This is a genomic window from Roseateles chitinivorans (genome assembly GCF_050632235.1).
Taxonomy (GTDB): Bacteria; Pseudomonadota; Gammaproteobacteria; order Burkholderiales; family Burkholderiaceae_C; genus Roseateles; species Roseateles chitinivorans_A.
In genome coordinates this window covers 5,990,837-6,100,563 of record NZ_CP192584.1, presented here as the reverse complement: position 1 = coordinate 6,100,563, position 109,727 = coordinate 5,990,837, and the positions used below count along the sequence as shown (strand labels likewise).

The window sequence follows — 109,727 nt, the reverse complement described above, 5'->3', positions numbered from 1 at the left end:
CACCTTCCAGAACATCCAGACGCGGACCATGTCGGCGCAGGCGATCCCGAGCTACGCGCCCAAGCAGGCGACGCCGTACTTCAACAAGCTCGAGTGCTTCTGCTTCAACGAGTACACGCTGAAGCCGGGCGAGCAGAAGGAATGGCCGGTGGTGTTCGTCATCGACCCGAAGATCCCGAAGGACGTGCGCACGATCACGCTGTCGTACACCTTCTTCGAGGTCGCGGGGAAGGGCAAGGCCCAGGCGAGCCTGTCGGCGCCGACCACGGTGAAGACGCCCGCGGGCGAAGTGAAGATCCAGCCCGGCGCCTGAGCGGCGGGCTGTGCAGAACGACGATGCTGAACGACGATAGCGACGATGTCCGATGACCTGAAGCCGGGCGAGGATCTGAAGCAGGCGATGCGGCGCAAGGGCTCCTTCTGGGCCACGCTGCGCGCGGTGGGCTGGTCCTTCTTCGGCGTGCGCAAGGGATCGGATTACGACAAGGATGTATCGCAGCTCAATCCGCTGCACGTCATCGTGGCGGGCGTCATCGCCGCGGCGGTGTTCGTGGTCGGATTGATCCTGCTGGTCCGCTGGGTGGTGAGCAGCGGTGCGGCAATGAACTGAGAACCGAGTTCGAGGAGAAGAACGCATGTCGGCAACGACGACTCATGGCAACACGCCTTATTACTTCGTGCCCGGCCCCTCGCGGCATCCAGCGATGGCCGCGTTCGGCCTGTTCTGGGTGATCCTGGGCGCGGGCCAGTGGATCAACGGCCACGACTGGGGCAAGTGGTCGCTGCTGTTCGGGCTGCTGTGGTGGGCGTTCACGCTCAAGCAGTGGTTCGGCGACGCGATCCGCGAGAGCGAGACCGGCCAGTACAGCGACCGCATCGACCTGTCGTTCCGATGGAGCATGGGCTGGTTCATCTTCTCGGAGGTGATGTTCTTCGCGGCCTTCTTCGGCGCGCTGTTCTGGTCGCGCGGCTACAGCATCCCCACGCTGGGCAGCCTGGACAATGCGCTGCTGTGGCCCGACTTCAACGGCCTGTGGCCCAGCGTCGCTGCGGGTGCCACCGCCTCGCCGGCGGGCACGGTGGACGCGTTCGCGACGATGGGCCCGTGGCCGATCCCGACGATCAACACCGCGCTGCTGCTGACCTCGGGCGTCACGCTGACCATCGCGCACCATGCGCTGATCGCGGGCAAGCGCGCCAAGACCATCGCCTGGATGTGGGCGACGGTGATCCTGGGCATGACCTTCCTGGGCTTCCAGGGCTACGAGTACTTCCACGCGTACCACGAGCTCAACCTGAAGCTGAACTCGGGCATCTTCGGCTCGACCTTCTACATGCTGACGGGCTTCCACGGCTTCCACGTGTTCGTGGGCATGCTGATGCTGCTGTTCATCACGCTGCGGCTGATGAAGGGGCACTTCACGCCGGACCGCCACTTCGGCTTCGAGGGCGCGGCCTGGTACTGGCACTTCGTGGACGTGGTGTGGCTGGGCCTCTACGTCATCGTCTACTGGCTGTGACCGCGCCCACCGGCGCACAATGAAGAAGCGCCGCTTGAAGCGGCGCTTTTTACTTTCCGATCAGTTGCCGATCACTTTCCGATCGGCAGGCCCGTGGGATGGATCCATCCCATCCAGGCGCTGAAGAGGATGAACAGGAACAGCGCCACCGACAGCCCGACGCGCACCGCCAGTGCGCGGGCCATGGTGGCCTTGCCCTTCTGCTTGCGCAGCATCAGGATGCCGGCCGAGAAGAGCGCGGCCAGGATGCCGATGAACGCGATGAGGACGATGACTTTCATGGCGGACGATTATTCCCAACCGGCCCCGGCGGGGCCATCGGGCCGGGCCCGAAGGCGTCATGCGATCGTGGTGATCGCGACGATCGCCGGCGTGGCGGCGGGGCTGTCGCTCGGGGCCTGGCAACTCGATCGGGCCGATCAGAAAAAGACGATGCAGCGGGCGATCGACGAACGCGGGCAGGAGGCGCCGCTCGTGACCGCCGCGCTGCCAGGCGCGGATCGACCGCCGCAGCAGTCGCTCGAACATCGCCGCGCCGTGCTGGTCGGCGAATGGGATGCGGCGCACACCGTCTACCTCGACAACCGCGTGATGGACGGCCACACCGGCTTCTATGTGGTGACGCCGCTGAAGCTCGCGGGTCGCCACGATGCGATCCTGGTGCAGCGCGGCTGGGGGCCGCGCAACGCGGCGCAGCGCGAAGCGCTGCCGCCGGTGGTCACGCCGACGGGCGAGGTGCGGATCGAGGGCCGGTTGGCGGCGTCCGTATCGAAGGCCTATGCGCTGGGCCGGGACGCGGAGACGGGGCCGATCCGGCAGAATGTGGATCTCGCGGCCTTGCAGGCCGAGACCGGTCTGCGGCTGCTGCCGCAGGTGCTGCTGCAGACGGAGCCGGACCGGGGGGCGTCACCGGCCGGTGCGGCCTCCGCGCCGGAGGCGGCCGACGGTCTCCACCGCCACTGGCCGCCGCCCGCGGTCGACGTCCACAAGCATTACGGATACGCATTTCAATGGTTTGCACTTGCGGCGCTGATCCTGGGTCTCTATGTCTGGTTCCAAGTCCTCGCTCCCTACCGCGCCGGCCGTGCCGTGCGTGCGGCCCGTGCCACCAAGGTCTCCGATGAACAGCGTGATGCGTGACGAGCATGACCACGGCCGCGATGCCGCCCCGGCGCCCCTCGACACGCCGCTGCCGCCCGACGGTCCGGTGACGCTCGCCGTCCATTCGGTGCCGATGCCCGACCTCGATCCGCCGAAGCGCACGCGCTGGACGCTGTGGCTGGTGATGCTGGTCTGCGCGGCGCCGGTGATCGCGTCGTACTTCAGCTTCTACGTGCTGGACCTGCGCGGCCGCGCCTACAGCGACCTGATCACGCCGACGCGCGATCTGCCCACCGCGATGCCCCTGGCGACGCTGCAGGGCGCGCCGGTGGCCGCGGCATCGCTCAAGGGGCAGTGGCTGCTGACCTACGTGCCGGACCGGGCCTGCGACGAGGCCTGCGAGCGCATGCTCTTCATGCAGCGCCAACTGCGCGAGATGCTCGGCAAGGACCGCGACAAGCTCGACAAGCTGGTGCTGCTGCCCGACGACGTCGCGCTGACGCCGGCGCAGGTCGACGCGCTGACCGGCCACGGCGCGCCGGCGACGGTGCTGCGCGCGCCGCGCGCCGCGATCGAGGGCTGGCTGATGGCCGCGCCGGGACGCCGGATGGGCGAGCACCTCTTCCTGGTCGATCCGATGGGGCGCTGGATGCTGCGCTCGCCGGCGACGCCGGAACCGTCGCGGCTGAAGAAGGACCTCGAGCGCCTGATGCGCGCCAACGCCGGCTGGGACAAGCCGGGCCGATGATGACGAGGACGGCCCGCGCATGAACGGATTGGCGCTCGGTTTCGATTTCGAGCCGCTGCTGGAGCTGCTGGCGATGGCCGCGCTCGTCGGCGCGGTGCCGTTGGTCTGGTGGCAGTGGCGGCATCGCGGCGATTCGGCGGCGAAGCGGCTGCGGGCGCTGACGCTGCTGGCGACCTTCCTGACCTTCGACCTGATCCTCATCGGCGCGCTGACGCGGCTGACCGATTCCGGCCTCGGCTGCCCCGACTGGCCCGGCTGCTACGGCAGCGCCTCGCCGATCGGCGCGAAGGCCGAGATCCTCGCCGCGCAGACGGCGATGCCGACGGGGCCGGTGACGCACGGCAAGGCCTGGATGGAGATGCTGCATCGCTACATGGCGGGCGGCGTGGGCTTCCTGCTCGTGGTGCTGGTCGTGCTGAGCTGGTGGGTGTGGGCGCGCGGCCGTCGCACCGGCGAGACGACACCGTCGCCGTGGTGGTCCACGCTGTCGCTGGTGTGGATCCTGGTGCAAGGGATCTTCGGCGCCTGGACGGTGACGATGAAGCTGTTCCCGGCGATCGTGACGACGCACCTGCTGCTGGCACTCGGGCTGCTGATGCTGCTGGCGTGGCAGGCCGAGTCCTACGCGCCGAAGCCGCTGGCCTGGCCGGCCGGGTTGAGGCGCGCGTTCGCGGCCTTCACGCTGCTCGCGATCGTGCAGGTGGCGCTGGGCGGCTGGGTCAGCACGAACTACGCGGTGCTGGCCTGCCAGGACTTCCCGACCTGCCAGGGACAATGGCTGCCGCCGACCGACTTCGAACACGGCTTCACGCTGTGGCGCGAGCTGGGTCGCGGCGCCCACGGCGGCTGGTTGCCCTTCGAGGCGCTGACCGCGATCCACCTGGCGCACCGTGGCGGCGCGATGATCGTGTTCGCCGCGTTGCTGGCGCTGTCCTGGGCCTTGTGGCGCCAGGGCGGCAGCGGCGCAGGCGGCAGTGACGGTCCCGAAGCCCGGCGCTGGGCGCGCCGCCTGCTGGCGGTGGGGGCGTGGCAGCTGGCCTCGGGCCTGTCCAACGTGGTGCTGGGATGGCCGCTGGTGGCCGCGCTGGCCCATACCGGCGGCGCCGCGGCGCTGCTGCTGATGTGTGCGATCGTGCTGGCGCGGCTGCGTGCCGGCCGGACGACAACTGTGATTGAGCCGGTGCCCGTGCGCGCCGGCATCCTGACGATGGGTTCGAAATGAGTTCCGCGACGCAGGCCGCCATGCCCTCCCGCTGGTGGCAGTTCTACCAACTGACCAAACCCCGGGTCGTGCAGCTGATCGTGTTCTGCGCGGTCATCGGCATGGCGCTGGCGATCCCCGGCATGCCGCAGGGCGAGGAATGGGTGCGGCTGATCGCCGGTACCGGCGGCATCTGGCTGGTGGCGGGCGCGGCGGCCGCCTTCAACTGCCTGATCGAGCAGCACATCGACGCCAAGATGAAGCGCACCGCCTGGCGTCCGACGGCGCGCGGCGAACTGAGCCGCAACCAGACGCTGCTGTTCTCGGGCGGGCTGTGCGCGCTCGGGTCGGCGATCCTGTACGTGCTGGTGAATCCGCTGACGATGTGGCTGACCTTCGCGACCTTCGTCGGCTACGCCATCATCTACACGATGGTCCTGAAGCCGATGACGCCGCAGAACATCGTGATCGGCGGCGCGTCCGGCGCGATGCCGCCGGTCCTGGGCTGGGCGGCGATGCGCGGTGACCTGGGCTCAGAAGCCTGGTTGATGTGCCTGATCATCTTCCTGTGGACGCCGCCGCATTTCTGGGCGCTGGCGCTGTACCGCAGCGAGGACTACCGCAAGGCCGGGCTGCCGATGCTGCCGGTGACGCACGGCAACGAGTTCACGCGGCTGCAGATCTTCCTGTACACCTGGGTGCTGTTCGCCGCGACCTTGCTGCCCTTCCTGACGGGCATGAGCGGCTGGATCTACCTGGCGGCGGCGATCGTGCTGGGGCTGAGGTTCTGCCATCACGCGTTCAAGCTGTGGCGGGCCTACTCGGAAGCGCTGGCGCGCAAGACCTTCATGTTCTCGCTCTGGCATCTGTCGCTGCTCTTCGGCGCGCTGCTGCTGGACCACTACGTGAGTCCCTGGATCAGCTGAACGGCGGCGGACCTCGGGACCTTCTTTCGGATCGGATGGACGGATGATCTCGCGACGATTTGTGGGTCTTGGCGCCCTGGGCGCGCTCGGGGCGGCGACGCTGCTGGCAGGCTGCGACAAGCTGGGGTTCTCCTCGGCGCCCAAGGCCAGTTTCCAGGGCGTGGACCTGACCGGCGCCGCATATGCGCGCAGCTTCAGCCTGCCGGACCAGGATGGCCGCACCCGCACGCTGGAGGACTTCAAGGGCAAGGTCGTCGTCGTGTTCTTCGGCTTCACGCAATGCCCGGACGTCTGCCCGACCACGCTGGCCGAACTGGCGCAGGTCAAGCAGGCCCTCGGGCCGGACGGCGACAAGGTGCAGGGCGTGTTCATCACCGTCGATCCGGAGCGCGACAAGCCCGAGTTGCTGAAGGCCTACCTCGGGAACTTCGACCCCTGCTTCGTCGCGCTGCGCGGCACGCCGGAGCAGCTCAAGGCCACGGCCAAGGAGTTCAAGATCTACTACGCGAAGGTGCCTGGGAAGACACCGGACAGCTACACGATGGACCACACGGCAGCGAGCTTCCTGTTCGACCCGCAGGGGCGGGTGCGGGTGTTCTCGCGCTATGGCGCGGGAGCGCAGGCGCTGATGGGTGACATCAAGACGCTGATCGCCGGCCAGTAAACGGGCGCTCGGCCTGCAGGGGCCAGGGGGCCGGCCCTCATACGTGTCACATGTTCCACAAATCGGGCCGGCCCCCTGGCCCCTGCAGGCCTCCGGTACGAGGGGTGGACGCTCGCCAGAAAAGACGAAGGCCCCGCATCGCGGGGCCTTCTTCATGGCGCGTCGATCAGAGGATCGAGCGACTCGTGGATCAAGCGGCTTCCGCCACCATCGCCTTGCGCATCTTCTTCATCGCGGCGACTTCGATCTGCCGGATGCGTTCCGCGGAGACGCCGTATTCCGCCGCCAGTTCGTGCAGCGTCATGCCGCCGGAGCCGTCGTCGTTGACGTTCAGGTAGCGCTCCGTGACCACGCGCCGGCTGCGGTCGTCGAGTTGCTCCAGCGCCTTGTGCAGGCCGTCCGTGGCCAGGCGGTCACGCGACTTCGACTCGATCACCCGCGTCGGTTCCTGCGTGTCGTCCGCCAGGTAGGCGATCGGCGCGAAGGTCTCGCCATCGTCGTCGGTCTGCGGCTCCAGCGCCACGTCGCCACCGGACAGCCGCGTCTCCATCTCGACCACGTCCTCGGGCTTGACGTTGAGCTCCTCCGCCACCAGGGCGATCTCGGCTTCCGTCAGCGAGGTGCGCTGCTGGTTCTCGGCATGTTCCTTCAGCGCGTGCTTCTTCGAGCGCAGGTTGAAGAACAGCTTGCGCTGCGCCTTGGTCGTCGCGACCTTGACCATGCGCCAGTTCTTCAGGATGTACTCATGGATCTCGGCCTTGATCCAGTGCATCGCGTACGAGACGAGGCGGACGTTCTGCTCCGGGTCGAAGCGCTTGACCGCCTTCATCAGGCCCACGTTGCCTTCCTGGATCAGGTCGCCCTGCGGCAACCCGTAGCCCAGGTACTGGCGCGAGATCGACACCACCAGCCGCAGGTGCGACAGCACCAGCCGACCGGCCGCGTCCACGTCGCCATGCGTCTTCAGACGCGTGGCGTAATCCTTCTCTTCTTCCGGCGTCAGCAGCGGGATGTGGTTGATCGCCGTGATGTACGCATCCAGGTTCCCGAGCGATGGCACCAGGGACCAGGGATCGCGGACCTTCAATGCAAGGGTGTTGGACATGGGTTCTTTGCTCCTGTATCGGGGCGGTCCTCCGACCCGACGCTGGGAATATTAGCACTCATGCCGGATGAGTGCTAAGGCGCCGGAAATCAGGTGAGTCACGGGAGGGCTACCCTTGAAACCGAGTGTGAGCCCGCCGTCTTAGGATCGACTTAAGTCATTGATCTACCGAAGAAATCGGCAGTTCGAAGCTGAACGTCGCCCCCTCGCCGGCATTGCTCCGGACCTGCAGCCGGCTGCCCATCAGTTCCAGCAGCCGCTGGGTGATCACCAGCCCGATGCCCGTGCCCTCGATCCCGCCGACCTCCCGGCCCAGCCGGTTGAACGGCTGGAAAAGCTGGGCCATCTGGGCCTCGGTCAGACCCGGACCCGTGTCGGTCACGCTCAGTTCGACCTGCGAATCATTGACGCGGCGCGTCCGCAGCCACACGCGGCCGCCGTCCTGGTTGTACTTGACGGCATTGCTGAGGAGATTGGTCAGCACCTGCTTGAGCCGGGTGGCATCCGCGCGCACCCGGCCGACGGCGGGATCGAGTGCCACCTCGAGGGTCACCCCGCGTCGCTGGCGCTGGGTCTCGATCATGGCGAGGCTGTCCGAGGTGATCGGCCCCAGGTCCTGGTCGTCGATGTGCACGCGCAGTCCGCCGGCATCCAGTCGCGACAGGTCCAGGGTGTCGTTGATCATCTGCAGCAGATGCCAGCCCGACTGCTGGATCTGGGCGAGCCAACCGCGCTGACGGGCGCTGAGGGTCGATTCCGGGTCCGACTCCAGCAGCTGGGAGAACCCCAGCATCGCGTTCAGCGGCGTGCGCAGCTCGTGGCTCATCCGGGAGAGGAACTCGTTCTTGGCGCGGTTGGCGGCGAGCTCGGCCTCATGGATGCGCTCCAGTTCGGCGAGGCGGAGCTGCTCGCCGATGTCCTCGACGACACCCAGCAGCCGCGCCGGCTGTCCTTGCGCGTCGCGCAGCAGGCTGACGGTGGACCGCACCGTGATCACCTGGCCCTGACCGCCGATGTAGCGTTTGATGCGGCTGTAGCGGCCGAGTTCGCCCCGGATCAGCGCCATGCCCAGTCGGCTGTCCTCCGCGCGATCCTCGGGATGGGTGATCGCCATGATCGAGCGCGCCTGCAGCTGCTCGACGCTCAGGCCCAGCAGCTGGCAGAAGTAGGGGTTGATCTCCTGTGGCCGCGCGTTGAGGTCGCAGGAGACGACGCCGATCGGCGCGTGCTCGACGATGGTCTTGAAGCGGTCCTCGCTGGCGCGCAGGCGCTGGGTGGCCTCCTCGACGCGGCGGGCGACGCGAGCGGTGCTGCCGGTGACCGAGAGCAGCAGCAGGCCCAGCAGCGCGGTCCCGACCAGCCCCGCGATGGCGAAGGGCAGGGCGGCGCCGCCTTCGAGCGTCGGCAGGCCCGAGGGGTTGTAGACGATCAGGCGCCAGGCGCGCCCCGCGAAGTCGAAGTCGCGCGACTGGCTCGGCAGCGCGGCGGGCAGATGCAGGCAGCGCTCGTCGCCGGCGAGCAGCGGACGACGGCTGCCGGCGGTGGCGTCGAGCAGGCAGTAGTCGAGCCGGCCCGCGCGTGCCGGCAGCGCGTCATGCAGCAGCGCCTCCGGGCGCAGCGTCGCGAAGGCCACGCCGATCGGCCGGCGGGCGCGGCCCGTGCCATCGCGCGGATCGGTGGAGCCGCCTTCGTAGAGCGCGCGATAGACCACCACCCCCATCAGCGTCACGCCCGCGTCCTGCGAGAGCGGGAAGCTTTCGCTGGCCGACGGCTCGCCGGTGGCCATCGCGCGTTCCTGCGCGGCGCGCGCCTGGGGGATGTTGCGGACGTTGGCGCCCAGCGCCGGACGGTTGCGCGCGAACGGCGCGATGAGGCGGATCGGCAGCCGGTCCTCGGCGGGATCCGGGGTCAGGTCGCCGGGCCGGCGCCGTTCGTATACGCGGTATCCGGCATAACCGTCGGCCTGGGCCGCGCGCTCGAACGCGGGCATGTCCTGCGGACGCACCAGCGGCGCCCAGCCGACCGCGAACACGGCACCGCCGGCGCGGGCGCGCTCGGCATGGGCGCGTTCGAAGTCGAGGCGGCTGATGCCGGGCGCGACCAGCAGCAGGCTGTGGTTGGCCTCGAGCGCGGTCAGCGGCATCGACAGCGTGTCCGACAAGGTGTTCAGCGCGTTGACCGCCTCGAGGTCGAAGGCGTGGCGCCGGCGGCCCTCCTCGTTGCGGGCGACATGGAGCGTGGCGCCGAACAGCAGCGCGCACGCGATCAGCAGCGGCAGGGCGACGCTCAGTCGTCGCGGCGCCCAGTGCTTGCGCGGCAGGCCGAACAGCGCCAGCGACACCGGCGCGCCGATCAGCACGCCGATGGCATCGCCGACCCACCACGCGAGCCAATGGGAGACGAGCTGCGACGGCCCGATCGCGCCGGTGATCCACAGCGCCACGACACCGAAGCTCGGTCCGACGAGGCAGGCGATGCCGGCGGTCGCGGCGAGGAAGCGCAGCAGCTCGGCGGGCTCGCACAGCGGCGGGTGTTCGCCCGTCCAGCGCCTCGCGAGCCACGCCCCCAGCCACGCCTGCAGCGCGCCGCCGCCACCGATCAGCAGATGCTGCAGCGGCTGGATGTGCGAGCGCTCGATCCCGAGCGTGAGGCTGACCGCCGCGCCGCCGATCACGATCCCCGGCAGCACGCCGGGGCCCCAGCGCAACGCGGCGGCGACGGCGAGCCCGGCGGCGGGGTAGATCGGGGAGACGAAGTCCGGCGGCAGGATCAGCTTCAGCGCCAGCACGCCGAGCGCGGCGTAGGCCAGCGCGATGGCGAGGTTGAGCAGCGCCAGCCGGATGGCGCCGGCCGCCCCGCCCGATCCGCCCGGTGGTCGTCCCTCGCCGGTCTCGTCGAGCGCCAGCGCGATGGAGGCGGACGTGGCGGGGGAGGACGCGTCGGTCATGAACGCCAGCCTACCCTCGCCGCGAGCATGCCGATACGTTGGATTGCCCCCAGGATCGGGCGCTTGTCCTTGTAGCCCTATGGAGCCGCACCTGTCGCAGTTCACCCAAGAGGCTCGACGAGGCCTACCAGGACGCGTCGCCCAAACTCGTGCTGATTATGCAAAAGTTGATGTCCGCTGACTGTCTGTCGACCTGTCGGCATCAACGGAAAGAGGTCCGGCATATACGGTACCCCTGAAGGCTTGACCGATGCGGACAGCCCTGACTCTTGCCATTCATTCGCCCTGCAGACGGATCTTTCCGATCTTCCGGTTTTCACTGGTAGCGGGCGACGCTGCGGCCCTGCATGATCGAGAGAAGCTCGCTGCGATGGGCGCCGCGAGCTTTCGACCAAGAGAGGGAGAGAAATGGCTACGAAGAAGTCAAAGGATGCTGCACCGAGTTCTCAAGAGACTAAGGCAAAGGGGCCGCCAAGGCAGGTGAAGAATATTGTTCCAATCGCGTCCCAGAATATCCCGGTCTATGCATCTCCCAAGGTCTCGAAGGCCTTCCAGGAGGTTACTGAAGACATGACGCTTTATCACGGCGTGAGACTGAGCGAAGTTCTTGAGGCTGTCTACAATCAAGGCCAGAAGGACGGCGCGAGAAATGCGATAAAGAAAATTCAGGAAAATCTCAGCGAGACAATTGGGGAGATTCCTCACAGAAATCCTGGGAAGCCAAAGAAGAAGTAATTCTGATGTGAGGCCGATAATTCTATCGGCCTCATTTTCTTTTTGACTCAAGCAAGGGGGAAGAAATGCTTTTGAAGAAGATGCGCGGATCGATTGTTCTGGAGGTCGTGGCGTTGGTCGTGTCTGCGATAGCGCTGGTATTTGCCGTGATGACTTATTTGCGTGAGCCTGGTCGGGATTCTGATAAGGTGACCGTGGATCTAATACGTCAAGTGTACTCAGATTTTATCTCGATCACAGAACAACGAGCTGCGCACCCTTTGCAATCCCATTTGTTTGAGGTTCCGGATAACTACGAGGCATCAGCGGCGCAGGTTCGCTTGGCGGTGGGTGCGGTGCGAGGAAATAAAGCGGAAGTATCGCGATTGTTGCTCGAAGAGCGAGCGGTTGCAGATCGAATATTCACGATGTTTGAACAGGCATTTTATCAGTGGTCTAATGCAAAGGAAAATGGTGACTCTCGCCGTGAGAAATTTCTGCAGGATGTTTTGAATTATTATACGGAGCGGCTTCTTAGGAACCCTAGGCTTGTTTGGTATTGGTCTGCCGCAGGCGGTAAACTCCTTGTGCACTATGAAACGGCTACACAAGAGTTTTATAGCAAGAACGTGAAGCCGTCGAGCCTCAAGGCAGATGCCGTTGGCGCATATTGAGACGCGGGCCGAGGCTATGAATAAAGGGGAATGGAAGGATCTTGCATTGGACTTCGAGCAGTCTGTCTGCGATGTCGTCCGAGTAGATCGCCGGGATGTAATTGGAAGTCTTCTTTCGAAGCACGGGTACGCGCTCGGAAAAGGGACCGTTCTCGATGCCGGTTGCGGTGTGGGAACCTTCGTTTGTAAACATTCTTGGAGGTTTTCCGAAGTCTTGGCGTTAGACTTCGTGCAGGAGATAGCGGAGCAGGCTAAATTGCGCTGCTCGCATATTCCGAATGTGAAATTTGACTGCCTCAATATACTGAATTTGCCACCAGCGCTTCGCGGAAATTTTGATTTGGTGGTGTCCTTGAATGTCCTGACGACGCCTTCCGCCTCTTGGCGAGCACGCTATTGGAAAGCTACTCTGAGCGCTGTTCGTAAGAAGGGCCACCTATTGTTGCTCGTGCCTTCGTTGGAATCGGCAAATTTTGTACAGAGATATCTTGGGAACTTCGATCTGGTAAACGAAAATGCAGGGCTTGTGAATAGGGATGGTGCCATTCAGAAATTCTATTCTTGGCCGGAATTGGAGATAACTCTGGCGAACCTAGGTCTCAACTCCCTTGAGTTGATAAAATTTCATTATCCTTGGAGTTTGGAGGGTGTCAGCACCCCTTTGAATGCGAGAACTAAGAGACCATGGGATTGGCTGTGCTTTTGCGAGAGGCGTTAGTCCTTCATTGCATAACAATGAAGGTCAATCCATTCCACGCTCCCAGCCCAGGCCGAGGCTCTTCTGCAAGGCCACGAAGTCCTTGAGCAGCGCGGACTCGCCGTCCAGCGTCTTCAATTTCGCGTCGGTGTCGCGGCGCTGTGCGTCGAGCAGGTCGATCTGGCTCGCGGCGCCCGCCTGTCGGCGTTGCCGCGTCAGGTCCAGCGTCCGTTCGGTGGAGCCCTGCTGCGCGATCAGATGCTGGACCGACTGCCGTTGCCGGCCGAAGCGCGCCAGCGAGGTGTTGGCATCCTGCAGCGCGCCGAGCACCGTGGCCTTGTAGTTGGCGACGGCCTCGTCGCGGCCCGCTTCGGCCTCGCGCACGGCGGCCGCGGTCCGGCCGAAGTCGAGGAAGTTCCAGCTCAGGTAGGGCACGGCGGCGAGCGCGAGGTTGTCGGTGCGCAGCAGCTTGCCGGGGTTGGTGCCGGCGACGCCGAGGTTGCCCAGCAGGCTGAGCTTGGGGAAGTACTTCGCCTTCTCCTGGCCGATCTGCGCGTTGCGGCCGGCGAGGCGGCGCTCGGCCGCGCGGATGTCCGGACGACGCTGCAGCAGCGAGGCGGGATCGCCGATGGCGACGCTGTCCGGTGCTTGCGGCAGCGCGAGCGGCGCGGACTGCGACGAGGCCAGCTGCGCATCGAGCGCGCCGGGTGCCTGTCCAGTCAGCAAGGCCAGCCGGTCGAGCGAGGCGGCGATGTCCGCCGCCACGTCGGCCAGCGAGGCCTGCGTCGCTTCGCCTTGCTGGGCGCGTTGCTCGACGTCGTCGGCGTTCGCGACGCCCTGGTCGCGCCGCTGGCGCACGAGCGTCAACGCCTGCGCGTCGAAGGCCGCGGTGTCGCGCAACAGCGCCTGCCGGCGTTGCTGGGCGCGCAGGCCGACGTAGGTCGAGGCGACCTCCGCCGTCAACGAGACCTGCGCATCGGCGAGGTCCGCCTGCACGGCCTGCGCCTGCGCGGAAGCGGACTCGACCGCGCGCCTGGTGCCGCCGAAGAGGTCGACTTCCCAGGTCGCGTCGAAGCCGACGCTGTAGAGATGGAGCGAGCTCTCGTGGTCGGTGCCCGGCCCTTGCCAGACGCCGCCGCCGAGTGCCGAGGCCGAGCCCTTCGGACGGCCGTTGGCTTCCTGTTCGTTGAACGCGGCGCGCGCGGAACGCAGACGCGCCTCGGCGGCCTGCAGCGTCGGGCTCTGGCTCAGCGCCTGTTCGACGAGTCCGTCGAGCGTGGCGTCGCCAAGCGCGCGCCACCACTGCGCCGGGACCGGCGCGGGAGCGTCCGCGGAGGCCTGGGTCGTGGCGCTGGTCGAGGCGTCGTCGCGCTTGAAGCGCGATGGCTGGAGCGCATCGGCCGCGACGGCCGGCGCGCCGTTGTAGTCGGGGCCGACGGTGGTGCAGCCGGCGAGCAGCAGCATGGCGGCCGCAGCCGCCACGGCCGACAAGGTCGTGAGCGTGGTGAGCCTGAGCGGCCCCGAGAGCCGGAAGCGGGAGAGCGGAACAGAGAGGGGAGGGGAGTGGAGCATGGGAATCTCAATGCGCGTCGTTGGACACCGGCGCCTTGCCGGGCTGCTGCGGTGTCTTGAGCGTGAGCGCGAGCGGGACGCAGAGCAGCAGCGCGGCCGCGAGCACGTAGAAGGTTTCGGAGAAGGTCATGACGCTGGCCTGCTGATGGATGGTCAGCACGATCTCCTTCATCGCCTGCAGCTGCGCGTAGGCGAAGTCGCCGACCTGCGCGAAGTGGCTCGCGGTGCTGCCGGCCAGGCGTTCCTGCACCAGCGTGGAATTCGCGTTGAGCGTTTCGCCGAGCCGGTCGATGTGCAGGCTGTTGCGCCGGTCGATGAAGGTGCCGATGACGGCCAGGCCGACCGAGCCGCCCAGGTTGCGCGCCATGTTGTAGATGCCGGCGGCGTCGCCCGACTCCTCGCGCGTGACCGTGGCCATCGACGCCTGGTTGAGCGGCATCATGCACAGCATCTGCCCGACGCCGCGCAGCAGCTGCGAGCCGATGAAGTCGTGGCCGACGCTCTGCGCGGTGAGGCTGATGTCGAGCAGGCAGCTCGCGGCGAACGCGGCCAGCCCCAGGATCACCATCACGCGCAGGTCCACGCGCGAGATCAGCCGCGGCAGGATGGGCATCATCAGGAAGGCGGGCACGCCGGCCAGCAGCATGATCGCGCCCGACTGCTGCGCGTTGTAGCCGGCGATCAGCGCGAGGAACTGCGGCACCAGGTAGGAGATGCAGTACAGCCCCGCCCCGACGGTGAACACGATGACGATGACGCTGGCATAGTGCCAGTTGCGCATCAGGCGCAGCCGCAGGATGGGCCGGGACGCGTAGCGCTGCGAGAGCGCGATCATCGCCATGCCGATCGCCGAGACCAGGCTCAGCGTGAGGATCAGCGAGGACTCGAACCAGCGCTCGCGCTGGCCTTCCTCGAGCACGACGGTCAGCGTCGACAGTCCCACCGCGAGGCCGACGATGCCCAGCCAGTCGGCGCGGATGAACTCCTCGAGGTGCATGCGCTGCGCCGGCAGGCCGAGCAGCAGCAGCGTGAGCAGCGCGGCGCAGACCGGCACGTTGATGAAGAAGCACCAGTGCCAGCTGGCGTTCTCGGTCAGCCAGCCGCCGAGCACGGGCCCCAGCAGCGGCCCGAGCAGCACGATCAGTCCGAACAGCGTCATGCCGACGGGGAGCTGATGCCGCGGCAGCCGCGTGCGGATGATGGTCTGCGCGGTGGGGATCATCGCGCCGCCGGTGAAGCCTTGCCCGATGCGCGCGAGGATCAGCATCGGCAGGCTGCCCGAGAGACCGCACAGCACCGAGAAGAAGGTGAACAGCGCCGCGTTGCCGACCAGGAAGTTGCGCAGCCCGAAGACACGCGTGAGCCACGCGGCCAGCGGGATCATCACGATCTCCGACATCAGGTAGCCGGTGGAGATCCAGGTGCCCTCGGTGCCGGTCGCGCCGATGGCGCCCTGGATCTGCGGCAACGCCGAGTTGGTGATCGAGATGTCCAGCGTCGCCATCAGCGCGCCGAGCGCGCCGGCCGCGACGGCGATCCAGTCGCCCGTGCCGGCGTTGGGCTCGGCATGCGGGGCGGCCCCGGGAGCGTTCGAGGCGCTCGATGCGTCCGGCGCACCGGACGCGGCCGGCGAGGCGGCCTCAGCCATGGCGCGCTCCGCGGGTGTCGACGTCGGTGGTCACCGAGAGTCCGGGCAGCAGACGATCGCGCAGCGCCGGATCGGCCTTCGGGTCGAGCTGCACGCGGATGCGCACCGGCACGCGCTGGACGATCTTCGTGAAGTTGCCGGTGGCGTTCTCCGACGGCAGCAGCGCGAACTGCGCGCCGGTGCCGGGCGAGAAGCTCTCGACGGTGCCGTGCAGGTCGAGGTCGGGCAGGGCGTCGACGTGCAGCGTCACCGGCTGCCCGGCGCGCATGCGGCCGATCTGCGTTTCCTTGAAGTTGGCGACGAGGTAGACGTCCTGCGTCGGCACGACGGTCATCATCCGCGTGCCCGGCTGCACGAACTGGCCGACGCGCACGGTGGTGTCGCCGATGCGGCCGTCGATGGCGGCGCGCACGACGGTGTCGTCGACGTCGAGGTGGTTCTGGCGCAGCGCGGCCTCGGCGGCCTCGACCTGCGCCTTCGATTGCGAGACCTGGGCCTCGCTCGACTTCAGCCGGCCGTCGGCGGCCTTCACCGCGGCCTCGGCGGCGGCGAGGCTGGCCACCGCCTGGTCGCGGGTGTTGCGCAGTTCGGCCAGACGCTCCGCGGTCGTTGCGCCGGTGGCGGCCAGCGGCGTGTGGCGCGTCACCTCGTCCTGCGCGTGGGTCAGCGCCAGGCGCGAGGCCTCGGCCTGCGCGCGCGTCTGCGCGAGCTGCCCCTGCTGCTGGAGGATGTCCGCCTCGAAGCGGCGGATGTCGGCCTTGCGGCCGTCGATGGTCGCCTGCGACTGGTCGGCGGCGGCCTGGTACTGGCGCGCATCCAGCTTCACGAGCGGGTCGCCGCGCTTCACGGCCTGGTTGGCGACCACATAGACCTGCGTCACATAGCCGCCCACCTTGGGCGCGGCGGTGACGCTGTCGGCCTTCAGGTAGGCGTCGTCGGTGGTCTCGATGAAGCGGCCGGTGGTCCACCAGTGCACGCCGTACGCGCCGGCGGCGACCAGCGCGGCCGCGGCGATGACGAGCAGCACGGGCCTTCGGTTCGACGACGGCTTGGGGGCGGCACCGGGGCCGGGGCGCGGGAGGACGCCGGGGCGTCGGGCCCGTTCGGGCCGGCGGGGGTCTGGGACGACATGGGAGTGGCCGGGTGGACCGGCTCGCAGAATTATTCCGGTCGCTATCTTTTTCCAGTTGGAAGATTTCTGTCAACTGGTATATTTTTGACTTCTGCCATCAGCGTGTGTTTGTCGACGGGGCCTTCACAGGGCCTTGACGGCGCCGGCGCCGCGGCGGCCAGCTGTCCCCCTGCCATGACCGAACGTCCCGTCCGAGCTCCCCGACATCGTGCCGACGCCGCCTATGCGCGCGGCGAAGAGACCCGCCGCCGCATCATCGAGGTGGCGTTGCGGCTGTTCAGCGAGCGTGGTTTCGAGGGAGCGTCGACGCGCGAGATCGCGACGGCGGCGGGCGTGAATGCACCGGCGCTGCAGTACTACTTCGACAACAAGGAAGGCGTGTACCGGGCCTGCGCGCAGTACATCGCGGACAGCTCGGCGGCGCATTTCGGGCCGGTGGTCGAGCGGACCCAGGCGGTGCTCGACGACCCGGCGGCGGCGCCGGACCAGCTCTTCGAGGCCTTCGGAGTGATGCTGGACGCGCTGACCGATTTCCAGCTGCTGCCCGACGATGCCGAGTACCGCCGGCTGTTCATCGCGCACGAGCAGATCGGCCATGCGCCGGGCGTGCTGTTCGAGATCTTCGACAAGACGCTGCGTCCGCGGATGGGCGAGCTGTCGGCGCGCGTGGTCGCGCGTTACTGCGGCATGTCGGAGAAGGACCCGCTGCTGGCGATGCGCGTGATGATGCTGTGCGGACAGGTGATGGTGTTCTCGCTGGGCCGGCGGACCATGCTGACCAAGCTCGGCTGGGAGCGCTTCGGACCGGAGGAGGTCGCGACCATCAAGCGCGCCTCGCGCGAGCACAGCCGCGTGCTGATGGACAGCTGGCGCGAAGAGTCGCGCCAGGACACGGCCAGCCGCTGACGGGGCATCAGGCCGCCGCCAGCGCCTCCGCCAGGGCCACCGCATCGGCGCCGGCCGGCATCCGCATCGGCGCCGCCGGATCGGTGACCGCGCGCCAGACGGCCTGGGCCACGTCCTGCGCCTCGGTCACCGGCGTCGACAGGTCGCGGACGGCGGCGAAGACGCGGTCACGGAAGTCCGTGTAGGCCTCGGGCACGCTGTCGCTCATCAGCTTGCGCGCGTTGTCGCCGAAGCGCGTGCTCGGCGAGCGGCCCGGCAGCACCAGCCGTGCGCGGATGCCGAAGGGCTCGAGTTCCAGCGCGAGCGATTCGGTGAACGCATTCACCGCGGCCTTGCTGCCGGTGTAGACCGACAGCAGCGGCAGCGACTTCAAGGTCACGCTCGAGGTGACGTTCACGATCACGCCGGCGCGGCGCTCGCGGAACTGCGGCAGCACGGCCTGCGTCATTGCGATCGTGCCCAGCACGTTGGTCTCGTAGAGCGCGCGGGCGTTGGCCATGTCGACCGCCTCGAGCGGCGACAGCAGGCCGACACCGGCGTTGTTGACCAGTGCATCGATCGGGCCGGCATCGCCGAGGCATTGGCGGATGCTGGCGGCATCGGTCACGTCGAGCGGCAGCACGCGCAGCGCCTCGGAACGCGGCAGCAGGTCCTCGCGCGGCGTGCGCATGGTGGCGACGACGCGCCAGCCCTGGTCGAGGAAGAAACGCGCCGTCTCGAGGCCGAAGCCGGACGAGCAGCCAGTGATCAGGACGGTGGAAGGACGGGACATCAGGGACTCCTTGGTTGGGGATGCCCTCACGATAGGGAGCGTCGACAGGACTGGCTACACTGCCGAGTCCATTCATTTGTCGAGATCGTCCAGATGGCCCCGGCAACTCCCACGGCCCTGATCCCTTCGCCGCCGCCGGTGACCGACCCGCTGGCGGAAGTCGTTTCCCTGCTGCGCCCGCAGGCGCCGTTCTCCAAGCTCGTCGTGGCGACGGCGCCGTGGGCCGTGCGCCGCAGCGAGACGGGCCGGCCGTTCTACTTCGTCGCGCTCGAGGGCGCCTGCCACCTGACGATCGACGGACCGACGCACAGCGAGACCATCACCGTGCAGCAGGGCGACTTCGTCCTGCTGCCGGCCGCGCGCAACTTCGCGACCTCCAGCCTGGACCGCCAGCCGCCGCGCGAGGGCGAGCCGGTCACTACGCCGATCGCGCCGATGCCGGGCGGCGCGCGCATCGGCGATCCGGACGGGAAGGTCGACATGCGGCTGCTCGTCGGCCACTGCGTGCTCGGCTCGCCGGACGCGGCGCTGCTGGTGTCGCTGCTGCCGCGGTGGGTGCACGTGCGCGGCGAAAGCCGCCTGTCGACGCTGGTGCAGCTGGTCGGCGACGAGTCCCGCGCGCATCGGCCGGCGCGCGAGATCGTCATGTCGCGCCTGCTGGAGGTGCTCCTGATCGAGGCCTTCCGCTCGACGGCCAGCACGGCGCAGACGCCGGGCCTCGTGCGCGGCCTCGCCGATCCGAAGCTGGCGCAGGCGCTGCGGCGCATGCACGAGGCGCCGGCGCTGCCGTGGACGGTCGTCGAGCTGGCGAAGGAGGCGTCGATGTCGCGCTCCGCGTTCTTCGAGCGCTTCAGCCGTGCGATCGGCGTCGCGCCGATGACCTACCTGCTCGGCTGGCGCATGGCGTTGGCCAAACAATGGTTGCGGCAGCGCGAGCTGTCGATCGCGGAGATCGCCGAGCGCATCGGCTACAGCGCCGTCGGTCCGTTCGGGGTCGCGTTCACGCGGCACGTGGGCATGCCGCCGGGACGTTATGCCCGGCGGCCGAATGAAAGCATGCATGTCGAAGTCTGAGCTGTCCAAGCCGGTGTGGAACGGCGCCACGCTGCTGGGCCTGGTGGCCATCCTGTTCTGGAGCACGTCCGTCGGCGTCACCCGCAGCACGATCGAGTTCCTGGGCCGGACCGGCGCGCCGGCCGTGCTGTTCACGGTGTCCGCGCTGCTGCTCCTGCCGACGCGCACGTCGCTGCGCGAGATGCCGCGGCGTTATCTCTGGCTGGGCGCCGCGCTGTTCGTCGGGTACGAGCTCTGCTTCGTCCTCGCGCTCGGCTTCGCGCGCTCGCGCCACGAGGCCATCGAGGTCGGCATGGTGAACTACCTCTGGCCGAGCCTGACGGTGCTGTGCTCCGCGATCGCCGGCCGCAAGCGGTTGAACGTGCTGATGCTGGGCGGACTGGCGCTGGCCTTCGCCGGGGTGATCGCGGCGTCGTCACCGCCGGAAGGACTGTCGCTCAGCCAGTTCTTCCACAACGCGGCGTCGAATCCGCTGAGCTACGGACTGGCCTTCATCGGCGCCATCGTGTGGGCCCTCTACAGCACCTGCACGAAACACATGGCCGAGGGCAAGAACGCGCTCTGGTTCTTCATGGCGCTGAGCGCGGCCGGTTTCTGGATCGTGCACGCGTTCAATGCCGGGCGCACGCCGATGAACTGGTCGACGCACGTGGTCCTCCAGGTCGCGCTGGCGAGCGCCGCGGTGACGCTCGCCTACATGCTCTGGAACATCGGCGTGCTCCGCGGGAACATCCACGTGCTCGGCCTGGCCGCGAACGGGACGCCGCTGATGTCGGCGCTGTTCGCGTCGGTGCTGCTGAGCGCGCCCTTGCCCCCGGTGTTCTGGGGCGGGGCGGCGATGGTGGCGATCGGCTCGCTGATCGCGGGGATAGGCGCAAGACGATCGGCATGAGCGACGTGAGCGACGTGAGCGACGTGAGCGACGTGAGCGACGTGAGCGGCGGGAGCGGTCTGATCGGCCCCACCGGTCTGCCGCCGGACTGATCGCGTCTATCCCGGCGCGCTGCCGAGTCCTGTCAGCAGACCCTGCTGTCACGCGCCTGCCATCCGGGTTCCTACATTGACCTTACCGGTCGCGCCGGGCGTTGCCACGCGGCGCCGCGCGAGCCGGTTTGTTCAACGAGTCCAGGAACGACCATGGCATTGACCGTCACCCCCCACCTCAACTTCCGCGCCCAGGCCCGCGAGGCACTGACCTTCTATCACGGCATCTTCGGCGGCGACCTCATGGCCGTGACCTACGGCGAGGCGCATGCCGCGCGTTCCGAGGCCGACACGGCCCTGGTGCTCTTCGGCCAGGTCGTGGCGCCGAACGGCTTCCGCGTCATGGCCTACGACGTGCCGACCGACCTGAGCTGGGATCGCGGTGACCGCGCCTTCTTCGTCTCGATCCAGAGCGGCGACGCCGGCGAGATCTCGGCCTTCTGGAAGCAGTTGGCCGAGGGCGCCTCGATCCTGCAGGATCTCGGCCCCTCGGCCTGGTCGCCGGCCTACGGCATGCTCACCGACAAGTTCGGCGTGACCTGGGCGTTGAGCGTCGCCACGTTCTGACCGGGGCGGCTCAAGCCGCCGGCTGCAACAGCTCCACCTGCCGCCCGCTCAGCAGCGGCAGGATGCGCTGCACCACCAGGTCCTGGTAGTGGGCCGAGGCGCGGTGCGCGTCGATGGCGGCCTGGTCGGCATAGCGCTCCAGCAGGAGCAGCTCTCCCGGCACGCCGACGCTCTGGAACGCCTCGTAGCCCTGGCAGCCGGGCTCGGCCAGCGATTGCTCGCGCAGCGCGGCGACCAGCGGGAGCACCGCCTGCACCGTCTCCGGCGCCATGCGCCAGCGGGCCACGACGACGATCGGGGCAACGGCGCTCATGCGACGTCCTTGTTCAGCGCGGCCACGATCTCCTTCGCCAGCGGGGCGCCGGACGCCGGGTTCTGACCCGTCATCAGGCGGCCGTCGACGACGACCTTGGGCTGCCACATGTCGGCCTTGTCGTAGATCGCGCCTTCCTCGACCAGCGCGCTTTCCAGCAGGAACGGCACGTCGGCGATGGCGTAGCCTTCCTCCTCCGCATTCGAGAACGCGGTGACGCGACGTCCCTTCAGGAACGGCGTGCCGTCGTCGAGCGTCACGCCGGCGAAGGCCACGGGACCGTGACACACGGCGGAGACGATCTTGCCGCCGTTCCAGGCGCGGATAACCGCCTGCTTCACGTCGGGATCGGTCGCGATGTCGGCCATCGGGCCGAGACCGCCCGGGAAGAAGATCGCGTCGTAATCCAGCACGTCGACCTCGGACAGCTTGCGGCTGCGCGACAGGCGGCGGAAGGCCGCACTCTCCCGGAACGCGCGCTGCGCCGGGTCGGTCTCGTCATACGCGTCCGACGGCGGCGTGCCGCCGAGCGGCGACACAAAATCGACGGCCACGCCGGCGTGGTCGAATACCTCGAACGGATGCGCGACCTCGGCGAAGAAGTAACCCGTCGGGCGATGGTTCGGGCCGATCTGGGCGGTGTTGGTCAGGACGAAGAGGACATGCTTGACGGTCATGATGAGCTCCTTGGCGGTGCCCGCGTCGCGGGCGGATTCGAAGGTCGTCGCTCCCAGGGGGGATGAATATCGACGTGGCCAGGGAATGATGGGCGTTCGACTTCAATTCATGAAATTTATTCGATGGATATCAGTCATTCACAACGAAGCATGACTCCGGGCTTCAGCTGGCTCTCCGAGGCCGCGCGTGTCTTGACCTTCCGCGCGCCGCGCTGGGAGCGGCTGGACGGGGGACCGTGGACGCTGGTCGCGCTCGTGGCGCTGTCGCTGGCCGTCGGTCTCGGCCTGCAGCGTGAGGCGATCGATGGCGCCGCCACCTTCGAGTGGAGCGCGATCTACAAGAGCTGGAGCGGCACGCTCGTGTCAGTGTGGATCTGCTGGCTGCTGCTCGCGTCGTCGAAGCGGCGGGAGCCGGGCCCGGCCAACGTCGGCACCTTGGTGTCGCTGCTCGTCGCCGTCACGCTGGTGCTGAACGTCGCCGACGGCGTCGTCTCCCAGCTCGTGCCTGCGGTGTTCGGTCCGGCCGACGGCTGGCCCGACTGGGGCTGATGGGTCGCGTGGCTGTTCCCGATGGTCTGGGAAGGACTGGCGAGCCTGCGCCTGTGGTGGCGTCTCACGGCCTCGAATGCCGTGCGCGTGGTCGCGATCCTGCTCACGCCGTTGCCTATCGCGATCAGCGGCTACCTCGATCCGATGTACTTCTGGTGGCCCGCCCGGTCGGCGGATGCGACCGAGGCGTACGCCGGGCTCTCTCTGAGCGAAGAGGTTCTCGACACGCAGTCGCAGCTGATGGCCGACGCCCTGCGCGCGTTGCCGCCATCGCAACCTGGCGTCGTGAACGTCTACGCCGCGACCTACGCGCCGTATGCCTCGCAAGACGTCTTCATGCATGAGAGTGCCGTGGTCGCGAAGACGATGACCGAGCGCTTCGGGACCGCCGGGCGCACGGTGCAACTGGTGACGAACGCCAAGTCGCAGAACGCGATCCCGTGGGCCACGCGGCCGAATCTCCACAAGACCATCGCGCGCATGGGCGCCGTCATGGACCGCGAGAAGGACGTGCTGTTCCTGCACCTGACCTCGCACGGTGGCCATGACGGCCTGCTCGCCACGGACTCGTACCCGCTGGAGACCGAGCCGATGACGCCCGCGCTGCTCAAGCAGTGGCTGGACGAGGCGGGCATCCGCTGGCGGGTGATCTCGATCTCGGCGTGTTTCTCCGGCAGTTGGATAGCTCCGCTGGCCGACGACGGCACGCTGGTGATGACGGCGGCCGATGCCACGCACACGTCCTACGGGTGCGGATCGAAGTCGCCGTTGACCTTCTTCGGACAGGCGATGTATGTCGACGCATTGAAGGAGACCTGGTCCTTCCAGCAGGCGCATGCACGGGCGCGTCAACTGATCGAGGTCCGCGAGAAGGACGCGGGGAAGACCGATGGCTACTCGAATCCGCAGATTCGCGAAGGCGCTGCGATCGGCGACGTGCTGAGGCGCCTGGAGGCGCAGCAGCGGGATCGCTGATGCGGACGGCGCCATGAAGAAGACCGCCCAAGGGCGGTCTTCCTTCTTCGAGTGGTCATGTCAGCTCACGAACTTGATCAGCGCGATCAATGCGGCCAGCATGCCGAAACCACCGAACATCGTCGCCACGGTGGAGCGTTGCATCTCGAGCAGACGCTGGAACAGGTCGCCCTTCAAGTTCGCCACATCGGTCTTGGTAGCCATCTCCTTTGTCGCCTCGCGGATTTCGGCGCCCACGTCCGTCCGGATTGCTGTCGCCGCCGACCGGGCCTCTTCTTCAGGGACGCCAGCGTTCTTCAGCGCCAGGAACACATCGATTTCCATTCATCACCTCACGTTCACGGAGTCATTGCGGAGAGAGAAATCTACGCTCGCACGCCCGACTTGGCACTGACTGGTTCTGAGGCTTCTCGCTGCGATTCGACGTGAATGAGTAGTCTGCATTCACAGCAATGAGTGGTCGCGGCGCACGCTGTGCAACCATCGCAACGCCTGACCCCGAATCGAGTACGGTCATCGCGGCGGCCCATTGCGCGAGCGCGCGGCTTCGCTCAAAATCACGCCCATCATGAAGACCTCCCAAGTGATCAAGGCGACTTTCGCCACCTGACGCGCCCTCCGATCGCATTCGGAAGGCGTGCGCGCCTTCCGGTCTTCAACAGAACCCCGGCAGGCCCAGCGCCCTCCGGGGTTTTCTGTTTTCCGATTCCCGTTTTTCACCTCTCGTTGTCGAGTTCAACCATGCGCACCCGCACCTACGACAAGCTGATCGCGACGATTCCCGCCCGCCGGACTTGCGTCCGCCCGCGCTCCGGCTCTCGATCCGGCATCCCGCCGCATCCCTCTCGACGCTAGCCCGCATCAGGTGAATCCGCCTGAGGGCAGCGTCTTGCCCTCAGATTCCGAAAGAAGGATTCACCATGAACTCGCTCCACACGAGCAACAAGCCCCTGCGCAACCTCGGCGTCATCGCCCACGTCGACGCCGGCAAGACCACTACCACCGAACGCATCCTGTTCTACACGGGCGAGAGCCACCGCATCGGCGACGTCAACGACGGCACGACCCGCATGGACTTCGATCCGCAGGAACGTCGCCGCGGCATCACGATCAACAGCGCCGCCGTGTCCGTCCAGTGGAAGGGAACGCAGCTCAACCTGATCGACACGCCCGGGCACATCGACTTCAACATCGAGGTCAACCGCTCGCTGCGCGTGCTCGACGGCGCGGTCGTGGTGTTCGACGGCGTCGCCGGCGTGGAGCCGCAGACCGAGACCAACTGGCGCCTCGCGGACAGGTACCGCGTGCCGCGCATCGCCTTCATCAACAAGCTCGACCGCGTCGGCGCGGACTTCCTCCGCGTCGTGGCGATGATGGCGGAGCGTCTCGGTGCGACCGTGCTGCCGCTGCAGTTGCCGATCGGCGCGGAAGGCGACTTCCGCGGCGTCGTCGATCTGATCGCGATGAAGGCGCTCGTCTGGGAACGCGACGACGCGTCGGCGCCGTACGTCGAATCGGACGTGCCCGCCGCGATGCTCGACCAGGCGCGCGTCCATCGCGCCCGCCTGATCGAGACCGTGGTGGAGCAGGACGACGCCGTGCTCGCCGCGTGGCTCGACGGTCAGCCGATCGATGACGCGACGCTGCGCCGCTGCATCCGACGCGGCGTGCTGTCGGGCGCGTTCGTGCCGGCGCTCGCGGGTTCTGCCTACCGCAACCGCGGCGTGGAGCCGCTGCTGGACGCGGTCGTCGACTACCTGCCGGCGCCGGAGGACATCCGTCGCGCCGACGTCGACGACGCGCAGAAGTCGCCGTCCGATCCGGACGGTCCCTTCGCTGCGCTCGCGTTCAAGGTGGCGGCCGACGGTCATGGGACGATGGTCTTCGTGCGTGTCTATCGCGGACGACTGCGGCGCGGCGACGCGGTGCTCGACGTCAATACCGGGCGCATGGAGCGGGTCGGGCGGCTCTACGAGATCCATGCGGACGACCGCGTGGAACGCGACGAGCTGCGCGCCGGCGACATCGCGGCGGTGATCGGCCTGAAGGAGACGCTGACCGGTCACACGCTGTGCGACCCGGCGAGCCCGCTGCATCTCGAGGAGATCAGCGTGCCCGAGCCGGTGATCGACGTCGCGATCGAGCCGAAGACGCGCGACGACGTGGCGCAGCTGTCGAAGGCGCTGCAGTCCATGCTGCGTGAGGATCCGAGCCTGCGGATGCGCTTCGACGGCGAGACCGGCCAGACGATCCTCTCCGGCATGGGCGAGCTGCAGCTGGAGGTCTCGATCGAGAAGCTGCGTGCGCGTCACGGCGTGGAGGTGCAGGTCGGCCGACCGCAGGTGGCGTACCGGGAGACGCTCGGTCGGGCGGTGGACGTGCATCACGTCCACAAGAAGCAGAGCGGAGGCCCCGGACAGTTCGCCGAGGTCATGCTGCGCTTCGAGCCGTTGGCGCGCGGCGAGGGCGTGCGTTTCGAGAGTCGTGTCGTCGGCGGCGCGATTCCCCGCGAGTTCATTCCCGCGGTGGAAGCGGGCATCCGGCGCGCGGCGCTCAGCGGCGTGATCGCGGGCTTCCCGTGTGTGGACTTCCAGGTCACGCTGCTCGACGGCGGTTTCCACGAGCGCGATTCGTCGGCGATGGCGTTCGAGCTCGCGGCGGCGAATGCGACGCGCGAGGCCTTTGCGAAGGCTGATGCGCAGTTGCTGGAGCCAGTGATGGCCGTTGAAGTCGTCACGCCGGCCGAGTCGCTGGGCGACTGCATCGGCGACCTGAATCGCCGGCGCGGTCTGGTCCGTGGCCAGGAGCTGCGCGGCACCGCGATCGTCGTCGACGCCCAGGTGCCGCTGAGCGAGATGTTCGGCTACATCGGCAACCTGCGTGCGCTCTCGTCGGGCCGCGCGTCGTTCTCGATGCAGTTCGAGCGTCACGAACTGGCGCCGCGCAAGGTGCGCGACGCCGTGGTCCAGTGATCGATCGACGGATCGATGGATCCACGGATCGACTGGTCGGCCAATCGACTGATCGTCGTCTGACAGCCGCCTGAGGAAGGCGGCCCCGAAGGGAGCCCGTGAAAGCGGGCTCCCTTTTTCAGTGCGCCGCCTTGCGACGACGCGTCGTGAACCCGAGCGCGCCCAGGCCCAGCGCCGCGAGCAGCATCGACGTCGGTTCCGGCACGGCCGACACCGCCAGGTTCAGCGACGCGTTGAGCGGCTGCACGTCGCTCCACAGGTAGCCGAGGCTGTGATTCAGATTGCCGGCGTCGCTGATCAGGCCGATCTGCGCGAGGCCGCCCTGCAGCGCGTCGAAGTGCAGCGTGCCGAGCAGCAGCGAGCCCTGGCCGTTGTTGGCCACACCGGGGAAGCTCGAGGCGCCGAAGGTGCCGGCGCCCAGCCATGGGCTGTCGTCGTCCCAGCCGGCGGCGGCGGTGAAGCTGCCGAAGGAGAGCTTGGTCGCGTCGTAGCTCAGGCGGAAGCCGAAGGACAGCAGCTCTTCATCCGACGGCAGACCGCCGAAGGGGTCCACGAGGCTGATGAGCAGGTCCACGCCCTCGCCGACCTTGGCCGGACTGGCGGCGGTGAGCGACACGGTGGCGGCATGGGTGGCGGAGGTGGCCAGCGAGGCGATCGCCAGCGCGGCGGCGGCGAGCAGGGGCTTGAAGTTCATGGGGGTTCTCACAGGGTGCTGAAGAGCTGGTACCAGACGCGGTAGTCCGCTTGCGTGATGCACTTGTCGCCGTCCATGTCGGCCAGCGGCTCGAAGCGCGCATCGCCGGCGCAGCTGCCGATGGCGTTGCGCAGCGTGTCGCGGTCGGCGGCGGTGACGGCGCCGTCGGCGTTCACGTCGCCGTTCTTGCGGATGCGGACCGGCAGGCGCGCCGCGGCTTCGCCGTAGCCGTCGTTGAGGAACAGGCCGAGGAAGTAGTCGCCCTCCGGCTGACCCGCCAGCGCGAACACCTGCGATCCCGACGGGCTCGCCACGTAGTTCCACTTCAGCGAGCCGGGGCCGCCGGGCGTCATGCCGACGCGGTAGAGGCCGATCCAGTTCGTCGTGCTCGACGGCAGGCCGGTCCAGGTCAGCGACACGTTGCCGCCGATGCGGACGCGGTCGACGTCGGCCTTGAAGGTGGCCGTCGGCGTGGTGGGCGGCAGCACCGGCGGCGCGTTCCACGTGACCTGCGCGAGGCCGTTCAGCACCGGGTCGGTGAAGTCGAGGCCCGCGCCTTCGACGTGCCCGGCCAGGCGGCGCTGGAAGGCGTTGTCGCCGTCGACGGTGACGAGCAGGTCGTACCAGCCGTAGCTGGCCGTGACCGCGCGGACGTGATCCCGGCTCGAGCCCGCCGGCACGTCGACCGTCACGACGGTCTTGTCGCCGTAGGCGTTGTCGACGATGCGGAAGCGCATCGTCAGCGTGCTCGCGTTGCGCAGCGTCAGCGTGATGCTGGCGGTCGCGGGCTGCTCCTTCAGGCTGGTCGCAGCCAGGCGGCCGATGCCGTCGAAGCTCATGCGGAACTCGCGCAGGAAGCCGTTGTCGCCATGCACGGCGAGCTGCAGCGGCGCGCTGCTCCAGTTCCAGACTTCCTGGCCGATGCGCTTGCCCGGCTCGACGGTGTAGTGCCACGGACCGTCGGTGCGCAGCGTCGAGTACACGATGAACGCGGCGGTGACGCTGCCCTCGTTGGCGAAGCTCAGCGCGAACTGGCGCGCGTTGGTCGCGGCGATGCCGTCGACGGTCGAGCGGTACGGCAGCGGCGCCGCGCGGCGCGGGGTGCCGCTGGCGGCCTTCTCCTGGCGGGGCAGGCTCTGGTTGGTTGGCGGCAACGCGTCCTTGGTGCCCCAGCCCTTGAAGTACACCGCGTTGGCTGGCACGGAGGACGGGAACTCGGCGCCGCCGGACTTGAAGTCGAAGGCGCTGGTCATGTCGCCGCAGACCGCGCGGCGCCACGGAGAGATGCCGTTGCACTGCACGCTGCTGCGCGCATGGCCGAGCGCGACCAGCCATTCCTCGGTGAAGCGGATCAGCGAGGTGTGGTCGAACAGCTGCGAGCAGACGCGGCCGCCCTTGCTCCACGGCGAGATGACCATGGTCGGCACGCGCGGGCCCAGGCCGATCGGCTGGCCGTTGGCGATCTCGCCCTGCGTGGCGTTGGTCATCGTCGTGCGGCCGCGGTCACTGTTCAGCGGCGCCATCACTGACGGCATGTGGTCGAAGAAGCCGTCGTTCTCGTCGTAGGTCAGGATCAGCGCGGTCTTGGACCAGACCTCGGGCGTCTGCACCAGCGCCTGCAGCAGGCGCGCGGTGAAGTTCTCACCGGCGTTGGGCGTGTCGTCGGGGTGCTCGCAGTACTCGGTCGGCGCGCAGATGTAGGACACGCGCGGCAGGTTGCCGCTGCGGACGTCGGCGGCGAACTGGTCGATCAGCCACTGGCCGGTCGTGCCCGGTGCGTTGGACTGCGTCGAGCCCGCGGCCAGCGCGCGGCCCTTGCGGTACAGCGGCGAGGCGCTGGTCAGCTTCTGCCCGTTGGCGTCGGTGCGGAAGTTCTTGAAGTACTGGAGGTAGTTGTCGCCGTAGTTGTCCCACTCCTGATAGACCTTCCAGCTCACGCCGGCGGTCTCCAGGGTCTCGGCATAGGTCAGCCACTCGTTGCCCTTGGCGGCGGGGTTGTCGTTGGCGATGTCGCCGTTGTAGGTGCCGTTGGTGACGTTGTAGAGCTTGGAATCGGCGATGCCGGTCACGACCGCGTTGCTGTGGCCGGTGAGGGCGTAGAAGCGGTTGGGGTCGGTCGGTCCGAAGATCGAGCAGTGGTAGGCGTCACAGACGGTGAACGCGTCGGCGAGGGCGTAATAGAAAGGCAGGTCGCTGCGGTCGAAGTAGCCCATGGTGCGGGACGACTTCTTCGGCACCCAGACGTTCCAGTCCTTCCAGGTGGCCTCGGTGCCTTTCCAGCTGTGGTCCAGGCCGACGCGCAGCGCGTTGGTGTTGCGGATGTCGAAGTGGTAGGGCAGGACCTGCGAGCCGACGGCCGTGCCGGGCTGCATCCACACCGGCTGGCCGGAGGGCAGGGCGATGGGGCGCGGGTCGCTGTAGCCGCGGACGCCGGCGAGCGTGCCGAGGTAGTGGTCGAAGGAGCGGTTCTCCTGCATCAGGATGACCACGTGCTCGACGTCGGCCAGGGTGCCGGTGACGTTGTTGGCGGGGGTGGCGAGCGCCTGGCGGATGGTCTGCGCGAACGAATGGCTGCTCGCCATGCCGGCAACGGCGGCCGTCAGGAAAGACCGGCGGGATGTCGTGCTCATGAAGCGTCACCTGGGAGGTCGTGAAGCGCGTGATTTTTTTCGCGGAGGAAGTCAGCAGCGTGAAGGGACGACGTAGCGCCCGGGGTCGTCGCCCCCATCGGTGCGAGCAGCGGAGGCGGTGTCCGTCCCGCCGGACGGTGTCACGGCGTGACCTCCGTGGTTGCACCTGTCGATACCGCGGCATCGCGGCGATGGCCGCGCCGACGGGCCGTCCCACACTGCGCGGCGTTGCTTTTCAACGAGGGAAGAGATGAAACGCGTGATCTGGACGCTGATCCTGGGGGCGATGGCGCTGGGCCTGATGCACTGGAGCCAGAAGCACGGCAACGTGGTGCCGGACTGGGCCTTCCTGGTCATCCTCTCGCCCGTCCTCTGGATGACCCTCGCCGAGGATGACGCCGACGAGTTCGATGGCCCGCTGGGCGGCGCGGTCCGCGGCATGGCGCTGATCGTCCTGCTGATCGGCAGCGTCGGGGCGCTCATCGTCGGACTGGTCGGACTCGGGCTGCGCAACGGTCACGGCTGGGAGGCCCTGCTGGTGTATGCGCTGCCGGCCGGCATCGCCGGCCTGGCGTTCTGCGTGCTCAGCCTGATGCGGGCGAGGGAGTAATCTCGTTCCCATGCAAGACGTGACCGACCTGCTCGCTGCCTACGACGACCAACTCCGCTCCGACGCCGAGACGCCCAGCGCCATCGCCGTGACGCGCCTGGGCCCGTTACGGCTGGTGACCTTCGCGCGCGGACGCGGCTTCGTGACCTACCGCGACCTCGGCGGCGCCGATGCGGGGAAATTCATCGGCTCGTCGGGGAGGCGCTGCGGCACTATCAGGCCGATCTTTCTATCACCCACGTCGAATGGAAGTCGCGCGGGCATGACCTGGCACCGGGACTGCGCGAGGCGCTCCTCGAGCACGGCTTCCGGCCTGACGCGCCGGAGTCGATCATGGTCGGCGAGGCGCGCCTGCTGGTCGCCGATGTGCCCTTGCCCGAGGGCGTGACGCTGCGCACCATCCGCGAACCCGAGGAAGTCGCCCGCATGTGCGCGATGCAGGCGGAGGTCTTCGGCGACCACGATCCCGATCCGATGACCCGGTCGCTGCTGGAGCGGCTTGCCCGCGCCGACGGCATGTCCCTGTGGATCGCGGAGGCCGGTGGCGAGGTCATCACCGCCGGACGGCTGGAGCCGGTGGCCGGCACGGACTTCGCCGGCATCTGGGGCGGCGCGACGCGTCCGGCATGGCGGGGACGAGGCGTCTATCGCGCGCTGACGGCGGCGCGTGCGCGCGAAGCGCTGGCGCAGGGGAAGACGCTGATCCACAGCGACTCGACCGACTTCTCGCGGCCCATCCTCGAGGCCTCGGGGATGGTCAAGGTGTCGACGACGACGCCGTACAACTGGGAGCGCCGCCTGGCGCGCGGTGTCACGCCCTGAGTCCCTCGGTCGCGGGAACCGGCACCGGAAAGACGCGGCTATCGTCGCAGGCGTCGCGGCGCTCACACTGCGCGGCATCGCTACCCACTGCTCCAGTCTTCACGTCCATGTCGCTCCGTGTCTTCTTCCTGGTCCTCAGCGTGCTGCTTTACCTGGGCTCCCTCGCGCTGCCGGCGATCCACTTCGCTCAGGGCGACGTTCACAGCGGCTTCTTCCTGCTCTGCCTGGGCTACCTCAATGGCACGGTCCACTGGCTCGCCAATCCCTTGGTGTGGACCGCCTGGCTGCTGTTGGCCCTGCGCAAGCCCGTGCCTGCGCTGATCGTGCTGGGGGCCGCCGTTGCGCTGATGCTCGGCGCGCTGCAGGTGCGCGAGGCGCTCTGGTCCTGGTCCTGGAACAGCACGACCTCGATCCGGCTGAAAGTCGTCGCGCTGGGCACGGGTTACTGGGTCTGGTTGTCGAGCGCGGTCGTCGCCGGGATCGGCGCGCTGGCCGAGTGGGGCAGCCGGGTGGTGGCGCGTGCGGGCAAGTCGCGGTGAGCGGGACGGCGCGACTCAGGCAACGCTTGCCCGGCGCGTGCCGGCCCGGCGCTCACTTCATCGGATCTTCTTCCGGCGCTTGAGGTCCCTCGGCGGCATGGCTGCCCGCCGCGCCGAGTCCGATCCCCGCGCCGAGACCGCCGGCACCCGCTGCGCCACCGCCTCCGCCTCCGCGTGAGCCACCTTCACGCCCACCGGCTCCGCCACCCTTGCCGCCGCCGCTGCCCGCCGGCCTCAGCGGCCCCTGCTTCGGAATCACGACGGACGCCGGGATGGGATCGAGCTCCAGCACCTCGCGGATGAAATCGCGCAGCGACGCGACGAGCGCCGCCGTCTCCACCGGCTTGCCGGTGACCATGTCCTGCGCTGCTTGCGCGGCGAGCCGGACCTGCTCGTCGGTGCCGAGCAGGATGATGTCGGACAGCGCGGCCTCGACCGCATCGCGCATGCGACGGGCGCGATCGGAGGCGCCGATCGCCATCGTGCCGGGCTCGGCGAGCTGGCGCAGTTCTCGCAGGTGGCGCGGGTCGACGGCGAGCGTGCCCGTGAAGGATCCCCCGAGGGTCTTGTAGGCCGCGATCAAGGTCTTCAGACGCTCATTGATCTGCCGGTTCGCGCGTTCGCGCCGCTGCTGCACCGACTGCATCACGAGCAGCCGCACGCCGACGGCGATCAGCGACACGATGACGAGCCCGATCAGCGTCGAGAGCATCGTCTGCCAGGAAGTGAAGTCGAGGGCGCCGCGCATGGGAAGGTCTCCGGAATGAGGGAGAGGGGCAATGCGAAGGCCCGACACGCCGTCTGTGGCGGCGGCGTCTGTCGATATCTCTAGACCCCGGGCACGCCCCGCCGCCGCAGGATCACATGCGACAGCGCGAAGCCGATGCTCGCCGAAGCGAGGAAACCCGGAACCGCCCAGTTGAAGGCGTCCGGACCCGACTGCCAGCAGCTCATCGCCAACTGGGCGGATCCGACGAGGCTGGCCGCGGCCATGAGCAGCAGCGGTTTCAGGCGAGCCATGAAGGCATGGCTGCCGCCCGCGCCGAGGCGCTGGTCGATGAGATCGGCGATCCACGGTGACAGGAACGGCGATCGCTTGGTCCAGAACGCACCGATGCTGAAGAACAGCACGGGCATCACCAGGAGGAACACGAGCGCTTCGCGCGGGACGGGCATCGAGGCCGCGCAGAACGTGCGTCCGCTCTCCGCCGATGGCCCGAGCAGATTGACGCCGAGGAGGCCGACCCAGATGGCCACGATCAGCGCGGTCGATCGCCGGCCGGCTGGCGCGACGGCGCCCGGCGCTGTCGATACGGGAAATGCGGGCGATGCGGTTGGCGGCGGCAGGGGTTCCGCGTGTCCCTCCAGCAGATCCTTCCGGCGCAGTTCGATGAAACGCCACATCACGATCGAGAGCAACGAGAAGAACACCCAGACACGACTGAACACACCGTGGAGCCGCTGGTTCAGCCGGTCGTAGGTCGCCTCGTCGATCTCGACGGCAGGGCCGTTGTTGACGCGCTCGAAGTAGCGGTCGCCCTCCGAGTGCCATTGATGCCGGGTCACGGGCGTGCCATCCGACGTCTGCGCAGACGCCCATGGCGAGGGGCCCCAGTTCGGAACGGCGACGACGGCGCCGATCGCCGCGGCCGCCAGCACCCACGGCGCAAGCAGCTCGCCCAGACGAGGAGACGCCCGACCTGGCGGCGCGGCGTCGAGACGCTTGATCGTCCACGTCGCCGCACTGATGAAGACGAGAAGGGCGACGTGGTTCCACATCAGGAACAACACGATCCACGCCCATGCCGTCCTCGTGCTCGCGATGGTCGCGACCAGGCTGACGACGAACAGGGCGACCGATGCGCGCGACATCAGCCGCGCGCGGCGCAGGCGTCGTTCGGCGCTCACGCGAACGCGCTCAGCAGGCATCCGATCGCCAGCAGGGCCAATGCCGTGCGCAGCGCCACCATGCGCTGCCGCTTGCGCCTGTAATGGGCGCCGAAGCGCGCGATGAAGCCTTTGCTCTGGTTCCTTCCGAAGAAGAGGTACCAGATGCAGTTGAGGCCAGCGATGCCAAGACTCGCCTGGAAGACGAGGAGCGGATGGGACTGCTCCGCATGGATCCCGAGCACGGCGAGGAGGCTGAACGCCGTGAGCGCGATGAACCACCCCCAGTGCCCCGTGCGGCCGGCACGCATCGTGTACGCGTTGGAGAGCTGGATCGCAGGCCCGAAGGCCGGCGTCAGGACGAAGCCGAGCAGGAACGCCAGGTCGGGATTGAAGAGCAGGCGTGGCTGCTCCTCGAGCGGGGCGGGGGTGAGGTCTTCTCCCTCGAGCACGAACTCGCCGGCGTTGAACCTGGCGATGGTTTCCCGCGCCAGCGCGGCCTCCGAGGACCGCACGAGGACGCGCACGCCCCCGAGCGCCGAAGCGAGCCAGGGATTGACGCGCATGATGTTGGCGTCGGCCACCTGCGGCCGCTCCAGTCCAGCGGCGGTGAGCACGCTTTGCAGCAGGTGGGCCTCCGTCGGCGTCTCGCAGCTGGCGACGCGCACGAAGTCGCCGGTCGCCGGCACGGTCTGATCGGTCATCGCTTCCTCCCTCGTCCCGGTCCGGTGGTCCGGACCTCTGTGGGCGAAGCGTATCAGGAGGTGTCGGCGTTCAGACGCGCATCACGCGAGCGCTCGGCCGCCCATCAGGTCCGTCGACGGACGGGTGATGCCGCTCCGGCATCAGCTCCTGGCCGCGAGATCCTCCTCCGGATCGTCGTCGAGCCGGTAGGCCCCGGACTCGAACTCCGCGAGGGCCCTGTGCGCGGCCGCGACTTCCGAGGCGGGCACCAGCACGCGCACGCCGCCGAGCGCTGGCGTCAGCAGCGAATAGTTCCGGACCATGTGTTCGTCCGCCAGGTGCGGCGTGAGGTGCACGGCCTCGAGGACGCCCTTCAGCAGGTGGGCCTCGGTCGGTGAGTCCAGCGTCGCGACGCAGACGAAATCATCGGATGTCGGGTCGTGGTGTTCTGGCATGGGTCCTCCCAGGTGCCGAGCTTAATGCGCCTGGAGGGATGCGGCGGCCCTGCGCGACCATCACAATGGCGCGAATCCATCGTCCCGACACCCCATGCATCGCCACGCCGACCACAAGGACTCGATCGACGAGTCGTTCGACCTGCTGCTCCGTCAGGCCCTCGATGAGTACGCCAGCAGGCAGGAGGCCTTCAGGCAGGCGATCGCGCCCTTCGACAGCTGGCTGATCGACGAGGACTCGGCCACGCTCTCGATGACCGGTCCTGAGTGCTCGACGACCTTCCCGCTCATTCCGGTCGGCACCTACCTTCCGGCATCGGAGAGCTTCTGCTGGGCCTGGGCCAACGAGGCGTTCCCCGAGGCTTCCCGGCACAACGCCTCCCGGATCAAGGCCATGGTCGATCGCACGGGTTACGGCATCTTCGAGCGCGCCCAGTTCCGCGCCAGCGCCACCGACCTCGACGAGCTGTGCGCCCTGGCACTCCTGGCGCTCGAGGGCACCGCCGTCTTCAAGCAGAAGAGCGACACCCCGTGGGTGTTCTACGTGGTCGGCGCCGCAGACGCATAGCCGCACCACGCCCGGTGTGCCGGGCTGGGTGAGGGCGGCGGGCATCGGGACGGCACGCGCTCCCGTGCTCCTGCGCTTATGCGCTCAGGCGACGACCGCTGGCCTCGACGCGACCGCCGCAGGCGCATACCGCGACACGTACTGCTGATGCCCCGGCATCTGCGCCACGGTCTTGTCGATCCGTGCGGTGATCGCGCCGAGGAAGCTGGCCAGCTCCCGGTCGCCCATCAGGTCCGCCGACGGGTGATGCTGTTCCGGCATCAGTCCCTGGCCGAGCAGCACCTGCACCCAGGAGTTCTCGGTGAACAGCTCGTTGGGCACGCGGAACACGCGGCCCGTCTCCCGGAACAGGTCCAGCCGGTGCTGCAGCGACGCCGGGACCGGCATCTCGCGCATGTCGCGCCACATCGGCGAATCGGTCCGCTGCTGCAGGTGGTAGTGCAGCACGATGAAGTCGCGGATGTGCTCCAGCTCGTGGCGCATCTGCGCGTTGTACTCGTCGATGTCGGACTGCCGGATCCCGTCCTTCGGGAACATCTGCAGCAGCCGGATCGCCGTGCGCTGGATCAGGTGGATGCTGGTCGACTCCAGCGGCTCCAGGAAGCCGCTCGACAGGCCCGCGCCGACGCAGTTGCGCTTCCACACCACCTCGCGCTGACCCGGCTTGAAGCGGATCACCCGGTGCGGCGTCAGTACCTCGCCCTCGATGTTGCCGAGCAGCGCGGAACGCGCCGTCTCGTCGTCGGTGTAGCGGCTGCTGAAGACCACGCCGTTGCCGACGCGGTGCTGCAGCGGGATTTGCCACTGCCAGCCCCACGGATGCGCGATCGAGCGCGTGTACGGCACCGCCTCCCGCACCGACGCCGTCTGCAGCGCGATCGCGCTGTCGCACGGCAGCCAGTGCGACCAGTCCTCGTAACCGACGCCCAGCGCCTGGCCCAGCAGCACCGAACGCATGCCCGTGCAGTCGACGAAGAGATCGCCTTCGATCTCCGTCCCGTCCTGCAGCTTCAGCGCGCGGATGTCGCCGTCGTCGTGCATCAGCACCTCGGCGATCTTCCCTTCGAGGCGCTTCACGCCGAAGCCCTCGCTGAACCGGCGCAGGTACTGGCCGTACAAGGTCGCGTCGAGGTGGAACGCGTAGTTGATGCCTTCGTCGGGCAAGTGCGCGAACTTGAGCTCACGTGCGGCGCGCGCCTCCAGGCAGTAGTCGCCGTAGTCCGACGCCAGCCCCGCTCGCGGCCCTTCATCCAGAAGTGCTGGAACCCCGCGGTCCAGTGGTCGATGCCGGTGCTGCCGAACGCGTGGACGTAGGTCGTGCCCAGGTCGCGCCAGCCTTCGAACTGGATGCCCAGCTTGATCGTGGCCTGCGTCGCCGCCATGAACTCGCGCTCGTCGAGCCCCAGCAGCTGATGGAAGGTCAGCATCGTCGGGATCGTGGCCTCGCCGACGCCGACGGTGCCGATCTCGTCGGACTCCACCAGCCGGATGTCGAGCTGCTTGCCCAGGTGCTTGGAGATGCAGGCCGCCATCATCCAGCCCGCCGTCCCGCCCCCGGCGATGACGACGCGCTTCACCGGACAGCGCGGGGTGTGGGGTTCTGGCGAAGTGAAAGTCATGGCGTCTCCTCCATGTTGTCTCGGGTGTTCAGCGTTGCTTGAGCCGCTGAATCAGATGTCCGCGCAGGTGACCCGCGCCTTCCGCCGTCAGCGGAGCGAGCGCATGCCGCGCATGCGCGGGGATGTGGGCCGCCGTGTCGGCGTCCGCGTTGAACACGTAGTGGTCGAAGATCCCGCGCCACGCCGCGCGTTGCGGCGCGGGCAGGTCGCGCATCGAGAGCAGCGCCTGCATCAGCGCGAACAGCGGTGGATCCATGTGCGCCGGCGACTGCCGCCACCAGTAGTTGATCAGGACGTTGAAGGCGTCCAGCGCTTCCACCTGATGCCACCACATGCTGGGGATGTAGAGCGCGTCGCCGGGGCCGAGCTCGGCGACCTGCGCGTGGTCCAGCGCCTGCGCGAAACGCGGGAAGCGCTCGAAGTCCGGATGCTTGAGGTCGACCAGGCTCACCGGCTGTCCCGCCGGCGTGAAGTCGATCGGACCGACGTAGAGGTTGGCGAGCTGCTCCGGCGGGAACAGTGTGAAGCGCCGATGCCCGGCCGCGACGCAGGCGATGTTGTCCGGCAGGTCGTAGTGCGGCGCGATGCGGCTGCGGTTGCCCAGCCACACGCTGGCCAGCGCGTCCTGCGCCGTCCCTTCGCCAGTCGCCAGCGGCGACAGGTCCAGGTCGTTCGCCGCCAGGAAGCCCGGCAGGCAGGTCTCCACCGTCGTCGATCCGACGTAGTAGCAGGGCGGGCGGTCGACGCCGGCGAGCTTGAGCAGCTCCTCCATCAGCGCCGGCAGCGGCGCGTCGGCACGACCGAAGTTCATGCCGGTGAAATCGTCGTTGTAGAAGATGCGGCCGTCGATGTCCGGCGGCCCCGTCATGATGGCCACCGGCGCGCCGCGCCAGCAGCCGTGCAGATAGTCGACCGCCGCGCGGTCGGAGCGCCGCGCCTCCCGCACCATCGGCCAATGCGACACGAGGCCGCGCAACACCACCGGTTGCGCGGCCTCGAGCAGGTCGGGAGGAAGCCGACCCGGGACCAGGTCGTGGATTTCCAGGATCGGCTTCATGCGGGCAGGGGCCCTCGCGGGCTCAGAACTTGTAGCGGAGTCCCAGCATATAGCGGCGACCCGTCTGCACGACGTTGAACACTTCCTCGGAGGTCCGGCCATGCTGGCGCAGGATCGAATCGGTGAGGTTGATCACCTCCGCCTGCATGCTCAGCTTCTCGCTGAAGTTGTAGCCCACGCTGAGGTCCAGCTGCTTGTACGGCTCGGTGAAGATGGGCGCCGAGCGGCCCAGCTGGTTGCCGTCGTTGACCGCGGCCAGGAACTTGTCGCGCCAGTTGTAGGCCAGGCGCACGCTGAAGCGCGCATCCTCGTAGAAGCCCACCAGGTTGGCGGAGTCGCTCAGGCCGACCAGCGCGTACTGCTGCGCCAGGCTCATGTTGTCGAACTTGAGGCCGGACTTCACCTTCGTGTAGTTGGCCGCGACGCCGAATCCCGAGTTTCCGAACGCGTGCTGCACGTTCAGTTCGAAGCCCTTCAGGCTGTTGGACTGCGTGTTGGCCGGTACCGTGATCTGGAAGTTGGCGATGGGGTCGCCCGGCTGGCCCGCGATGGTCCCCAGCGCATGGCCGTTGGCGTCGCCGGTCTTGGTCACGCCCGGCTGGCCGTTGTAGCGGTTGAGGATGTAGTCGCGGATGCAGGTGATGTCGCTGCCGCAGGCGCCGGTCGTGGAGGCCTCGTTGTAATACGCGCCGCCGATCGGCGTGTGGAGGTTGAACGGCGTCGCGTCGATCAGCGTGGAGCCGATGTAGTTGCTGATGTTCTTGCGGAACACGCCGGCCGCCACGTAGCTCGACCGGGCGTAGTAGTACTCCAGCGAGAAGTCGATGTTCTTGGACTTCAGCGGCTTCAGGCCCGGATTGCCCTGCGCGCCCGTGCCGCCGCTCAGGCGCGCCAGGTCGTTCAGCGTCTGTCCGCCCTGGATGGCGTCCCAGCCCGGACGGCCCAGCGTCACGCCGTAGCTGGCGCGCAGCTTCAGCTTGTCGGTCAGCTCGGCCTGGTAGTCGATGTTGGGCAGCCAGTAGTGGTACTTGCCATCGAGTTCGGTGAAGCCGGGATCGCCCTTGAGCACCGTCAGCTCGTTGTTGGAGCCCCAGGTGATGCCCGTGGCCGTCGGCACCAGCGCTTGGGAGTTGACCTTGGTCTTCTCGTAGCGCATGCCCACGGTCGCGCTCATCGGCACGCCCAGTTCCCAGTCGCGCGTGTACTCGGCGAAGGCGCTGCTGGACTTCTCCGTCGTGCGACGGTCCGTCGAGAAGACGTTGGACGCGAGGTACTTCGACGGGTCGCCGTTGGCCTTGGAGGCCAGGTCGCGGATGGTGGCGAAGTCGAAGGTATAGAACTGCGTGAACAGACGCGGGTCGCCGTTGCCGCCCATCTTGCCGAAGTAGTCGCGCAGGTTGGCCGGCAGCCAGACGTTGTCCGGATAGTTCTTCCAGCCTTCCGCGGTGCCGCCCCAGTTGTCGAGCTGCACATTGGCGTAGGCCGAGCGGTTCTTCGCCTTGGTCAGGCCGACGCCGAAGTCCAGCTTCGAGTCCTCGTTGATGGTCCACGCGCCGCGGATCTGCTGCTGGTCGACTTCCGCCTTCATGTAGCTGTTGCGGAAGGACGAACCCGTCACCTGCTGCAGCGCAGCGTCGCGCTGCGTCGTCGGCATGATCAGGATCGGCATCTCCTGGGTGAAGTCCGCCGTGGTCTGGCCGCGGTTGAAGCTCGCCGTGCTGATGACGTTGTTGGTGCCCCAGGGGCCGTCCGCGCCCGACGTCGCCGTGGAACGGTGCGCGTCGAACTCGAAGCGCAGCTTGTCCGTGGCCTTCCAGTCGGCGTTGAAGCCCAGCGACTTGTTGTCGTTCTTCGTCTTGAAATCGGCGCCGCCCATCGAGAGGTCGGCGTTGCCGGCGGCCAGGGCCTCGGTGTAGGTGAGCGGTGCGGAGACCGGGCCGCTGGTCCAGGAGCTGCTCGACGGGCCGAAGCTGAACCACGCCGACATGTCGTTGCGGCGCGTGTGGACCTTGTTCTGGGAGGCGGTGTAGTCCAGCGTCGTGGTCAGCGTCTTGGTCGGCGCGAACTGGAAGGTCACCTGGCCGTTGGTGCGTTCACGCTTCACGCCGGTCATCGCGTACGCGACGTTCTGCGGCAGCGAGTAGACGTCGTTCGGGCCGGGACGGTTGGTGATGTTCTCCGAGCCGGGCTGGCCCGGCTGCGGCAGGGCCGGCAGCTGCGGCGTGGCGACTTCGCTGCCCTTGAACGGCAGCCAGCCTCCGGGCACGCCCGCGGTGTTGTAGCCGGCGTCGCGCTTCTGGAGACTGCCCGACACGGCCAGGCCGAACATGCCGTCGGCGAAGGTCGTGCTGAAGATGCCGGAGACTTCCGGCGTCGTGCCGCTGCCCTTGATGTTGTCGGGCAGGCGCGAGTTGCCTTCGTCATGCACCGCCTTCAGGCCGATGCTGGCGATGGTCTTCTTCGTGTCCAGCGGACGCGCGGTCTTGATGTTGATGACCGCACCCAGGCCGCCGGTCGGCGCGCTGGCGCGGCTGGTCTTGTAGACCTCCAGCGCGGAGATCGATTCGGTGGCGAGGTTGGCGAAGTCGAAGGCGCGGGAGTTGGACGGGCCCGTGTCCGCCAGCGTCGACGCCGGCATCTGGCGGCCGTTCAGCAGCACCAGGTTGAAGTCGGGACCGACGCCGCGCACGGTGACCTTGGAGCCTTCACCCATGGAGCGGTCGATGGACACGCCCGCGATGCGCTGCATCGACTCGGCCAGGTTGGTGTCGGGGAACTTGCCGATGTCCTCCGCGACGATGCCGTCGACGACGCCGCGTTGCTGGCGCTTGAGGTTCAGCGAGGTGTCCAGCGACTGGCGGATGCCGGTGACGACGACGGTGTCGATCGTCGCGTCGGCCTTGCGCTGGGCCTCGGAGGCCGCCGATTCAGGCGCGGCGGGGGCCTGTTGCGCATGCGCGGCAGCGGCGAAGAACAACAGGGCGCAGGCGGCCGCGACGGGCTGGCGCTGCAGTCCGCGGACCTGCCGCGCTCGGGTGGGGTGGACGTGCTTCATCTTGTCTCCTTGTTATCTCTCAGTCTTGGCCTTGACCCCCATGCGATGGCGGGCCCGATTGTCTGCAGGGCAAGCTGGATCCGTGTATTCGGCGGTAACTCTGAAAGCGCTTTCAGAATTTATCCGCTTCGGACTTGGGACCTCTACTGACTTTCCCTAGCGAGGGGATCCGCGCCACACGTGGGCGCGGGGGTACTGCGGAAATGGGGCCGGACCTTCGCGCACGAAGACCGGCCGGGCGACCCGCGAGGCGTCGCCGGGGCGTCGCGGTTCAGGCCGCGACGGGGACCGTGCCGGAGGTGGCGGCGCGCGGTTCGAGCGCGCGGGCCTCGGCGTCGAAGGCCAGCGCGTGGTCGGCGCCGGCGATCAGTCGGACGGTGTCGCCGTCGTGCAGCGACGCCGCGCCCGCGGGGAGCTTGGCGGTGAGCAGGCCGGCGATGCCGTCGACGCGCAGGTGCAGGATCGAGGTGTCGCCCAGGTGCTCGGCGAGCACCACCGTGGCGGGCACGGCACTCTCGTCATGGCTTGTCCCCAGAAGCAGGTGCTCGGGACGCAGGCCGAGGCGGTTCGCCGCGGGACGCGAGGCCCCGCCGAGCGAGTCCCACAGCCGCCGGGCCGCGCCCGGCGCGTTGGCCGTCGGGCGCTCGATGAAGTTGATCTTCGGCGCGCCCAGGAAGCCGGCGACGAATTCGTTGGCCGGATGGCGGTAGAGGTCCATCGGCGCGCCGAGCTGCTCGATGCGGCCCTTGTTGAAGACGGCGATGCGGTCGCCCATCGTCATCGCCTCGACCTGGTCGTGGGTGACGTAGATCATGGTCGTGCCCAGCTGCTGGTGCAGCCGCGTCAGCTCGATGCGCATGTCCACGCGCAGCGCGGCGTCCAGGTTGGACAGCGGCTCGTCGAACAGGAAGACCTTGGGCTTGCGCACGATCGCGCGGCCGATGGCCACGCGCTGGCGCTGGCCGCCGGACAGCTGCTTGGGCGTGCGCTGCAGCAGGTCGGTGATGCGCAGGATCTCGGCGGTGCGTCGCACCTGCTCGTCGCGCTCGGCGCGGCCGACGCCGGCCATCTTCAGCGCGAAGCCCATGTTCTCGGCGACCGTCATGTGCGGGTAGAGCGCGTAGCTCTGGAACACCATCGCCGCGCCGCGGTCGGCAGGGCGCAGGTCGTTGGCGCGGTTCCCGTCGATCAGCAGGTCACCGCCGGTGATCTCCTCCAGACCGGCGATCATGCGCAGCGTCGTGCTCTTGCCGCAGCCCGAGGGGCCGACGAAGACCATGAATTCGCCGTCCCGGACGTCGAGGTCGATGCCCTGGATCACTTCGTGATCGCCGTAGCGCTTGCGGATGCCGCGCAGCGTGACTTGTCCCATGACGGTCTCCCGGATCAGCCCTGGCGCGCGGTGCGCCGTTGTGACACTTGTTGCACGACGAAATCCTTGTAGGCCAGCGCGCTGTCCTTGGGCGTGCGCTGCTGCGTCTCGTAGTCGACATGCACGATGCCGAAGCGCTTGACGTAGCCCGACGCCCATTCGAAATTGTCGAGCAGGCTCCACACCATGTAGCCGGCCATCGGCACGCCCTGCGCGAGCGCGTCGCCCACGGCGGCGATGTGCGTGTCGAGGTAGCGGGTGCGGTCCTCGTCGTGGACGCGGCCGTCGGTGCCGACCGGATCGGGGAAGGCGCCGCCGTTCTCCGTCACGTACAGGCGCTTGACGCCGGGGTAGTCGCGCTTGATCGACACCAGCAGGTCGGTCAGGCCCTGCGGATAGACCTCCCAGCCCATGTCGGTCAGCTCCAGGCCGCTGGTCTTGTTGTCGACCGGACCGTTCGCGCTGATCATGCCGCGCGAGTAGTAGTTGATGCCGACGAAGTCGATGGGCACCTGGATCTTCGCCATGTCGCCGGCCTCGACGTAGGGCGCGTCGTGGCCGAGGTAGTCCAGCACGTCCTGCGGATAGCGGCCCTCGAAGAGCGGGTCCATGTACCAGCGGCGCAGCTTGCCGTCTTCCAGGCGGGCGGCGGTGCGGTCGGCGTCGGAGTCCGTCGCCGGGTACATCGGCGCCATGTTCAGCACGATGCCGAGCGAGGCCTTGAGCTTCAGCGCGCGCAGGGCGGTGACGGCCAGGCCGTGGCTGAGCAGCAGGTGGTGCGAGACCTGCGCGGCGATGCGGCGGTCCTTCACGCCCGGCGCGAAGACGCCGGACTCATGGCCGAGCTGCGCGACGACCCAGGGCTCGTTGTGCGTGGCGATGGAGACGACCTTGTCGCCCAGGCGCTTCGCGATGCCGACGGCGTATTCGACGAAGCGCTCGACGGTGACGCGGTTGCCCCAGCCGCCGATGTCCTGCAGCGCCTGCGGCAGGTCCCAGTGGTTCAGCGTCAGGTAGGGCTTCAGGCCGCGCGCGAGCATGCCGTCCACGAGCTTCTCGTAGAACGCCAGCCCGGCCTCGTTCCATTCGCCCTGGCCCGTCGGCTGCACGCGCGGCCAGGACACCGAGAAGCGGTAGGCGTCGACGCCCAGGCTCTTGATCAGGTCCAGGTCCTCTTCCCAGCGCCGGTAGTGTTCGCAAGCGACGTCGCCGTTGCTGTTGTCGGCGATCACGCCGGGCTGGCGGCAGAAGGTGTCCCAGATCGACGGTCCCTTGCCGTCGGCGTCGTGCGCGCCCTCGATCTGGAAGGCGCTCGTGGCGACGCCCCAGACGAAGTCGGCGGGGAAGTCCTTGGCGGCGGCCGTGGCGAGTGCGGTCGAGGCGGCGGTGGCAGGCGTGGAAGATGACATCGGGGTGTTGTTCTAGGTGTTGGAGGAGAGGCGCAGGCGTCGGGCGTCACTTCACCGCGCCGACGGTCAGGCCCGAGATGAGCTGCCGCGAGCACAGGACGAAGAGCACGATCAGCGGCAGCGTCGCGATGGCGGATCCGGCCATCAGCGCGCCCCATTCGGTGTCCACCGGGCTCTGCAGCGATCGCAGCGCCAGCGGCAGCGTGTACATGTCGGGCGAGCGCATGACGACCAGCGGCCCGATGAAGTTGTTCCAGGAGGCGATGAAGGTGATCAGCCCCAGCGTGCCCAGCGCCGGCTTGAGCAGCGGCAGCACGATGCGGGCGTAGATGCCGAGCTCCCCGCAGCCGTCCATGCGGGCGGCCTCGACCAGCTCGCGCGGCACGGACGAGCCGATGAACTGGCGCATCAGGAAGATGCCGAAGGCGCTGGCCGCGCCCGGGATGTAGAGCGCGCGCGGCTGATCGATCCAGCCCAGCAGGTCCATGATCATGAAGCTGGGGATCATGTTCATGAAGGTGGGGATCAGCATCGTGCCCATCACCAGCCCGAACAGCGCCTTCTTGAAGCGGAACTCGTACATCGCGAAGGCGTAGCCGCCCATCGAGCAGAACAGCAGCGTCAGGCCGGTGTTGCAGATGCCGACGTACAGGCTCAGGCCCAGGTTGCGCCAGAAGGGCAGGCGCTTGGTCAGGATGTCGACGTTGGCCAGGAAGTCGTCGCCGAACCACATCGGCGGCGGCAGGCTGAAGATCTCGGTGCGCGAGTGCGTCGCGAAGACGAACATGAAATAGAACGGCGCCAGCATGATCAGCGCGCCGGCGCCGACCAGCAGGTAGGCGGACCAGGTGGTCATGCGCGGCGGCTGCGCGGCGTGCGGCGCGGCGGCGTCGAGGGGGCGTGCATCGTGGTGCTCATGGCGGTGTCCCGATCGTTCGCGAGGGAAGCCCTCAGTCGTCCTTGCGCCGGAAGGCCCGGTTGGTCAGCCACGTCAGCGCGGCCACGACCAGGAACAGCAGCCACGACATCGCGCTGGCGGCGCCGAAGTCGTTGAAGTCGAAGGCGTTGCGGTACAGGTAGACGGCGGCGCTCATGCCGGCCTGGTCGGAGCCGCCCTTGCCGCCGGTGAGGATGAAGGGCTCCTCGAACAGCTGCAGTCCGCCGATGACGCTCAGCGTCACGCCGAAGAAGATCATCGGGCGCAGGCTGGGCAGCGTGATGTGGAAGAACTGCTGCAGGCGGCTGGCGCCGTCCATGGTCGCGGCCTCGTAGAGGTCGGGCGGGATGGTCTGCAGCGCGGCCAGGTAGAGCACGACGTTGAAGCCGACATAGCGCCAGAACACGATCATCGAGATGGCGGGCTTGAGCGCGTCGGGATCGTTGAGCCAGTCGACGGCCGCCTGCGGCACCAGGTGGCCGAGCAGCGGGATCTCGCGCACCGTGGCGATGGCGAGGTTGATCAGGCCGTAGTCGGTCGAGAACAGCGAGCTGAACAGGATCGCGATCGCGACCGACGAGGTGATGTAGGGCAGGAAGTAGGCCCCGACCATCGGGTTGCGCCAGCGCTTGAAGGCCAGGTGCAGGAAGGTGGCGAGCGGGATGGCGACCAGGTGCTGCGGCACGCCGGAGGCGACCGCGAGCCAGCCGGTGTTGCGCAGCGACTTCCAGAACCATTCGTCCTGGAGCGCGAACGCGAAGTTGTCCAGGCCGACCCAGTGCATGGCGCCCAGGCCGCTGGTCGGTTCCCAGCTGTGGAAGGCCAGGTAGAGCGAGAACAGCAGCGGGAACAGCCCGAAGACCACGAACAGCAGCAGGAACGGCGCCAGCAGCGCGTAGGGCGCGTAGCGGGGCGAGAGGCGCAGGGCCTGGGGGAGGCGGAAGCTCATCGGAGGGGTCCCGGGTCAGCGGTGCGCGCGCAGCAGCAGCAGGCGCTGCGCGTCGGCCAGGGCGGTGGGGATGTCCTTGCCGCGGTCGAGCACCTTGTCGAGTTCGGTGTCGATCACTTCCTTGGCGAAGTTGTCCTGCTTGTGCACCGGGAAGGCGCGGATGTGGTCCGCGGCCTCGCGCCAGTCGCGGCGGGCCTGCTGGCCGCCGAGGAAGGGCAGGGGCAGGTCGTAGAAGGGATCGGTCTGCGCGTCGACGAGCGCGGGGAAGGCGTCCTGCGCCTTGAAGGCCGCGAGCTGCTGCGTGCGGTTCATCGTCATGAAGCGGATGAACTCGTAGGCCATCGGTTTGCGGGCCGCGTCGCCGTGGCGGGCGATGGCGAAGAAGCTGCCGCCGTAGGCCGCGAAGGCGCCCTCGGGCAACTGCGCCGAGCGCCATTTGCCGCGGGTGCTGGGCGCGAGCCAGGTGTTCAGGTGGCCGGCCAGCCAGGCGCCCGACATCTGCGTGGCGATGCCGCCGCGCTTGAAGCCTTCGGACCAGTCGGAGGACCAGGCGATGACCTTGGCGTCGAGCTGCTGGCGGCGCACGGCGCGGGCCAGCTCGAAGGCGCGGACGAAGCGCGGCGTGTTCACCAGCGGGCGCGAATCCTTGTCGAAGAACAGGCCCTCGCCGGGTTCCAGGCCGGTGCGGATCAGGATGTCCTTCATGTCGCGGGCGTGCGCCATCAGGTAGGCGCCGGTCGCGGCCTTGATCTTCACGCCGGCGGCGACGTAGCCCTCCCAGCTCGTGGTCAGGTCGGACTCCTTGAGCCCGGCCTTGGCCAGCAGGTCGGTGCGGTAGAGCAGGGCGCCGGGGCCGATGTCGGTGGGCACGGCGAGCACCGCGCCCTTGGGCGTGGTGGCCTGGTCGAAGGCGTAGGTGACGAAGCGCGACTTGTCGACGCTGAGGTTGTAGGGCGGGACGGAGAGGTCCTCGAGCCCGGTGCCCTGCGCGAAGCGGCCGAGATAACCGACCTCCAGCGCCATCACGTCGGGCAGGCCCTTGGCGGTCGACAAGGCCGTCGTCATCGCGGTGTGGTGGTCGTTGAGCTCGCGGCTCACGATCTTCACGTCGACGTCGGGGTGGAGTTCCTTCCAGGCCGGCAGGGCGCTGCGGACGATCTCGTCGATGGCGGGGAAGGCCGCGACGGTCAGCGTGGTCGTGACTGTCGACGGGGCGGCGGCCGCGGCGGCAGTCTGCGCGGCAACGCCTGGCCCCGCCTGGGCCACGCCCAAGGTCAATGCCATCGCCCATAGGCATCGTGCCCACTGCCGCATGCTGTCTGTCTCCGTTGTCGTTCTGTTTATGAAAGCGCTTTCATGATAACGAATGAGCGAGTGCGACCGTACCAGGGTTAGTGCTAATTTCTAACTCCCTCTCCCGCTTGCGGGAGAGGGCGAGGGTGAGGGCCGGCGGCCGTGGCAGTGCAGAGGCCCGATCAGAGCGACCGCGTCGACGACCGGATGATCAGCCGCGGCTCGGGGAGCTGGACGGTGGGGAGCTTGTTGCCGAGCAGGTCCAGCAGCGCCTGGGCGGCGCAGCGGCCGAGTTCGAGCCCGGCCTGATGGATGGTGGTGAGCGGCGGGATGCAATGCGCCGCGCCGGCCAGATCGTCGAAGCCGACGATGGAGACGTCCTCCGGCACGCGCAGGCCGCGGCGGTACAGCGCCAGCGAGGCGCCGAACGCCATCTGGTCGTTGGCCGCGAAGATCGCGGTGAACGGCTCGCGGCTGTCGATCAGCCGCTCGACGGCCATCACGCCGCTGTCTTCCTGGAACAGGCCCGGCAGCACCAGCGCCGGCTTGTACTTCACGCCGGCGGCTTCCAGCGCCGCGCGGTAGCCCTTCAGGCGCTCCTGCGCATCGGGGTGGACCGGATCGCCGGTGATGAACGCGATCTTGCGATGACCTTGCGTGAGCAGGTGATGCGTGGCGAGCCGCGCGCCCTCGAAGTCGTTGAAGTTCAGCGCGTACAGGCTGGGTGCCTTCAGCGTCCGGCCGGTGACGACGACCGGCAGTTCCTTGGCGAGCTTGCGCAGCGAGTCGTCGCTGAGCCGCCCGGTGAGCACGATGATGCCGTCGACGCGGCGCGCGCGCAGCGTGTCGATGCAGCGCTGCTCTTCCTTGGCATTCCAGTGGCCGCTGGCGAACAGCGGCACATAACCGGCGGCGTCGAGGACTTCCTCGATGCCGCGCAGCGCGACGCCGTAATACGGGCTGTCGATCGCCTGGGTCACGACGCCGACGCTCAGCGAGCGTCCGCCGGCCAGCACGCGGGCGATCGGATTCGGGACGAAGCCGAGGTCCGCGATCGCGCGGTCGACGGCGTCCTTCTTTTCCTGGCTGACGACGGCGGTGCCGTTGAGGATGCGCGAGACGGTGCTCGGCGAGACCCCGCTGACTTCGGCGACCATGCCCAGCGTCACCTTGGAGGGCGGCGTGCGGGCGGACTTGGTGCTCTTCATGAAGGGGGATAGCGTTGTCGTTGCGCGGCGAGTGTAAGGGACGGTTGCGGGGCGGAGGCAAGCGAGCCTGCGGGCGATGGTCGCGCGCTGGGCTGGCGACCGGAAACGGGCCTCGACCGGAGATCGGTAAGCTGCTGCCGTGGGAGCCCGGTCGCCGATCGGCATCGAGCGACCCCATTGATTCCAATCGGCCCCACTCGCGCATGAAGATCCGCATTGCACCTTTTCTCGTAGCGTTCGCGTGGGGGCTCGTCGCCATGATCGGCGCGGTCCTCGTCAGCGGGCTCCTTGCCGTGACAGGCACATCGGAGATTCGCACCGGCTCGGAAGTGACGCCGCCGATGGCGGGGCGGGTTCACTCGAGGGAGGAGATCGATCGCGTGGAGCGTCTCGCGGAACAGGAGCTGGCGGGGGCTCGGCGCGATGTCTCAAGAGACGCCTTCGAGGACGAGATCCGGAACGGATGGACGCGGAACCTGCCTTGGGACGTGCTTGCCGCTCTGGTCGTGATCCTGCTTGCCACTCGGCGGGGCGGTGCGGGCAAAATGGCCGTCGCCGTCATGCCGACGCTGGTCCTGTTGCTCGCGGTCCATGGGGGTGCGCTGTTCTCGGCGGCTGGTCTGTCCCCGATGTGATCGAGCTGGAATTCGTGGCGCGCGCTGCGTCGTGACCGAAGGTCATTTGATCCAGGCGCCTTCCGAGACGGACATGCCACCGAACTGAATGAGTGAACTTGATCGGCAACTTCAACGTGCGGACGGTGCAACGTGAATCGACTGTTATCCAGCCTGGGATCGGCATTCGCGTACGTGCTGGTGTTCCTGGTGTTGTTGTTCTTCTGCAGTGTGGCGCAGCCGGTGGGCTCGGTCGGAGTCGGCAAGCTTCTCTCCTGGGGGCTCGGATTCTCGTTCTTGGCCTTCGTGGCTGCCCCAGTCGTTGCGATCACCGCCATCGCTCTGGGTAGCTTGTGGCCACCCAGGAAAAGCCCGTCCAAGGTGTGGCTTGCGGCCGGAATTTCTGCTGCTGGTGCGGCGGCAATGCCGATGATCGCGGGGTTCTATACAGAGCGTGCCTGCGGGTGGCAACCGATGGATTGGGGCGCCTGCCTGGATGCCGCCTACGCGACAGCCAGCGATGGCCCGAAGGTGGGCTATCTGATGGCTGGGGCCCAGGTGCTTGCCGTCGTGACCGTATACGTGGTGTTGCGAGGCGGTACTTCCGGAGATAAGGATTTGCCTCCGCGCGCCTGACCCTTCCGGTCCACGCACCCGCTACCGTTCTCCGGATCGACGCGGGAACTACGACATCTGCGGCGTCTGTTGCTGAGGCAACATGATCAGCATGAGGCTGATGCGCCCGTGCGTTGTCATGGTCTCGCGGGAGAATCGAGGCAGCAAAGTCGCTTTCGAAACGGTGTCAAGTTCGATATGAAAGATCGAAGCGCGCGGACTGTCGTGCATTTGGCGTTGTGCGCCGTATCGGTCGGCTGCGCCTCCACCATCGATATTGAACCTGACCTGAATGCTGCAGTCGGCGTCTACGTCGGCGACTTCAACGGTGCGTTGTGGGCGCGTCGAACGCTTCTCAGCGACGACGGAACGACGCGGACCGTGCAGTACGGACTGAACGAGCAATGCCAGTTCGTGCTCGAGATGGACAGCCAGACATTCGTGGTGAAGTCCTGGCGATATGTGGATGCGGCGTCGGCGCGGCATTGCCGGCGCCTCCCGTTGCATCGCGCCCTGTGAATGGCGTGAGCCGGGCGCGCCGATCAACGGTCCGGCGGAGCGGATGAGCGAGCCGGCAAGCGCGCTTCGATGGCGCTGATCGTCGGCTGAATCGCGTGGCAAGGTCCAGCGACCAACCGGGCGCGCGCCTCGTCGAGCACATCGACCAGTTCGGACGAAGCGACATGCACCGCGAAGGCCGCAGGCGAGTCGACGGGGTCGTCCGCGATCACGGTGTCGTTCGATCGGTCCACGCGCTCCGCATCGTGCAGCCACAGCGCGAGCCGGTAGGCGCGTTCCAGCAGCACGGCCAACTCGCATCGCTCGTCGCGATGCGGATGAAGCGGGTCGCGTGGGTGGTGAGAGTCCACGTTCATAGCGCCCGCCACAGGTTGGCGATGCCGAGGGCGATGAACACGACGAACAGCGCGCGCTGGAAGGTCGCCGCGCTGATCCGCGCCCGCACCGCGGCACCGACGCCCAGCCCCGCGAAGGCGGCGGCGAGCGCCAACAGCGACGAGACCGAGAGCACGGCACCGCTCTCGAACGAATGCAGCCGCGCGGCCAGCGACAGCGTCGCGACGGTGAAGGACAGGCCGAGCGCCTGGATCATCGTGTCCTTGTCCAGCCGCAGGGCCTGGAGGTAGGGCACCAGCGGCAGCGCGAAGACGGCAGTCGACGCGGTGACGAAACCGGTCGCGAGTCCGGCCGCCAGGCCGATCCACCAGGCGTGCGGCGAGACCTGCGGGACGACGGGTTTCCACAGGCCCCACAGGCCGTAGACGACGAGGATGACGCCCAGCGCGAGCCGTGCGTCGATCGGCGCGATCGAACTGAGGTCCGGTCCCCACACCGTCGCGACGACCATGCCGATCCACACCGGCCACAGTGTCGTCACGATGCGGCGCCAGGCGGGCCCCTGGCACTGCGCGATGTTCGTGACCAGCGACGGCATCACCAGCAGCGCCGCCGCCTGCGCGGGGGCCATCCACAGGCCGAGCAGGCTCATGGCGACCGTGGGCAGGCCCATGCCGGTGACGCCCTTGACGCCGCCGGCCAGGACGAAGACCAGTCCGATGCCGAGCCAGGGTGCGAGCGCCGAGAAGGAGGTGGAAGCCATGCGTCGCATCTTCGAGCCCGGTCGCGAGGCTGTCGATCTCGATGTACGGCGGATATCCTTCGCGTTCGCAAGAGGATGACCTCGAAGACCGCCAGAACCTGGAAAGCCTCGATGACCGCAACGCGCGCCACCGCCCGCCCGATCGACTATCGCGTCGACCCCTTCGACCTGCAGCTGTTCGAGGCGGTCGTCGCGAACGGCTCGATCACCGCCGGCGCGGCGGCGATGAGCCTGTCGCTCGCGGCGGCGAGCGCGCGTCTGAAGGGGCTCGAACACCGCGTCGGCGTGCGCCTGCTGGACCGCTCCAAGGCGGGCGTCGTGGCGACCGACGCGGGGCGGGCGCTGTCGCGCCAGGCCCGGCGGGTGCTGTCCGAGCTGGATTCGCTGCACATCGAGATGTCGGCCTTCGGTCGCGGGTTGCGAGGCACGGTGCGTCTGCTCGGCAACACGGCGGCCTTGGTCGAGGCGCTGCCGCCCCGGCTTGGCCGCTTCCTCGCGGACCATCCGGACATCGACGTCGAGTTGCAGGAGATGCCCAGCGACGCCGCGTTGCAGGCCTTGCGCGAAGGCATGGCCGATGTCGCGATCGTGACCAACCACGTCGACACGACGGGACTGACGGCCCGGCCCTGGGTGGAGGATGAACTGGTGGCGTTGCTGCCCGCGGTCAAGCGCGGTCGCGCGCCGAAGCGCGTGCGTTTCATCGAGCTGCTGGATCGTCCCTTCGTCGGACTCGGCGCCGACAGCGGCCTGAGCCGGTTCCTGCTGGCGCAGGCCGCGCGCAGCGGCCGCGTGCCGCATCACCGCGTGCGCGTCTCGGGCTTCGAGGCGGTCGTCCGGCTCGTCGAGGCCGGTGCCGGCGTCGCGGTGATGTCGCGCAGCGCGGCGGAGCGCGAGCGGACGGAGGGCGTCCACATCGCCCGTCTCGATGAACCGTGGGCGTTCCGAACGCTGATGCTCTGCCATTCGGGACAGGCCGCGGAGCAGCCTGGGGTCATCGCGCTGGTCGCGTCGCTGACGAACGCGCAGGATTGAATCCCGAAAATTCAAGCCTCTTCAACCTGCAATTCAGCAGCTCATCTCAGGGTCTGACTGGTTGCGATCCACGACTTGCAGTCATTGATGAATCGGACATAATTGTCCGAAAGTTCGTTGCATGACTGGCAACGACTTCATCAGGCGAATCAGGGCGCTCGGTCGCGCGCGTGGCGTGAGCGTCCGGTTGAATTCGAAGCGCGGAAAGGGAAGCCACCAGGTGGTTTATTTCGGTGACGCGTTCACCGTTGTCCGCAATCCGAAGGACGAGTTGAAGACAGGAACGCTGCATGCGATGTGCACGCAACTGGGCATTCGCGTCACTGAACTTTGAAGGAGAGAGCCATGGAACGATTCGAATACGCCGTGCATCTGGAGCCCGCTCCGGAGGGTGGGTTCGTGGTGACTTGCCGCGATCTGCCGGCGCTGACCACGCAAGGCGAAGATCTGGACCATGCGCTGAGCGAAGCGAGTGACGCCATGGATGAGGTCTTCGCGCTCTATATGTCGGATGGGATCGCATTTCCTGCTCCTACACGGGCGCGCCGACGCGAACATCTTGTGTCGCCCCCGCCGGAGACCGTGGCCAAGGCTGCGCTGCACGCAGCCATGCAGTCCGCCAGCGTGTCGAAGGTGCAACTGGCGCGCCGGCTCGGGGTCGACGAGAAGGAGGTCAGGCGGTTGCTCGACCCGCATCACGCGTCCAAGTTGCCGCGCATCGCCGAGGCAGTTCAGCTGCTCGGCAGGCGTCTGGTGATCGGGCTGGAAGACATGGCCCTCCGCGGCGGTCGCTAGACCTGTCGAGCAATGGACGGGCGGGCAGGCAAGTGGTGAATATCAGTAGTTCACCGATTCAATTTCATGAATCGCCGCTGAGCCCCTAGATTGGGAGCAGGTCACTCTTTCCCGAAAGGACATCCCATGGCTCTGAAAGACCTTCTCCCCGGCAAGCTGGGCTTCGGCACCGCGCCGCTGGGCAACATGTTCCGCGACATTCCCGAGGTCGAAGCCCGCGCCACGGTGGACGCGGCCTGGAACGACGGCATCCGCTACTTCGACAACGCGCCGTTCTATGGCGCCGGCCTGGCCGAGATCCGCATGGGCGACGCGCTCGCCGGCCGGCCGCGCGACGACTACGTCATCAGCACCAAGGTCGGCCGCCTGATCCTCGACGAAGTCGAGGACGTCAGCGCCCGCGACAACGGCGAGAAGGGCGACGTGTTCAAGTACGGCCGCCCCAACAAGATCGTCAACGACTACTCCGAGGACGCGACGCTGCGCTCGATCGAGGACAGCCTGAAGCGCCTGAAGACCGACCGCATCGAGATCGTCTGGGTGCACGACGTCGCGCAGGACTTCTACGGCGACGAGTGGCTGGGCGTGTTCGAAGGCGCGCGCAAGGGCGCCTTCAAGGCGCTGGACCGGCTGCGCGACGAGGGCGTCATCAAGGCCTGGGGCCTGGGCGTCAATCGCGTCGAGCCGATCGAGCTGGTGATGGCGCTGGACAGCGCGCGGCCCGATGGCTTCCTGCTCGCCGGGCGCTACACGCTGCTCGATCACGACCGCGCGCTGCAGCGTCTCATGCCGGAGGTCGCCGCGCAGGGACTCGGCATCGTCGTCGGGGGCCCGTACAGCTCGGGTGCGCTGGTCGGCGGCCCGAACTTCGAGTACGCGCCCGCCACTCCGGCCATCCTCGACAAGGTCGCCCGCATCAAGGCGATCGCCGACCGCCACGGCATCAGCATGAAGGCCGCGGGCCTGCAGTTCTCGCTCGCGAATCCCGCGGTGGCTGCCGTCATTCCCGGTGCGAGCCAGCCGAGCCGCCTCGCCGAGGACCGCGCCGCGCTGAACGAGACGGTCCCCGCGGACTTCTGGCGCGAGTTGCGCCAGGCCAGGCTGGTGCATCCGGACGCACCGCTGCCCGGCGGCGTGTAAGGAGCGCGGCGCCCGAGGCCCGCGCCGGAGGTGGCGGGCGGGCGTCCGGCTTGCCGGGACGGTTATCGTCCCAGCTTTCCGCCTTGCCGCGCGCCTCCTCGCCCATGTCCCAGCCGACCGCGTCCCGCCTTCCGCCGCTCTTCGTCGTGTTCAACCGCGCCTCGGGCCGGGGAGACCGGGATGAAGTCGGGCCCGCCGTCGAGGCCGCCTGCCGCGCGGCCGGCCGCGAAGTGCACCTGCTCCCCATCGAAGCGCCCGGCAAGCTGGCCGAGACGGCCCGCGAGGCCGTGCGCCGCGCGCGCGAGGTCGACGGCGTCGTCGTGGCCGCCGGCGGTGACGGCACCATCAACGGCGTCGTGCAGGAAGTGCTCGGCAGTGGTTGCACCTTCGGCGTGCTGCCGCGCGGCACCTTCAACTACTTCGCCCGGACGCACGGGATCCCGTCCGAGCTCGACGGCGCGCTGCGCGTGCTGCTCGAGGAACAGCCCTCGCCGGTCCAGGTGGGCCTGCTCAACGACCGGGTCTTCAACGTCAACGCGAGCCTCGGGCTCTACTCCCAGTCGCTCGAGGATCGCGAGGTCTGGAAGCAGCAGTTCGGACGCAGCCGCCTGATCGCCGTCGGCGCGGTGCTGGCGACGATCCTGCGCGGCCACCGCAGTCTCGGTCTGACCATCGAGATGCACGGGCAGCCGCGACAGGTCCGGACGCCGACGGTGTTCGTCGGCAACAACGCGCTCCAGATGGAGCAGGTCGGCCTGCCGGAGGCGCAGGCGATCGATCGCGGCGAGCTGGCCGGCGTGATGCTCAAGCCGGTCGGACGCTGGGGGTTGCTGAAGCTGCTCGCGCGCGGCGCGATGGGCAAGCTGGCGGAGGCGGACCAGATCGTCAACTTCCCCTTCACCCGCCTGACCGTGCGCAGCCGTCGCTTCGGCGCGCGCCGCGTGAAGGTCGCCACCGACGGCGAGGTGCTGTGGATGCGCCTGCCGGTGCGCTTCGAGGTCGCCCCGCAGCCGCTGATGCTGATCCGGCCGGACGGCCTGTCGGAGGAACGTCGGCAGGCACAGGCCGCCATCGCCGCCGCTTCTGGTGCGGAGACCGACATCGCCACGACCGGATCGGGCCGATGACGGTCGTGCTGCAGATGTCCGATCCTCATTTCGGCACCGAGCGGCCGATGGCGGTCGGCGCGCTGGAGCGGCTGTGCGGCGAGCTGAAACCCGACCTGCTGCTCATCACCGGCGACATCACGCAGCGCGCGCGGCCGATCGAGTTCTCACGCGCGAAGGCCTTCGTCGAGAAGCTCGGCGTGCCGGCGCGGCTGGTCATCCCCGGGAATCACGACATCCCGTTGTACGCGGTGGCCACGCGCCTGCTGCATCCCTACCGGCGTTACGAGCGCGCCTTCGGCCCTGCCGAGGACGGCGAGTTCGAGACCGACGACCTGCTCGTCGTCGCGCTCAACACGACGCGCCGCTACCGGCACAAGAACGGCGAGGTGTCCGACGCGCAGATCGAGCGCACGGCGCAGCGGCTCGCGCGAGCTAGGCCCGAGCAGGTGAAGCTCGTCGCCGTGCATCAGCCAGTGGCGGTGACCCGCACGGAGGACCTCGTCAATCTGCTGCGCGGCCACACGAAAGCGGTGCGCCGCTGGTCCGAGGCCGGTGTCGACGCCGTGGTCGGCGGCCATATCCATCTGCCCTACGTGCTGCCGCTGCACGAGCGCCGGACCGATCTGCCGCGCCCGGTCTGGGCGGTGCAGGCAGGCACCGCGCTGAGCGTCCGCGTGCGCGGCGGGATCCCGAATTCGGTCAACGTGATCCGGACGGGTCCGGCGCGCACGGCCGTCGTCGAACGTTGGGACGTCGACGAGACGGCGGGGCTCTTTCAGCGCGTGAACTCGACGCCGCTGGCCTGACGCCCGGAGCGTCTTCGGCGCGCCCAGCGCGCCAGTTCGATGCTCACGATCGAGACGGTGAGCCAGGCCGCGCCGGAGGCGAAGCCCGCCAGCACGTCGCTGGGGAAATGCACGCGCAGGAAGATGCGGCTCGCGCCGACCGAGAAGGCCAACGCGGCGGCCGCGATCCAGGCCGTCACGTGCCAGCGCCTGGGCAGCAGGCGCACGGCGAGGTAGGCCAGCATGCCCATCGCAATCACCGAGCCGGAGCTGTGGCCGCTGGGGAAGCTGAAGCCGTCCTCGGTGAGCCAGTGGGTCGGGTGCACCGGGCGGGCGCGTTCGAAGATCTGCTTCAAGGTCGGATTCAGCGCGGCGTTGCCCAGCATCGCCAGCGCCCAGCCCAGCGCCAGTCCGCGGCGTCGCAGGACCAGCAACCCCACCGTCACGGCGATGCCGAGGGCGATCAGCGTCTCCCGGTTGCCGACGAAGGTGATCAGGTAGAACAGGTGCAGCGCGAGGTCGGGCACGTGCTCGATCATCGCGACGATGAAGGCCTCGTCGAGCTGGCCGAGCGTCTGCTCGGTATGGAGCTCCTCGGCGATCTCCGCGAACAGGTACGCGCCGCCGACGATGAAGGCGAAGCCGGCGGCGAAGCGCAGCAGCAGCGAGACCGGGGAGAGCGGCTCAGGCGCGGCCGCCGGGCCGCCGCGATCCGGCAGCAAGGCGCGCGCGACGAGCCATGTCGTGCCGGTGACCACCATCAGCAGTGCGCCGTAGATCGCCAGCGCATGGGCGCCGGCGAAGGTGGCGGCGTCGAGGAGGGAGACGTGGGACATCCGTCGATTGTTAACTCAACATCCACGGGTATTTCTGCATCGACCTTCGATACAGCCATTCAAAGAGATCGACGGCCACGGACACGTCGTTGCGCTCGTACACGCCGAGCATCGCCACCACGTAGTCGCTTGCCTCGACGCCGCCGAAGCTGAGCGGCGCGCAGTGGCCGGCCAGCAAGGGCATGTTGGCCGACAGTCGACCGGTGCGCTTGTTACCGTCGGCGAAGGCCTGCAGATAGGCGACGTGGATCCAGAGGAAGAAGGCGGCTTCGACCGGGTTGCGGATCGCAGCCGCCTTGATGGCGATCTGCTGAAGCATTTCCCGCAGCAGGGCGGGGATCCGTCCCGGCTGATAGCCGGTTCCGCTCACATGGACATGGATGTCGCGCACCTGGCCGCAGCGCGGCGGCGCAATCAGCCCGTCCATCAGTCGGCCCTGCAGGTCCAAGAGCAGGTTGAAACTCACGCGATGCGGATGGGTCTCGAAGACCATCAACTCCAACGCCCGCTTGTGATTCACGACGATCCGCGCTTCCTCGCTCTTCTCTGCAGCTGCGGTCTGCAGCGGCTCCTCCAGCTTCAGCAGCGAGGCCGTCTCCGCCAGCGTGAATCGGCAACCTTCGAGCTTCGACGACGACCAGCAGAACTCCGTCAGGAATTCGGTCATGAGGGTCAGCGCACCGTCGAAGTGGTGGGGACCGTTCTCCCACCGCGCGGTCCGGTGCAACGAGTCGGCCAGACTCGCCGGCAGCAGGGAGCTGACGTTCGGCGCGTAGGCGTCCAGGAACTCGCGCCGATACGGCACCTTGTCTCGGAACTCCACGGGGATGTCCATGAAGTCGAACATCTGCCGGGACCGATCGGACCAGGTCGGTGGCTTCGGGCGCGGCGCGAGATAGGTGGAATCCGGTTCCGCGACCGCCAAGGACGGCCGGACGATCACCTCGGGCATGTACTGCATCGTTCACCTCGTTCTTTCAACAACAAGGCGTCGATGCTGCTCGGCGAAGGGCTTGACCTTGATCAAAACGCCGGGGGAGGGCGCCTCATCGTTCCTGGGTTTGACGGATCACGACTCGCCCCTCCCTCGAATCTGCTAGTCAGCAGCCGGATGGGTCAACCGGTGCGGCTTCCCCGCGACAAAGAAAAAGCCGGACCTCGCGGCCCGGCTTTTCCTTGCAGGAGGGACGCTGGTCAGGCGTCCTGAAGAAACACGGTTCAGTACATCATCCAGCCGTTGCGGGCGACGCGGCGCAGCGAGAAGGCCAGGTCCGGGCGCTCGGCCGACTGCTCGGCGGCGGCGCGCAGGACGGCTTCGCGGGGGCGCAGCTCGATGGAGGTGTGGACGAATTCGACGACGGCGTGGCCGGCGCGCAGGACCAGGCTCACCAGACGCTCGCCGGCGGCGCTCGCGGTGCGAGCCCGGGCTGCGTCGGCAGCCATCACTTGGACATTCAGCGTGGTGGTGGTCATGGCGGTTCCTTCTGGGGTGATGTTCGGTGGCGCTTGGCGGGTGGCCGTGGCGCCATGGACGTCATATTGCGGTTTTCACGTACGGCACGCCAATTGCACTTGGGAATCGCGTCATCACTGCCGGAAATGACCCGTGACGGAATTAGCATCCGGCCCATGAGCACCCCCCGCCCCGTCAACTTCCGGACGCTGGACCTGAACCTGCTGCGCGTCTTCGACGTGGTGATGGAGGAACGCCACGTCACCCGCGCCGCGCACCGGCTGGCCATCACCCAGCCGGCCGTCAGCAACGCGCTGCGGCGCCTGCGCGAGGCCACGCACGAGGAACTCTTCATCCCGAGCTCCACCGGCGTCGAGCCCACGCCGCACGCCCAGTCCCTCTGGCCGGTGGTGCGCCGCGCGCTGTCCGCGCTGCAGCAGGCGCTGGAGCCGCAGGTCTTCGACCCCCGCGCCGCCGGCAACACGGTCAGCTTCACGCTGGCCATGGCGGACGCGACCGCGGCGCTGGTCGTGCCCCAACTGAGCCGGCGCTTCCTGGCGGAGGGCATCCATGTCGGCCTGCGCGTCGTGCCGCTGACCACCCGCGATCCCCGAGAGCTGCTGGAGCAGGGCTGGGCCGACCTGGCGATCGGCTTCTTCCCCGACCTGACCGAGCAGCTGCTGGTCGAGGACGACAGTGCCGCCTTCCGGCGCGAGGCGCTCTACGCGAGCCGCTATGTCTGTGTCATGCGCGCCGACCACCCGCTGGCCGAGCCCGGCGCCCTGACGCTGGACGCCTACTGCGCCGCGCCGCACCTGCGCGTGAGCTTCGCGGGCCGGGCGCACGGCTTCGTCGACGACGCGCTGGCGATGATCGGCCGCAAGCGGCACGTGGCGATGACGGTCAACAGCTTCTTCACCGGCACGATGGCCGTGCAGCAGTCCGACCTGATCACCGTGCTGCCGGACAGCTTCGTGCCGGCCACCGGCTTCGCGGGCCAGCTCGCCTGCCGGAACCTGCCGTTCGCGCTGCGCGGCATCGACATCAGCCAGGTCTGGCATGTCCGCGCCGAGCCCGATCCCGCGCAGCGCTGGTTGCGGCAGGTGATCGGGGAGATCTCCGACGTCATCGCCGCCGGCGCGCGGGCGCTGCCGCAGACCACGGCGGCGATCTGACGAAGGACTGAGGGAAGCCTGAAAAACTGAAGGAAACCTGAAGGAAACCTGAAGGACCGGGCCGGCGTCGCTGCCGCCCGGGACCCGGTTATCCCTGCGGACCTTCGCAGCTTTTGTCTCCTTCCGCCCGGCGGACGGGGCGCCTACATTGCGCGTCGTCCAGATGAGAGTCGTTCTCATCGACGGAGCCTGATGTTCCCGGCCCACCCCGTCCACCCGGACGCCAGAGAAAGAGACCCGACGATGCGCCGCCCCGACCTGTCCCTCCGTCCGATCCACGCCGCCGCGCTGGCCCTGGCCGCCGCCATGCTGATGCCGGTCGCCGCCCAGGCCAACGTGCCTGCGGGCGGTGAGCTGACGCTCTACACGACGCGCGAGGTCGCGCTCGTGCAGCCCCTGCTGTCGGCGTTCACCGCGAAGACGGGGACCAAGGTCAACACGGTGTTCGTCAAGGACGGACTGCTGGAGCGGGTGAAGGCGGAAGGCGCGCGCTCGCCGGCCGACCTGCTGATGACGGTGGACGTGGGCAACCTGGTCGACCTCGTCGAAGGCGGCGTGACACAGCCGCTGAAGTCGGCCGAGATCGATTCGGCCGTGCCCGCGAACCTCCGTGCCGCGGACGGTCAATGGACCGCGCTGTCGCTGCGCGCCCGCGTGCTCTACGCTGATCCGTCCTTGAAGACCGCCGCGATCCGCTACGAAGACCTGGCCGATCCGAAGTGGAAGGGCAAGGTCTGCACGCGCTCGGGCCAGCACCCGTACAACACGGCGCTGGTGGCCGCGATGATCGCGCACGACGGCGAAGCGAAGACCGAGCAATGGCTGCGCGGCCTGAAGGCCAACCTCGGCCGCAAACCCACCGGCGGCGACCGCGACGTGGCGCGGGACATCCTCGGCGGCATCTGCGACGTCGGTCTGGCCAACTCCTACTACGTCGGCCAGATGAAGTCGTCCAAGCCGGGCAGCGACGCCCGCAAGTGGGGTGACGGCATCCAGGTGCTGAAGCCGACCTTCGCGAAGGGGTCGGGCACGCACGTCAACATCAGCGGCGCCGCGGTGGCCAAGCATGCGCCGAACAAGGCGGCCGCACAGGCGCTGATGGAGTTCCTCGTGTCCGAGCCGGCGCAGCAGCTCTACGCGCAGACCAACTACGAATACCCGGTGCGGGCCGGCGTCACGCTGGATCCGCTGATCCAGTCGGCGATCGGTCCGGTGAAGGCCGATGCGCTGCCGCTGACGGAGATCGCGCGCCATCGCAAGCAGGCCAGCCTGCTGATCGACAAGGTCGCCTTCGACCAGTGATCGCGTGAGGAGCGCCCTCGGCCGGCCGCGCGCGGTCGGTCCGCTGTGGAGCGCGACGGCCTTGGCCATCGCGCTCGTCGTCCTGGCCCCGCTGGGCGCGTTGGCCTGGACGGCGCTGGGCGCCGGCGCCGCGCACTGGGCCCATCTGTTCGAGCACGTGCTGCCGCGCGCGGCCGCCCAGACGGTGACGCTGCTGGCCGGCGTCGGCGTGCTGACGGCGGTCGTCGGCACCGGCTGCGCCTGGCTCGTGACGCGCGTCGACTTCCCCGGCCGCACGGTGCTGCGCTGGGCGCTGCTGCTGCCGTTGACGGTGCCGACCTACATCGCGGCCTACAGCTACGTCGACCTGCTGCATCCGATCGGACCGTTCCAGGGCGCCGTGCGCGCGCTGCTGGGATTCGATTCGCCACGGCAGTTCCGGCTGCCCGACGCCCGCTCGATGGGCGGCGCGGTGCTGGTGCTGTCGGCGGTCCTCTATCCCTACGTCTACCTGAGCATGCGCGCGATGTTCTCGACGCAGCCCGCGCGTCTGATGGAGGCGGCGCGGCTGCTCGGGGAAGGGCCGTGGGGCGCGTTCCGGCGCGTCGCGCTGCCGATGGCGCGGCCGGCGCTCGCGGTCGGCGTGGGGCTGGTGCTGCTGGAGGTGCTGAACGACGTCGGCGCGTCCGAGTTCCTCGGCGTGAGCACCTTGACCACCACGATCTACACGACCTGGGTCACGCGCTCCGACCTCGGCGCCGCGGCGCAGATCGCCTGCGCGATGCTGGCCATGGTGGCGCTGCTGGTCTGGCTGGAACGGCAGGGCCGCCGTCACCTGCGCGCGGACAGCGTGCGCGCGATGCGCGCCGCGACACGCCCGCGGCTGCGCGGCGCATCGGCATGGCTCGCGACGGCGGCGGCCTCGTTGCCGGTGCTGATCGGCTTCGTGCTGCCGGCCGGGCACCTGGTGGTGCTGGCCTGGAAGCGCGCCGCCGAGGGCCACGGGCTGTCGGCGGAAATCCTGTCCGGCGCGATGCATTCTGCGGCGCTCGCCTCGAGCGTGACGGCGATTGCCGTCGTGGCTGGACTGGTCGTCGCGTGGGCTGCCCGATCGACGGGCGGCGCGGGACGTCCGCGCGCGTGGTGGCTGGGCAGCGCGGCCCTGGGTTACGCGATCCCCGGCACGGTCCTGGCGATCGGCCTGCTGCCGCCGGCGCTGGCCGTCGACGGCTGGGTCGCGGAGCGGCTGGGCCTGCCCGGCCTGCCGCTGATGAGCCTCGGCGCGGTGCTCGCGGTGGCCTGCGTGATGCGTTTCCTGGCGCTGCCGATCGGGAGCGTCGAGGCCGGCCTGGCGCGTCTGCCGCCGCCGCTGGAGCAGGTCGCGCGCTGCCTCGGCGAGACGCCGCTCGGCACGCTGCGGCGGGTCCATCTGCCGCTGCTGCGGCCGGCGCTCACGACGAGCGCGCTGCTGGTCTTCATCGACGTGATGAAGGAGCTCCCCGCATCGCTGCTGCTGAGACCCGCCAACGTGGAGACGCTGCCGACGCTGCTCTACGCCGAGGCCGCGCGCGGCAGCTACGAGCACGGCGCGCTCGCGGCGCTGCTGATCGTGGCGGTCGGCCTGCCGGCGGTGCTGCTGCTGAGCCGCGAGCCCGTGGCGCCGACCTCATCCACGCCGCCCGAGCCCGCCGCGCCGCACACCAGATCCGAGGCGAAGACTTCTGTCCCCCTCGCCGCCATGAAAGAAGCCACATGAGCACGCTCGCCCTCGAGGACCTCCAGGTCCGCTATCCGGGCGCCGATGCCTTCGTCCTGAACGGGCTGTCGCTGTCGCTGCCCTTGGGCAGCATCGCCTGCCTGCTCGGCCCGTCGGGCTGCGGCAAGAGCACGGCATTGCGCGCGATCGCCGGTTTCGAGCCGCTGAGCGAGGGTCGGGTCTTGCTGGGCGACCGCATGCTGTCCGGCCCCGGTGTCCACCTCCCGCCCGAGCAGCGCGGCGTCGGGCTGCTGTTCCAGGAGATCGCCTTGTTCCCGCACCTGACGGCAGCGGCGAATGTGGGCTTCGGCCTGCGCCGTCGGCCGGGGGCCGAGCGAGACCAGCGGGTGCGCGAGTTGCTGGCGCTCGTCGGTCTCGCGGAACTGGGCTCGCGCATGCCGCATGAGCTGTCCGGGGGACAGCAGCAACGGGTCGCACTCGCCCGGGCGCTCGCACCGTCACCGCGCCTGTTGCTGCTCGACGAGCCGTTCTCCAACCTCGACAGCGCGACGCGCGACCGGCTCGTCGTCGAAGTGCGCGACATCCTGCGCGCCGCCGGCCAGACCGCGCTGATGGTCACGCACGATCCCGAGGAAGCCGAGGCGATGGGCGACTGGATCGGCGTGATGACGAGCGGACGGCTCGTGGCATGGCGACCGACTCGGGTAGCGGCGTAGCGCATCGCGGTCATTGAATGTTCCGCTGGGAAGCGGAGCATCGCGGGCTTCTTCACGACGGAGTCCGTATGCGACGCGGAATTGCTGGGTGCCATGAATATTCGATTGCCGGTGGCGAGGTGTGCCAGGCCTTTGTGCCCACGCCGCTGCCGCCGCGACCCTCCCTGATCCTCGACATGGACCTCGAGCACTGCCTGGACCTCGCGAACCTCGCATTGGGCCGGCTGGATGGGATGTCGGCGCTGATGCCGGCCCCCTCCGTCCTGCTGTACAGCTACATCCGCAAGGAAGCGGTGCTGTCGTCTCGGATCGAGGGCACCCAGTCCTCGCTGGCGGACCTGATGCTGTACGAGGCGGAAGGCGCGCCCGGCCTGCCCTTGGACGATGCGCGGGAGGTGTCCTGCTACGTGTCCGCCCTGGAGCATGGGATCGACCAGGTGCGCCGCGGGATGCCGCGCGTCGGTGCTGATGGATCTCGGATTGATCCGCCGGCTATGCGGAACGGCCGGCGAGCCGATCTTCGTGTACACCGCCTATCTCGACCTGCTGAACTGCGAAGACCCATGAGCTTCTTCATCCGCTCCGCCGTGCCTGCCGACATCGCCGCCTGCATCGCCCTGCGCGGCCGGACGCGTGAGAACGCCGTGCCCGCGGCCCGTCTGGCTGAACTCGGCATCACGGAGGCGTCCTGGTCCGGCCAGGTCCGCGACGGCGAACTGCCGGGCTTCGTCGCCGAGGCCGGAGGCGTGCTGGCGGGCTACTGCTTCGGGGACGCCGGCAGCGGCGAGATCGTCGTGCTCGCGCTGCTGCCCGAACACGAGGGCCACGGTCTCGGACGCGCGCTGCTGGAGCGCACCGTCGCGCATCTGCGCGGGCTGGGCCATCAGCGGTTGTTCCTCGGCTGCTCGGACAACCCGGCGCATCGCTCGCACGGCTTCTACCGGCGGCTCGGCTGGCGGCCCACCGGCGAGCGCGACGGCCTCGGCGACGAGGTGCTGGAACTGCTGCCCGGCTGAGCCCCCGAACTGGGCGGCTTCCCCTCGGTTTCTCTTGATGCGACCTTGATGCCGGACGGGCTACGCTCGCCCTGAGCGTTTCTGCATTCAAGAACAAGCGAGACATCCCCATGCTCATCAACTGCGTCGCCTACCGCGACGGCCGCCGGCTGGCCGATATCCAGCCGGAAGAGATCAGCGACTACCTCAAGCTGCCCGACTGCTTCGTCTGGGTCGCCCTGCGCGACGCGTCGACCGACGAGGTCCTCGCGATGAAGGAGGAGTTCGACCTGCATGAGCTCGCCGTCGAGGACGCGTTGCACGGCCAGCAGCGGCCCAAGGTCGAGGAGTACGGCGACACGCTGTTCGCCGTCATGCAGACCGTGCAGTTCACGCCGACCGACGAACTCTGCACCGGCGAGGTGTCCATCTTCGTCGGCAACAACTTCGTGCTGTCGATCCGCAACCGCGTCGCGCAGAGCCTGCTGGGCGTGCGCGCCCGCGCGGAGAAGGAGCCGCACATGCTCAAGCGCGGTCCCGGCTTCGTGATGTACGCGATCATGGATGCGATCGTGGACCGCTACTTCCCGGTGATCGAGGCGCTGGAGACCGAACTCGAGGCGATCGAGTCGCAGATCTTCGAGCCGGGCGTCACGCGCGAGAACATCCGCCGGGTCTATGAACTCAAGCAGCGCGTGACCGTGGTCAAGCACGCCGTGTCGCCCTTGCTGGATGCCGTCGGCAAGCTGGTGCGCGGCCGCGTGCCGCCGGTCTGCGAGGACACCCGCGAGTACTTCCGCGATGTCTACGACCACCTGGAGCGCATGCAGTCGGCGCTCGACTCGCTGCGCGATACCGCGACGACGGTGATCCAGGTCCACCTGTCGATGGCGGCGATCGAGGATTCGGAAACCACCAAGCGCCTCGCGGCGTGGGCCGGGATCTTCGCGGCGGCCACAGCGTTCGCCGGCATCTGGGGCATGAACTTCGAAGTCATGCCGGAGCTGAAATGGCGCTTCGGATATCCCGTCGCGCTCGGCGTCATCGCCGCGACTTGCGGCGTGCTCTTCTGGCGCTTCAGAAAGGCCGGCTGGCTGTAGCTTCTGCCTGCCTGCCTGCCTGCCTGCCTGCCTGCCTGCCTGCGCGCTGAGCCTCTTACTCCCTCTCCCGCTTGCGGGAGAGGGCAGGGGTGAGGGCCAGCGGCGGTGGAAGTACGCAAGCCTGGGGTTGAGGGGGTGCGACGGCAGCTGGCCCTCACCCCCACCCTCTCCCGCAAGCGGGAGAGGGAGTAACACCGACTCAGATCAGCTCAGCGATCGCCTTGCCCATCTCCGTGGTGTTGGCCGTGCCACCCAGGTCGCCCGTGCGTGGACCCGACGCCAGCGTCTTTTCGATCGCCTTCAGGATCGCGTCATGCGCGTCCTGCTCGCCGAGGAACTGCAGCATCAGCGCGCCGGACCAAATCATGGCGACCGGGTTGGCGATGTTCCTGCCGTAGATGTCCGGCGCCGAGCCGTGCACCGGCTCGAACAGCGACGGGAAGTTGCGCTCCGGATTCAGGTTGGCCGACGGCGCCAGGCCGATCGTGCCGGTGGTCGCCGGTCCCAGGTCCGACAGGATGTCGCCGAACAGGTTGGACGCGACCACCACGTCGAAACGCCCCGGCTGCAGCACGAAGCGCGCGCTCAGGATGTCGATGTGCTGCTTGTCCACGGTGACCGACGGATACCCCGCGCCGACCGCGTCCGCGCGCCCATCCCACCACGGCATCGAGATCGCGATCCCGTTGCTCTTGGTCGCGACCGTCAGGTGCTTGCGATCCCGGCTCTGCGCCAGGTCGAACGCGTACTTCAGCACCCGGTCCGCGCCGAAGCGCGAGTAGACCGATTCCTGGATCACGATCTCTCGATCCGTGCCCGCGTACATCACGCCGCCGAGGTTGGTGTATTCGCCCTCGGTGTTCTCGCGCACGACGAAGTAGTCGATCTCGCCCGGCTTGCGGTTGGCCAGCGGGCAGGGCACGCCTTCGAACAGGCGCACCGGACGCAGGTTGATGTACTGGTCGAATTCGCGGCGGAACTTCAGCAGCGAGCCCCACAGCGAGATGTGGTCCGGCACCGTCGCCGGCCAGCCCACCGCGCCGAAGAAGATCGCGTCCTGGCCTTCCAGCTGCGCCTTCCAGTCGTCCGGCATCATCTGGCCGGTCTCGGCGTAGTAGTCGCAGCTGGCCCACTCGATGTGGGTGAACTCGAACTGGATGCCGAAGCGCTTCGCGGCGGCGTCCAGCACGCGCAGGCCCTCGGGCATCACTTCCTTGCCGATGCCGTCGCCGGGGATGACGGCGATCTTGTACGTCTTGCTCATGGTCGTGCTTTCAACGGAGATCAGAAGGCGCGCGGCGGAGGCCGTCCGGGAGGTTCAACGGTCCGCGCGCGACGGTGCGTTCAGTGCGTTCAGTAGGGCGAGCCGGTCGGAGCCGGCAACGGCGGGGCCAGGTCGAAGTCTGCCGCAAGCCGCCGCGTGGCCTGTGCGAGCAGCGTGACGTCGATGCCCACGGCCACGAAGGTCGCGCCCAGCGACAGGTAGTGCCGCGCGAGCTTCGCGTCGCCGGTCAGCGTGCCGGCAGCCTTGCCGCTGGCGACGATGGTGCGGATCGCGTTGTCGATGGCCGCCTGGACTTCCGGGTGCGTCGGATTGCCGCGATGGCCCATCGAGGCCGCGAGGTCCGCCGGCCCGATGAACACGCCGTCGACGCCGTCCACGGCGCAGATCGCCGCGAGGTTCTTCAGCGCCGTCGCGGTCTCGGCCTGCACCAGCACGCAAGCCTCGCTGTCGGCTTCATCGAGGTACTGGCGACGCAGGCCCCAGCGCGACGCACGGGCGACCGCGGCACCGACGCCGCGCACGCCCAGCGGCGGATAACGCGTCGCCGAGACCACTGCAGCCGCCTGCTCGGCGGTGTCGATCATCGGCACCAGCAGCGTCTGCACGCCGATGTCGAGCAGCTTCTTGATGCCGTCCTTGTCCGCGTTGACCGCGCGCACCACCGGGTGCGCCGGGTAGGGCGCCACGGCCTGCAGCTGCTGCAGCGTGCTGGTGAGCTCGTTGGGCGCGTGCTCGCCGTCGATCAGCAGCCACTGGAAACCGGCGGTCGCGCAGACTTCGGCGCTGTAAGCCTGCGCCATCGACAGCCACAGGCCGACCTGCGGCCGGCGCGCGGCCAGGCCCTGCTTGAAGGTGTTGGAGAAGTTCATGGAGGCGCTCATGGCAGCAGGCGTCGAAGCGTTCGTCGAGTGGCCGGAGGCGCTCACGACAGTCCGCCCTGGCAAACGTACTTGATGTGGAGGTAGTCGTCGAGCCCGTGCGTGGAACCCTCGCGGCCGTAGCCGGATTCCTTGACGCCGCCGAAGGGCGCGGACTCGGCCGCGATCGCGCCCTCGTTGAGGCCGACGATGCCGCTCTCCAGCGCGTCGGCGACGCGCCAGGCGCGGGCGATGTCCCGCGTGTAGAAGTAGGCCGCCAGGCCGAACGGCGTGTCGTTCGCCGCGGCGACGACCTCGTCCTCGTGCTCGAAGCGGAACACCGGCACGACGGGACCGAAGGTCTCCTCGTGCCAGAGCAGCATCGCCGTCGTCGCGCCGGTCAGCACGGTCGGGGCGAAGTAGTTGGGGCCGGTCGCGATCTTGTTGCGCACGCGCTCGCCGCCAGTGATGACCAGGGCGCCGTGCTCGACGGCGTCGTCGACGTGGCGCTCGATCTTGTCCAGCGCACGGGCGTTGATCATCGGACCGATCTGCGAGTCGGGACGGCTGGCCGGTCCGACCTTCAGCGCCCGAACGCGGGCCGCGAGCTTCTCGACGAACAGGTCGTGGATGCCCGCCTGCGCGAACACGCGGTTCGGGCACACGCAGGTCTGGCCGCCGTTGCGGAACTTGGCCGCCATCAGGCCTTCGACGGCCGCATCGACGTCGGCGTCGTCGAAGACGATGAAGGGGGCGTTGCCGCCGAGCTCCAGCGACAGCTTCTTCAGCGTCGACGCGGATTCACGCGCCAGGTGCTTGCCGACCGGCGTCGAGCCGGTGAAGGTGATCTTGCGGACGCGCGCGTCGGCCAGCCAGACGTCGACGACTTCCGGCGTGCGCTCGCGCGAGGCGCACACGATGTTGAGCACGCCCGGCGGCAGACCGGCCTCGACGGCCAGTGCCACCAGCGCGAGCGAGGTCAGGGGCGTGTCCTCGGCCGGCTTGGCGACGACGGTGCAGCCGGCGGCCAGCGCCGGCGCGATCTTGCGGGCGATCATCGCGGCCGGGAAGTTCCACGGCGTGATCGCGGCGACGACGCCGACCGGCTCGCGCAGCGCGAGCATACGACGGCCTTGCACCGGCGCGGGGATGACCTCGCCGTTCGAGCGCGTCGCTTCCTCGGCGAACCACTCGACGTAGCTCGCCGCATAGGCGACCTCGGCGCGGCCCTCCGCGAGCGGCTTGCCTTGCTCCTGCGAGATCAGTGCGCCGAGCCGGTCCTGATCGCGCAGGATCAGATCGTTCCAGCGCTTGAGGATGGCGGCGCGCTGCTTGGCCGGCACCGTGCGCCAGCCGGCGAAGGCGGCGTGCGCGGCGTCGACCGCGGCGAGCGCATCGTCGGCGCGACTGTCGGGCACCTCGGTGATGAGGCTGTCATCGGCGGGATCGAGGACCGGGAAGCGGTCGCCCGCGGCCGCGTCGCACCAGCGACCGGCAATGTGGTTCTGCGTCTGCATGGAGACCTCAGGGTCAGGAAGGGGAAGGCTCAGCTCACGATGCCCAGATGCCAGGGCACGAACTCGTGATCGCCGAGGCCGAGCAGCTCGCTCTTGGTCGGCTCGCCCGACGCCGAGCGCAGGATGTGCTCGAAGATCTGCTGCCCCATCTGCTCGATGGTCAGCGCACCGTCGATGACGAGGCCGCAGTTGATGTCCATGTCCTCTTCGAGGCGCGTGAACATCGGCGTGTTGCTGGCCAGCTTGATCGTCGGCGCAGGCTTGGAGCCGAACATCGAGCCGCGCCCGGTGGTGAAGCAGATGAGGTTGGCGCCGCTGGCGATCTGGCCGGTGACGGCCACCGGGTCGTAGCCCGGCGAGTCCATGAACACGAAGCCCGACTGCTCGATGGGCTCGGCGTATTCGTAGACTTCCTGCAGCGGCGTGGTGCCGCCCTTCATCGCGGAGCCCAGCGACTTCTCGAAGATGTTGGCCAGCCCGCCCGCCTGGTTGCCCGGGCCGACGACGCCGTTGAACTGACCGTTCTGGCCGCGGGTGTACTCCTCCCACCAGGCCAGCCGGTCGAGCAGCTTCTGCCCGACCTCGGGCGTGACCGCGCGGCGGGTGAGCATGTACTCGACGCCGTGGATCTCCGGCGTCTCCGACAGGATGGCGGTGCCGCCGTGGCGCACGAGGATGTCCATCGCCGCGCCCAGCGCCGGGTTGGCGCCGATGCCGGAGAAGCCGTCCGAGCCGCCGCACTCCAGGCCGATCTTCAGGTGTGCGGCGCTGACCGGCTGCCGCGTCACGCGGTTGGCGATGGGCAGCATCGCCTCGACGGCGCGGATGCCGGCCGCTATCGTGGCGCGCGTGCCGCCGGTGTCCTGCATCACCAGCGTCTTCAGCGTCTCGCCGGGGACCAGGTGTTGCGACTCCATCAGGCCGGCGACCTGGTTGCGCTCGCAGCCCAGGCCGACGATCAGCGCGCCGCCCAGGTTGGGATGCTTCGCATACCCGGCGATCGTGCGGCGCAGCAGGTCGAAGTGGGGGCTCGGCGACGACATGCCGCAACCGGTGGTCTGCGCGAAGGCGACCACGCCGTCGACGTTCGGATAGTCCTTCAGACGCTCCGGGGTGAAGTGCTCGGCGATGCGATTGATCGCCGTCGACGAGCAGTTCACCGACGCCAGGATGCCGATGAAGTTGCGCGTCGCCACGCGGCCGTCGGCGCGCACGATGCCCATGAAGGTGGCGCGCTCCGACTCGGGCAGATAGTCCACCGGCTTCACATCGGCGCCAAAGGCCGGATCGCGGTCGAACTCCACCAGCGCGATGTTGTGCGCGTGCACGTAGTCGCCGGGTTCGATGTCGCGCGCGGCGACGCCGATCACGGCGTTGTACTTGCGGATCGGTTCACCCGCCGCGATGCGACGCGCCGCGATCTTGTGGCCGGCGGGGACCTGCGCCTTCAGGCGCAGACCGAATTCCGGCAGCTCCTGGCCCAGCGTCAGCACCTGGCGCGCGATCAGGACGTTGTCGTCGCGATGCAGGCGCAGCAGCGGCGACGAGGTCGCCATCGCGGCCGATGCGGCCGCGACCGCGTCGGAGGTGGTGGCGCCGGCCGAGGTCGACGTCATGCTCAGCCCTTCGCCAGCAGTTCGCGCAGCTTCAGGCGCTCGATCAGCTGCGTGTCCTTGCGGTAGGTGGCGGCGATGTACTTCTCGTAGTCGGGCTGGTCGAGGTACATCACCGGCGAGTCGATGCGGTCGCAGGTGGCAATGAAATCCGGATCCGCGGCCGCCTTGCGGAACGCGTCGCGCAGCTTGGCAACGACCGCCGGGTCCATGCCCTTGGGGGCGCCGATCCCGTTGGGCGCGTCGACGACCAGGTCGTAGCCGGCTTCCTTGAGCGTGGGCACGTTGGCGAAGTCCTTGGTGCGCGTCGCGCCCCAGGTGACCAGCAGGCGCAGCTTGCCGGACTTGACGTGCGGGGCCCACGAGGTGGAGTCCGCCACCGCGTCCACCTGGCCGCCGAGCAGGTCCTGCAGCGCCGGCGCGCCGCCCTTGTACGGGATGTGGTTCAGCTGGATGCCGGCGAGCAGGTTGAACTCCTCCATGCCGACGTGGGTGGCGCCGCCTATGCCGGCGCTGCCGTAGTTGATCATCCCGGGCTTGGCCTTGGCGGCGCCGACGAACTCGGCCAGGGTCTTCCACGGCGAGTCGGCGCGCACCACCAGCCCGAAGGTCTGGCCGTTGACGCGGGCGAGGTAGGTGAAGTCCTTGAGCGGATCGAGCTGCACGGTGCGCAGCTGCGCGAAACGGGTCACCGAGATGGGCACCTGGCCGATCGTGTAGCCATCGGGCTTGGACGTCGACAGCACCTTGGTGCCGAGCATGCCGGAGGCACCGGCGCGGTTCTCGATGATGATGGTCTGGCCGAGGACCTTGCCCGCGGCCAGGCACAGCGAGCGCATCGTCACGTCGGCGGTGCCGCCGGCGGGCCAGGGGCAGATGAAGGTGATGGCGCGCTCGGCGGGATACGCGGCGGCATTCGCCAGGCGCGGCAGCGCGAGGGCGCTGGCGCCGAGGCCGGCGGCGCCGGCGAGCAGGACGCGGCGGCGGTCCATGCGGATGGTCATGTCTTGTCTCCTGGCTCGGGATCGATGCTCGCACCGATCGGACTCGTGGGCTGGGGCCTCGTTGGGCGATGGGGCCGATCGGGTGAGGGATCGGGCAACGGCCGCAAGGTCTCTGTGCGATGCATTGTGGGCATCCGCTCCATGCGGCTCAATTGAAGAACTGGACTGCCTTCATGTCATGAACGGAATGAAGGGCCGCCGGGCTTCTAAGATGGGCCCATGAGCCAGATCGACCGCGTCCTCCGTTCCAACCTGAAGCTGCGCCACCTGCAGATGCTGGTGGCGCTCGACCAGTTCCGCCACCTCGGGCGTGCGTCGGAGTTCCTGTCGCAGACGCAGCCGGCGGTGTCCAAGTCGCTGGCCGAGGTCGAGCGCATGTTCGGGCTGGACCTGTTCACGCGCTCCACGCGCGGCACCGAACCGACGCCGTTCGGCGAGGCGGTGGTGCGCTTCGCGCGGTCGGTGCTGTCGGACTTCGCCCGCACCCGCGACGAGATCGACGCGGTGGCCAGCGGCGCGGCGGGACGCGTGAGCGTCGGCGCGATGGTGGTGGCGACGCCGGGGCTGGTGGCCGGCGCGGTCGAGCGGCTCAAGCGTCATTCGTCGCTGACGACCGTCCACATCGAGGAGGGCGACCTGACGCGCCTGCTGCCGCGGCTGCGCGTGGGCGAGCTCGACGTGATCGTCGCGCGGCTGGAGCCGGGTTACGCGTCGCCGGACCTGGCGACCGAGCCGCTGGTCGAGGAGGCGATGCGCATCGTCGTGCGCCCGGACCATCCGCTGGCGACGGCCCGCAAGACGAAGCAGCCTCCGTGGGCCGAGCTGGCGCGCATGCCATGGGTGATGCCGCCCCCGTGGGCCTCGTCGCGGATCAAGCTGAACCAGATGTTCTATTCACAGCAGCTGGATCCGCCGAGCGACATCGTCGAGAGCGCGTCCTTCCTGGTCACGCTGACCTTCCTGCGCCAGCGCGGCGCGGCGGCCTTCGTGGCGGACAACGTCGCGCGCTACCTCGCGAAGGAGGGCCTGGCGAAGGCCCTGCCGATCGACGTGCCGATCGAGCTGCCGCCGGTCGGCCTGCTGACCTTGCGCAACCGCCGCCCGTCGCCGGCGGCGGAGCAGTTCATGAGCTGCTGCCGCGAGGTGGCCGCGGCGCATCGGCCTCACCAGCCCAGGGCGGCGTCCCGGAAGCTGTCCAGGGCCAGTTCGTAGTTCATCTCCCCGAGCAGGCCCACCAGCCGGTCGCGGTCCGCGTTCCACGCATCGACGACATGACGCCAGGCCGGCGCGAACGAGCGGGGCTCGGCCTCGTCGTCCGGGATCTCGGCTTCGATGGAGGCCGGCGGCAGATCCGACGGCAGCATCAGGCGCGAGGGCACGGCGGGCCGGTCCGCATCCTCGTCGTACAGCGCGTCGGCATCGCCGGCGTCGACACCGGAGTCGATGCGCCAGCGGCCGTCGTCCTGCACGGTGATGCGCGGACGCAGCCACGGCTCATGGGCGCGGGGATTCAACAGGTGGCAGCTGCGGCGGCGGGCGTCGACGACCAGCAGGCTCAGCACCGAGCCCCGGCCGTTGGCGAGTTCCTCGACATAGTCGGGATGCTCCGGCGGGCCGTCGACGTCGACGACGAAGTAGCGGTCGTCGATCCACTCCCCGAACCGTTGATCGAGCAGCCGAAGGTCAGCTCCTGCGGATAGGGCAGCAGCCGGCCGTCGAGCCAGAGCGCCGCGCCGTAGGGCATCTCGAAGACGCGGTCGGTGTCGGGGTACTCGGGCGTCCGCCCGTCCTCCCACCAGACGACGGCCCGGTGCAGCCGTCCCGGCGCGTCGGCGATGCGGAAGCCCGCCGTCCGCCATTCGGGCCAGGAGCTCCACACGCGGGACTCGACGCGCTCGTCCAGCCCCATCGCGCGCAGGTCGCGGGTGCTGGCGTGCTGCAACAGATGCTGTGCGAAGTGCCGCCACATCGCCGGGCCGAGCGCGCGGGCGATGGGTTCGGCGTCGCGCAGCCAGTCCAGCAGCAGCGGCACGACGGGCGCCTGGCGGGACCACAGCGCATGCGCGGCGATGGCGCGCGCCCAGCGCCGTTCGAGGGCGCGCACGCCCGGCGCTTCGGGCGTCGGCGGGGAGGTGGCGGGGTCGGTGAGGTCGGCGGACAGGGACAGTCCGGCGGGCATGGCGGGCATCCCGACCGGTGACGGCGGGATGGGCGAAGGCGGCAGGTGGTACAGCGGCATCAGATGGGGCGCACCGGGGTGAGGGAGGCGGTGGCGCACGATCGGGGCAGATGGGAGTCCCGGGGACGGGGGAGTCCGTCGCCGTCGTCGGGGACGCCCGTTCGCGGGGGCCGGGGCCGGGTCTTGCTCGGCGGTGTCCCGCATCGGAAAAAGCTGCCGGCGCCTGTCCCTTCCACGGGGGATGACACCGCGCGCGCGGCGCACCATCCTGAGGACCTGGAAGGGGGATGCCATGACCGAGCCAGGGCCGGGCCCACGGGCGGAGCCGGGGAAGACGGCAGGAAAGACGGCGGAGCGCGGGACGCCTGGCGCGGACGAAGGAGCGGAGGCCGTCCACGCCGCCGGTCCGCGCGTGGCGGTGGTCGCCGTGCACGGCGTCGCGGACCAGGCGACGGGCGCCACGGTGCATGCGCTGGCGGCGCTGCTGACCGCGCGTCCGCCCGGGCAGGTGCGGTACCGCGACGGGACCTGCGACTGTCTGCTGCTCCAGGTCCCGGTCCTCGAAGGCTGCGTGCCGGCCGCCTGCGATCCCGGGGAGCGGCCGTCGCCGATGACGGCGCTGCGGCAGTCGCTGCGGTCGGACTTCCAGCGGACCGGCTGGATGGACGCCTCGGCGCAGGGAGACGGGCAGGACCGGGCGAAGGCCCTGCATTACCAGGCGACGATCCGGTCCGCGCATGCGGCCAAGGGCGCGACCTCGCAGGCGCCGGGCGACCCGTTGAAGGGCGAGCCGGACCTGGGCATCGCCTTTACCGATTACCTGCTCTTCAAGGCGCAGCGCGGCCGGGCCGGGACCGACGCCGTGGAAAGCCAGCGGATCCGCATGACCCGCGAGGATCCGCAGGCGCGGACCTCGCAGCAGGTGGACCTGCACGAGATGTACTGGGCCGACCTGTCGCGGCTGTCGAGCGCGCTGCCGAGCATCCTCACCGAGCTGTTCACCATCCTGTTCCGGCTGTCCAAGCTGGCGCGGGACACGATCGACCAGGCGCGGCACGCCGCCGACGCGGCCGGCGCGCCCGCGGGCATCCGCCGGGGCTGGGCGCGGCTGTCCTGGCTGCAGACGGCGCTGGACTGGTCCTTCGCCCACCTGCTGTCCCAGCTGTTCCTGCAGGCGCTGCTGCTGGGGACCTTCATCGTCGTGATGTCGGTGCTGAACGACGATCCGCGGGGCGAGACGGCGGAACGCGTCCGGACCCTGCTCGCCGTGGGCCTGCCGGCCCTGGGCTTCTGGTGGCTGATCTATCGCCACGTGCGATCGATGCCCGGGCGCGGCCTGCTGCTCCTGGCGGCGGGAGGCGCGGCGTTCGTGCTGAAGCTGTTCGCCGCCGCCTGGGTGCTGGGCCTCCTCGTGCTGGCCGCGCTCGCGCTGCTGTGCGACGCCGGCCTGACGCTCGCGGACCGGCGCTTCGTCGCGACGCGGCTGATCGGCCGGGTCTTCCTGGCGGCGAGCCTCGTCACCATCGCGGCCGTCATGCTCGGTTTCCCGCCGTGGCAGGACCTCTGGATCTGGTGGACCGCCGCGGCGCTGCGCGCCTTCGAGCTGATGCTGATGGGCACCTATGTCTGGTGGATCGCCGCCGCGGCGTTGCTGGTGCCGTGGACCTGGTACGGCGTGCGGCAGGCCGGGCTCGGCGACGCGGCGCGGGCCAGCGTCGCGACGGCGCGGCTGGGGCTGTTCGTGTCCGTCACCTCGTTCACCGCCGTGGGCATGGTGATCTGGGCCGCCGGGCACCAGGTGCTGGAGCGCGCGGCCGGCAAGTGGGGCTACCGGCCGTGGCTGTTCGACCTGCAGTTCGAGGTGGCCACCGATACCTGGGGCTTCCAGCACCGCGCCGCCGACCTGGTCCGCGCGCTGCCGGCGGAGAGCTTCCTGACGCTGCGGTATGTCTACAGCACGGCGACCTTCTTCCTGGTGGCGATGCTGCTGCTGGCGCTGGTGGCCTATGTGCTGGTGTCGCTGCTGCCCAGCGTGCTGGCCGAGCTGCAGCGGGGTGTGGGGACCGCGGGCAACCTGGGACGCTGGCTGACCGGCGGCTACGAGCGGCTCGAGGACTTCATCGCGCTGCTCGCGATCGCGAGCGCGCTGGCCACCACCTACATCGGCGGCGTCTACCTGCTGGACCTGCTGCGCCTGGTGCCGCCGTTCACGGCGGCGGACCTGAAGCAGGCCATCACCGGCACCGGCTTCGCGTCCCAGTCGCTGCTGGCGCCGTTCGTGATCGGCTCGGTGTCGGCGCTGGGCGCGTTGACGCTGTTCGGAAGAACGCTGTCCAAATATGCGCCCTGGCTGCGCGCCCCGCTGGACGCGATGCTGGACGTCGACAACTACCTGCGCGAGTTCCCGCGGAACGCGATCCCGCGCGCCCGCATCTTCGCGCGCTACGTGGCGCTGCTGGAGCACCTGAAGCGGGACGGCGCATCGCGCGTGGTGATCGTGTCGCACAGCCAGGGCACGGTCATCACCGCGGACCTGTTGCGCTACCTGACCTACCGCGCGATGCGCGATCCGGCCAGCCGGGCCGGCCAGTTGGGGCAGTGGCTGCAGGACATCGAGGTCCACCTGTTCACCGCCGGCAGTCCGCTGCGCCAGCTCTATGCGGCGCGCTTCCCCGACCTCTACCACTGGGTCCGGACCGGGCCGTCGCTGGACGAGCTGGGGATCGACCGGTGGACCAACACCTTTGCCGCCGGCGACTACGTCGGACGCTGGATCTGGGAGCCGGCGTCGCCGTCGGCCGAGCAGCAGCCCGGGTTCTACTCGGCGGGCGCGGCGGTGCTCGACGTGCCACCCCGCAAGGATCTCTGCGTCGGCGCGGGCGCGCACACGCACTACTTCGACGCCGACAGCGCGCTGGTCGCGAAGTGCATCGACGAGTTGATCCGTCCCTGAGCCCTGAGCCCTGAGCCCTGCGGCCCAACGCTTCAGCGGACCAGCGCCTCAGCGATTCAGCGATTCAGCGCCGCCGGCGCCACCACAGCCACGCGCCGGTGACGCCCATGCCGGACAGCACCAGGCCGAGCAGGCCGGTGATCACGCGGTTGGGCAGTCCGAAGAGCTCGCCCGCATGCAGCGGATAGATCCATGCCGTGGCGCGCACGGCGAGGTCGAGGTCGTCCCAGCGCTGCTGGCCGAGCACGCGGCCGTCGACCGGATGTGCCCAGATCGAGGACAGCCCGTTCGGATGCGGATCGCCCGCGAGCTTGAAGCGCAGGCGGATCGGCCGCGTGTCCGCGGCGCCCAGCTGGACGAAGCCGAGCATCGCGCCGGGCCAGCGCATGCGGGCCTCGGCGACGACCAGGTCCAGCGGCACGCGCTCACCCGCGGTCTTCTCGATCTTGGGCGGCTTGGTCGCGACGTCGCCGACCAGCGTGTTGAGCCAGCCGCCGATGGGCCGGTAGGCCATCCACGCGCCGCTGGCGACCGTCACGGTGATCAGCAGGCCCAGCACCGCGCCGCCGAAACGGTGCAGGTCGAACAGGCTGCGGGTTGTGCCCTTGTCCAGCTTCAGCTTGAAGGCGTGTTTCCACTGCGCCGCGTTCATCGGCCACCACAGGATCAGGCCGGTGAGCAGCAGCAGGAGGTAGGCCAGCGCCGTGAAGGCGAGCGTCGCCTTGCCGGTGTCGCCGAGCAGCAGCTCACTGTGCAGCTCGAAGACGACGTTGGCGACGCCTTCCGTCTCGCCGCGCCGGCCCAGTTCGACGACGCTGACCGGGTCCAGGTAGACCGTGCCTGCCCAGCCCGGCGAGCGCACCGCCACGCGCAGCGACTCGCCGTCTTCGCGGGGCGGACGGATCGTCATCGTCGCCTTCGGGCCGAATTCATCGGCCACGCGGCGTCTCAGCGTCTCGAACGGCGTGCTCGACGCGACGACGGCCTGCGTCGCATCGTGCGCGGGCGCGCGGAAGAGCTCCGGATGCATGGCCTCGTCGAGCGGACGCAGCACCGTCATCAGCGAGCCGAGCAGCGCCGCCGCGGCCAGCAGCATCCCCAGCGTCAGCCCCATCCAGCGGTGCAGCCACATCCAGACGCGGCGCGCAGTCATCAGAGCCATGGTTCGTCGCTCCCGCGGTGCTGCGATCGGGCGGTCAGAAGTCCACCTTGGCGGTCAGGCGCACCGTGCGGGGCGCGCCGACGCCCAGCAGGTTGTTGCCGGCGGTGCTCCAGTAGTTCTTGTCGGTCAGGTTGTCGACGTTGGCCTGCAGGTTGACCGCCTTGTCCATGACGCGGAACTGGTAGCGCGCGCCGATCGAGAGCGTCTCGTACGCGTCGACCCAGCCCTGGTTGAGGTTGTTCACCGCGCGCTTGCCGAAGTGGTACACGCCGGCGTTCAGCGACAGGCCCGGCACCATCGGCACGCGGTACTCGCCGAACAGGCTCAGCGTGTTCTTCGGCGTGTTCTCCGGCGACTGGCCCAGCTCGGCCGCGTTGGTCGTGCCGACCTTGGTGATCTCGGCGTCGAGCAGCAGCGCCGAGGCCACGATCGCGAAGTCGCGGCCGATCTCGCCGCTGGCGGAGAACTCCAGGCCGCGGTAACGCGCCTCGCCGCCGATCTGGTAGACGCGGTTGATGGTGGTCGTCAGCGCGCGGTCCGTCTGGAACACCGCGGTCTGCAGCAGCACCTCGCCCACGCGCGCCTTCACGCCCAGCTCGCGCTGCTTGCTCACCGCAGGCGCCAGCACCTGGCCGGCGTTGTCGGCGGTCAGCGGCGCGGTGCCGGTCTCTTCCAGGCCGCGCAGCACGCTGCCGTAGACGCTCAGGTTCTTCATCGGCTTCCACATCACCGAGAAGTTGGGCGTGACCTTGTCGGCGCGGTAGATGCTGACCGGCGCGGTGGGGCTGGTCGCCTCGCTGCGGTAGACGGTCTTGCGCACGCCGGCCAGGAACTGCCACTGCTCGCCGACGGAGACGCGGTCGAAGGCGTACAGGCCGCGGTCGTTGATCTCCGACGGGAAGCCGGCCTGGCGCAGCGTCGGGTTCAGCTGGGCGATGTCGACCGGCGCATACAGGTTCTGCGGCGCGGTCGCCGTGCCGCTGGTCCAGCCGGCGGACTCGCGCCGGTTGTAGGTCGTGCCGAAGGTCAGCTCATGGCCGATGCCGAAGGTGTCGAAGCGGCCGATCGCCTCCACGCGGTGGTTGGTGTTGGTGTACTTCTGGCCCTTCAGCGTGTTGACGCTGGCGGTGCCGGCGCCGGTCTGCGGGTTGTAGTTGATGAAGGTCGTGTTGTTGCGGTCGCGTTCGGTCTGGGCGCGGCCGGTCTCGACGCTCAGCACCCAGTTCTCGCTCAGGCCGAAGTCGCCGCGCAGCAGCACGTTGTTGGCCTGCGCGTCGTAGCGGGCCCACTCGGGCGCGAGGTTGGTCTTGTTGTCCGGCACGCGCGGCAGCGTGATCACGCCGTTCACCGCGGCGGGCAGCTGGATGCCGGCCTGCTCGCTGGTGTTCTTGCGGTAATGCTCGACGTCCAGCTTGAAGTTGGCCCAGGACGTCGCGCGCCAGTCCGCCGCCAGGGTCAGCACGTCGCGGTCGCCCTTGTAGCGGGCGATGCCGGTCTCTTCCTTGCTGGTCGCGGCGTTGACGCGCAGGCCCACGCTGTCGTCCTCGCCGAAGCGCCGGCCGATGTCCATGTGGACCTTGGCGCCGCCATGGTCGTTGACGGTGGTGGTCAGCGAGGTCACCGGCGCCGGGCCGGCGCGCTTGGTCACGAAGTTGACGATGCCCGACGGCGGCACCATGCCGTAGTACATCGACGACGCGCCCTTGAGGACCTCGACCTGCTCCTTGTTCTCGAGCGGGATATCGATCAGGTTGACGACGGGCAGGTTGCCGTTGAGGCGGTAGTTGCTGCGGTTCTCGACAATGATCCCGCGGATGGAGAGGTTGTCGTAGGTGGAGCCGCTGACCTGCGAGCGGGTCACGCCGGCGGTGTTCTTCAGCGCGTCGAACAGGCCCTGCGCCGCCTGCGCGTCCAGCAGGTCGCGCGACATCACGCTGTTGGTCAGCGGCACGTCCAGCGGATCCTGGTCGCGGAAGGCGCCGACGCGCACGGTCTCCGCCGCGAAGGTCTTCTTGCGCACGCCGGTGACGACGACCTCGTCCAGCAGCTTCTTCTGCGGTGCGCCGCCGGCGGTCGCCTGGGTCGTGGGGAAGCCGCGTCGGCCGCTGGGGCGTCGGCGGACGCGGACGCGGACTGCGCGCGGGCCGCGAGCGGCGCCAGCAGTGCCAGGACGGACAGGGAGATCAGGGACAGGCGCGGCGCTGCGCCGCGGAAGGCGGTGATGGACATGAGATGGACCGGGGACGGGGAGTCAGGAATTCGGCGTAACGCGATACGTTAGCAAATGCGAATGGTTCGCAATATTGTGGATGGGGCCTAGGGGGCGCTGGTCGCGCGAATCGCCCCGTTCGCAGGGGAATCGTCGCGACGCCACCACCCTTTTGGAGGTAGCGGCGGCGGAGGAACAGGTCCGATTGCTGCCAGACGGCGGCAGGAGCGCGGCCTAGCATCCGGCGTCTACCCACCGAGGAGGCCCGCCATGAGCACCCCGTCCACGACTGCTGATCACACCCCCGAGACATCGGTCGAGACCTTGGCCGCGAAGGCCGCCACGTTGCGCGCGTTGCATGAACGGCCCGGCCCCTTCGTGATCGCGAACGCGTGGGACATCGCCTCGGCGCGCATGCTGGAGGCAGCGGGCTTCCCCGCGCTGGCGACCTCAAGCGCCGCGGCGGCCGAGGCCGTCGGCCGGCGCGACGGCCAGCTCACGCGTGACGAGACGCTCGCGCATGTCCGGCTGCTGGCCGGCGCCACGCCGCTGCCGCTGAGCGCCGACCTGGGCAACGGCTTCGGCCATCGGCCCGAGGACTGTGCGCTGACGATCCGCCTCGCGGCGGAGGCGGGCGCGGTCGGCGGCTCCATCGAGGACTCGTCGAGCGAGGGCGGACCGCCGATCCTGGACTTCGATCTCGCGGTCGAGCGCGTGGCCGCGGCGGTGGCGGCGGCCCGCGCGCTGCCGTTCCCCTTCCTGGTCACGGCGCGCTCGGAGAACTTCCTCCACGGCATCGACGATCTGGACGACACGATCCGCCGCCTGCAGGCCTTCGAGCGCGCGGGCGCCGACGTGCTGTTCGCGCCGCTGCTGCCGGACCTCGAGGCGGTGCGCCGGGTCTGTGCGTCGGTGACGCGGCCGGTCAACTTCATGGCGGGCATCCCGGGGCGCTCGTTCACCGTGCGCGAGCTGGGCGAGGCGGGCGTGAAGCGCGTCAGCCTCGCGATGTCGCTGTTCCGGCACGCGATGAAGGCCGCGCGACTGGCCGCCGAGGAGATCCGGGATCACGGCAGCTTCGGGTATCTCGATCAGCGCTGAAGCCCTGCGGGACGCACCGGGCGGGAGAGGGAACGACACTTGCTCGCTTCGGCGCGCCGTTCCCCTCTCTACTGGAGTTTCTCGTGAAGCAGAAGTCGCCCGCCCTGTCCGTGTCGTCCGTGTTGTCTGTGTTGTCCGTTGCAGCGCTCGCGGCCTTCGCCCCGATCGCGCAGGCGCAGGGCGCCCAACCTGCCTCGGCCACGAAGACCGCGCCATCCCTGCAGGACCTCCCGACCTACGGCGCGCGTCTCGAAGGCTTCGACTACCCGCATCCGCAGCAGCGCTTCAAGCTGACCACGCAGCGGCAGGCGCTGGAGATGGTCTACATGGATGTCGCGCCGACCGGCCAGCCCAACGGCCGGACCGCCGTGCTGCTGCACGGCAAGAACTTCTGCGGCGCGACCTGGGAGCAGACGATCAGCGTGCTCGCCGGCGCGGGCTACCGCGTCATCGCGCCGGACCAGATCGGCTTCTGCGCGTCGAGCAAGCCGACGGGCTACCAGTTCAGCTTCAACCAGCTCGCGGCGAACACGCAGGCGCTGCTGCAGTCGCTGGGCATCGCGAAGGCGACGGTGATCGGGCATTCGATGGGCGGCATGCTCGCGATGCGCTTCGCGCTCGCGTATCCGACGCAGGTCGAGCAGCTCGTCGTCGTCAACCCGCTGGGCCTGGAAGACTGGCAGGCCGCCGGCGTGCCGTACGCGAGCATCGACCAGCTCTACGCGCAGGAACTGAAGACGACGGCGGAGACGATCAAGGCCTACCAGCTGCGCTTCTATTACAACGGCCAGTGGAAATCGGCGTACGACCGCTGGGTGCGCATGTCCGCCGGCCAGTACGCGGGACCGGGGCGCGAGCAGGTCGCGTGGAACCAGGCGCAGACCTCCGAGATGATCTTCACGCAGCCGGTGGTGCAGGAACTGCCGCGGCTGCGGGTGCGCACGCTGCTGATGATCGGCGGCAAGGACCGCACCGCGCCCGGCGCGGTCCGCGCACCCAAGGAGATCGCGGAGACGCTGGGCGACTACGCGACGCTCGGCCGCTCGACGGCGAAGATGATTCCCGGCGCGTCGCTGATCGAGTTCCCGGCGCTGGGCCACTCGCCGCAGGTCGAGTCGCCGAAGGAGTTCCACGAGGCGCTGCTCAAGGGGTTGAGCGCGCGGTGAGCGGTCGATGAAGCGCAGGTCGGCAAGGCCCGGGTCGACAGGGCGCAGCTTGATGCGAGCGTCGGTCCGGACCTTGCTCAGTCCTTGAGCGTCACGATCTCCTCGGCGATCGTCGGATGCAGCGCGACGGTGGCGCGGAAGTGTTGCCAGGTCGCGCCAGCGATCAGCGCGACCGCGATGAACTGGATCATCTCGGCGACACCTTCGCCGAGCAGATGGACGCCGAGGACCCGGTCTGTCGGACGGTCGACCAGCACCTTCACGAAGACCTGGTCCGGCGAGCCGCCGAAGGCCAGCGTCATCGCCCGGAAGGTCGTCGTCAGCACCCGGAGGTCCGGGTAGCGCGCCCGGGCGGCCTGCTCGGTCAGGCCGACCACGCCGATCTCCGGGCTGGTGAAGACGGCGGTCGGGACGGTCTCATGATCGAGCACCGGGACGTCCAGCCCGCCGAAGACGCGATCGGCGTAGGCCTGTCCTTCGCGGATCGCCACCGGCGTGAGGTTCAGCCGGTCGGTGACGTCCCCGATGGCATGGATGGACGGAATGTTCGTCTGGCCCAGCGCGTCGACCACGATGGCGCCCCGATCGTCCATCGCCACGCCGACGGCCTGCAACCCCAGCTCGTCCGTGTTGGCGCGGCGGCCCACCGCCAGCAGGACCGCATCGACGTCCAGCCGCGATCCCGTCGAGGTCGTCACGACGAGGCCGGTGGCCCCCTTGTCGATGCGGGCGAGCTCCTGCCCGAGGTGCAGACGGATGCCTTGCTGCGTCATGTGACGCGCCAGCACCGTCGCGATGTCCTCGTCGAAATCGCCCAGCAGCCGCGGGCCGCGGACAACCTGGTCCACCTCGCTGCCCAGTCCGCGGAAGATGCCGGCGAACTCCACCGCGATGTAGCCGCCGCCGACGACCAGCACCCGCCGCGGCAGCGCGTCCAGATGGAAGGCCTCGTCCGAGGTGATGGCGAACTCCTTCCCCGGGATGTCCAGCGTCGCGGGCCGGCCCCCGGTGGCGATGAGCACGCGCGCCGCGGTCAGTCGGCGCTCGTCGCCGTCGAGCTGCACCGTGTGGGCATCGACGAGCCGCGCATGCGCATGGAAGGTCTGGACGCCGACGCCCTGCAGGTTGCGCTCGTAGACATCCTCGAGCCGGTCGATCTCCGTGTCCTTGTGCGCGATCAGCCGCCGCCAGTCCAGGTCGGCGACCTCGGCCGCCCAGCCGTAGCCCCGGGCCGACGCTGCGGACCGCGGAAACCGGCTGGCCTGCACCAGCAGCTTCTTCGGCACGCAGCCGCGATGGACGCAGGTGCCGCCGTAGTTGGCGCTCTCCACGATCGCGACGCGCGCGCCGTGCTGGGCCGCGACCCGCGCGGCCCGCACGCCGCCGGAACCGCCACCGATCACCACGAGATCAAAATCGAAGGGACTCACGTCGGGTACTCCTTGTCGGCCGGGCTGGCGGGGACGCCACGCTCGCCGGCCGTCGACACGATGGGGGCGATGACGCCCGTCTTGAGATAGGCCACGAGGCCCTCGTCGCCCGCGCGAAGGTCGGCGTACTCGCCACCGGGCAGGCGCAGCCAGCTTTGCGGCGGGAGCGTCCGATCGCCCCAGCGCAGACCACCCCGCAGGACGAAGATCTCGGCGCCGTCGACATGGCGCGGCAGCAGGGCGGCGCCGGCGGTGATCTCGATGAGATCGACCGTCTCGTCGCCGTGCCGATGCAGCGCACAGACGCTGCGTCCGTCCCCCTGCGTCCAGTTGGCGGGATCCTGTGTGTTCACGCGGACGATCGTCGCATCGTCCGGCGCCATCTGCCGGAGCTTGACCAGGATCAGGGCGCCTTCCGCGCTGCGCGGCCGATGGGCGGAGCCCGGCGGATTGCGGAGGTAGCACCCGGCCGGATAGTCGCCGGTCTCATCCGAGAAGGTTCCCTCCAGGACGAGGATCTCCTCACCGCCTGGATGAGCGTGACTCGGGAAGTCCGACGCCCGGTCATAGCGCACCAGGCTGGTCGCCCGGGCCTGCTCGGCACCGACGCGGTCCAGCATCACGCGCGACACGCCGCGCTGCGGCGACGGCGTCCACCGATGGTCGTCCGGCGTGACGAGGGCGGGTCTGTCGAAATCGGCATTCACAAGCATGCGGGGCTCTGCGGGGTCGTGGGCCGCGCTTCAGCGCGGCCCGATGGAACGATCTTCGCCTTCGCCAGCGATTCCCGCAAAGCGGATATTCTTTCGGGGCCGCAAAGAAAAACTTCTCCAGCACGATGAAGTCGCCCATCTTCCTGAACGCCCTGAAGGCCTTCGAGGCCGCGGCCCGGCACGGCAGCTTCTCGGCCGCGAGTGTCGAGCTGAACGTCACGCCGGCCGCCGTCGGTCAACTGGTGCGCGGTCTCGAGGACTGGCTGGGCGCGCCGCTCTTCCTGCGTGCGGCCAGCGGTCGCGCGCGGCTGGTCCCGACCGATGCGGCCCGTCGCGCGCTGCCCGACATCCAGGCCGGGTTCGACAAGCTGGCCTTGGGCATGGAGATCCTGCGCGATGCCTCGCATTCGGGTGTGCTGACGGTGACGATCAGTCCCGCGTTCGCGGCGAAGTGGCTGCTGCCGCGCATCGAGCGCTTCCAGGCGGCGTGGCCGGACACGGATGTCCGCCTCGAGACGAGCCACAAGTCCGTCGACTTCCTCGCGCAGGGGATCGACATCGGGGTGCGCTACGGCGCGGGCGCGTGGCCGGGCCTGACCGCCGAGAAGCTGCTGGCCGAGGAGATGTACCCGGTCTGCTCGCCCGACTACGCGCGGCGGCATCCGCTGGCCGCGCCGCGGGACCTGGCGGGCGCGGCGTTGATCCATGACCTGTCGCTGGAGGGCGTCGACGGGGCCACCTCGTGGGACGACTGGCTCAGGCAGGCGGGCGTGCCGTCGGGCGCCCGCAAGCGCGGACTGCGCATCAACAATGCCGCCGCCGTCCTCCAGGCCGCGAGCGAAGGGCAGGGCGTGGCGCTGGCCCGCGGCGTCATGGCGCAGGACGACCTGGCCGCGGGTCGCCTGGTCCGGCTGTTTCCGACGATCGCCTGCCGCTCCGCGCTGGCCTACTTCATCGTCTATCGGGCCGAATGCGCCGCGTCGCCGCGGCTGCAGGCATTCCGGGACTGGCTGCTCGCCGAAGCAACGCGCTTCTCCAAGCCCGCCAGCTCCACCAAGACGACCAAGGCGACCAAGGCGACCAAGGCCGCCAAGCCTGCCCGTCAACGATGAGTCCTCCGGCGTCGCGCGTTCAGCCGACCGGCAGATTGCTCGTCACCGTCTTCAGCGCCGGCGCATGCGCCTTCTTGCGGAACAGCTGCGCCGGCCGGTGGCTGCCGCCGCTGGTGAACGCGCCGGGGATCTCCTCGATCACGTCGAGCTCGTCGATGCGGCGGCGGAAGCCGCGCTTGTCGAGTTCCGCGTCGAGCACCTGCTCGTAGGTGCGCTGCAATTCGCCGAGCGTGAACTCGGCCGGCATCAGGTGCACCGGCAGCGACGAATACAAGGTCTTCGATCGCACGCGCTCGACCGCCGTGCGCAGGATCTGCGCGTGGTCGAAGGGCAGGGACCGCAGGCTGTCGACAGCGGCCCAGCGGAAGCGCTCGCCGAGGCCGGCGTCCACGTCGACCGGCACGACCGCGTAATAGCTCACCGACAAGGACCACCCGCGCGAATCGCGATGCATGCCCGAGAAGGTCTTCAGTTGCTCCAGGTAGGGCGAGACGAGGCCGGCCTTCTCGCGCAGGATGCGGGCGGCGGCATCGTCGGCGTCCTGGTCGGTGTCCGTGTGTACCCATCCGCCGGGCAGCGTCCAGGCGCCGGGCGCCGGCTCCCGGTCCCGCTGGACCAGACCCGCCTGCAGCACGCCCTCGCGCAGCGTGAGCAGCACGATGTCGACGGTGACGATGGGGCGTTCGAAATCCACGGCTCTTCTTCTTAGTGCGGAAAGGCACGAATTATGGGCGGCAACGATCCGGTGCGTCAAACCATCGCGTTGAACGCATCCTGGAATCATTGATGCACCGCGCAACACCTCGTTGCAAGAGGAGCGGATATTGGTCCTCGACACTTAGTGCAAACAAGCACGAAGTAGGTTATGCTGACGCCACGACATGACAAGGACGGAATCGGAGCTCTCATGACCACCCCACGCATCCAGCCCCTGCAACTGCTGATCGTCGATCCGCAGAACGACTTCTGCGACATCCCCGGCGCGACGCTGCCGGTGACCGGCGCCGATGCGGACATGAAGCGCCTGGCCGCGCTGGTGGACCAGGCGGGCGGCGCGATCGCCGACATCGTCGTGACGCTGGACTCGCACGCGGTCTATGCGATCGAGCGGCCGGCGTTCTGGCAGGTGCCCGGCGACGACGGCACCGGCGAGGCGCCCCAGCCGGTCGCGCCGTTCACGCAGATCAAGGCCGAGGACGTCCGCGCCGGCCGCTTCGCCCCGCGCGACGCCGCGCTGCGCGAACCGGTGCTGGCCTACCTGGACGCGCTCGAGGCCAGCCCGAAGAAGTACATCCTGATGGTCTGGCCGACGCACTGCGTCGTGGGCACCTGGGGCCACAACGTCCATGCCGAGCTGGCCGCCGCGCTGGGCCGCTGGGAAGCCGCGCGGCTGCGCACGGTGGAGAAGGTGCTCAAGGGCCAGAACCCGATGACCGAGCAGTACAGCGCCGTGCGCGCCGAGGTGCCGATCGCGTCGGACCCGCGCACCCAGACCCACCGCGCCTTGGTCGACCGCATCGTCGACTTCCCGGGGCTGACCTTCATCGCCGGGGAAGCCAGCAGCCATTGCGTCGCCGCGACGGCGGAGGACCTCTTCGGCGAGATGAGCGCCGAGCGGCTCGGACGCGTCGTGCTGATCGAGGATGCGATGAGCCCCGTCGGCGGCTTCGAGGCCGGTGCGGGCGCCTTCGTCGAACGCGCCCGCGCGCTCGGCGTCCGGACGATGACCGCGGCGCAGGCGCTCGGCCTGCTGTCGGCCTGAGCGGAGCGACGTCATGAACGACATCCCCGTCATCCGCTCGCTGCTCGAGACCGACCTCTACAAGTTCACGATGTGGCAGACGCTGCTGCACGCGTTCCCTGCCAATGACGCCGAGTACCGCTTCGTCTGTCGCAACACGCCGGCCTTCCCGCTGAGCGAGCTCAGCGATGCGGTGAACCGTGAGCTGGACCACCTCTGCACGCTGAGCTTCAGCGATGAGGAACTGGCCTACCTCGGCGGCCTGCGTTTCATGAAGTCGGACTTCATCGACTTCCTGCGGATCTTCCGCTTCCAGCGCCGCTTCATCGAGGCACGGCCGGGCGAGGGCGCCGAGGCGGGTCAGCTGGTGATCGTCGCCCAGGGCCCGCAGGTCCACGTGATGGCGTTCGAGATCTTCGTGCTCGCCATCGTGAACGAGCTCTACTTCCGCCGGCTCTGCGACGGCCGCGAGGACGAGGTGCTGGCCGAAGGCCGCGCCCGGCTCGCCGCGAAGACGGTCCGGCTGCGCGAGTACGCCGCCGCGGCGCCCGGCACGCTCGGCGACGAGGCGTATCCGTTCGAGTTCTTCGACTTCGGGCTGCGCCGCCGTTTCTCCGGCGACTGGCACGACGAGGTGGTCGCCACGCTCAAGCGCGAGATCCCGTCGGTGTTCAAGGGCACGTCCAACGTCGAGCTGGCCCGTCGCCACGGCCTGATCCCGATCGGCACGATGGCGCACGAGTACCTGCAGACCTACCAGGCCGTCGGCGTGCAGCTGAGGCTGTCGCAGAAGGCGGCGCTCGAGGGCTGGGTGCAGGAGTTTCGCGGGGACCTTGGCATCGCGCTCACCGACGTGATCGGCATGGACGCCTTCCTCGCCGACTTCGACCTGTACTTCGCCAAGCTCTTCGACGGGCTGCGGCACGACAGCGGCGATCCGGTCGTCTGGGGCGAGAAGGCGCTGGCGCATTACGCGAAGCTGCGCATCGACCCGTTCACCAAGCGCCTGGTCTTCAGCGATGGCCTGAACTGCGACGAGGCGTTCCGGTTGCACACGCATTTCGCGCCACGCGTGCCGGTGGGTTTCGGCATCGGCACCCACCTCAGCAACGATCTCGGGCCGAAGCCGCTGAACATCGTCATGAAGCTGATCCGCTGCAACGGCCAGTCGGTCGCCAAGCTCTCGGACGCGCCCGGCAAGACGCTCTGCGACGACCAGACCTTCCTCGACTACCTGCGGCAGGTGTTCCAGGTGAAGCAGGTCGAGTGACCGCAGCCCTCACCCCCCACCCTCTCCCGCAAGCGGGAGAGGGCGTCCGACCGGTTCCAGTCGTAGCGCCTGCTCCTCTTTCTCCCTCTCCCGCTTGCGGGAGAGGGCAGGGGGTGAGGGCCAGCGGCGGATGAAGTACTGAAGCCTTTTATCTCCTCGCCCGCCCGCGGGAGAGGGTCTCCACAAGGAGCGAAGTCATGCTCAAGATCACCCTGGCGCAGATCAATCCGACGATCGGCGACCTCGACGGCAACCTCGCGTTGCACCTGGATGCGGCGCGGCAGGCGCGACACGACGGCGCGGACCTGGTCGTCTTCCCCGAACTCTCGCTGACCGGCTACTACCCCGCCGACCTGCTCGACGACGAGGATTTCCGCCAGCGCCTCGACCGCGCGATGACCGCGCTGCTCGCGGCGACGCGCGAGGTCGGCTCGCTGCACTGGGTCGTCGGCGCGCCCACGCGCAATCCCGGCGCCGGCAAGGCCTTCCGCAACTCGCTGCTGGTGATCCGCGACGGCGAGGTGCTGCTCGAGTGCCACAAGCAGCTGCTGCCGACCTACAACGTCTTCGACGAGCGCCGCCACTTCGAGCCCGGCCCCGACGTCGCGCGCGTGCTGCGCATCGGTGGCACGCAGGTCGGTTTCATGATCTGCGAGGACGGCTGGAACGACGACGGCAAGGACTACGCGGTCAACCCGTTCCAGCGCCTGGCCGACGCGGCGCCGGACCTGATCGTCTCGATCAACGCGAGCCCGAGCAACATCGGCAAGCGCGAGCAGCGCCACGCTGTGTTCCGCGCGGCCTGCTGGCGGCATCGCCTGCCGCTGGTGTTCGTGAACCAGGTCGGGGGCACGACCAGCTGGTCTACGACGGCGCGTCCTTCGCGATCGAGCCGGAGCCGGGCGTGGTCTTCGAGGCCGAACGCTTCGAGTCCCACGTCGTCACGCTGCGCTTCGAGACGGACCGGGGGCTCTTCTCCTCCCGCGACGGCGGCGCGCTGCCACCGGCCAGTGCGGGCCTCGACACGATGGCGTTCTACCGCCGGCAGATCGTGCTCGGCCTGCGCGACTACGCGCGGCGCTGCGGCTTCGATCGCGTCGTCGTCGGATCCTCCGGCGGCATCGACTCGGCGCTGACGCTGGCGCTCGCCGTCGAGGCGCTCGGCGCCGACAAGGTCTCGGCGATCACGATGCCGTCGCGCTTCTCGTCGTCCGGCAGCGTCGACGATTCGAAGGCGCTGTGCGCCAACCTCGGCATCCCGCTCGACACCTGCCCGATCGAGGACATCGTCCGCCAGGTCGGCGACTCGATGGCGGACAGCACGCTGGCGTTGCGGCCGTCCGGCCTCGCGCTGGAGAACCTGCAGGCCCGCGTCCGCGGGACGCTGCTGATGACCGTGTCCAACGCGCAGGGGCACCTGCTGCTGACGACCGGCAACAAGAGCGAGATCGCCGTCGGCTACTGCACCCTCTACGGCGACACGAATGGCGGCCTGGGGCTGATCGGCGATCTCTACAAGACGGAAGTCTTCGCGCTGAGCCGCCACCTCAACGAGACGGCGGGCCGGGAGATCATCCCGCCGGCCATCCTCGACAAGCCGCCCAGCGCCGAGCTGGCGCCGGACCAGCGCGACACCGACAGCCTGCCGCCCTACGAGGTGCTGGACGAGGTGCTGAAGGTGCTGATCGAAGGCGAGCGCCTGGCCGAGGACGAGCGCGCCGCAGCCGAGGCCGCCGTCGCTTCGCTGCGGGGGAGCGACGAAGGTCAGGCGCTGGTCGCGCGGATCAAGGGCATGATCGCCCGCAATGAATACAAGCGCCGCCAGGCCCCGCCGATCGTGCGGCTGCGGGCGCGGGCCTTCGGCAGCGGGCGGCAGTTGCCGATCGCGGCGAAGCACTATTGAGAACCGGAAGGACCTTCATGACTCGCAAGACCGTCGCCGTCGTTGTCGGCCGCTGGCAGCTGGTGCACCTCGGGCAGGAGGCGCTGTTCCAGGCGGCCTTCGGTCTCGCCGACGAGGTCATCGCGGTGTTGGGCTCCTCGTACAAGGCACGCGACCCGCGCAACCCCTTCGTCCATGACGAGCGCCGCCAGATGCTGCTGGCCAACCTGACGCCGGAGCAGCAGCAGCGGCTGCACGTGCTGCCGGTGCGCGACTACTTCGACGACAAGCGCTGGAACGCCGCCGTGACGATGGGCGTGCGCGCCATCGCCGGCGAGGACGCGGACATCGTGCTGGTCGGCCACCAGAAGGACCACACCAGCTACTACCTCAACAACTTCCCGCGCTGGCGGCAGCAGCTGGTGGAACGGCTGGCCGACGTCGACGCGACGGCGATGCGCCAGGTGTTCTTCGAGGCCGACGATCCGGACGCCGCGCTGACGGTGATGACGCCTTACGTCAGCGCGCCGGTGCGGGCCTGGCTGCAGGCCTGGAGCCGTCTGCCGGAATACCGCAGGCGCAAGGCCGAACACGCGGCCATCGCGAGCTCGCAGGAAATACACGGCGGTCGCCTACATGACGGGCGACGCGGTGGTGACCGTCGGCGACCACGTGCTGCTGGTGCGGCGCAAGGGGCCGTTCGGCGAGGACCTCTGGGCGGTGCCCGGCGGTCACCTCGACCGCGGCGAGAAGCTGGTCGCCTGCGCGGTCCGTGAATTGGTCGAGGAGACGCGCTTCCCGCTGCTGCCGGCGTCGATCCTGGCGGCGCTCGACGGCGTCGAGACCTTCGAGGATCCGTTGCGCAGCGCGCGTGGCCGCCTGATCACGATGGCGCACCACTTCAAGTTCGGCGAGATGGGCACGCTGCCCGAGGTCGTCGGCAGCGACGACGTCAAGGAGGCGCGCTGGTTCCACCGCGACGAACTGCCGGCGATGGAGTCGCAGCTGTTCGAGGACCACTTCGTGATGCTCGACCATTTCCTGAACATCATCGAAGGCTGACCGACGCGGCCCCGCTCGGGGCGCCTCGCGTTGTTGCAAATCCTCGCCATAGCGCTGCTATGGCTCCGGTTCGCGCCTAGCGACGCACCCCGATCGGGGCCGCGTCGGCTACAGCGGCAAGCCGACGTAGTTCTCGGCGAGCGCCCGCTGCGCGGCTTCGGAGGCGAGCACATAGTCCAGCTCGGCGGCCTGGAGCTTCGCCTGGAACGCGGGCTCCTGGTCGACGTTGTGCATCAGGCTGGTCAACCACCACGAGAAGCGCTCCGCCTTCCACACCCGCGCGAGGCAGCGCGCGGAGTAGTGGTCCAGACCGGCGTCGCTGCGCTCGCGGTAGTGCTCGATCAGCGCCTGCGACAGGTAGCGCACGTCGGACGCGGCGAGGTTGAGTCCCTTCGCGCCGGTCGGCGGCACGATGTGCGCCGCGTCGCCCGCGAGGAACAGCCGGCCGAAGCGCATCGGCTCCGCGACGAAGCTGCGTAGCGGCGCGACGCTCTTCTCCAGCGACGGGCCGGTGACCAGCGCCCCTGCCGCCTCGGGATCGAGACGTGCGCGCAACTCGTCCCAGAAACGGTCGTCGCTCCAGTCCTCGACACGCTCGGTCAGCGGCACCTGCAGGTAGTAGCGGCTGCGCGTCGTCGACCGCATGCTGCACAGGCTGAAGCCGCGCGCATGGCGGCTGTAGATCAGTTCCTCGGAGACGGGCGGCGTGTCGCTCAACAGACCGAGCCAGCCGAAGGGATAGACCTTCTCGTAAAGCTGGATCGCGCCCGCGGGCACGCTGGCGCGGCAGACGCCGTGGAAGCCGTCGCAGCCGGCGATGAAGTCGGCCGTGATCTCCATCGGCTCGCCGTGGACGGTGCAATGCGCGCGGGGCGTCGAGGTGTCGAAACCGTCGATGCGGACGTCCGCCGCCTGGTGCAACGTGATCAAGCCGGCCGCCGAGCGCGCGCTCATCAAGTCGCGGGTCACCTCGGTCTGCCCGTACACCAACACCGTCCGACCGCCGGCGAGCGCGCGCAGGTCGATGCGATGCCGCACACCGTCGACCGCCAACTCGAAGCCGTCGTGCACCAGGCCCTCCGCCCGCATCCGTTGACCGACACCCGCCTCGTCCATCAGGTCGGCCGTGCCCTGTTCGAGCACGCCGGCCCGGATGCGCGACAGCACATGCGCCCCGCTCTGCCGTTCGACGATGACGGTGGCTATCCCGGCGCGGTGCAGCAACTGGCCGAGCAGCAGCCCCGCCGGTCCGGCGCCGACGATGAGCACCTGGGTGCGTAAGGTCTTCATGGCACGGAGCCTAGAGGCCGAGCGTCCGGCGGTGAATGGACGACTCCAGCTTGCACTTGCACAATCCGAACCCATGGCTACCGACCCCGTATCCCGTCGATCGTCCCGTCGTCAGGGGTCGACGCCGGTGTACGCCCTCTACGGCGAGGACGGCCGATCACAGGCCCTGGATGGACTGCATCTGGAGTCGATCGCCGACCGGAGCCGCTTGCACAATTGGGAGATCCAGCCCCATCGCCACGGTGCGCTGGTTCAGCTGCTGCTGATCGAACGCGGACGCGTCACCGTCCGCATGGATGACGAGGAGCGCGTGCTGCGTGCGCCGGCGCTGGTCTGGGTACCGGCGTTGGCGGTGCACGGCTTCCGCTTCGCGCCGGAGACGGAAGGGCTGGTGGTCACGCTGGACCAGGGGCGACTGCGGGACCTGCTCGACCATCTGCCCGAGCTGCTGGAGAGCCTGTCCGAGCCGCGGCTGGTCGCACTCGATCGCGGCGCGACGGTGACGCGCGCGTTGTTCGCCGTCGGCCACGGCCTCAGGGAGGACTACGCGGGCGCCGGTGCCTGGCGGGCCCCGGCGCTGGATCACGCGGTCGCCTTGCTGGCGACGCAGGCCGCGCGCTTCGGAGCTCCGGATGGGGCATCACAGGGGAACGCGCACGCGCCCGGAGACGGCCGCGCGCTGCAACACCTGACCCGCTACCGCGAGCAGGTCGAGCGCCACTTCCGCCGCCAGCCCGCAGTGGCAGCACTCGCCGAGCCGCTGGGCATCACGCCGACGCAACTCAACCGCCTGTGCCGGCGGCATCTGCAGTGCTCAGCGCTGGCGGTGCTGCACCAGCGTGTCCTGCTCGAGGCCAAACGCGAGCTCGGCTACACCAACCTGATGGTGCGTCAGATCGCCGACGGACTCGGCTTTGCCGACCCGGCGTACTTCACGCGTTTCTTCCTGCGGCACACGGGGAAGTCGCCGAGTGCATGGCGGGAGGCGCGTCCAGGATACTGATCCGGGCGTTACAGCGCCTGGCTCCACCGCACCTGCACGAAGTTCTGTCCCGGGTTCGGCCGCGCGATGTTGCCGTTGGAGAAGTGCTGGAAGCGCAGCGACCATTCGCCGGCCTTCGGTCCGAAGAGCAGCCCGCCGACGGCGAGGTGGTCGCCGAAATTGAATGCGGTGCTGAACCGCTTCTCCGTCGTGTGGAACACCGGCGAGACGATGTTCAGGCCGACGCCGGCCTCGACATGGAAGCGGCTCTCGCCGGGCCATGTCAGCCGCAGCGCGGGCGTGAGCCCGACGTGCCAGTACGCCTTGTGGTCGTAGCGCGCGTCGCGGTCGAGGTACCAGCGACCGACCTGCGAGGTCGTGACGATGTTCAGCGTCTTGTCGCCCCAGTGGCGTTCGAAGCCGGTCAGCCAGGCCAGGCCGGCGTCGACCGACTGCACCTTGTCGTAGGCGCCGACCTGCAGGAAGAAGCGGTTAGGCCGCCACGACGAGTTGTCGGAGGCGTTGTTCTGCGCATGCGCGGACAGCGCGGGCAGGACTGTGAGCGCGGAAATCAGCGCGGCGAGCGCCAGCCGCGGTGCGCGTCGGCGCACCGCGATGGGGGTCAGGTCGTTCATGTTGTCGGACTCCTTGAAGGCCGACATCGGCAACGCCTGTGCCCAGTCCGGATTACAGGCGAGAGCAACAGGCCCGGTGAGCGGGCCCGATCAGCCGGTCTGGTTTGCGGGCCGGCTCACAGCCCCAGGTCGCTCAGCCCCGGATGGTCGTCCGGACGCCGCCCCAACGGCCAATGGAACTTGCGGTCTTCGGCCCTGATCGGCTGGTCGTTGATGCTGGCGTGGCGATGCGTCATCAAGCCCTGCGCGTCGAATTCCCAGTTCTCGTTGCCGTGGCTGCGGAACCAGTTGCCAGCGTCGTCGTGCCACTCGTAGACGAAGCGTACCGCGATGCGGTTGCCCTCGAAGGCCCACAACTCCTTGATCAGGCGGTAGTCCAGCTCGCGCGTCCACTTGCGTTCCAGCAACGCCTGCGCCTCGGCGCGGCCGCGCGGGAACTCGGCCCGGTTGCGCCACTTCGTGTCCGGGCTGTAGGCCAGCACGATGCGCGCCGGGTCGCGGCTGTTCCAGCCGTCCTCGGCCAGTCGAATCTTCTGGATCGCGGTCTCGCGGGTGAACGGAGGCAGGGGCGGGCGGGTGTCCATGGTCGGGGTCCTTTCGTTGAAGGGGAGGTCGGGAGACATCGAGCGGCGGAGCTGCTCATGTAGACAGGTCTGTCTACTTGGAGCAGATTCTGGCGGATGTAGACAGGTCTGTCTACAATGATCGGATGGACGACACCAACGGCAGCGTGGACATCGGCGAGCTGCCCGCCCGCGAACGCATCCTGCGCACTGCCCACGACCTGTTCTACGCCGAGGGCATCCGCGCCACCGGCATCGACCGCGTGATCGCCGCGTCGGGTGTCACCAAGGTCACCTTCTACCGGCACTTCCCGAGCAAGAACGACCTGATCCTGGCCTACCTCGACCTGCGGCACGGGCGGTGGATGGACTGGTTCAACGGCGCGCTCGAGCGTCATGGAGGTGCGTCCAAGGGCGCGGGTGGGCGTGCCGGCGACGGCTCGGGCGCCGGCGCGCTGGTGCCGACGATGGCCGAGTGGTTCGGCGGTCAGGCGCTCGGGGAGTTCCGCGGCTGCGCTTTCCTGAACGGCGTCGGCGAGATGGGGCCCACCCTGCCCGAGGTCGTCGAGGTGACGCGCCGGCACAAGCAGGACATGACCGACGCGATCGCCGGGTTGCTGCCCGCATCGCGGCAGCGCAAGAAGATCGCCGCGGCGCTGTCAGTGGCCGTCGACGGCGCGATCGTGCAGGCGCAGTACGCAGAGGATCCTGCGCCGGTGCTGAAGAGCCTGCAGATGATGGTGGACCTGGTGGCCGGCAGCAGCGTCGGACCCGGCAGCGTCTGATCCGGCGCCGGCGTGCGGGTCTCGCCCGTCGCGCCGCACTTCGAGGGGAAACGCGGAAGCGTCGACGCAGACCCGCGCCTACGCTCCATCGGCCGCGGGTGTCCATCAGCTTGCCAGGGGCGCGCCGCGTCGGACAACTCAACCTCGAAGGAGACCGCGATGGACCGACGTTCCCTGCTCAACACTTCGGCCGCGATGGCCGCCGGCGCCGTGGCTGGCTGCGCATTGCCCGGCCAGGCCGACACGACGGCCGCGGCGGCGAAGACGCCGTTCGCCGTCCCGCAGACGACGATCCCCATCGTCGGCAGCGACGAGCGTTTCCCGGTGCGCCGCATCTACTGCATCGGCCGCAACTACGCGGCGCATGCGCGCGAGATGGGCAGCGACCCCACGCGCGAGCCGCCGTTCTTCTTCCAGAAGCCGGCCGACGCGATCCAGAACGTCGCGCCCGGCACCGTCGCCGATCACCCGTACCCGACGCTGACGAAGAACTACCACTACGAATGCGAACTGGTGGCCGCGCTGAGCAAGGGCGGCCGGGACATCCCGACGGAGCAGGCGCTGGACCTCGTGTTCGGCTACGCCATCGGCCTGGACATGACGCGCCGCGACCTGCAGCGCGGCATGGGCGACCAGAAGAAGCCGTGGGAGATCGGCAAGAGCTTCGACCGCTCGGCGCCGATCGGTCCGATCCACCCGGTCGCCCGGCTCGGCGGGCATCCGTCCAAGGGCGCGATCTGGCTCAAGGTCAACGGCCAGACCAAGCAGGACGCGGACCTCAGCCAGATGATCTGGAGCGTCGCGGAGCAGATCTCGCAGCTGTCGCGCGCTTTCGAGCTCAAGCCCGGCGACATCATCTACAGCGGCACGCCGGAAAACGTCGGCCCGGTGGTGAAGGGCGACGTCATCGACTGCCACATCGACGGTCTTCCCAACCTCGGCATCCGGATCGTCTGAGCGCACCCCACACCCCACACGCACCCCCAGGCCCGAGTCCAGCGGGCCCCACTGGGGCCGGAATGACGCTGGGGGTTCCCGGAGGGACGCCCCCTGCGTCGTGGAGAGCCCGCGCCTGGCGCACCGCAGGCAGCGGGGCTGCCTCATTCCGCAGCACTGCAAGCAATTCCCTGCCCCGACAAGCACTTGCAGCATCCTTGCCCGGGCAGCCAACAGACTTGTCCACAGAGGCCGTGGACAGTCTGGCGGCGCGGTGCACAACCGGTGGGCACTGTGAGCAACTGCCGGGGCGGAACGAGGTTTGCCCACCGTGCTGGACGGTGGCGTCAAGACCTGATGCTCGCCAACCGCCCGCGTCTCCGCGGTGCCTTGTTTTGGAGCACGGCAAGCTTTTTCCTTTTAGAACAACAGCTTGTGTCGCCCCTGCAGAGGCAGCCAACAGACTTGTCCACAGTTCGCAGGGACAGTCTGACGGTCCTCGAAACGGGTGCCGGATAGCCCGTTCGGACTGCTGCCTCATTTCGCGGCACTGCAATGAATTCCGTGACGAATCAACGGCTTGCAGCATCCCTGCCCGTTGAGCCAACAGAGTTGTCCACAGAAGCCGTGGACAGTGTCAGGGCAGCGAGGCGGGGAGGGTGAGCCGGGCTTCGAGTCCCCCGTCGGTCCTGTTGTGGAGGGACAGGCGTCCCCCCATGGCGCTCGCCAGTTGCAACGCGATCGCCAGACCCAGGCCGGTGCCGCCGGTGTCGCGGTTGCGCGAGGTCTCCAGCCGGTGGAACGGTTTGAAGACGGCCTGCAGCTGCTCTTCGGGAATGCCGGGTCCCCGGTCCAGCACCGCGATCGTCAGGCGAGGGGTCGGGTCTTGCGCGTCGCTGCGCGTCACCCGGATCTCCGCCTGGCCGCCGAACGCCAGGGCGTTGTCGACCAGGTTGACCAGGATGCGCTTGAGCGCCTGTGGCTGCGCCATGATCGGCGACCCGGCTTCGCCGCTGAGCGTCACCGCCTCGCCGGCGTCCTCGTAGTCCCCGGCGATGCTCGCCAGCAGCGCATCCGCGTCCAGCCGGGCCGGCAGCTCCGAGGTGCCGTGCAGCGTGCGCGCATAGGTCACCCCTTCGCGGACCAGCACATGCATCGCGTTCAGGTCGTGGTGGAACTTGCCGCGCAGTGCCTCGTCGCTCATCAGGTCGGCGCGCAGGCGCATCCGTGTGATCGGTGTCTGCAGGTCATGCGAGATCGCGGCCAGGATCTCCACCCGTTCCGCCGTGTAGCCGGCGATGCGCTGCTGCATCGCGTTGAAGGCGCGCGCGGCGTGGGCGACTTCGGCGGGCCCTTCCTCCGGGATCAGCCGCGGCGACAGGTCCGGACCGAGGTCGTCCGCCGCCGCCGCGAGCGTCTTCAGCGGGCGCGTCACCAGCCGCACCACCATCCAGCTGCACACCGCCAGCACGATGAGCTGCGCGCCCAGCACCCACATCACCCACTCGGGGATGGGCATGTCGACCCGACGCGCGTGCACCGTCAGCGCCGAGCCGTCGTTGAGCCGTACCAGCAGCTGGTAGCGCTTCACGCCGAGCTGCACGGCGCGCTCGATGCGGAAGGGGCGCATCGCCTGCGTCAGCGCGTCGACGAACGGTCCGTTGAAGTCGGTCCGCTCCACCGGGCCGGCCTGCGGATCGATCTCGTCGGCAAGGGCGAAGCGGTAGTTCGGACGTTCGAGGCGGTCCAGCCAGGCGGCGCGTTCCGCCGCCGGCAGGCGGTCGAGCACCGCAACGCCGGTGGCGATGTCGCGCTCGACGCCGGACATCATCAACGTCCGCAGGGCCATCGATCGCTCCTGGCGGATCGCCACGTAGGCCATCGCCTGCGCGATCGCGATGCCGAACACCATCAGCCAGAACACGCGCGCGAAGAGCGTGCGTGGCCCGAAGCGGCGCGTCGTCGAAGTCGAAGCCGAGGGCATGGGCGTCGGCGCGGCGTCGCGCGCGCCTGGCGATGCGGACGTGCGGTTCATGCGCCGTCGACCGCCAGTGCGCGCTGGACGAAGTCGAGGCGGTCCTGGCCCCAGAACAGTTCTCCATCGATGACGTAGCTCGGCGCGCCGAACAGGCTGGCGTCGATGGCGCGCTGGGTGTTGGCGTCGTACTGCGCGCCGATGTCGTCCTCGGCGGAACGCGACAGACGCTCGGCGGCCAGTCCCTGCTCAGTGAGGATCGCGGTCAGCGTGACGTCGTCGGCGATGTCGCGCTGCTGCTCCCACACGGCACGCAGCAGCGCGCCGGTCAGACGCATCGCGGCGTCGGCGCCGTCTGCCTGGTCGACCGCGATGATCAGCCGCGCGGCCTTGTGTGGCGCGACCGGGAAGCAGGCCGGCTCGACGTTCATCGGCAGGCCGAGGTGCTGCGAGAAGCGCCGCAACTCCAGCAGTCGATAGGCCTGACGCTGCGGAGGGCGCTGCGCCAGCGGCAGCCCGCCGGAGACGGCGAACAGCTTGATCAGGTCGATCGGGACCAGCCGCACGGTGGCGCCGGCGTCGCGCGCGATGGCGGCGAAGCGCTCGTGACCCAGGTAGGTCCAAGGGCTGATCGGGGCGAAGAAGTAATCGATGACGCGGCTCACGAGGATCTCCAAGGCGTTGGGCGGTGCCCTTCTTACTCCCTCTCCCGCTTGCGGGAGAGGGTGGGGGTGAGGGCCAGCGGCCGTGGCAGTGCTGAATCCCGCATGCCGGTTTATAGGCCCGAGCGCCGCGCTTGTGGGCGCCTTTGTATTGGCGTGTATCCGTGCCCCGCCCCGGAGACACAACATTGCCTGTCCGTACCACCGTCGGGGTCGGTGCCGGTACATTGCGCCCATGCAGACTTCCGTGCCCACCCAGGATCATGTGCTGATCGTCGACGACGACCGCGAGATCCGCGAATTGCTCACCACCTACCTGACCCGCAACGGCCTGAAGGTGACGGCCGTGCCGACCGGCCGGCACATGCGCATCGCGCTGGAGACCGGCACGCCGGTGGATCTGGTGATCCTGGACCTGATGCTGCCGGGTGAGGACGGCCTGTCGCTGTGCCGCGACCTGCGCGCGGGCAAGCACAAGGCGACGCCGGTGATCATGCTGACGGCGCGCGGCGATGAAGCCGATCGCATCCTCGGCCTGGAGATGGGCGCCGACGACTACCTCGCCAAGCCCTTCGCGGCGCGCGAGCTGCTGGCGCGGATCAAGTCGGTGCTGCGGCGCGCGCGGATGCTGCCGCCCAACATGCGGGCCACCGACGAGTCGCCGCGGCTGGCCTTCGGCGAATGGGTGCTCGACACCATCGAGCGCCATCTGGTCGACCAGCAGGGCACGGTGGTGCCGCTCAGTGGCGCGGAGTACCGGCTTCTGCGCGTGTTCCTCGACCACCCGCAGCGTGTGCTGAGCCGCGATCAGCTGCTGAGCCTCACACAGGGGCGCGAGGCGGAGCTCTTCGAGCGTTCGATCGACCTGCTGGTCAGCCGCATCCGGCAGCGGCTGCGCGACGACGCGCGCGAGCCGAAGTACCTCAAGACCGTGCGCAGCGAAGGCTATGTCCTCTCCATGGCTGTCGAAGGCCGGGATTGAGGGCTGCGACTGAGCGTCGCGCCCTCTTCGTCGATCAACCCTGCTGCTTCAGCAGCGCCTGGATCTGCGCTTCGGTCTGCTCATACTGGCCTTCGCCGAAGTGCGAGTAGACGATCTTCCCCTGCTTGTCGATGAGGTAGATCGCCGGCCAGTAGCGGTTGCCGTAGCTCTTCCACGTCTTGAAGTCGTTGTCCTGCGCGACGGCGTGGCGGATGCCCAGGCGCGCGATCGCGTCTTTCAGACCGGCGGTGGAGCGCTCCTCCTCGTACTCCGGCGAGTGCACGCCGACGACCACCAGTCCCTGGTCCTTGTACTTCTCGTGCCAGGCCTTCACGTGAGGCAACTGGTTCAGGCAGTTGACGCAGGTGTAGGTCCAGAAGTCCACCAGCACGACCTTGCCGCGCAGCTCGTCGAGCTTCAACGGCGGGCTGTTGATCCAGTGGTCGATGCCGGCGAAGGCAGGCGCGGGTTTGCCGGCCATGCCGCTGCCGGCGGTGCCGCCGGGGCTGCCGAAAAGCGAAGCCGCCGCCGCATCGGAGGCCATCGGCGGCAGCGAGAGCGCCACGGCCGCCACCGCGGAAGCGCCGGCGAGCAGCAGGGTGAAGAGGGAACGACGAAGGGGGAGGGGCGGGTGGTCGGTCGCATGGGGAATCCTTTCCAGGCTGGCAGCGGTGGGCTGCGATGGAACGGATTCTTCGAGGACCGGCCGATCCGCGATACGGGTTTCGTATGCCTGTGTATCCCGCTGGGGAAGGAAAGACGATCCGATGCTCAGCGCAACAGATGCAGCGTGATGCCGGTGAGCTCGCGCTTGAAGCGCGCCGGATCATCCGGCAGCGTCGAGACCGCGCGCATCACATGCGCGTAGGCCACCGTCTTGCTGATGCCGTTCATCAGCACCGAGAACAGCAGCGCCGGCTCGCAGCGGTGCAGCTCGCCGGCGTCCATCGCGTCGCTGAACAGCGGCAGGCAGACATCGTGGAAGGGGCGCACGATCGCGTCGACCAGCACGTTGAGCCGCTCGCCTTCCTCGGTCGCGGCGGTCGAGAAGAAGATGCCGATGTCCGGATGCTCGAAGACGCGGTCGATGAACGACAGCATGCACTGCTCGACGCGTTGACGCGGGCCCAGCGCGACGTCGGTGCGCAGCGCCAGGGCCGTCTGCAGCATCGGGTCCATCAGCACCTTGATCTGCTCGACCACCGCCAGCCACAACGCCTCCTTCGATCCGAAGTGATGCGCGATCAGCGCCGGATCGACGTTGGCCTGGCGCGCGATCTCGCGCACGCTGGCCGCCTCGTAGCCGCGCAGCGCGAAGATCCGCCGGGCCGTGCGCAGCAGGTTGTCCGCGCCTTGTGCACAGTCCGCGCTCGGCCGCCCGCGTCTTCGCGGCGCCCCGCTCGTCTTCGGGGTTTTGTTCATCGAGCGCCCCGCCTTTGCTATATTCATCACGCGTTGAATTATTTCAGGCTTTGACGCCGGATTGTCCGGCGGATGAGAAAGGCGGTATCGCATGTACAGGGATCTCGCAAGCGATCCGTCCCGGGACGGCTGGCTGCGCACCGTCGCGTGGCTTGGCAACGGCGGCGTGCCCGACGCGCCGCCCGCCCCTCCGCGCGGCAGTTCAAGACGGCGCCGACGATCCACGTGCTCGACCGCCCGACGCCTCGCACCGCCGCGATCTCCTGGTCCGATCCAGGGGCCTGCCACTACGGCTATCAGATCTGGGACATGGTGCCGTCCAAGCGCGACGGGATCTGCGTGCTCACCGGCAGCGCCATCCGCGCCGGGGAGATGATCTACACGCCACGCGTCGACGAGCCTTCACCCATCAATGCCGGCGAGATGATCGCGGCGGCGTACGTCGACGCCTGAAGGAGGAGCCGCGCCCTGGGCCTCAGGCCGCGCAGCGTTCGATCCAGGCCAGCACGCCGTCCAGCGTTCGGAACTCGTCGGCGGAGCGCGCCGGAATCGCCGGATGCCGCTGCTGCCAGAGCCGCGCGAGCGCCTGGCCGCCGCCGATCTCCAGCACGCAGGACGGTCCGCGCGCGGCGAGTTGATCCATGACCTCGTCCCATCGCACCGTGTGGGCGATCTGGTGGGCGAGCCCCGCTCGCGCCTGGTCGGCGGTCCAGACGCGATTGGCGTCGCTGTCGAACAGGGCCGAGTTCGGCGCGCGCAGGGGGATGCTCGACAGCACCGACGCGAACGCGTCGGCGGCGGAACGCATCAGCGGCGTATGCGATGCGAAGGAGACGGCGAGCCGCGTGCACCGCGCACCGCGAGCGACGAGTGCCGCTTCGACGGCGTCGAGCGCTTCGGCGCCCAGCGGGCCTCCGATCACGACGGAGTCGTCCCCGTTTCGGATGGCGATGCTCACGGACGTTCCGGGCAGGACAGCCGCCACCTCCGTTGCCGCCAAGCCCGTCACACCGCAGAGTCCGCCGGCGCGCGAGCGGCTCGCGTCGTCCATGAACGCCGCCCGCCGGGCGGCGAGCAGGATGGCGTCGTTGGCATCGAGCACACCCGCCGCCGCGCATGCGGCGAGCTCGCCGACGCTATAGCCGGCGATGCCGTCGATCTCGATCGAAGCGACGCCCAGGCGTGAGGCGATCTGCGACCACGCGGCCAACGCGGTCGTGGTGATCAGCACCTGCGCATTCGCGTTGGTGCGTGCCCAGGCAGGATCGGCGAGCGCGCTGCGCCAGTCCGGGACGCCGAGGCGATGATTCAAGATCGACAGCGTCGCGCCGTCGCCCAACCACGGCAGCATCGCGGGATGCTGGTTGCCCTGTCCGCTGAAGACGACGGCGACGCTCACGGCAGTGCGAGGAATGCCTGCCCGCTGACGACGCCGCGTTCGTCGCGTTCGCCGGGCGGGACGAACAGGGCGGACGTCTCGATCCCACCGAGCCGATCGATCCGGTCGATTCCTTCGGTCGCCTCGATCGCGCCGATCCGCCGCATCCAGCATGTGGCGGCCAGCATGTCGGCGGATCCTCCGGGCGACAGACGACGGGCTTCGAAGTCGACGGCGATCGCCTCGGCGCGGGCGATGGCGTCGGCATCCGCGGCGCCGCCGCGTTCGATGAACTGGCGCGCCGCCCGTTGAGCGAAGCGGAGGCCGTCGAGACCGCCGCGATGCGCGAGGTTGCTGTCGTCCAGCGTGGCCATGAGATGGAACAACGTGTCGAGTTGCGCGCGCTCGAGCGACAGCCCCCGCGCGATCGCCGACCGCATCGCCGGAACCGCCGTCTCGAAGACGGCGGGAGAGCCGTGCGCGGCCTCCTCGGACGCGCTGCGCAGGCCCAGCCGGCGTGCGGCGATGCCGCCCGGCAGGGTCGAAGGCCGGGACGCGCGCCGATGGAGCGCCTCTCCCCATCGCTCGATGAGCGTCGCGCGCAATGCCTCCGGCGTCAGGCGCCGCCTCCCCGCAGCGATGGCACCGGCGGACGCGCACAGCAACCCCAGCAGGAAGATCGCGCCACGGTGCGTGTTGACGCCGCCCGTGGCCTCGAGCATCCGGGCCTCGGCGGCGATGCCGGCGCGTTCGAGTTCGTGGAACTCCGCCCCGGTCGCACCGAGCTGGGCGATGCGGACGAAGTACGGACGCAGCGACGAGATGCTGCGCATGAAGGTCTGCGCATCCATGTCCCGGTGACTGCCGTTGCTGGTGAACGTGACCAGGCCGGGTTTGGGCGACAAGGCCAGCTCGTCGTGGAGCGCGGCCGTCGCTGCGCGGCCGATGTCGTGGGCGTTCATGCCGCCGCCTTGACGTCCCGGACGATCTCGCCGAGATCCGTGACGAGCCGGCTGCCGCCGATGGACTTCACCAGGATCGAACGCACCCCGCCGGCGCGCCAGGTGAGCCACTCGCGCCACGACACGGCGTTGTCACCGTCGAAGACGAGTTCGCCGTCGAGCCGCAGTCCCGGAATCTCCGCGGCCGCCATCAGCGCGGCGACCTGGTCGGCCTGGTCGGCATCGGTCACGCCGATCCACAGGTCCGCATCGGAGTCGGCCCGCACGTGGACCATCGTCGACAGGGCCTGCCAGCCGTAGCTGCCGTAGACGCGCGGCTGGACGCCGCAGGCGGACGCCGCGCGGCACAGGACGTCCCATGCGGCGCGGGCTGGCGCGGGCAGCAGCCTGGACACGGTGCGCGCGGCAGGGAATTCGTCGAAGAACATCACCTCGTGGCGCGCGACGCTCACGCCGATGCGACGCGATTCCCAGCGCAAGGGCGCGGACAGTCCCATCGCGATCAGGGCCGGATCGCCGCCTGCATCGCAGCGCTGCTGCGTCACCACCAGCGGCAGTCCGCGCGAGGCCCACAGCGTGAGGCAGTCGCGCTCGACGGCGTCGCGTGCGATCGTGCGCAGCCGCTCCCACGCCGCGGGCGTCAGATGCACGAGCTGATGGCGGTGCAGGCGGGCCATGGCGATGTTCCGGTCCGGAGACTCACGCGGCGTCGAGCACGCGCTGCATCACGGCCGCCGCGAGCTGGCGGCCGCCGCGTTCGGCGCCGTCGATGGCGCGGCGGTCCTCGGCGGGCGCATCGGCCAGCGCCTGACGCAGGGCCGCCTGCAGATCGCCGGACCAGAGCCGGCGCACGCCGCCCATCGCGACGTAGTTGTCGACGCCCGGCGCGAAGACGGGATTCGTCTCGGACAACGCGGTGAGCATCTCTTCCGGCAGCTTCGTCACGCGTGACATCGCCGGGATGCGCATCACGCGGATCTCGGCCTCGGGCAGCGCGTCGCAGGCGTCGGCGATCAGGCCCGAGGTGATGAAGCCGCCCGACAACGCCTGGTCGTAGACCAGCCCCAGCACGCGATGTCCGCGCCGGCGCGCCAGGTCGATCGTCATGCCCAGGTGCGCCATCGCGCGGTTGATGCCGAGCAGCTCGTCGCGCCGCCGCAGCTGCTGGCCCTGCGTATCGATGAGCAGCAGGATCGGCCGCCCCGGATGGCGGGCGAGCGTGTCCAGCACCACGCGCGCCTGGGCCAGCGCGAGTCGCACGCCGATCGGCGCGTGGCCGGTCGTGCCGACGACGGTCAGCGGTGCGCCGTCGAGTTCGACCGTGCCGTGCAGGAAATCGCCCTCCAGCGTCAGCCCGTCGTCGGTGCCGAACAGCGTCGCGGTCAATGTCTTCCAGTCCATCTTCGGAACTCCTTCGAGGCTAGTCGGCCCAGCCGTTCAACCGTTCAGCCGATCCACGGTCCGCGGCGCGGCGGCGAGCGTGCGCAGGGGCACGACCTGGTCGACGTCCAGGTCCGGCACCCGCTCGGCCTGTGTCACGCCAAGCCGCGTCCAGAGGGCCTGCGCGTCATCGCCGGTGACGGTGGTGTCGAGCAGCGACAGCCGATGGGCGAGTAGGGCGTGCTCGGTCTCCAGGGCATCGACCGTGACGGGACGCGAGGTGGGCAGCGCGTCCATCGCGGCGATGGCGGCGCGGCGGAAGGCAGCGACGTCGTCCTCGACGAGCGCGTCGCAGTCGCCGCTCAGCCAGCGATGCTTGCCGCCGGTCGTGCGCCACACCAGCGCGCGGTCACGGGCGTCGAATTCCTCGACGCCGTGGGACGCCTCGATGACCTCCGGCCCGGACATCGCCAACCGGCCGAGGTCGCTCATCACGATGAAGTCGGTGCACCGCGCGACGATGCCCATGCCGCCGAAGCAGCCGTTGGCCGCGCCGATCAGCGCGATCACCGGGATGCCGGCATCGCGCACGTCCAGCACCGCGCGCATGACCTCGGAGACGGCGATCAGTCCCGCGTTGGCTTCGTGCAATCGCACGCCGCCGGAATCGAGCAGCAGCAGCACGGCGGCGGGCCGCTCGCGCAGCGCGCGGCGCAGCAGGCCGACGAGCTTGGCACCGTGGACCTCGCCCACGCCGCCGCCCATGAACGCGCCTTCCTGCGCGGCCACGAAGACGGTCCGGCCGTCGAGCGCCGCGCGCCCGATCGCGACGCCGTCGTCGAAGGCCGACGGCACGCCGAGCTGTGCCAGATGCGGGCTCGTCACGCGTTCCTGCGGCGGCAGCCATTCGTGGAAGCTGCCCTCATCCAGCAGCAACCCCAGCCGCTCGCGGGCGGAGCATTCCGCATAGGAAAGCGCCGTCATGGCCGCAACTCCTGCACTGCCTGGTCGAGCCGCAGACTGACGACCGCCGGCGTGGCGCCCATGTCGTTGATGGACACGCGCACGCCGGACAGGTCGTGGCGGCGATGGAAGTCGTCGAGCACCGCCTGCCAGATCGGCGCGAAGCCGCGCGCGGAGGTCTGGACGCGGACGGCGCACTCGCCGCCGGCTTCCGGCTCGAGCATCACCTCGAGGTTGCCGGAGCCGACGACACCGACCAGCACCGGCGCGAAGGCGCCCGGCGCGTGCGAGCCGGCGAAGCGGAAGTCCAGGGTTTCGAGACCCGGTGGGAGGGGCGTCATGGCGTGTCTCTCAGGTTGTCTTGCATCGCGCGGCGGATCACCAGTTCCGGAAGCGCTTCGGCGGCTGGTAGAGACCGCCGGAGGCGCGCACCAGATCGCGCATGCCGCGCGCGGCGAGCAGGTTGCGGGTGGCCTCGCGCGGGTCGATGCCGAGGTCCTCCGGACGCTTGATCACGCCGCGGTCGCGCAGGTTCTCCACGGCGCGGCGGTCACGTCCCAGCCCCACCGCCGTGTAGCCGGCAACGCCGCGGATCGCCTGCTCGCGTTCCTCGTCGCTGCGGCACAGCAGCAGGTTGGCGATGCCTTCCTCGGTGAGGACGTGTGTCACGTCGTCGCCGTAGATCATGATCGGCGGCAGGTCCATGCCGGCCTGGCGCTGCAGCTCCCACGCGTCGAGGTGGTCCACGAACGCGGGCTGCATGTGCTCGCGGAAGGTCTCGACCATCTGCACGACCAGCTTGCGGCCGCGCGGCGTGGCGGCGGCGCCGGTGAGATGGCCGCGGGCCTCCTCGCCCGCCTTCAGCCAGGCGGGGCTGGCGTGGCGGCGGCCGCGCGCGTCGGCGCCCATGTTGGGCGCGCCGCCGAAGCCGGCGATGCGGCCCAGCGTCGCCGTCGAGCTGTTGCCCATCAGGTCCATCTGCAGCGTCGAGCCGATGAACAGGTCGCAGGCGTAGTGCCCGGCCGCCTGGCTGAACGCGCGGTTGCTGCGCAGGCTGCCGTCGGGGCCGGTGAAGAACACGTCGGAGCGGGCGCGGATGTAATCCTCCATGCCGAGCTCGGAGCCGAACGAATGGATGGATTCGACCCAGCCCGCCTCGATCGCCGGGATCAGTGCCGGATGCGGGTTCAGCGCCCAATGGCGGCAGATCTTGCCCTTCAGGCCGAGCGACTCGCCGTAGGTCGGCAGCAGCAGCTCGATCGCGGCGGTATCGAAACCGATGCCGTGGTTCAGGCGCTGCACGCCGTACTCGGCGTAGATCCCCTTGATGGCCATCATCGCCATCAGCACCTGGATCTCGCTGATCTGCGCCGGGTCGCGGGTGAACAGGGGCTCGATGACGTTGGGCGTGGGCGCGCGCACGACGAAGTCGACCCAGTCCGCGGGCACGTCGACGCGGGGCAGGGCGGTGCCGTCGGGCACCAGCTCGTTGACCTGCGCGATGACGATGCCGCCGGAGAACGCCGTCGCCTCGACGATCGCGGGCGTGTCCTCGGTGTTGGGACCGGTGTACAGGTTGCCGTGGGCGTCGGCGGCGTGCGCGGCGATCAGCGAGACCTTGGGCGTCAGGTCGACGAAGTAGCGCGCGAACAGCTCCAGGTAGGTGTGGATCGCGCCGATCTTCAACCGTCCGGCCGACAGCAGCTTGGCCAGGCGCGCGCCCTGCGGGCCGGAGAAGCTGAAGTCGAGCAGGCCGGCGATGCCGCGCTCGAAGACGTCCAGGTGCTCCGGCAGCGCGAGCACGGACTGGACCATGTGCAGGTCGTGGACGCGTCCCGGGTCGAGCCGCACCAGCGCCTTGGCCAGGAAGTCGGCCTGCTTCTGGTTGTTGCCTTCCAGGCAGACGCGGTCGCCGGGCTTGAGCACGGCGTGGAGCAGGTCGACGGCGGCGTCGGTGTCGACGTGCCGGCCGGCCAGGCGCGTGCCGAGCGCTTCGCGGGCCGCGGCGAGCCGGGCGGCGCGGTCGCGGGCCTTGGTGTCCATGGGGATGCGGTCCATGGAGGCGGAAGTTACGGGCGGGGCGGCGCCCGATCAATCAACCGGCTCGCGGGACGCTTACGGGGAGCGGAACGGTTGCCCCGCGAGGGACCGCCGGCCGGTCAGGGGATACCCGGACGCGGCGGCCATCGGCTTCAGTGGCCGCCGAGTTTCAGCGTCCGGCTGGCCGCCAGCAGCGCGAGCAGGTTGGGGTCGCGCTCCCGGGTGCGCAGGAAACACAGCGCGATGGTCTGGCGGACCGCGTAGCGTTCCTGCAGCGGGATGAGCCGCACGCTGGGCGGCAGCACGCCGCGCACACGGCCGGGCAGCAGGGTGCAGCCGATGCCGCCGCCGACCAGGTTCATCAGCGAGAAGATGTCGTTGGTCTTCATCACGATCTGCGGCTCGAAGCCGGCGATGCGGAAGGCGTCGACGAAGCGGTTGTAGGTGACAAAGCCTTCCTGCAGGCTGACGAAGCGTTCCTCGACGCAGTCGCGCAGGTCGATGCTGGTCAGTTCGGCATAGGGCGACTGGGCGGGGGCGGCGAAGAAGATGTCGTCCTCGAAGAGGGCGTGGGTCTCGAGTTCCGGCGCGGCCTCGGGCTGGCCCATCACGGCGGCGTCGATGGTGCCATCGCGCAGGCGCTGGGTGAGGTCCGAGTTGGAGCCGAGGATCAGTTCGGCCTGCACGTCGGGCTTGCGGGCCTTGAGCGCCATGATCATCGACGGCACGGTGCCGCTGGTGAGCGAGTACAGCGAGCCGATGCGGATGCGTTCGGCGCCGTAGCCGGCGATGGCGCGGGTGGCGTTGATGCCCTCGTCCATGCGCTGGAGGATCTCGCGGGCGACGTCGGCCAGCGCGTGGGCGGCGTCGGTCGGCTGCAGGTTGCGGCCCTCGAGCCGGAACAGCGCGCACCGCGTGCCGGCCTCCAGCGAATGCAGCGCGCGGTGCACGCTGACGGCACTGGTGCCCAGCCGCTCCGCGGCGCGCGCGAGGCTGCCGCTCTCCAGGAACGTGATCAGGATCTCGAGCTTGCGGAAGGTGATCTCTTCGCTGATGCGGGGGAGCATGGGGCGCGACGCCGGGAGTCGGAAAAGACGTCCATTGTGCTGGCATCGAATGTTGAATGCCGCATGTCGTGGCGGCGTTGATCGTGGCGTTCCTTGGGAGTCGCGGAAGGACCTGCCTTTGGCCGGAGCCGAGGAACCACCTCTTCGACGTCGTCGTCGACATGGCGGAGGCCGCGGGCATTCTGGTGATGACGAGTCCATGGGGCACGGACGGCGAAGTGGGACCGCCCGATGCAGGG

108 protein-coding genes and 2 pseudogenes (2 of these 110 running past the window's edge) are annotated in these 109,727 nt (G+C 69.1%); 53 read left to right on the top strand and 57 right to left on the bottom strand.

Going from position 1 to position 109,727, the window contains the following annotated elements; genetic code table 11:
• The 3 genes in view from ACQ859_RS27940 to ACQ859_RS27930 are tightly spaced (at most 45 nt apart) and all read left to right on the top strand, a layout consistent with a single transcriptional unit that may run on beyond the window.
• Positions 1–313, top strand: the 3' end of a protein-coding gene (locus ACQ859_RS27940; protein WP_431263722.1) for a cytochrome c oxidase assembly protein. Its footprint begins 329 nt before the window's first position; 313 of the gene's 642 nt are visible here — the last part of the coding sequence; its start codon lies off the left edge, out of view; its stop codon occupies positions 311–313.
• 45 nt (positions 314–358) lie between these two features.
• On the top strand, positions 359–610 hold the full coding sequence (locus tag ACQ859_RS27935) for a DUF2970 domain-containing protein (protein WP_431263721.1): 252 nt from the start codon (positions 359–361) through the stop codon (positions 608–610).
• A 25-nt stretch (positions 611–635) separates the two neighbouring features.
• Positions 636–1,520, top strand: coding sequence for a cytochrome c oxidase subunit 3 (locus ACQ859_RS27930; protein WP_431260665.1), 885 nt, complete (start codon positions 636–638; stop codon positions 1,518–1,520).
• A 71-nt stretch (positions 1,521–1,591) separates the two neighbouring features.
• On the opposite strand, the gene ACQ859_RS27925 is transcribed toward ACQ859_RS27930, so the two are convergent.
• Positions 1,592–1,801 (bottom strand): DUF2909 domain-containing protein, encoded by a 210-nt coding sequence (locus ACQ859_RS27925; protein ID WP_297529916.1) that lies wholly within the window; start codon positions 1,799–1,801, stop codon positions 1,592–1,594.
• Here ACQ859_RS27925 and ACQ859_RS27920 point away from each other — a divergent pair.
• From ACQ859_RS27920 to ACQ859_RS27900, 5 genes are read left to right on the top strand one after another with little or no spacing between them, the layout of a single operon-like run.
• Positions 1,791–2,660, top strand: coding sequence for an SURF1 family protein (locus tag ACQ859_RS27920; RefSeq protein WP_431263720.1), 870 nt, complete (start codon positions 1,791–1,793; stop codon positions 2,658–2,660). The two genes, ACQ859_RS27925 and ACQ859_RS27920, sit on opposite strands and share 11 nt — an antisense overlap.
• Positions 2,641–3,369, top strand: coding sequence for an SCO family protein (locus ACQ859_RS27915; RefSeq protein WP_431263719.1), 729 nt, complete (start codon positions 2,641–2,643; stop codon positions 3,367–3,369). The genes ACQ859_RS27920 and ACQ859_RS27915 overlap by 20 nt, the downstream gene beginning before the upstream one ends.
• Positions 3,370–3,388: 19 nt before the next feature.
• The gene (locus ACQ859_RS27910) at positions 3,389–4,591 is read left to right on the top strand and encodes a COX15/CtaA family protein (protein WP_431263718.1); all 1,203 of its coding nucleotides are present in this window, start codon (positions 3,389–3,391) and stop codon (positions 4,589–4,591) included.
• Positions 4,588–5,496: a heme o synthase gene (gene cyoE, locus ACQ859_RS27905; RefSeq protein ID WP_431263717.1), complete on the top strand. Its 909-nt coding sequence runs from the start codon at positions 4,588–4,590 to the stop codon at positions 5,494–5,496. The genes ACQ859_RS27910 and cyoE overlap by 4 nt, the downstream gene beginning before the upstream one ends.
• Before the next feature lie 43 nt (positions 5,497–5,539).
• Positions 5,540–6,160, top strand: a complete 621-nt coding sequence (locus ACQ859_RS27900; protein WP_431263716.1) for an SCO family protein — start codon at positions 5,540–5,542, stop codon at positions 6,158–6,160.
• A gap of 190 nt (positions 6,161–6,350) precedes the next feature.
• Here the strand turns inward: ACQ859_RS27900 and rpoH are convergent, their stop codons facing one another.
• Together rpoH and ACQ859_RS27890 are read right to left on the bottom strand one after the other, a co-directional pair.
• Positions 6,351–7,265, bottom strand: coding sequence for an RNA polymerase sigma factor RpoH (gene rpoH, locus ACQ859_RS27895; RefSeq protein WP_431263715.1), 915 nt, complete (start codon positions 7,263–7,265; stop codon positions 6,351–6,353).
• Between the two features lie 157 nt (positions 7,266–7,422).
• Positions 7,423–10,212, bottom strand: a complete 2,790-nt coding sequence (locus tag ACQ859_RS27890; RefSeq protein WP_431263714.1) for an ATP-binding protein — start codon at positions 10,210–10,212, stop codon at positions 7,423–7,425.
• A 408-nt stretch (positions 10,213–10,620) separates the two neighbouring features.
• Here ACQ859_RS27890 and ACQ859_RS27885 point away from each other — a divergent pair, with 408 nt between their 5' ends.
• The 3 genes from ACQ859_RS27885 (at position 10,621) to ACQ859_RS27875 (ending at position 12,318) form a co-directional block, all read left to right on the top strand.
• The gene (locus ACQ859_RS27885) at positions 10,621–10,947 is read left to right on the top strand and encodes a hypothetical protein (protein ID WP_431263713.1); all 327 of its coding nucleotides are present in this window, start codon (positions 10,621–10,623) and stop codon (positions 10,945–10,947) included.
• A 65-nt stretch (positions 10,948–11,012) separates the two neighbouring features.
• On the top strand, positions 11,013–11,600 hold the full coding sequence (locus ACQ859_RS27880) for a hypothetical protein (RefSeq protein ID WP_431263712.1): 588 nt from the start codon (positions 11,013–11,015) through the stop codon (positions 11,598–11,600).
• Positions 11,581–12,318, top strand: a complete 738-nt coding sequence (locus tag ACQ859_RS27875; protein ID WP_431263711.1) for a class I SAM-dependent methyltransferase — start codon at positions 11,581–11,583, stop codon at positions 12,316–12,318. The genes ACQ859_RS27880 and ACQ859_RS27875 overlap by 20 nt, the downstream gene beginning before the upstream one ends.
• Positions 12,319–12,342: 24 nt before the next feature.
• On the opposite strand, the gene ACQ859_RS27870 is transcribed toward ACQ859_RS27875, so the two are convergent.
• The 3 genes from ACQ859_RS27870 to ACQ859_RS27860 all read right to left on the bottom strand — a co-directional run bounded on the left by ACQ859_RS27870 (position 12,343) and on the right by ACQ859_RS27860 (position 16,544).
• Positions 12,343–13,761 (bottom strand): efflux transporter outer membrane subunit, encoded by a 1,419-nt coding sequence (locus ACQ859_RS27870; protein ID WP_431266674.1) that lies wholly within the window; start codon positions 13,759–13,761, stop codon positions 12,343–12,345.
• A gap of 115 nt (positions 13,762–13,876) precedes the next feature.
• Entirely contained in the window at positions 13,877–15,517 is a 1,641-nt protein-coding gene (locus tag ACQ859_RS27865) for an MDR family MFS transporter (RefSeq protein ID WP_431263710.1), read from the bottom strand.
• Positions 15,510–16,544, bottom strand: coding sequence for an HlyD family secretion protein (locus ACQ859_RS27860; RefSeq protein WP_431263709.1), 1,035 nt, complete (start codon positions 16,542–16,544; stop codon positions 15,510–15,512). The genes ACQ859_RS27865 and ACQ859_RS27860 overlap by 8 nt, the downstream gene beginning before the upstream one ends.
• 279 nt (positions 16,545–16,823) lie before the next feature.
• On the opposite strand from ACQ859_RS27860, the gene ACQ859_RS27855 reads away from it, so the two are divergent.
• Complete coding sequence (locus ACQ859_RS27855) at positions 16,824–17,555, top strand: CerR family C-terminal domain-containing protein (RefSeq protein ID WP_431263708.1); 732 nt, start codon at positions 16,824–16,826, stop codon at positions 17,553–17,555.
• A gap of 7 nt (positions 17,556–17,562) precedes the next feature.
• On the opposite strand, the gene ACQ859_RS27850 is transcribed toward ACQ859_RS27855, so the two are convergent.
• A complete protein-coding gene (locus tag ACQ859_RS27850; RefSeq protein ID WP_431263707.1) occupies positions 17,563–18,327 on the bottom strand; it encodes an SDR family oxidoreductase in 765 nt (254 codons plus the stop codon).
• Between the two features lie 138 nt (positions 18,328–18,465).
• Between ACQ859_RS27850 and ACQ859_RS27845 the strand changes: the two genes are divergently transcribed.
• The 3 genes from ACQ859_RS27845 (at position 18,466) to ACQ859_RS27835 (ending at position 20,952) form a co-directional block, all read left to right on the top strand.
• Complete coding sequence (locus tag ACQ859_RS27845) at positions 18,466–19,401, top strand: AraC family transcriptional regulator (RefSeq protein WP_431263706.1); 936 nt, start codon at positions 18,466–18,468, stop codon at positions 19,399–19,401.
• Complete coding sequence (gene yddG, locus ACQ859_RS27840; RefSeq protein ID WP_431263705.1) at positions 19,388–20,293, top strand: aromatic amino acid DMT transporter YddG; 906 nt, start codon at positions 19,388–19,390, stop codon at positions 20,291–20,293. Before ACQ859_RS27845 ends, yddG begins: the two co-directional genes overlap by 14 nt.
• Positions 20,294–20,538: 245 nt before the next feature.
• On the top strand, positions 20,539–20,952 hold the full coding sequence (locus ACQ859_RS27835; RefSeq protein ID WP_431263704.1) for a VOC family protein: 414 nt from the start codon (positions 20,539–20,541) through the stop codon (positions 20,950–20,952).
• Positions 20,953–20,962: 10 nt separating this feature from the next.
• Here the strand turns inward: ACQ859_RS27835 and ACQ859_RS27830 are convergent, their stop codons facing one another.
• Both ACQ859_RS27830 and ACQ859_RS27825 read right to left on the bottom strand, forming a co-directional pair.
• Positions 20,963–21,265 (bottom strand): putative quinol monooxygenase, encoded by a 303-nt coding sequence (locus ACQ859_RS27830; RefSeq protein ID WP_431263703.1) that lies wholly within the window; start codon positions 21,263–21,265, stop codon positions 20,963–20,965.
• Positions 21,262–21,942 carry a type 1 glutamine amidotransferase domain-containing protein gene (locus ACQ859_RS27825; protein ID WP_431263702.1) on the bottom strand — a complete coding sequence of 227 codons (681 nt, stop codon included), beginning with the start codon at positions 21,940–21,942 and terminating at the stop codon, positions 21,262–21,264. The genes ACQ859_RS27830 and ACQ859_RS27825 overlap by 4 nt, the downstream gene beginning before the upstream one ends.
• Positions 21,943–22,092: 150 nt before the next feature.
• Between ACQ859_RS27825 and ACQ859_RS27820 the strand changes: the two genes are divergently transcribed.
• Both ACQ859_RS27820 and ACQ859_RS27815 read left to right on the top strand, forming a co-directional pair.
• Positions 22,093–22,491: a hypothetical protein gene (locus tag ACQ859_RS27820; protein ID WP_431263701.1), complete on the top strand. Its 399-nt coding sequence runs from the start codon at positions 22,093–22,095 to the stop codon at positions 22,489–22,491.
• A gap of 21 nt (positions 22,492–22,512) precedes the next feature.
• The gene (locus ACQ859_RS27815; protein ID WP_431263700.1) at positions 22,513–23,466 is read left to right on the top strand and encodes a C13 family peptidase; all 954 of its coding nucleotides are present in this window, start codon (positions 22,513–22,515) and stop codon (positions 23,464–23,466) included.
• Between the two features lie 60 nt (positions 23,467–23,526).
• On the opposite strand, the gene ACQ859_RS27810 is transcribed toward ACQ859_RS27815, so the two are convergent.
• Complete coding sequence (locus ACQ859_RS27810; protein WP_431263699.1) at positions 23,527–23,790, bottom strand: hypothetical protein; 264 nt, start codon at positions 23,788–23,790, stop codon at positions 23,527–23,529.
• A 596-nt stretch (positions 23,791–24,386) separates the two neighbouring features.
• On the opposite strand from ACQ859_RS27810, the gene fusA reads away from it, so the two are divergent.
• Complete coding sequence (fusA, locus tag ACQ859_RS27805) at positions 24,387–26,438, top strand: elongation factor G (protein ID WP_431263698.1); 2,052 nt, start codon at positions 24,387–24,389, stop codon at positions 26,436–26,438.
• Between the two features lie 118 nt (positions 26,439–26,556).
• Here the strand turns inward: fusA and ACQ859_RS27800 are convergent, their stop codons facing one another.
• Positions 26,557–27,132 (bottom strand): cohesin domain-containing protein, encoded by a 576-nt coding sequence (locus ACQ859_RS27800; protein WP_431263697.1) that lies wholly within the window; start codon positions 27,130–27,132, stop codon positions 26,557–26,559.
• Positions 27,133–27,140: 8 nt separating this feature from the next.
• Positions 27,141–29,762 carry a phosphocholine-specific phospholipase C gene (locus ACQ859_RS27795; RefSeq protein ID WP_431263696.1) on the bottom strand — a complete coding sequence of 874 codons (2,622 nt, stop codon included), beginning with the start codon at positions 29,760–29,762 and terminating at the stop codon, positions 27,141–27,143.
• Positions 29,763–30,012: 250 nt separating this feature from the next.
• Here ACQ859_RS27795 and ACQ859_RS27790 point away from each other — a divergent pair, with 250 nt between their 5' ends.
• The 3 genes from ACQ859_RS27790 (at position 30,013) to ACQ859_RS27780 (ending at position 31,733) form a co-directional block, all read left to right on the top strand.
• The gene (locus ACQ859_RS27790; RefSeq protein WP_431263695.1) at positions 30,013–30,372 is read left to right on the top strand and encodes a hypothetical protein; all 360 of its coding nucleotides are present in this window, start codon (positions 30,013–30,015) and stop codon (positions 30,370–30,372) included.
• A 333-nt stretch (positions 30,373–30,705) separates the two neighbouring features.
• On the top strand, positions 30,706–31,194 hold the full coding sequence (locus ACQ859_RS27785) for a GNAT family N-acetyltransferase (RefSeq protein WP_431263694.1): 489 nt from the start codon (positions 30,706–30,708) through the stop codon (positions 31,192–31,194).
• A gap of 107 nt (positions 31,195–31,301) precedes the next feature.
• Entirely contained in the window at positions 31,302–31,733 is a 432-nt protein-coding gene (locus ACQ859_RS27780; protein WP_431263693.1) for a hypothetical protein, read from the top strand.
• A gap of 52 nt (positions 31,734–31,785) precedes the next feature.
• On the opposite strand, the gene ACQ859_RS27775 is transcribed toward ACQ859_RS27780, so the two are convergent.
• The 4 genes from ACQ859_RS27775 to ACQ859_RS27760 all read right to left on the bottom strand — a co-directional run bounded on the left by ACQ859_RS27775 (position 31,786) and on the right by ACQ859_RS27760 (position 34,759).
• Positions 31,786–32,481, bottom strand: a complete 696-nt coding sequence (locus tag ACQ859_RS27775) for a hypothetical protein (RefSeq protein WP_431263692.1) — start codon at positions 32,479–32,481, stop codon at positions 31,786–31,788.
• Between the two features lie 80 nt (positions 32,482–32,561).
• Positions 32,562–33,641 carry a hypothetical protein gene (locus ACQ859_RS27770; protein WP_431263691.1) on the bottom strand — a complete coding sequence of 360 codons (1,080 nt, stop codon included), beginning with the start codon at positions 33,639–33,641 and terminating at the stop codon, positions 32,562–32,564.
• Positions 33,638–34,324, bottom strand: coding sequence for a hypothetical protein (locus tag ACQ859_RS27765; protein ID WP_431263690.1), 687 nt, complete (start codon positions 34,322–34,324; stop codon positions 33,638–33,640). The genes ACQ859_RS27770 and ACQ859_RS27765 overlap by 4 nt, the downstream gene beginning before the upstream one ends.
• Positions 34,325–34,465: 141 nt before the next feature.
• Positions 34,466–34,759 (bottom strand): putative signal transducing protein, encoded by a 294-nt coding sequence (locus ACQ859_RS27760; protein ID WP_431263689.1) that lies wholly within the window; start codon positions 34,757–34,759, stop codon positions 34,466–34,468.
• Positions 34,760–34,853: 94 nt separating this feature from the next.
• Between ACQ859_RS27760 and ACQ859_RS27755 the strand changes: the two genes are divergently transcribed.
• The gene (locus tag ACQ859_RS27755) at positions 34,854–35,327 is read left to right on the top strand and encodes a DUF6882 domain-containing protein (RefSeq protein ID WP_431263688.1); all 474 of its coding nucleotides are present in this window, start codon (positions 34,854–34,856) and stop codon (positions 35,325–35,327) included.
• Positions 35,328–35,411: 84 nt separating this feature from the next.
• Here the strand turns inward: ACQ859_RS27755 and ACQ859_RS27750 are convergent.
• The 9 genes and pseudogenes from ACQ859_RS27750 to ACQ859_RS27710 form a co-directional block, all read right to left on the bottom strand.
• Positions 35,412–36,859: pseudogene (locus tag ACQ859_RS27750) on the bottom strand (tryptophan halogenase family protein).
• Between the two features lie 115 nt (positions 36,860–36,974).
• Positions 36,975–38,003, bottom strand: coding sequence for a cupin-like domain-containing protein (locus ACQ859_RS27745; RefSeq protein ID WP_431263687.1), 1,029 nt, complete (start codon positions 38,001–38,003; stop codon positions 36,975–36,977).
• Between the two features lie 22 nt (positions 38,004–38,025).
• Positions 38,026–41,058, bottom strand: a complete 3,033-nt coding sequence (locus ACQ859_RS27740) for a TonB-dependent receptor (RefSeq protein ID WP_431263686.1) — start codon at positions 41,056–41,058, stop codon at positions 38,026–38,028.
• Between the two features lie 271 nt (positions 41,059–41,329).
• On the bottom strand, positions 41,330–42,430 hold the full coding sequence (locus tag ACQ859_RS27735) for an ABC transporter ATP-binding protein (protein ID WP_431263685.1): 1,101 nt from the start codon (positions 42,428–42,430) through the stop codon (positions 41,330–41,332).
• A 14-nt stretch (positions 42,431–42,444) separates the two neighbouring features.
• Complete coding sequence (locus tag ACQ859_RS27730) at positions 42,445–43,839, bottom strand: GH1 family beta-glucosidase (RefSeq protein WP_431263684.1); 1,395 nt, start codon at positions 43,837–43,839, stop codon at positions 42,445–42,447.
• A 46-nt stretch (positions 43,840–43,885) separates the two neighbouring features.
• Positions 43,886–44,695, bottom strand: a complete 810-nt coding sequence (locus ACQ859_RS27725; RefSeq protein WP_431263683.1) for a carbohydrate ABC transporter permease — start codon at positions 44,693–44,695, stop codon at positions 43,886–43,888.
• A gap of 94 nt (positions 44,696–44,789) precedes the next feature.
• Entirely contained in the window at positions 44,790–45,725 is a 936-nt protein-coding gene (locus ACQ859_RS27720; RefSeq protein WP_431263682.1) for a carbohydrate ABC transporter permease, read from the bottom strand.
• Between the two features lie 15 nt (positions 45,726–45,740).
• A complete protein-coding gene (locus ACQ859_RS27715) occupies positions 45,741–47,009 on the bottom strand; it encodes an extracellular solute-binding protein (RefSeq protein WP_431263681.1) in 1,269 nt (422 codons plus the stop codon).
• 191 nt (positions 47,010–47,200) lie between these two features.
• Positions 47,201–48,226 (bottom strand): LacI family DNA-binding transcriptional regulator, encoded by a 1,026-nt coding sequence (locus tag ACQ859_RS27710; RefSeq protein WP_431263680.1) that lies wholly within the window; start codon positions 48,224–48,226, stop codon positions 47,201–47,203.
• Positions 48,227–48,429: 203 nt separating this feature from the next.
• Here ACQ859_RS27710 and ACQ859_RS27705 point away from each other — a divergent pair, with 203 nt between their 5' ends.
• The 3 genes from ACQ859_RS27705 to ACQ859_RS27695 all read left to right on the top strand — a co-directional run bounded on the left by ACQ859_RS27705 (position 48,430) and on the right by ACQ859_RS27695 (position 49,974).
• On the top strand, positions 48,430–48,861 hold the full coding sequence (locus tag ACQ859_RS27705) for a hypothetical protein (RefSeq protein ID WP_431263679.1): 432 nt from the start codon (positions 48,430–48,432) through the stop codon (positions 48,859–48,861).
• Between the two features lie 132 nt (positions 48,862–48,993).
• Positions 48,994–49,476, top strand: coding sequence for a hypothetical protein (locus ACQ859_RS27700; RefSeq protein WP_431263678.1), 483 nt, complete (start codon positions 48,994–48,996; stop codon positions 49,474–49,476).
• Positions 49,477–49,653: 177 nt separating this feature from the next.
• Positions 49,654–49,974: a hypothetical protein gene (locus ACQ859_RS27695; RefSeq protein WP_431263677.1), complete on the top strand. Its 321-nt coding sequence runs from the start codon at positions 49,654–49,656 to the stop codon at positions 49,972–49,974.
• Between the two features lie 23 nt (positions 49,975–49,997).
• Here the strand turns inward: ACQ859_RS27695 and ACQ859_RS27690 are convergent, their stop codons facing one another.
• Positions 49,998–50,267, bottom strand: coding sequence for a hypothetical protein (locus tag ACQ859_RS27690; protein WP_431263676.1), 270 nt, complete (start codon positions 50,265–50,267; stop codon positions 49,998–50,000).
• Positions 50,268–50,326: 59 nt separating this feature from the next.
• Complete coding sequence (locus tag ACQ859_RS27685; RefSeq protein ID WP_431263675.1) at positions 50,327–51,073, bottom strand: sulfite exporter TauE/SafE family protein; 747 nt, start codon at positions 51,071–51,073, stop codon at positions 50,327–50,329.
• Positions 51,074–51,184: 111 nt separating this feature from the next.
• Between ACQ859_RS27685 and ACQ859_RS27680 the strand changes: the two genes are divergently transcribed.
• The 6 genes from ACQ859_RS27680 to ACQ859_RS27655 all read left to right on the top strand — a co-directional run bounded on the left by ACQ859_RS27680 (position 51,185) and on the right by ACQ859_RS27655 (position 55,958).
• The gene (locus tag ACQ859_RS27680; protein WP_431263674.1) at positions 51,185–52,108 is read left to right on the top strand and encodes a LysR substrate-binding domain-containing protein; all 924 of its coding nucleotides are present in this window, start codon (positions 51,185–51,187) and stop codon (positions 52,106–52,108) included.
• A gap of 121 nt (positions 52,109–52,229) precedes the next feature.
• The gene (locus ACQ859_RS27675) at positions 52,230–52,442 is read left to right on the top strand and encodes a type II toxin-antitoxin system HicA family toxin (RefSeq protein WP_431263673.1); all 213 of its coding nucleotides are present in this window, start codon (positions 52,230–52,232) and stop codon (positions 52,440–52,442) included.
• 11 nt (positions 52,443–52,453) lie between these two features.
• A complete protein-coding gene (locus tag ACQ859_RS27670) occupies positions 52,454–52,903 on the top strand; it encodes a type II toxin-antitoxin system HicB family antitoxin (protein WP_431263672.1) in 450 nt (149 codons plus the stop codon).
• 126 nt (positions 52,904–53,029) lie between these two features.
• Positions 53,030–54,043: an aldo/keto reductase gene (locus ACQ859_RS27665; RefSeq protein ID WP_431263671.1), complete on the top strand. Its 1,014-nt coding sequence runs from the start codon at positions 53,030–53,032 to the stop codon at positions 54,041–54,043.
• A 104-nt stretch (positions 54,044–54,147) separates the two neighbouring features.
• Positions 54,148–55,170 (top strand): diacylglycerol/lipid kinase family protein, encoded by a 1,023-nt coding sequence (locus ACQ859_RS27660; RefSeq protein ID WP_431263670.1) that lies wholly within the window; start codon positions 54,148–54,150, stop codon positions 55,168–55,170.
• On the top strand, positions 55,167–55,958 hold the full coding sequence (locus ACQ859_RS27655) for a metallophosphoesterase family protein (protein WP_431263669.1): 792 nt from the start codon (positions 55,167–55,169) through the stop codon (positions 55,956–55,958). Before ACQ859_RS27660 ends, ACQ859_RS27655 begins: the two co-directional genes overlap by 4 nt.
• On the opposite strand, the gene ACQ859_RS27650 is transcribed toward ACQ859_RS27655, so the two are convergent.
• The 3 genes from ACQ859_RS27650 to ACQ859_RS27640 all read right to left on the bottom strand — a co-directional run bounded on the left by ACQ859_RS27650 (position 55,928) and on the right by ACQ859_RS27640 (position 58,246).
• On the bottom strand, positions 55,928–56,773 hold the full coding sequence (locus ACQ859_RS27650; RefSeq protein ID WP_431263668.1) for a phosphatase PAP2 family protein: 846 nt from the start codon (positions 56,771–56,773) through the stop codon (positions 55,928–55,930). The two genes, ACQ859_RS27655 and ACQ859_RS27650, sit on opposite strands and share 31 nt — an antisense overlap.
• Before the next feature lie 10 nt (positions 56,774–56,783).
• Positions 56,784–57,734: a Fic family protein gene (locus tag ACQ859_RS27645; RefSeq protein WP_431263667.1), complete on the bottom strand. Its 951-nt coding sequence runs from the start codon at positions 57,732–57,734 to the stop codon at positions 56,784–56,786.
• A 257-nt stretch (positions 57,735–57,991) separates the two neighbouring features.
• Positions 57,992–58,246 (bottom strand): hypothetical protein, encoded by a 255-nt coding sequence (locus ACQ859_RS27640; RefSeq protein ID WP_431263666.1) that lies wholly within the window; start codon positions 58,244–58,246, stop codon positions 57,992–57,994.
• A gap of 156 nt (positions 58,247–58,402) precedes the next feature.
• Here ACQ859_RS27640 and ACQ859_RS27635 point away from each other — a divergent pair, with 156 nt between their 5' ends.
• The 6 genes from ACQ859_RS27635 to corA all read left to right on the top strand — a co-directional run bounded on the left by ACQ859_RS27635 (position 58,403) and on the right by corA (position 65,210).
• Entirely contained in the window at positions 58,403–59,401 is a 999-nt protein-coding gene (locus ACQ859_RS27635; protein WP_431263665.1) for a LysR family transcriptional regulator, read from the top strand.
• A gap of 243 nt (positions 59,402–59,644) precedes the next feature.
• The gene (locus ACQ859_RS27630; protein ID WP_431263664.1) at positions 59,645–60,703 is read left to right on the top strand and encodes a Fe(3+) ABC transporter substrate-binding protein; all 1,059 of its coding nucleotides are present in this window, start codon (positions 59,645–59,647) and stop codon (positions 60,701–60,703) included.
• 4 nt (positions 60,704–60,707) lie between these two features.
• Positions 60,708–62,438 carry an ABC transporter permease gene (locus tag ACQ859_RS27625; protein WP_431263663.1) on the top strand — a complete coding sequence of 577 codons (1,731 nt, stop codon included), beginning with the start codon at positions 60,708–60,710 and terminating at the stop codon, positions 62,436–62,438.
• The gene (locus tag ACQ859_RS27620; protein ID WP_431263662.1) at positions 62,435–63,115 is read left to right on the top strand and encodes an ABC transporter ATP-binding protein; all 681 of its coding nucleotides are present in this window, start codon (positions 62,435–62,437) and stop codon (positions 63,113–63,115) included. Before ACQ859_RS27625 ends, ACQ859_RS27620 begins: the two co-directional genes overlap by 4 nt.
• 17 nt (positions 63,116–63,132) lie before the next feature.
• Positions 63,133–64,131, top strand: a complete 999-nt coding sequence (locus ACQ859_RS27615; RefSeq protein ID WP_431263661.1) for a GNAT family N-acetyltransferase — start codon at positions 63,133–63,135, stop codon at positions 64,129–64,131.
• A 110-nt stretch (positions 64,132–64,241) separates the two neighbouring features.
• Positions 64,242–65,210, top strand: coding sequence for a magnesium/cobalt transporter CorA (gene corA, locus ACQ859_RS27610; protein ID WP_431263660.1), 969 nt, complete (start codon positions 64,242–64,244; stop codon positions 65,208–65,210).
• A 199-nt stretch (positions 65,211–65,409) separates the two neighbouring features.
• Here corA and ACQ859_RS27605 read toward each other — a convergent pair whose 3' ends face one another.
• From ACQ859_RS27605 to ACQ859_RS27585, 5 genes are all read right to left on the bottom strand, one after another.
• Positions 65,410–66,474 (bottom strand): tartrate dehydrogenase, encoded by a 1,065-nt coding sequence (locus ACQ859_RS27605; RefSeq protein ID WP_431263659.1) that lies wholly within the window; start codon positions 66,472–66,474, stop codon positions 65,410–65,412.
• A gap of 89 nt (positions 66,475–66,563) precedes the next feature.
• Entirely contained in the window at positions 66,564–67,364 is an 801-nt protein-coding gene (gene hpaI / locus ACQ859_RS27600; protein ID WP_431266673.1) for a 4-hydroxy-2-oxoheptanedioate aldolase, read from the bottom strand.
• 53 nt (positions 67,365–67,417) lie between these two features.
• Positions 67,418–68,869, bottom strand: a complete 1,452-nt coding sequence (locus ACQ859_RS27595) for an NAD-dependent succinate-semialdehyde dehydrogenase (protein ID WP_431263658.1) — start codon at positions 68,867–68,869, stop codon at positions 67,418–67,420.
• 29 nt (positions 68,870–68,898) lie between these two features.
• Positions 68,899–70,425: a UxaA family hydrolase gene (locus ACQ859_RS27590; protein ID WP_431266672.1), complete on the bottom strand. Its 1,527-nt coding sequence runs from the start codon at positions 70,423–70,425 to the stop codon at positions 68,899–68,901.
• A gap of 62 nt (positions 70,426–70,487) precedes the next feature.
• Positions 70,488–71,486: a tripartite tricarboxylate transporter substrate binding protein gene (locus tag ACQ859_RS27585; protein ID WP_431263657.1), complete on the bottom strand. Its 999-nt coding sequence runs from the start codon at positions 71,484–71,486 to the stop codon at positions 70,488–70,490.
• 219 nt (positions 71,487–71,705) lie between these two features.
• Here ACQ859_RS27585 and ACQ859_RS27580 point away from each other — a divergent pair, with 219 nt between their 5' ends.
• Entirely contained in the window at positions 71,706–72,698 is a 993-nt protein-coding gene (locus tag ACQ859_RS27580) for a LysR substrate-binding domain-containing protein (RefSeq protein ID WP_431263656.1), read from the top strand.
• On the opposite strand, the gene ACQ859_RS27575 is transcribed toward ACQ859_RS27580, so the two are convergent.
• Together ACQ859_RS27575 and ACQ859_RS27570 are read right to left on the bottom strand one after the other, a co-directional pair.
• Positions 72,650–73,048 carry a hypothetical protein gene (locus ACQ859_RS27575; RefSeq protein ID WP_431263655.1) on the bottom strand — a complete coding sequence of 133 codons (399 nt, stop codon included), beginning with the start codon at positions 73,046–73,048 and terminating at the stop codon, positions 72,650–72,652. The genes ACQ859_RS27580 and ACQ859_RS27575 overlap by 49 nt on opposite strands.
• Positions 73,042–73,665: a hypothetical protein gene (locus ACQ859_RS27570; protein WP_431263654.1), complete on the bottom strand. Its 624-nt coding sequence runs from the start codon at positions 73,663–73,665 to the stop codon at positions 73,042–73,044. The genes ACQ859_RS27575 and ACQ859_RS27570 overlap by 7 nt, the downstream gene beginning before the upstream one ends.
• A 412-nt stretch (positions 73,666–74,077) precedes the next feature.
• Between ACQ859_RS27570 and ACQ859_RS27565 the strand changes: the two genes are divergently transcribed.
• Positions 74,078–76,618 (top strand): hypothetical protein, encoded by a 2,541-nt coding sequence (locus ACQ859_RS27565; RefSeq protein WP_431263653.1) that lies wholly within the window; start codon positions 74,078–74,080, stop codon positions 76,616–76,618.
• Positions 76,619–76,682: 64 nt separating this feature from the next.
• On the opposite strand, the gene ACQ859_RS27560 is transcribed toward ACQ859_RS27565, so the two are convergent.
• A complete protein-coding gene (locus ACQ859_RS27560; protein WP_431263652.1) occupies positions 76,683–77,780 on the bottom strand; it encodes a PepSY-associated TM helix domain-containing protein in 1,098 nt (365 codons plus the stop codon).
• A gap of 34 nt (positions 77,781–77,814) precedes the next feature.
• Positions 77,815–79,800 carry a TonB-dependent receptor gene (locus ACQ859_RS27555; RefSeq protein ID WP_431263651.1) on the bottom strand — a complete coding sequence of 662 codons (1,986 nt, stop codon included), beginning with the start codon at positions 79,798–79,800 and terminating at the stop codon, positions 77,815–77,817.
• A gap of 459 nt (positions 79,801–80,259) precedes the next feature.
• On the opposite strand from ACQ859_RS27555, the gene ACQ859_RS27550 reads away from it, so the two are divergent.
• Together ACQ859_RS27550 and ACQ859_RS27545 are read left to right on the top strand one after the other, a co-directional pair.
• The gene (locus ACQ859_RS27550) at positions 80,260–81,090 is read left to right on the top strand and encodes an isocitrate lyase/PEP mutase family protein (protein WP_431263650.1); all 831 of its coding nucleotides are present in this window, start codon (positions 80,260–80,262) and stop codon (positions 81,088–81,090) included.
• 83 nt (positions 81,091–81,173) lie between these two features.
• Entirely contained in the window at positions 81,174–82,256 is a 1,083-nt protein-coding gene (locus ACQ859_RS27545) for an alpha/beta fold hydrolase (protein WP_431263649.1), read from the top strand.
• A gap of 77 nt (positions 82,257–82,333) precedes the next feature.
• On the opposite strand, the gene gorA is transcribed toward ACQ859_RS27545, so the two are convergent.
• Together gorA and ACQ859_RS27535 are read right to left on the bottom strand one after the other, a co-directional pair.
• Complete coding sequence (gene gorA / locus ACQ859_RS27540; RefSeq protein WP_431263648.1) at positions 82,334–83,686, bottom strand: glutathione-disulfide reductase; 1,353 nt, start codon at positions 83,684–83,686, stop codon at positions 82,334–82,336.
• The gene (locus ACQ859_RS27535) at positions 83,683–84,399 is read right to left on the bottom strand and encodes a cupin domain-containing protein (protein WP_431263647.1); all 717 of its coding nucleotides are present in this window, start codon (positions 84,397–84,399) and stop codon (positions 83,683–83,685) included. The genes gorA and ACQ859_RS27535 overlap by 4 nt, the downstream gene beginning before the upstream one ends.
• Positions 84,400–84,524: 125 nt before the next feature.
• On the opposite strand from ACQ859_RS27535, the gene gcvA reads away from it, so the two are divergent.
• Positions 84,525–85,511 carry a transcriptional regulator GcvA gene (gene gcvA / locus ACQ859_RS27530; RefSeq protein WP_431263646.1) on the top strand — a complete coding sequence of 329 codons (987 nt, stop codon included), beginning with the start codon at positions 84,525–84,527 and terminating at the stop codon, positions 85,509–85,511.
• Positions 85,512–85,530: 19 nt separating this feature from the next.
• Here gcvA and ACQ859_RS27525 read toward each other — a convergent pair whose 3' ends face one another.
• Positions 85,531–86,205, bottom strand: a complete 675-nt coding sequence (locus tag ACQ859_RS27525) for an NUDIX hydrolase (protein WP_431260734.1) — start codon at positions 86,203–86,205, stop codon at positions 85,531–85,533.
• Between the two features lie 213 nt (positions 86,206–86,418).
• On the opposite strand from ACQ859_RS27525, the gene ACQ859_RS27520 reads away from it, so the two are divergent.
• The 5 genes and pseudogenes from ACQ859_RS27520 (at position 86,419) to ACQ859_RS27500 (ending at position 91,466) form a co-directional block, all read left to right on the top strand.
• Complete coding sequence (locus ACQ859_RS27520; RefSeq protein ID WP_431263645.1) at positions 86,419–87,273, top strand: cysteine hydrolase; 855 nt, start codon at positions 86,419–86,421, stop codon at positions 87,271–87,273.
• A 13-nt stretch (positions 87,274–87,286) separates the two neighbouring features.
• Complete coding sequence (gene pncB, locus ACQ859_RS27515) at positions 87,287–88,522, top strand: nicotinate phosphoribosyltransferase (RefSeq protein WP_431263644.1); 1,236 nt, start codon at positions 87,287–87,289, stop codon at positions 88,520–88,522.
• Positions 88,523–88,719: 197 nt separating this feature from the next.
• A pseudogene (locus ACQ859_RS27510) lies at positions 88,720–90,425 on the top strand (NAD+ synthase).
• A 17-nt stretch (positions 90,426–90,442) separates the two neighbouring features.
• On the top strand, positions 90,443–91,180 hold the full coding sequence (locus ACQ859_RS27505) for a hypothetical protein (RefSeq protein WP_431263643.1): 738 nt from the start codon (positions 90,443–90,445) through the stop codon (positions 91,178–91,180).
• The gene (locus tag ACQ859_RS27500; protein WP_431266671.1) at positions 91,077–91,466 is read left to right on the top strand and encodes an NUDIX domain-containing protein; all 390 of its coding nucleotides are present in this window, start codon (positions 91,077–91,079) and stop codon (positions 91,464–91,466) included. Before ACQ859_RS27505 ends, ACQ859_RS27500 begins: the two co-directional genes overlap by 104 nt.
• A 108-nt stretch (positions 91,467–91,574) precedes the next feature.
• Here ACQ859_RS27500 and pobA read toward each other — a convergent pair whose 3' ends face one another.
• Positions 91,575–92,756: a 4-hydroxybenzoate 3-monooxygenase gene (gene pobA, locus ACQ859_RS27495; RefSeq protein ID WP_431263642.1), complete on the bottom strand. Its 1,182-nt coding sequence runs from the start codon at positions 92,754–92,756 to the stop codon at positions 91,575–91,577.
• 73 nt (positions 92,757–92,829) lie between these two features.
• On the opposite strand from pobA, the gene ACQ859_RS27490 reads away from it, so the two are divergent.
• Positions 92,830–93,759, top strand: a complete 930-nt coding sequence (locus tag ACQ859_RS27490; RefSeq protein WP_431263641.1) for a helix-turn-helix domain-containing protein — start codon at positions 92,830–92,832, stop codon at positions 93,757–93,759.
• Positions 93,760–93,767: 8 nt separating this feature from the next.
• Here the strand turns inward: ACQ859_RS27490 and ACQ859_RS27485 are convergent, their stop codons facing one another.
• Together ACQ859_RS27485 and ACQ859_RS27480 are read right to left on the bottom strand one after the other, a co-directional pair.
• Entirely contained in the window at positions 93,768–94,373 is a 606-nt protein-coding gene (locus ACQ859_RS27485; protein ID WP_431263640.1) for an acyloxyacyl hydrolase, read from the bottom strand.
• Positions 94,374–94,489: 116 nt separating this feature from the next.
• Complete coding sequence (locus ACQ859_RS27480) at positions 94,490–94,957, bottom strand: DUF1348 family protein (RefSeq protein ID WP_431263639.1); 468 nt, start codon at positions 94,955–94,957, stop codon at positions 94,490–94,492.
• A 125-nt stretch (positions 94,958–95,082) separates the two neighbouring features.
• Between ACQ859_RS27480 and ACQ859_RS27475 the strand changes: the two genes are divergently transcribed.
• Together ACQ859_RS27475 and ACQ859_RS27470 are read left to right on the top strand one after the other, a co-directional pair.
• Complete coding sequence (locus ACQ859_RS27475; RefSeq protein ID WP_431263638.1) at positions 95,083–95,721, top strand: TetR/AcrR family transcriptional regulator; 639 nt, start codon at positions 95,083–95,085, stop codon at positions 95,719–95,721.
• A 159-nt stretch (positions 95,722–95,880) separates the two neighbouring features.
• Positions 95,881–96,678, top strand: coding sequence for a fumarylacetoacetate hydrolase family protein (locus ACQ859_RS27470; RefSeq protein WP_431263637.1), 798 nt, complete (start codon positions 95,881–95,883; stop codon positions 96,676–96,678).
• A gap of 616 nt (positions 96,679–97,294) precedes the next feature.
• Here ACQ859_RS27470 and ACQ859_RS27465 read toward each other — a convergent pair.
• Positions 97,295–98,692 (bottom strand): ATP-binding protein, encoded by a 1,398-nt coding sequence (locus ACQ859_RS27465; RefSeq protein ID WP_431263636.1) that lies wholly within the window; start codon positions 98,690–98,692, stop codon positions 97,295–97,297.
• The gene (locus tag ACQ859_RS27460) at positions 98,689–99,297 is read right to left on the bottom strand and encodes a 2-hydroxychromene-2-carboxylate isomerase (protein ID WP_431263635.1); all 609 of its coding nucleotides are present in this window, start codon (positions 99,295–99,297) and stop codon (positions 98,689–98,691) included. Before ACQ859_RS27460 ends, ACQ859_RS27465 begins: the two co-directional genes overlap by 4 nt.
• A gap of 232 nt (positions 99,298–99,529) precedes the next feature.
• Here ACQ859_RS27460 and ACQ859_RS27455 point away from each other — a divergent pair, with 232 nt between their 5' ends.
• Complete coding sequence (locus ACQ859_RS27455) at positions 99,530–100,276, top strand: response regulator (protein ID WP_431263634.1); 747 nt, start codon at positions 99,530–99,532, stop codon at positions 100,274–100,276.
• A gap of 34 nt (positions 100,277–100,310) precedes the next feature.
• On the opposite strand, the gene ACQ859_RS27450 is transcribed toward ACQ859_RS27455, so the two are convergent.
• Positions 100,311–100,820, bottom strand: a complete 510-nt coding sequence (locus ACQ859_RS27450; protein WP_431266670.1) for a thioredoxin family protein — start codon at positions 100,818–100,820, stop codon at positions 100,311–100,313.
• A 227-nt stretch (positions 100,821–101,047) separates the two neighbouring features.
• The gene (locus ACQ859_RS27445) at positions 101,048–101,698 is read right to left on the bottom strand and encodes a TetR/AcrR family transcriptional regulator (RefSeq protein ID WP_431263633.1); all 651 of its coding nucleotides are present in this window, start codon (positions 101,696–101,698) and stop codon (positions 101,048–101,050) included.
• A gap of 147 nt (positions 101,699–101,845) precedes the next feature.
• Between ACQ859_RS27445 and ACQ859_RS27440 the strand changes: the two genes are divergently transcribed.
• Positions 101,846–102,151, top strand: a complete 306-nt coding sequence (locus ACQ859_RS27440) for a DUF3331 domain-containing protein (protein WP_431263632.1) — start codon at positions 101,846–101,848, stop codon at positions 102,149–102,151.
• A 22-nt stretch (positions 102,152–102,173) separates the two neighbouring features.
• Here the strand turns inward: ACQ859_RS27440 and ACQ859_RS27435 are convergent, their stop codons facing one another.
• From ACQ859_RS27435 to ACQ859_RS27400, 8 genes are all read right to left on the bottom strand, one after another.
• Positions 102,174–103,037 carry an ACP S-malonyltransferase gene (locus ACQ859_RS27435; protein WP_431263631.1) on the bottom strand — a complete coding sequence of 288 codons (864 nt, stop codon included), beginning with the start codon at positions 103,035–103,037 and terminating at the stop codon, positions 102,174–102,176.
• Positions 103,038–103,093: 56 nt separating this feature from the next.
• A complete protein-coding gene (mdcB, locus tag ACQ859_RS27430) occupies positions 103,094–104,038 on the bottom strand; it encodes a triphosphoribosyl-dephospho-CoA synthase MdcB (RefSeq protein ID WP_431263630.1) in 945 nt (314 codons plus the stop codon).
• Positions 104,035–104,715, bottom strand: a complete 681-nt coding sequence (mdcG, locus tag ACQ859_RS27425) for a malonate decarboxylase holo-[acyl-carrier-protein] synthase (RefSeq protein WP_431263629.1) — start codon at positions 104,713–104,715, stop codon at positions 104,035–104,037. Before mdcG ends, mdcB begins: the two co-directional genes overlap by 4 nt.
• Positions 104,716–104,737: 22 nt before the next feature.
• Positions 104,738–105,439 (bottom strand): biotin-independent malonate decarboxylase subunit gamma, encoded by a 702-nt coding sequence (locus ACQ859_RS27420; protein ID WP_431263628.1) that lies wholly within the window; start codon positions 105,437–105,439, stop codon positions 104,738–104,740.
• A 36-nt stretch (positions 105,440–105,475) separates the two neighbouring features.
• Positions 105,476–106,402 carry a biotin-independent malonate decarboxylase subunit beta gene (locus ACQ859_RS27415; RefSeq protein WP_431263627.1) on the bottom strand — a complete coding sequence of 309 codons (927 nt, stop codon included), beginning with the start codon at positions 106,400–106,402 and terminating at the stop codon, positions 105,476–105,478.
• Entirely contained in the window at positions 106,399–106,722 is a 324-nt protein-coding gene (gene mdcC, locus ACQ859_RS27410; protein ID WP_431263626.1) for a malonate decarboxylase acyl carrier protein, read from the bottom strand. Before mdcC ends, ACQ859_RS27415 begins: the two co-directional genes overlap by 4 nt.
• A gap of 37 nt (positions 106,723–106,759) precedes the next feature.
• The gene (mdcA, locus tag ACQ859_RS27405) at positions 106,760–108,439 is read right to left on the bottom strand and encodes a malonate decarboxylase subunit alpha (RefSeq protein WP_431263625.1); all 1,680 of its coding nucleotides are present in this window, start codon (positions 108,437–108,439) and stop codon (positions 106,760–106,762) included.
• A gap of 134 nt (positions 108,440–108,573) precedes the next feature.
• Positions 108,574–109,488, bottom strand: a complete 915-nt coding sequence (locus ACQ859_RS27400) for a LysR substrate-binding domain-containing protein (RefSeq protein ID WP_431263624.1) — start codon at positions 109,486–109,488, stop codon at positions 108,574–108,576.
• 56 nt (positions 109,489–109,544) lie between these two features.
• Between ACQ859_RS27400 and ACQ859_RS27395 the strand changes: the two genes are divergently transcribed.
• Positions 109,545–109,727 carry the 5' end (the start) of a hypothetical protein gene (locus ACQ859_RS27395; protein WP_431263623.1) on the top strand. The gene runs 435 nt beyond the window's last position, so 183 of the gene's 618 nt are visible here — the first part of the coding sequence; the start codon lies at positions 109,545–109,547; the stop codon falls past the right edge of the window.

Bases quoted from the DNA above. Each gene is read 5' to 3' on its own strand.
- ACQ859_RS27935 (WP_431263721.1), top strand. From the start codon at position 359: ATGTCCGATGACCTGAAGCCGGGCGAGGATCTGAAGCAGGCGATGCGG.
- ACQ859_RS27930 (WP_431260665.1), top strand. From the start codon at position 636: ATGTCGGCAACGACGACTCATGGCAACACGCCTTATTACTTCGTGCCC.
- ACQ859_RS27920 (WP_431263720.1), top strand. From the start codon at position 1,791: ATGACTTTCATGGCGGACGATTATTCCCAACCGGCCCCGGCGGGGCCA.
- ACQ859_RS27925 (WP_297529916.1), bottom strand. From the start codon at position 1,801: ATGAAAGTCATCGTCCTCATCGCGTTCATCGGCATCCTGGCCGCGCTC.
- ACQ859_RS27915 (WP_431263719.1), top strand. From the start codon at position 2,641: ATGAACAGCGTGATGCGTGACGAGCATGACCACGGCCGCGATGCCGCC.
- ACQ859_RS27910 (WP_431263718.1), top strand. From the start codon at position 3,389: ATGAACGGATTGGCGCTCGGTTTCGATTTCGAGCCGCTGCTGGAGCTG.
- cyoE (WP_431263717.1), top strand. From the start codon at position 4,588: ATGAGTTCCGCGACGCAGGCCGCCATGCCCTCCCGCTGGTGGCAGTTC.
- ACQ859_RS27900 (WP_431263716.1), top strand. From the start codon at position 5,540: ATGATCTCGCGACGATTTGTGGGTCTTGGCGCCCTGGGCGCGCTCGGG.
- rpoH (WP_431263715.1), bottom strand. From the start codon at position 7,265: ATGTCCAACACCCTTGCATTGAAGGTCCGCGATCCCTGGTCCCTGGTG.
- ACQ859_RS27890 (WP_431263714.1), bottom strand. From the start codon at position 10,212: ATGACCGACGCGTCCTCCCCCGCCACGTCCGCCTCCATCGCGCTGGCG.
- ACQ859_RS27885 (WP_431263713.1), top strand. From the start codon at position 10,621: ATGGCTACGAAGAAGTCAAAGGATGCTGCACCGAGTTCTCAAGAGACT.
- ACQ859_RS27880 (WP_431263712.1), top strand. From the start codon at position 11,013: ATGCTTTTGAAGAAGATGCGCGGATCGATTGTTCTGGAGGTCGTGGCG.
- ACQ859_RS27875 (WP_431263711.1), top strand. From the start codon at position 11,581: ATGCCGTTGGCGCATATTGAGACGCGGGCCGAGGCTATGAATAAAGGG.
- ACQ859_RS27870 (WP_431266674.1), bottom strand. From the start codon at position 13,761: ATGCTGCTGCTCGCCGGCTGCACCACCGTCGGCCCCGACTACAACGGC.
- ACQ859_RS27865 (WP_431263710.1), bottom strand. From the start codon at position 15,517: ATGGCTGAGGCCGCCTCGCCGGCCGCGTCCGGTGCGCCGGACGCATCG.
- ACQ859_RS27855 (WP_431263708.1), top strand. From the start codon at position 16,824: ATGACCGAACGTCCCGTCCGAGCTCCCCGACATCGTGCCGACGCCGCC.
- ACQ859_RS27850 (WP_431263707.1), bottom strand. From the start codon at position 18,327: ATGTCCCGTCCTTCCACCGTCCTGATCACTGGCTGCTCGTCCGGCTTC.
- yddG (WP_431263705.1), top strand. From the start codon at position 19,388: ATGTCGAAGTCTGAGCTGTCCAAGCCGGTGTGGAACGGCGCCACGCTG.
- ACQ859_RS27835 (WP_431263704.1), top strand. From the start codon at position 20,539: ATGGCATTGACCGTCACCCCCCACCTCAACTTCCGCGCCCAGGCCCGC.
- ACQ859_RS27830 (WP_431263703.1), bottom strand. From the start codon at position 21,265: ATGAGCGCCGTTGCCCCGATCGTCGTCGTGGCCCGCTGGCGCATGGCG.
- ACQ859_RS27825 (WP_431263702.1), bottom strand. From the start codon at position 21,942: ATGACCGTCAAGCATGTCCTCTTCGTCCTGACCAACACCGCCCAGATC.
- ACQ859_RS27820 (WP_431263701.1), top strand. From the start codon at position 22,093: ATGACTCCGGGCTTCAGCTGGCTCTCCGAGGCCGCGCGTGTCTTGACC.
- ACQ859_RS27815 (WP_431263700.1), top strand. From the start codon at position 22,513: ATGGTCTGGGAAGGACTGGCGAGCCTGCGCCTGTGGTGGCGTCTCACG.
- ACQ859_RS27810 (WP_431263699.1), bottom strand. From the start codon at position 23,790: ATGGAAATCGATGTGTTCCTGGCGCTGAAGAACGCTGGCGTCCCTGAA.
- fusA (WP_431263698.1), top strand. From the start codon at position 24,387: ATGAACTCGCTCCACACGAGCAACAAGCCCCTGCGCAACCTCGGCGTC.
- ACQ859_RS27800 (WP_431263697.1), bottom strand. From the start codon at position 27,132: ATGAACTTCAAGCCCCTGCTCGCCGCCGCCGCGCTGGCGATCGCCTCG.
- ACQ859_RS27795 (WP_431263696.1), bottom strand. From the start codon at position 29,762: ATGAGCACGACATCCCGCCGGTCTTTCCTGACGGCCGCCGTTGCCGGC.
- ACQ859_RS27790 (WP_431263695.1), top strand. From the start codon at position 30,013: ATGAAACGCGTGATCTGGACGCTGATCCTGGGGGCGATGGCGCTGGGC.
- ACQ859_RS27785 (WP_431263694.1), top strand. From the start codon at position 30,706: ATGGTCGGCGAGGCGCGCCTGCTGGTCGCCGATGTGCCCTTGCCCGAG.
- ACQ859_RS27780 (WP_431263693.1), top strand. From the start codon at position 31,302: ATGTCGCTCCGTGTCTTCTTCCTGGTCCTCAGCGTGCTGCTTTACCTG.
- ACQ859_RS27775 (WP_431263692.1), bottom strand. From the start codon at position 32,481: ATGCGCGGCGCCCTCGACTTCACTTCCTGGCAGACGATGCTCTCGACG.
- ACQ859_RS27765 (WP_431263690.1), bottom strand. From the start codon at position 34,324: ATGACCGATCAGACCGTGCCGGCGACCGGCGACTTCGTGCGCGTCGCC.
- ACQ859_RS27760 (WP_431263689.1), bottom strand. From the start codon at position 34,759: ATGCCAGAACACCACGACCCGACATCCGATGATTTCGTCTGCGTCGCG.
- ACQ859_RS27755 (WP_431263688.1), top strand. From the start codon at position 34,854: ATGCATCGCCACGCCGACCACAAGGACTCGATCGACGAGTCGTTCGAC.
- ACQ859_RS27745 (WP_431263687.1), bottom strand. From the start codon at position 38,003: ATGAAGCCGATCCTGGAAATCCACGACCTGGTCCCGGGTCGGCTTCCT.
- ACQ859_RS27740 (WP_431263686.1), bottom strand. From the start codon at position 41,058: ATGAAGCACGTCCACCCCACCCGAGCGCGGCAGGTCCGCGGACTGCAG.
- ACQ859_RS27735 (WP_431263685.1), bottom strand. From the start codon at position 42,430: ATGGGACAAGTCACGCTGCGCGGCATCCGCAAGCGCTACGGCGATCAC.
- ACQ859_RS27730 (WP_431263684.1), bottom strand. From the start codon at position 43,839: ATGTCATCTTCCACGCCTGCCACCGCCGCCTCGACCGCACTCGCCACG.
- ACQ859_RS27725 (WP_431263683.1), bottom strand. From the start codon at position 44,695: ATGACCACCTGGTCCGCCTACCTGCTGGTCGGCGCCGGCGCGCTGATC.
- ACQ859_RS27720 (WP_431263682.1), bottom strand. From the start codon at position 45,725: ATGAGCTTCCGCCTCCCCCAGGCCCTGCGCCTCTCGCCCCGCTACGCG.
- ACQ859_RS27715 (WP_431263681.1), bottom strand. From the start codon at position 47,009: ATGGCATTGACCTTGGGCGTGGCCCAGGCGGGGCCAGGCGTTGCCGCG.
- ACQ859_RS27710 (WP_431263680.1), bottom strand. From the start codon at position 48,226: ATGAAGAGCACCAAGTCCGCCCGCACGCCGCCCTCCAAGGTGACGCTG.
- ACQ859_RS27705 (WP_431263679.1), top strand. From the start codon at position 48,430: ATGAAGATCCGCATTGCACCTTTTCTCGTAGCGTTCGCGTGGGGGCTC.
- ACQ859_RS27695 (WP_431263677.1), top strand. From the start codon at position 49,654: ATGAAAGATCGAAGCGCGCGGACTGTCGTGCATTTGGCGTTGTGCGCC.
- ACQ859_RS27685 (WP_431263675.1), bottom strand. From the start codon at position 51,073: ATGGCTTCCACCTCCTTCTCGGCGCTCGCACCCTGGCTCGGCATCGGA.
- ACQ859_RS27680 (WP_431263674.1), top strand. From the start codon at position 51,185: ATGACCGCAACGCGCGCCACCGCCCGCCCGATCGACTATCGCGTCGAC.
- ACQ859_RS27675 (WP_431263673.1), top strand. From the start codon at position 52,230: ATGACTGGCAACGACTTCATCAGGCGAATCAGGGCGCTCGGTCGCGCG.
- ACQ859_RS27670 (WP_431263672.1), top strand. From the start codon at position 52,454: ATGGAACGATTCGAATACGCCGTGCATCTGGAGCCCGCTCCGGAGGGT.
- ACQ859_RS27665 (WP_431263671.1), top strand. From the start codon at position 53,030: ATGGCTCTGAAAGACCTTCTCCCCGGCAAGCTGGGCTTCGGCACCGCG.
- ACQ859_RS27660 (WP_431263670.1), top strand. From the start codon at position 54,148: ATGTCCCAGCCGACCGCGTCCCGCCTTCCGCCGCTCTTCGTCGTGTTC.
- ACQ859_RS27655 (WP_431263669.1), top strand. From the start codon at position 55,167: ATGACGGTCGTGCTGCAGATGTCCGATCCTCATTTCGGCACCGAGCGG.
- ACQ859_RS27650 (WP_431263668.1), bottom strand. From the start codon at position 56,773: ATGTCCCACGTCTCCCTCCTCGACGCCGCCACCTTCGCCGGCGCCCAT.
- ACQ859_RS27645 (WP_431263667.1), bottom strand. From the start codon at position 57,734: ATGCAGTACATGCCCGAGGTGATCGTCCGGCCGTCCTTGGCGGTCGCG.
- ACQ859_RS27640 (WP_431263666.1), bottom strand. From the start codon at position 58,246: ATGACCACCACCACGCTGAATGTCCAAGTGATGGCTGCCGACGCAGCC.
- ACQ859_RS27635 (WP_431263665.1), top strand. From the start codon at position 58,403: ATGAGCACCCCCCGCCCCGTCAACTTCCGGACGCTGGACCTGAACCTG.
- ACQ859_RS27630 (WP_431263664.1), top strand. From the start codon at position 59,645: ATGCGCCGCCCCGACCTGTCCCTCCGTCCGATCCACGCCGCCGCGCTG.
- ACQ859_RS27620 (WP_431263662.1), top strand. From the start codon at position 62,435: ATGAGCACGCTCGCCCTCGAGGACCTCCAGGTCCGCTATCCGGGCGCC.
- ACQ859_RS27615 (WP_431263661.1), top strand. From the start codon at position 63,133: ATGTTCCGCTGGGAAGCGGAGCATCGCGGGCTTCTTCACGACGGAGTC.
- corA (WP_431263660.1), top strand. From the start codon at position 64,242: ATGCTCATCAACTGCGTCGCCTACCGCGACGGCCGCCGGCTGGCCGAT.
- ACQ859_RS27605 (WP_431263659.1), bottom strand. From the start codon at position 66,474: ATGAGCAAGACGTACAAGATCGCCGTCATCCCCGGCGACGGCATCGGC.
- hpaI (WP_431266673.1), bottom strand. From the start codon at position 67,364: ATGAACTTCTCCAACACCTTCAAGCAGGGCCTGGCCGCGCGCCGGCCG.
- ACQ859_RS27595 (WP_431263658.1), bottom strand. From the start codon at position 68,869: ATGCAGACGCAGAACCACATTGCCGGTCGCTGGTGCGACGCGGCCGCG.
- ACQ859_RS27590 (WP_431266672.1), bottom strand. From the start codon at position 70,425: ATGGCGACCTCGTCGCCGCTGCTGCGCCTGCATCGCGACGACAACGTC.
- ACQ859_RS27585 (WP_431263657.1), bottom strand. From the start codon at position 71,486: ATGACCATCCGCATGGACCGCCGCCGCGTCCTGCTCGCCGGCGCCGCC.
- ACQ859_RS27580 (WP_431263656.1), top strand. From the start codon at position 71,706: ATGAGCCAGATCGACCGCGTCCTCCGTTCCAACCTGAAGCTGCGCCAC.
- ACQ859_RS27570 (WP_431263654.1), bottom strand. From the start codon at position 73,665: ATGCCCGCCGGACTGTCCCTGTCCGCCGACCTCACCGACCCCGCCACC.
- ACQ859_RS27560 (WP_431263652.1), bottom strand. From the start codon at position 77,780: ATGGCTCTGATGACTGCGCGCCGCGTCTGGATGTGGCTGCACCGCTGG.
- ACQ859_RS27550 (WP_431263650.1), top strand. From the start codon at position 80,260: ATGAGCACCCCGTCCACGACTGCTGATCACACCCCCGAGACATCGGTC.
- ACQ859_RS27535 (WP_431263647.1), bottom strand. From the start codon at position 84,399: ATGCTTGTGAATGCCGATTTCGACAGACCCGCCCTCGTCACGCCGGAC.
- gcvA (WP_431263646.1), top strand. From the start codon at position 84,525: ATGAAGTCGCCCATCTTCCTGAACGCCCTGAAGGCCTTCGAGGCCGCG.
- ACQ859_RS27520 (WP_431263645.1), top strand. From the start codon at position 86,419: ATGACCACCCCACGCATCCAGCCCCTGCAACTGCTGATCGTCGATCCG.
- pncB (WP_431263644.1), top strand. From the start codon at position 87,287: ATGAACGACATCCCCGTCATCCGCTCGCTGCTCGAGACCGACCTCTAC.
- ACQ859_RS27505 (WP_431263643.1), top strand. From the start codon at position 90,443: ATGACTCGCAAGACCGTCGCCGTCGTTGTCGGCCGCTGGCAGCTGGTG.
- pobA (WP_431263642.1), bottom strand. From the start codon at position 92,756: ATGAAGACCTTACGCACCCAGGTGCTCATCGTCGGCGCCGGACCGGCG.
- ACQ859_RS27490 (WP_431263641.1), top strand. From the start codon at position 92,830: ATGGCTACCGACCCCGTATCCCGTCGATCGTCCCGTCGTCAGGGGTCG.
- ACQ859_RS27485 (WP_431263640.1), bottom strand. From the start codon at position 94,373: ATGAACGACCTGACCCCCATCGCGGTGCGCCGACGCGCACCGCGGCTG.
- ACQ859_RS27480 (WP_431263639.1), bottom strand. From the start codon at position 94,957: ATGGACACCCGCCCGCCCCTGCCTCCGTTCACCCGCGAGACCGCGATC.
- ACQ859_RS27475 (WP_431263638.1), top strand. From the start codon at position 95,083: ATGGACGACACCAACGGCAGCGTGGACATCGGCGAGCTGCCCGCCCGC.
- ACQ859_RS27470 (WP_431263637.1), top strand. From the start codon at position 95,881: ATGGACCGACGTTCCCTGCTCAACACTTCGGCCGCGATGGCCGCCGGC.
- ACQ859_RS27465 (WP_431263636.1), bottom strand. From the start codon at position 98,692: ATGAACCGCACGTCCGCATCGCCAGGCGCGCGCGACGCCGCGCCGACG.
- ACQ859_RS27455 (WP_431263634.1), top strand. From the start codon at position 99,530: ATGCAGACTTCCGTGCCCACCCAGGATCATGTGCTGATCGTCGACGAC.
- ACQ859_RS27450 (WP_431266670.1), bottom strand. From the start codon at position 100,820: ATGGCCTCCGATGCGGCGGCGGCTTCGCTTTTCGGCAGCCCCGGCGGC.
- ACQ859_RS27445 (WP_431263633.1), bottom strand. From the start codon at position 101,698: ATGAACAAAACCCCGAAGACGAGCGGGGCGCCGCGAAGACGCGGGCGG.
- mdcB (WP_431263630.1), bottom strand. From the start codon at position 104,038: ATGAACGCCCACGACATCGGCCGCGCAGCGACGGCCGCGCTCCACGAC.
- mdcG (WP_431263629.1), bottom strand. From the start codon at position 104,715: ATGGCCCGCCTGCACCGCCATCAGCTCGTGCATCTGACGCCCGCGGCG.
- ACQ859_RS27420 (WP_431263628.1), bottom strand. From the start codon at position 105,439: ATGGACTGGAAGACATTGACCGCGACGCTGTTCGGCACCGACGACGGG.
- ACQ859_RS27415 (WP_431263627.1), bottom strand. From the start codon at position 106,402: ATGACGGCGCTTTCCTATGCGGAATGCTCCGCCCGCGAGCGGCTGGGG.
- mdcC (WP_431263626.1), bottom strand. From the start codon at position 106,722: ATGACGCCCCTCCCACCGGGTCTCGAAACCCTGGACTTCCGCTTCGCC.
- mdcA (WP_431263625.1), bottom strand. From the start codon at position 108,439: ATGGACCGCATCCCCATGGACACCAAGGCCCGCGACCGCGCCGCCCGG.
- ACQ859_RS27400 (WP_431263624.1), bottom strand. From the start codon at position 109,488: ATGCTCCCCCGCATCAGCGAAGAGATCACCTTCCGCAAGCTCGAGATC.